At 32.6% G+C, this 115343-nt stretch carries 120 protein-coding genes, 12 tRNA genes, 2 pseudogenes and 2 other annotated features (1 of these 136 only partly in view); of the genes and pseudogenes, 35 read left to right on the top strand and 99 right to left on the bottom strand.

Annotation, left to right across the window (positions count from 1 at the left end; genetic code table 11):
- The 7 genes in view from GXM21_RS02570 to holA are tightly spaced (at most 51 nt apart) and all read left to right on the top strand, a layout consistent with a single transcriptional unit that may run on beyond the window.
- A protein-coding gene (locus GXM21_RS02570) for an ABC-F family ATP-binding cassette domain-containing protein (protein WP_008538740.1) crosses the window boundary here: on the top strand, positions 1 to 129 show its 3' portion. The gene continues 1818 nt to the left of window position 1, outside the view; 129 of the gene's 1947 nt are visible here — the last part of the coding sequence; its start codon lies beyond the left edge, outside the window; the stop codon is at positions 127 to 129.
- Positions 130 to 168: 39 nt separating this feature from the next.
- The gene (gene recD2, locus GXM21_RS02565) at positions 169 to 2334 is read left to right on the top strand and encodes an SF1B family DNA helicase RecD2 (RefSeq protein WP_008538741.1); all 2166 of its coding nucleotides are present in this window, start codon (positions 169 to 171) and stop codon (positions 2332 to 2334) included.
- A 31-nt stretch (positions 2335 to 2365) separates the two neighbouring features.
- Positions 2366 to 3064, top strand: a complete 699-nt coding sequence (locus tag GXM21_RS02560) for a ComF family protein (protein ID WP_008538742.1) — start codon at positions 2366 to 2368, stop codon at positions 3062 to 3064.
- Positions 3061 to 4164 carry a tetratricopeptide repeat protein gene (locus tag GXM21_RS02555; RefSeq protein WP_008538743.1) on the top strand — a complete coding sequence of 368 codons (1104 nt, stop codon included), beginning with the start codon at positions 3061 to 3063 and terminating at the stop codon, positions 4162 to 4164. The genes GXM21_RS02560 and GXM21_RS02555 overlap by 4 nt, the downstream gene beginning before the upstream one ends.
- A gap of 40 nt (positions 4165 to 4204) precedes the next feature.
- Positions 4205 to 4801: a ComEA family DNA-binding protein gene (locus tag GXM21_RS02550; RefSeq protein ID WP_008538744.1), complete on the top strand. Its 597-nt coding sequence runs from the start codon at positions 4205 to 4207 to the stop codon at positions 4799 to 4801.
- Between the two features lie 51 nt (positions 4802 to 4852).
- Positions 4853 to 7246: a DNA internalization-related competence protein ComEC/Rec2 gene (locus GXM21_RS02545; protein ID WP_008538745.1), complete on the top strand. Its 2394-nt coding sequence runs from the start codon at positions 4853 to 4855 to the stop codon at positions 7244 to 7246.
- Between the two features lie 24 nt (positions 7247 to 7270).
- The gene (gene holA / locus GXM21_RS02540; protein ID WP_008538748.1) at positions 7271 to 8287 is read left to right on the top strand and encodes a DNA polymerase III subunit delta; all 1017 of its coding nucleotides are present in this window, start codon (positions 7271 to 7273) and stop codon (positions 8285 to 8287) included.
- A 189-nt stretch (positions 8288 to 8476) separates the two neighbouring features.
- Here the strand turns inward: holA and rpsT are convergent, their stop codons facing one another.
- Complete coding sequence (gene rpsT, locus GXM21_RS02535) at positions 8477 to 8743, bottom strand: 30S ribosomal protein S20 (protein ID WP_008538750.1); 267 nt, start codon at positions 8741 to 8743, stop codon at positions 8477 to 8479.
- A gap of 254 nt (positions 8744 to 8997) precedes the next feature.
- On the opposite strand from rpsT, the gene GXM21_RS02530 reads away from it, so the two are divergent.
- From GXM21_RS02530 to GXM21_RS02520, 3 genes are all read left to right on the top strand, one after another.
- Positions 8998 to 10362: a GDSL-type esterase/lipase family protein gene (locus GXM21_RS02530; RefSeq protein WP_008538751.1), complete on the top strand. Its 1365-nt coding sequence runs from the start codon at positions 8998 to 9000 to the stop codon at positions 10360 to 10362.
- Between the two features lie 108 nt (positions 10363 to 10470).
- Complete coding sequence (locus tag GXM21_RS02525; RefSeq protein ID WP_008538752.1) at positions 10471 to 11643, top strand: FprA family A-type flavoprotein; 1173 nt, start codon at positions 10471 to 10473, stop codon at positions 11641 to 11643.
- 131 nt (positions 11644 to 11774) lie between these two features.
- Positions 11775 to 12935, top strand: a complete 1161-nt coding sequence (locus GXM21_RS02520) for an MFS transporter (protein ID WP_008538753.1) — start codon at positions 11775 to 11777, stop codon at positions 12933 to 12935.
- Positions 12936 to 12991: 56 nt separating this feature from the next.
- On the opposite strand, the gene GXM21_RS02515 is transcribed toward GXM21_RS02520, so the two are convergent.
- The 6 genes from GXM21_RS02515 to GXM21_RS02490 form a co-directional block, all read right to left on the bottom strand.
- The gene (locus GXM21_RS02515) at positions 12992 to 14008 is read right to left on the bottom strand and encodes a Na/Pi cotransporter family protein (RefSeq protein ID WP_008538754.1); all 1017 of its coding nucleotides are present in this window, start codon (positions 14006 to 14008) and stop codon (positions 12992 to 12994) included.
- 224 nt (positions 14009 to 14232) lie between these two features.
- Positions 14233 to 14880 carry a hypothetical protein gene (locus GXM21_RS02510; RefSeq protein WP_008538755.1) on the bottom strand — a complete coding sequence of 216 codons (648 nt, stop codon included), beginning with the start codon at positions 14878 to 14880 and terminating at the stop codon, positions 14233 to 14235.
- A 150-nt stretch (positions 14881 to 15030) separates the two neighbouring features.
- Complete coding sequence (locus tag GXM21_RS02505) at positions 15031 to 16254, bottom strand: ABC transporter permease (RefSeq protein WP_008538756.1); 1224 nt, start codon at positions 16252 to 16254, stop codon at positions 15031 to 15033.
- Positions 16244 to 16960 (bottom strand): ABC transporter ATP-binding protein, encoded by a 717-nt coding sequence (locus GXM21_RS02500; protein WP_008538757.1) that lies wholly within the window; start codon positions 16958 to 16960, stop codon positions 16244 to 16246. The genes GXM21_RS02505 and GXM21_RS02500 overlap by 11 nt, the downstream gene beginning before the upstream one ends.
- Positions 16961 to 16977: 17 nt before the next feature.
- Positions 16978 to 18102, bottom strand: a complete 1125-nt coding sequence (locus GXM21_RS02495; RefSeq protein WP_008538758.1) for an efflux RND transporter periplasmic adaptor subunit — start codon at positions 18100 to 18102, stop codon at positions 16978 to 16980.
- Positions 18095 to 19378, bottom strand: coding sequence for a TolC family protein (locus tag GXM21_RS02490; protein WP_008538759.1), 1284 nt, complete (start codon positions 19376 to 19378; stop codon positions 18095 to 18097). The genes GXM21_RS02495 and GXM21_RS02490 overlap by 8 nt, the downstream gene beginning before the upstream one ends.
- A 220-nt stretch (positions 19379 to 19598) precedes the next feature.
- Between GXM21_RS02490 and serA the strand changes: the two genes are divergently transcribed.
- The 5 genes from serA (at position 19599) to GXM21_RS02465 (ending at position 25119) form a co-directional block, all read left to right on the top strand.
- Complete coding sequence (gene serA, locus GXM21_RS02485) at positions 19599 to 21185, top strand: phosphoglycerate dehydrogenase (protein ID WP_008538761.1); 1587 nt, start codon at positions 19599 to 19601, stop codon at positions 21183 to 21185.
- A gap of 232 nt (positions 21186 to 21417) precedes the next feature.
- The gene (locus GXM21_RS02480) at positions 21418 to 22380 is read left to right on the top strand and encodes a malate dehydrogenase (protein WP_008538762.1); all 963 of its coding nucleotides are present in this window, start codon (positions 21418 to 21420) and stop codon (positions 22378 to 22380) included.
- A gap of 138 nt (positions 22381 to 22518) precedes the next feature.
- Positions 22519 to 23139 (top strand): GTP pyrophosphokinase, encoded by a 621-nt coding sequence (locus tag GXM21_RS02475; RefSeq protein WP_008538764.1) that lies wholly within the window; start codon positions 22519 to 22521, stop codon positions 23137 to 23139.
- A gap of 29 nt (positions 23140 to 23168) precedes the next feature.
- On the top strand, positions 23169 to 23837 hold the full coding sequence (locus GXM21_RS02470) for a response regulator transcription factor (protein WP_008538765.1): 669 nt from the start codon (positions 23169 to 23171) through the stop codon (positions 23835 to 23837).
- Positions 23838 to 23859: 22 nt separating this feature from the next.
- On the top strand, positions 23860 to 25119 hold the full coding sequence (locus GXM21_RS02465; protein ID WP_008538766.1) for a sensor histidine kinase: 1260 nt from the start codon (positions 23860 to 23862) through the stop codon (positions 25117 to 25119).
- Positions 25120 to 25208: 89 nt separating this feature from the next.
- Here the strand turns inward: GXM21_RS02465 and GXM21_RS13115 are convergent, their stop codons facing one another.
- From GXM21_RS13115 to GXM21_RS02445, 5 genes are all read right to left on the bottom strand, one after another.
- The gene (locus GXM21_RS13115) at positions 25209 to 25715 is read right to left on the bottom strand and encodes a glycoside hydrolase family 3 N-terminal domain-containing protein (RefSeq protein WP_276324477.1); all 507 of its coding nucleotides are present in this window, start codon (positions 25713 to 25715) and stop codon (positions 25209 to 25211) included.
- A gap of 47 nt (positions 25716 to 25762) precedes the next feature.
- On the bottom strand, positions 25763 to 26365 hold the full coding sequence (locus tag GXM21_RS13110) for a glycoside hydrolase family 3 N-terminal domain-containing protein (protein ID WP_008538768.1): 603 nt from the start codon (positions 26363 to 26365) through the stop codon (positions 25763 to 25765).
- 78 nt (positions 26366 to 26443) lie between these two features.
- Complete coding sequence (locus GXM21_RS02455) at positions 26444 to 27709, bottom strand: NAD(P)/FAD-dependent oxidoreductase (RefSeq protein ID WP_008538769.1); 1266 nt, start codon at positions 27707 to 27709, stop codon at positions 26444 to 26446.
- Positions 27710 to 28050: 341 nt separating this feature from the next.
- Positions 28051 to 29151: an N-acetylmuramoyl-L-alanine amidase gene (locus GXM21_RS02450; protein WP_008538770.1), complete on the bottom strand. Its 1101-nt coding sequence runs from the start codon at positions 29149 to 29151 to the stop codon at positions 28051 to 28053.
- An 8-nt stretch (positions 29152 to 29159) separates the two neighbouring features.
- The gene (locus GXM21_RS02445; protein ID WP_008538772.1) at positions 29160 to 29804 is read right to left on the bottom strand and encodes an amino acid ABC transporter permease; all 645 of its coding nucleotides are present in this window, start codon (positions 29802 to 29804) and stop codon (positions 29160 to 29162) included.
- A gap of 206 nt (positions 29805 to 30010) precedes the next feature.
- Here GXM21_RS02445 and nhaA point away from each other — a divergent pair, with 206 nt between their 5' ends.
- From nhaA to GXM21_RS02430, 3 genes are all read left to right on the top strand, one after another.
- A complete protein-coding gene (gene nhaA, locus GXM21_RS02440; protein WP_008538775.1) occupies positions 30011 to 31213 on the top strand; it encodes a Na+/H+ antiporter NhaA in 1203 nt (400 codons plus the stop codon).
- Between the two features lie 51 nt (positions 31214 to 31264).
- A complete protein-coding gene (ftsZ, locus tag GXM21_RS02435) occupies positions 31265 to 32422 on the top strand; it encodes a cell division protein FtsZ (protein WP_008538777.1) in 1158 nt (385 codons plus the stop codon).
- Between the two features lie 93 nt (positions 32423 to 32515).
- Positions 32516 to 33259, top strand: a complete 744-nt coding sequence (locus GXM21_RS02430; RefSeq protein ID WP_008538778.1) for a tRNA threonylcarbamoyladenosine dehydratase — start codon at positions 32516 to 32518, stop codon at positions 33257 to 33259.
- Between the two features lie 55 nt (positions 33260 to 33314).
- On the opposite strand, the gene GXM21_RS02425 is transcribed toward GXM21_RS02430, so the two are convergent.
- The 8 genes from GXM21_RS02425 to GXM21_RS02385 form a co-directional block, all read right to left on the bottom strand.
- A protein-coding gene (locus tag GXM21_RS02425; protein ID WP_370762767.1) for an IS3 family transposase occupies positions 33315 to 34675 on the bottom strand; the annotation gives its coding sequence in 2 pieces (ribosomal slippage) (positions 33315 to 34172 and positions 34175 to 34675; 1359 coding nt in all).
- Positions 34676 to 34773: 98 nt separating this feature from the next.
- Complete coding sequence (gene pfkA, locus GXM21_RS02415) at positions 34774 to 35736, bottom strand: 6-phosphofructokinase (RefSeq protein WP_008538781.1); 963 nt, start codon at positions 35734 to 35736, stop codon at positions 34774 to 34776.
- Between the two features lie 97 nt (positions 35737 to 35833).
- On the bottom strand, positions 35834 to 37156 hold the full coding sequence (locus GXM21_RS02410) for a hemolysin family protein (protein WP_008538782.1): 1323 nt from the start codon (positions 37154 to 37156) through the stop codon (positions 35834 to 35836).
- A gap of 237 nt (positions 37157 to 37393) precedes the next feature.
- Positions 37394 to 39766: a DNA topoisomerase 3 gene (locus tag GXM21_RS02405; RefSeq protein WP_008538783.1), complete on the bottom strand. Its 2373-nt coding sequence runs from the start codon at positions 39764 to 39766 to the stop codon at positions 37394 to 37396.
- A 25-nt stretch (positions 39767 to 39791) separates the two neighbouring features.
- A complete protein-coding gene (locus tag GXM21_RS02400; RefSeq protein WP_008538784.1) occupies positions 39792 to 40166 on the bottom strand; it encodes a YkvA family protein in 375 nt (124 codons plus the stop codon).
- Between the two features lie 121 nt (positions 40167 to 40287).
- A complete protein-coding gene (locus tag GXM21_RS02395; RefSeq protein ID WP_008538785.1) occupies positions 40288 to 41925 on the bottom strand; it encodes a DUF4127 family protein in 1638 nt (545 codons plus the stop codon).
- Between the two features lie 101 nt (positions 41926 to 42026).
- Entirely contained in the window at positions 42027 to 43667 is a 1641-nt protein-coding gene (locus GXM21_RS02390; RefSeq protein WP_008538786.1) for a DUF4127 family protein, read from the bottom strand.
- Between the two features lie 31 nt (positions 43668 to 43698).
- Positions 43699 to 44319, bottom strand: a complete 621-nt coding sequence (locus GXM21_RS02385; RefSeq protein ID WP_008538788.1) for a hypothetical protein — start codon at positions 44317 to 44319, stop codon at positions 43699 to 43701.
- A gap of 171 nt (positions 44320 to 44490) precedes the next feature.
- Here GXM21_RS02385 and GXM21_RS02380 point away from each other — a divergent pair, with 171 nt between their 5' ends.
- The 5 genes from GXM21_RS02380 to GXM21_RS02360 all read left to right on the top strand — a co-directional run bounded on the left by GXM21_RS02380 (position 44491) and on the right by GXM21_RS02360 (position 50248).
- On the top strand, positions 44491 to 45792 hold the full coding sequence (locus tag GXM21_RS02380; protein ID WP_050900410.1) for an NCS2 family permease: 1302 nt from the start codon (positions 44491 to 44493) through the stop codon (positions 45790 to 45792).
- A 33-nt stretch (positions 45793 to 45825) separates the two neighbouring features.
- A complete protein-coding gene (locus tag GXM21_RS02375; protein ID WP_008538791.1) occupies positions 45826 to 46623 on the top strand; it encodes a glucosaminidase domain-containing protein in 798 nt (265 codons plus the stop codon).
- A 201-nt stretch (positions 46624 to 46824) separates the two neighbouring features.
- Positions 46825 to 48420, top strand: a complete 1596-nt coding sequence (locus GXM21_RS02370) for an ABC1 kinase family protein (RefSeq protein ID WP_008538792.1) — start codon at positions 46825 to 46827, stop codon at positions 48418 to 48420.
- Between the two features lie 497 nt (positions 48421 to 48917).
- Positions 48918 to 49280: a chorismate mutase gene (gene aroH, locus GXM21_RS02365; RefSeq protein ID WP_008538793.1), complete on the top strand. Its 363-nt coding sequence runs from the start codon at positions 48918 to 48920 to the stop codon at positions 49278 to 49280.
- A gap of 11 nt (positions 49281 to 49291) precedes the next feature.
- On the top strand, positions 49292 to 50248 hold the full coding sequence (locus GXM21_RS02360; protein ID WP_008538794.1) for a hypothetical protein: 957 nt from the start codon (positions 49292 to 49294) through the stop codon (positions 50246 to 50248).
- A gap of 69 nt (positions 50249 to 50317) precedes the next feature.
- Here GXM21_RS02360 and aroF read toward each other — a convergent pair whose 3' ends face one another.
- The 4 genes from aroF to GXM21_RS02340 all read right to left on the bottom strand — a co-directional run bounded on the left by aroF (position 50318) and on the right by GXM21_RS02340 (position 54329).
- Positions 50318 to 51355 carry a 3-deoxy-7-phosphoheptulonate synthase gene (aroF, locus tag GXM21_RS02355; RefSeq protein WP_008538795.1) on the bottom strand — a complete coding sequence of 346 codons (1038 nt, stop codon included), beginning with the start codon at positions 51353 to 51355 and terminating at the stop codon, positions 50318 to 50320.
- 37 nt (positions 51356 to 51392) lie between these two features.
- Positions 51393 to 52253, bottom strand: coding sequence for a prephenate dehydratase (pheA, locus tag GXM21_RS02350; RefSeq protein ID WP_008538796.1), 861 nt, complete (start codon positions 52251 to 52253; stop codon positions 51393 to 51395).
- Positions 52254 to 52312: 59 nt separating this feature from the next.
- Positions 52313 to 52559 (bottom strand) — a binding site (T-box leader).
- 80 nt (positions 52560 to 52639) lie between these two features.
- Positions 52640 to 53467: a 3-methyl-2-oxobutanoate hydroxymethyltransferase gene (gene panB / locus GXM21_RS02345; RefSeq protein WP_008538799.1), complete on the bottom strand. Its 828-nt coding sequence runs from the start codon at positions 53465 to 53467 to the stop codon at positions 52640 to 52642.
- The gene (locus GXM21_RS02340) at positions 53442 to 54329 is read right to left on the bottom strand and encodes a Rossmann-like and DUF2520 domain-containing protein (protein ID WP_008538800.1); all 888 of its coding nucleotides are present in this window, start codon (positions 54327 to 54329) and stop codon (positions 53442 to 53444) included. The genes panB and GXM21_RS02340 overlap by 26 nt, the downstream gene beginning before the upstream one ends.
- Before the next feature lie 271 nt (positions 54330 to 54600).
- Here GXM21_RS02340 and GXM21_RS02335 point away from each other — a divergent pair.
- Positions 54601 to 54678, top strand: a tRNA-Arg gene (locus tag GXM21_RS02335).
- Between the two features lie 8 nt (positions 54679 to 54686).
- A tRNA-Tyr gene (locus tag GXM21_RS02330) sits at positions 54687 to 54771 on the top strand.
- A 178-nt stretch (positions 54772 to 54949) separates the two neighbouring features.
- Here the strand turns inward: GXM21_RS02330 and ebgA are convergent.
- Together ebgA and GXM21_RS02320 are read right to left on the bottom strand one after the other, a co-directional pair.
- Positions 54950 to 58024: a beta-galactosidase subunit alpha gene (gene ebgA, locus GXM21_RS02325; protein ID WP_008538801.1), complete on the bottom strand. Its 3075-nt coding sequence runs from the start codon at positions 58022 to 58024 to the stop codon at positions 54950 to 54952.
- A gap of 38 nt (positions 58025 to 58062) precedes the next feature.
- The gene (locus GXM21_RS02320) at positions 58063 to 59517 is read right to left on the bottom strand and encodes an amino acid permease (protein WP_008538803.1); all 1455 of its coding nucleotides are present in this window, start codon (positions 59515 to 59517) and stop codon (positions 58063 to 58065) included.
- A gap of 303 nt (positions 59518 to 59820) precedes the next feature.
- Between GXM21_RS02320 and GXM21_RS02315 the strand changes: the two genes are divergently transcribed.
- The 3 genes from GXM21_RS02315 (at position 59821) to GXM21_RS02305 (ending at position 60930) form a co-directional block, all read left to right on the top strand.
- Positions 59821 to 60678, top strand: a complete 858-nt coding sequence (locus GXM21_RS02315) for a helix-turn-helix domain-containing protein (protein WP_008538804.1) — start codon at positions 59821 to 59823, stop codon at positions 60676 to 60678.
- 81 nt (positions 60679 to 60759) lie between these two features.
- Positions 60760 to 60837 (top strand) — tRNA-Arg (locus tag GXM21_RS02310).
- Positions 60838 to 60845: 8 nt separating this feature from the next.
- A tRNA-Tyr gene (locus GXM21_RS02305) sits at positions 60846 to 60930 on the top strand.
- 103 nt (positions 60931 to 61033) lie between these two features.
- On the opposite strand, the gene GXM21_RS02300 is transcribed toward GXM21_RS02305, so the two are convergent.
- The 9 genes and pseudogenes from GXM21_RS02300 to GXM21_RS02260 form a co-directional block, all read right to left on the bottom strand.
- Complete coding sequence (locus GXM21_RS02300; protein WP_008538805.1) at positions 61034 to 62806, bottom strand: glycoside hydrolase family 9 protein; 1773 nt, start codon at positions 62804 to 62806, stop codon at positions 61034 to 61036.
- Positions 62807 to 62820: 14 nt separating this feature from the next.
- Positions 62821 to 63606, bottom strand: coding sequence for a beta-glucanase (bglS, locus tag GXM21_RS02295; RefSeq protein WP_008538812.1), 786 nt, complete (start codon positions 63604 to 63606; stop codon positions 62821 to 62823).
- A gap of 17 nt (positions 63607 to 63623) precedes the next feature.
- Complete coding sequence (locus tag GXM21_RS02290; protein WP_008538813.1) at positions 63624 to 65048, bottom strand: 6-phospho-beta-glucosidase; 1425 nt, start codon at positions 65046 to 65048, stop codon at positions 63624 to 63626.
- Between the two features lie 11 nt (positions 65049 to 65059).
- Positions 65060 to 65371 carry a PTS sugar transporter subunit IIA gene (locus GXM21_RS02285; RefSeq protein ID WP_008538814.1) on the bottom strand — a complete coding sequence of 104 codons (312 nt, stop codon included), beginning with the start codon at positions 65369 to 65371 and terminating at the stop codon, positions 65060 to 65062.
- 13 nt (positions 65372 to 65384) lie between these two features.
- Positions 65385 to 65687 (bottom strand): PTS sugar transporter subunit IIB, encoded by a 303-nt coding sequence (locus GXM21_RS02280; RefSeq protein ID WP_008538815.1) that lies wholly within the window; start codon positions 65685 to 65687, stop codon positions 65385 to 65387.
- A gap of 48 nt (positions 65688 to 65735) precedes the next feature.
- Positions 65736 to 67202 (bottom strand): S-layer homology domain-containing protein, encoded by a 1467-nt coding sequence (locus GXM21_RS02275; protein ID WP_008538818.1) that lies wholly within the window; start codon positions 67200 to 67202, stop codon positions 65736 to 65738.
- A 64-nt stretch (positions 67203 to 67266) separates the two neighbouring features.
- On the bottom strand, positions 67267 to 68577 hold the full coding sequence (locus GXM21_RS02270) for a PTS sugar transporter subunit IIC (RefSeq protein WP_008538820.1): 1311 nt from the start codon (positions 68575 to 68577) through the stop codon (positions 67267 to 67269).
- Positions 68578 to 68823: 246 nt separating this feature from the next.
- A complete protein-coding gene (locus GXM21_RS02265) occupies positions 68824 to 69666 on the bottom strand; it encodes a MurR/RpiR family transcriptional regulator (RefSeq protein WP_008538822.1) in 843 nt (280 codons plus the stop codon).
- Positions 69667 to 69834: 168 nt separating this feature from the next.
- Positions 69835 to 70123: pseudogene (locus tag GXM21_RS02260) on the bottom strand (anaerobic C4-dicarboxylate transporter); the annotation flags it as partial.
- Between the two features lie 103 nt (positions 70124 to 70226).
- Here GXM21_RS02260 and tnpA (GXM21_RS02255) point away from each other — a divergent pair.
- The gene (gene tnpA, locus GXM21_RS02255; RefSeq protein ID WP_163604665.1) at positions 70227 to 70622 is read left to right on the top strand and encodes an IS200/IS605 family transposase; all 396 of its coding nucleotides are present in this window, start codon (positions 70227 to 70229) and stop codon (positions 70620 to 70622) included.
- 28 nt (positions 70623 to 70650) lie between these two features.
- Positions 70651 to 71757, top strand: coding sequence for an RNA-guided endonuclease InsQ/TnpB family protein (locus tag GXM21_RS02250; RefSeq protein WP_039881338.1), 1107 nt, complete (start codon positions 70651 to 70653; stop codon positions 71755 to 71757).
- Positions 71758 to 71771: 14 nt separating this feature from the next.
- Here the strand turns inward: GXM21_RS02250 and GXM21_RS02245 are convergent, their stop codons facing one another.
- Both GXM21_RS02245 and bioB read right to left on the bottom strand, forming a co-directional pair.
- Positions 71772 to 71984: an anaerobic C4-dicarboxylate transporter family protein gene (locus GXM21_RS02245; protein WP_008538825.1), complete on the bottom strand. Its 213-nt coding sequence runs from the start codon at positions 71982 to 71984 to the stop codon at positions 71772 to 71774.
- Positions 71985 to 72044: 60 nt separating this feature from the next.
- Positions 72045 to 73004, bottom strand: a complete 960-nt coding sequence (gene bioB, locus GXM21_RS02240; RefSeq protein WP_008538826.1) for a biotin synthase BioB — start codon at positions 73002 to 73004, stop codon at positions 72045 to 72047.
- A gap of 115 nt (positions 73005 to 73119) precedes the next feature.
- Here bioB and GXM21_RS02235 point away from each other — a divergent pair, with 115 nt between their 5' ends.
- A complete protein-coding gene (locus GXM21_RS02235; RefSeq protein WP_008538827.1) occupies positions 73120 to 74187 on the top strand; it encodes a DUF362 domain-containing protein in 1068 nt (355 codons plus the stop codon).
- 73 nt (positions 74188 to 74260) lie between these two features.
- On the opposite strand, the gene GXM21_RS02230 is transcribed toward GXM21_RS02235, so the two are convergent.
- The 9 genes from GXM21_RS02230 to GXM21_RS02190 all read right to left on the bottom strand — a co-directional run bounded on the left by GXM21_RS02230 (position 74261) and on the right by GXM21_RS02190 (position 76609).
- Entirely contained in the window at positions 74261 to 75433 is a 1173-nt protein-coding gene (locus GXM21_RS02230) for an SAM-dependent methyltransferase (protein WP_008538829.1), read from the bottom strand.
- 307 nt (positions 75434 to 75740) lie between these two features.
- Positions 75741 to 75815 (bottom strand) — tRNA-Glu (locus GXM21_RS02225).
- 69 nt (positions 75816 to 75884) lie between these two features.
- Positions 75885 to 75970: transfer RNA gene (locus GXM21_RS02220), tRNA-Leu, on the bottom strand.
- Between the two features lie 13 nt (positions 75971 to 75983).
- Positions 75984 to 76069 (bottom strand) — tRNA-Leu (locus GXM21_RS02215).
- A gap of 29 nt (positions 76070 to 76098) precedes the next feature.
- Positions 76099 to 76187, bottom strand: a tRNA-Leu gene (locus GXM21_RS02210).
- Positions 76188 to 76286: 99 nt separating this feature from the next.
- A tRNA-Gly gene (locus tag GXM21_RS02205) sits at positions 76287 to 76360 on the bottom strand.
- Between the two features lie 6 nt (positions 76361 to 76366).
- Positions 76367 to 76442: transfer RNA gene (locus GXM21_RS02200), tRNA-Thr, on the bottom strand.
- Between the two features lie 11 nt (positions 76443 to 76453).
- Positions 76454 to 76529 (bottom strand) — tRNA-Phe (locus tag GXM21_RS02195).
- 3 nt (positions 76530 to 76532) lie between these two features.
- Positions 76533 to 76609 (bottom strand) — tRNA-Asp (locus tag GXM21_RS02190).
- Positions 76610 to 77065: 456 nt separating this feature from the next.
- Here GXM21_RS02190 and GXM21_RS02185 point away from each other — a divergent pair.
- Positions 77066 to 81289, top strand: coding sequence for a 2-hydroxyacyl-CoA dehydratase (locus tag GXM21_RS02185; RefSeq protein ID WP_008538830.1), 4224 nt, complete (start codon positions 77066 to 77068; stop codon positions 81287 to 81289).
- Positions 81290 to 81443: 154 nt separating this feature from the next.
- On the opposite strand, the gene GXM21_RS13000 is transcribed toward GXM21_RS02185, so the two are convergent.
- From GXM21_RS13000 to tnpA (GXM21_RS02175), 3 genes are read right to left on the bottom strand one after another with little or no spacing between them, the layout of a single operon-like run.
- Positions 81444 to 81635 (bottom strand): zinc ribbon domain-containing protein, encoded by a 192-nt coding sequence (locus tag GXM21_RS13000; RefSeq protein WP_033405766.1) that lies wholly within the window; start codon positions 81633 to 81635, stop codon positions 81444 to 81446.
- Positions 81636 to 81673: 38 nt separating this feature from the next.
- Positions 81674 to 82549 carry an RNA-guided endonuclease InsQ/TnpB family protein gene (locus GXM21_RS02180; RefSeq protein WP_249068219.1) on the bottom strand — a complete coding sequence of 292 codons (876 nt, stop codon included), beginning with the start codon at positions 82547 to 82549 and terminating at the stop codon, positions 81674 to 81676.
- Positions 82550 to 82577: 28 nt separating this feature from the next.
- On the bottom strand, positions 82578 to 82973 hold the full coding sequence (gene tnpA / locus GXM21_RS02175; RefSeq protein WP_075555428.1) for an IS200/IS605 family transposase: 396 nt from the start codon (positions 82971 to 82973) through the stop codon (positions 82578 to 82580).
- A gap of 115 nt (positions 82974 to 83088) precedes the next feature.
- Here tnpA (GXM21_RS02175) and GXM21_RS12995 point away from each other — a divergent pair, with 115 nt between their 5' ends.
- A complete protein-coding gene (locus tag GXM21_RS12995; RefSeq protein ID WP_008538832.1) occupies positions 83089 to 83691 on the top strand; it encodes an alpha/beta hydrolase in 603 nt (200 codons plus the stop codon).
- Positions 83692 to 83830: 139 nt separating this feature from the next.
- On the opposite strand, the gene GXM21_RS02165 is transcribed toward GXM21_RS12995, so the two are convergent.
- The gene (locus tag GXM21_RS02165) at positions 83831 to 84655 is read right to left on the bottom strand and encodes an SDR family oxidoreductase (protein ID WP_008538834.1); all 825 of its coding nucleotides are present in this window, start codon (positions 84653 to 84655) and stop codon (positions 83831 to 83833) included.
- Between the two features lie 17 nt (positions 84656 to 84672).
- Positions 84673 to 85416, bottom strand: a complete 744-nt coding sequence (locus tag GXM21_RS02160; protein ID WP_008538836.1) for a carboxymuconolactone decarboxylase family protein — start codon at positions 85414 to 85416, stop codon at positions 84673 to 84675.
- A gap of 167 nt (positions 85417 to 85583) precedes the next feature.
- Between GXM21_RS02160 and GXM21_RS02155 the strand changes: the two genes are divergently transcribed.
- On the top strand, positions 85584 to 86357 hold the full coding sequence (locus tag GXM21_RS02155; protein WP_008538838.1) for a DUF134 domain-containing protein: 774 nt from the start codon (positions 85584 to 85586) through the stop codon (positions 86355 to 86357).
- Between the two features lie 50 nt (positions 86358 to 86407).
- Here GXM21_RS02155 and GXM21_RS02150 read toward each other — a convergent pair whose 3' ends face one another.
- From GXM21_RS02150 to GXM21_RS01950, 41 genes are all read right to left on the bottom strand, one after another.
- Positions 86408 to 86917, bottom strand: coding sequence for a P-loop nucleotide/nucleoside kinase family protein (locus tag GXM21_RS02150; protein WP_008538839.1), 510 nt, complete (start codon positions 86915 to 86917; stop codon positions 86408 to 86410).
- 45 nt (positions 86918 to 86962) lie between these two features.
- Positions 86963 to 87733 (bottom strand): tRNA pseudouridine(38-40) synthase TruA, encoded by a 771-nt coding sequence (gene truA, locus GXM21_RS02145; protein WP_008538841.1) that lies wholly within the window; start codon positions 87731 to 87733, stop codon positions 86963 to 86965.
- Positions 87734 to 87836: 103 nt separating this feature from the next.
- Positions 87837 to 88661: an energy-coupling factor transporter transmembrane component T family protein gene (locus GXM21_RS02140; protein WP_008538842.1), complete on the bottom strand. Its 825-nt coding sequence runs from the start codon at positions 88659 to 88661 to the stop codon at positions 87837 to 87839.
- Complete coding sequence (locus GXM21_RS02135) at positions 88655 to 89524, bottom strand: energy-coupling factor transporter ATPase (RefSeq protein WP_008538843.1); 870 nt, start codon at positions 89522 to 89524, stop codon at positions 88655 to 88657. The genes GXM21_RS02140 and GXM21_RS02135 overlap by 7 nt, the downstream gene beginning before the upstream one ends.
- Positions 89525 to 89553: 29 nt before the next feature.
- Positions 89554 to 90405, bottom strand: coding sequence for an energy-coupling factor transporter ATPase (locus GXM21_RS02130; RefSeq protein ID WP_039881339.1), 852 nt, complete (start codon positions 90403 to 90405; stop codon positions 89554 to 89556).
- A 200-nt stretch (positions 90406 to 90605) separates the two neighbouring features.
- Complete coding sequence (gene rplQ / locus GXM21_RS02125) at positions 90606 to 90947, bottom strand: 50S ribosomal protein L17 (RefSeq protein WP_008538845.1); 342 nt, start codon at positions 90945 to 90947, stop codon at positions 90606 to 90608.
- Positions 90948 to 90967: 20 nt separating this feature from the next.
- Positions 90968 to 91924 carry a DNA-directed RNA polymerase subunit alpha gene (locus GXM21_RS02120; protein ID WP_008538846.1) on the bottom strand — a complete coding sequence of 319 codons (957 nt, stop codon included), beginning with the start codon at positions 91922 to 91924 and terminating at the stop codon, positions 90968 to 90970.
- A gap of 43 nt (positions 91925 to 91967) precedes the next feature.
- Entirely contained in the window at positions 91968 to 92561 is a 594-nt protein-coding gene (rpsD, locus tag GXM21_RS02115; RefSeq protein ID WP_008538847.1) for a 30S ribosomal protein S4, read from the bottom strand.
- A 21-nt stretch (positions 92562 to 92582) separates the two neighbouring features.
- On the bottom strand, positions 92583 to 92975 hold the full coding sequence (rpsK, locus tag GXM21_RS02110) for a 30S ribosomal protein S11 (RefSeq protein WP_008538848.1): 393 nt from the start codon (positions 92973 to 92975) through the stop codon (positions 92583 to 92585).
- 19 nt (positions 92976 to 92994) lie between these two features.
- Positions 92995 to 93363: a 30S ribosomal protein S13 gene (gene rpsM / locus GXM21_RS02105; protein WP_008538849.1), complete on the bottom strand. Its 369-nt coding sequence runs from the start codon at positions 93361 to 93363 to the stop codon at positions 92995 to 92997.
- 15 nt (positions 93364 to 93378) lie between these two features.
- Entirely contained in the window at positions 93379 to 93492 is a 114-nt protein-coding gene (rpmJ, locus tag GXM21_RS02100; RefSeq protein ID WP_004092858.1) for a 50S ribosomal protein L36, read from the bottom strand.
- A 49-nt stretch (positions 93493 to 93541) separates the two neighbouring features.
- On the bottom strand, positions 93542 to 93760 hold the full coding sequence (infA, locus tag GXM21_RS02095; protein WP_008538853.1) for a translation initiation factor IF-1: 219 nt from the start codon (positions 93758 to 93760) through the stop codon (positions 93542 to 93544).
- Positions 93761 to 94024: 264 nt separating this feature from the next.
- Positions 94025 to 94669: an adenylate kinase gene (locus GXM21_RS02090; RefSeq protein WP_008538854.1), complete on the bottom strand. Its 645-nt coding sequence runs from the start codon at positions 94667 to 94669 to the stop codon at positions 94025 to 94027.
- Between the two features lie 11 nt (positions 94670 to 94680).
- Positions 94681 to 95937 (bottom strand): preprotein translocase subunit SecY, encoded by a 1257-nt coding sequence (gene secY / locus GXM21_RS02085; RefSeq protein WP_008538855.1) that lies wholly within the window; start codon positions 95935 to 95937, stop codon positions 94681 to 94683.
- Positions 95938 to 96378 carry a 50S ribosomal protein L15 gene (rplO, locus tag GXM21_RS02080; RefSeq protein ID WP_008538856.1) on the bottom strand — a complete coding sequence of 147 codons (441 nt, stop codon included), beginning with the start codon at positions 96376 to 96378 and terminating at the stop codon, positions 95938 to 95940.
- 21 nt (positions 96379 to 96399) lie between these two features.
- Entirely contained in the window at positions 96400 to 96585 is a 186-nt protein-coding gene (gene rpmD, locus GXM21_RS02075) for a 50S ribosomal protein L30 (protein WP_008538857.1), read from the bottom strand.
- 15 nt (positions 96586 to 96600) lie between these two features.
- Positions 96601 to 97101, bottom strand: a complete 501-nt coding sequence (gene rpsE, locus GXM21_RS02070; protein WP_008538858.1) for a 30S ribosomal protein S5 — start codon at positions 97099 to 97101, stop codon at positions 96601 to 96603.
- A gap of 22 nt (positions 97102 to 97123) precedes the next feature.
- Positions 97124 to 97483, bottom strand: coding sequence for a 50S ribosomal protein L18 (gene rplR / locus GXM21_RS02065; protein WP_008538859.1), 360 nt, complete (start codon positions 97481 to 97483; stop codon positions 97124 to 97126).
- Positions 97484 to 97519: 36 nt separating this feature from the next.
- Complete coding sequence (gene rplF, locus GXM21_RS02060) at positions 97520 to 98065, bottom strand: 50S ribosomal protein L6 (RefSeq protein WP_008538860.1); 546 nt, start codon at positions 98063 to 98065, stop codon at positions 97520 to 97522.
- Positions 98066 to 98093: 28 nt separating this feature from the next.
- Positions 98094 to 98492 carry a 30S ribosomal protein S8 gene (gene rpsH, locus GXM21_RS02055; RefSeq protein WP_008538862.1) on the bottom strand — a complete coding sequence of 133 codons (399 nt, stop codon included), beginning with the start codon at positions 98490 to 98492 and terminating at the stop codon, positions 98094 to 98096.
- Between the two features lie 27 nt (positions 98493 to 98519).
- Positions 98520 to 98705 (bottom strand): type Z 30S ribosomal protein S14, encoded by a 186-nt coding sequence (locus GXM21_RS02050; protein WP_008538864.1) that lies wholly within the window; start codon positions 98703 to 98705, stop codon positions 98520 to 98522.
- A 25-nt stretch (positions 98706 to 98730) separates the two neighbouring features.
- Entirely contained in the window at positions 98731 to 99270 is a 540-nt protein-coding gene (gene rplE, locus GXM21_RS02045) for a 50S ribosomal protein L5 (protein WP_008538865.1), read from the bottom strand.
- Between the two features lie 21 nt (positions 99271 to 99291).
- Entirely contained in the window at positions 99292 to 99624 is a 333-nt protein-coding gene (gene rplX, locus GXM21_RS02040) for a 50S ribosomal protein L24 (RefSeq protein ID WP_008538867.1), read from the bottom strand.
- A 24-nt stretch (positions 99625 to 99648) separates the two neighbouring features.
- On the bottom strand, positions 99649 to 100017 hold the full coding sequence (gene rplN, locus GXM21_RS02035) for a 50S ribosomal protein L14 (RefSeq protein WP_008538869.1): 369 nt from the start codon (positions 100015 to 100017) through the stop codon (positions 99649 to 99651).
- Positions 100018 to 100056: 39 nt separating this feature from the next.
- Positions 100057 to 100317 carry a 30S ribosomal protein S17 gene (rpsQ, locus tag GXM21_RS02030; RefSeq protein ID WP_008538871.1) on the bottom strand — a complete coding sequence of 87 codons (261 nt, stop codon included), beginning with the start codon at positions 100315 to 100317 and terminating at the stop codon, positions 100057 to 100059.
- A 58-nt stretch (positions 100318 to 100375) separates the two neighbouring features.
- The gene (rpmC, locus tag GXM21_RS02025; RefSeq protein WP_008538872.1) at positions 100376 to 100570 is read right to left on the bottom strand and encodes a 50S ribosomal protein L29; all 195 of its coding nucleotides are present in this window, start codon (positions 100568 to 100570) and stop codon (positions 100376 to 100378) included.
- Complete coding sequence (gene rplP / locus GXM21_RS02020; protein ID WP_008538873.1) at positions 100560 to 100997, bottom strand: 50S ribosomal protein L16; 438 nt, start codon at positions 100995 to 100997, stop codon at positions 100560 to 100562. Before rplP ends, rpmC begins: the two co-directional genes overlap by 11 nt.
- The gene (rpsC, locus tag GXM21_RS02015; protein ID WP_008538874.1) at positions 100997 to 101671 is read right to left on the bottom strand and encodes a 30S ribosomal protein S3; all 675 of its coding nucleotides are present in this window, start codon (positions 101669 to 101671) and stop codon (positions 100997 to 100999) included. Before rpsC ends, rplP begins: the two co-directional genes overlap by 1 nt.
- A gap of 19 nt (positions 101672 to 101690) precedes the next feature.
- Positions 101691 to 102023 (bottom strand): 50S ribosomal protein L22, encoded by a 333-nt coding sequence (gene rplV, locus GXM21_RS02010; protein ID WP_008538875.1) that lies wholly within the window; start codon positions 102021 to 102023, stop codon positions 101691 to 101693.
- Between the two features lie 21 nt (positions 102024 to 102044).
- Positions 102045 to 102326: a 30S ribosomal protein S19 gene (gene rpsS, locus GXM21_RS02005; protein ID WP_008538876.1), complete on the bottom strand. Its 282-nt coding sequence runs from the start codon at positions 102324 to 102326 to the stop codon at positions 102045 to 102047.
- A gap of 62 nt (positions 102327 to 102388) precedes the next feature.
- A complete protein-coding gene (rplB, locus tag GXM21_RS02000; protein ID WP_008538877.1) occupies positions 102389 to 103225 on the bottom strand; it encodes a 50S ribosomal protein L2 in 837 nt (278 codons plus the stop codon).
- A gap of 27 nt (positions 103226 to 103252) precedes the next feature.
- A complete protein-coding gene (gene rplW, locus GXM21_RS01995; RefSeq protein WP_008538878.1) occupies positions 103253 to 103534 on the bottom strand; it encodes a 50S ribosomal protein L23 in 282 nt (93 codons plus the stop codon).
- Positions 103534 to 104157, bottom strand: a complete 624-nt coding sequence (gene rplD / locus GXM21_RS01990; RefSeq protein ID WP_008538879.1) for a 50S ribosomal protein L4 — start codon at positions 104155 to 104157, stop codon at positions 103534 to 103536. Before rplD ends, rplW begins: the two co-directional genes overlap by 1 nt.
- Positions 104158 to 104183: 26 nt before the next feature.
- On the bottom strand, positions 104184 to 104825 hold the full coding sequence (gene rplC, locus GXM21_RS01985) for a 50S ribosomal protein L3 (protein ID WP_008538881.1): 642 nt from the start codon (positions 104823 to 104825) through the stop codon (positions 104184 to 104186).
- 16 nt (positions 104826 to 104841) lie between these two features.
- On the bottom strand, positions 104842 to 105153 hold the full coding sequence (gene rpsJ / locus GXM21_RS01980; protein ID WP_008538883.1) for a 30S ribosomal protein S10: 312 nt from the start codon (positions 105151 to 105153) through the stop codon (positions 104842 to 104844).
- A 177-nt stretch (positions 105154 to 105330) separates the two neighbouring features.
- Positions 105331 to 106518, bottom strand: a complete 1188-nt coding sequence (tuf, locus tag GXM21_RS01975; RefSeq protein WP_008538884.1) for an elongation factor Tu — start codon at positions 106516 to 106518, stop codon at positions 105331 to 105333.
- A gap of 20 nt (positions 106519 to 106538) precedes the next feature.
- The gene (fusA, locus tag GXM21_RS01970; protein ID WP_008538886.1) at positions 106539 to 108617 is read right to left on the bottom strand and encodes an elongation factor G; all 2079 of its coding nucleotides are present in this window, start codon (positions 108615 to 108617) and stop codon (positions 106539 to 106541) included.
- 41 nt (positions 108618 to 108658) lie between these two features.
- Positions 108659 to 109129: a 30S ribosomal protein S7 gene (gene rpsG, locus GXM21_RS01965; RefSeq protein ID WP_008538887.1), complete on the bottom strand. Its 471-nt coding sequence runs from the start codon at positions 109127 to 109129 to the stop codon at positions 108659 to 108661.
- A 39-nt stretch (positions 109130 to 109168) separates the two neighbouring features.
- Entirely contained in the window at positions 109169 to 109546 is a 378-nt protein-coding gene (rpsL, locus tag GXM21_RS01960; protein WP_008538888.1) for a 30S ribosomal protein S12, read from the bottom strand.
- Positions 109547 to 109662: 116 nt separating this feature from the next.
- On the bottom strand, positions 109663 to 109902 hold the full coding sequence (locus tag GXM21_RS01955; protein ID WP_008538889.1) for a ribosomal L7Ae/L30e/S12e/Gadd45 family protein: 240 nt from the start codon (positions 109900 to 109902) through the stop codon (positions 109663 to 109665).
- 221 nt (positions 109903 to 110123) lie between these two features.
- The gene (locus GXM21_RS01950; protein ID WP_008538890.1) at positions 110124 to 110351 is read right to left on the bottom strand and encodes a DUF4318 domain-containing protein; all 228 of its coding nucleotides are present in this window, start codon (positions 110349 to 110351) and stop codon (positions 110124 to 110126) included.
- A 164-nt stretch (positions 110352 to 110515) separates the two neighbouring features.
- Here GXM21_RS01950 and GXM21_RS01945 point away from each other — a divergent pair.
- A pseudogene (locus tag GXM21_RS01945) lies at positions 110516 to 111645 on the top strand (ISL3 family transposase).
- Positions 111646 to 111805: 160 nt separating this feature from the next.
- On the opposite strand, the gene rplL reads toward GXM21_RS01945, so the two are convergent.
- From rplL to rpmG, 7 genes are all read right to left on the bottom strand, one after another.
- Positions 111806 to 112174, bottom strand: coding sequence for a 50S ribosomal protein L7/L12 (rplL, locus tag GXM21_RS01935; protein WP_008538893.1), 369 nt, complete (start codon positions 112172 to 112174; stop codon positions 111806 to 111808).
- A gap of 71 nt (positions 112175 to 112245) precedes the next feature.
- Complete coding sequence (gene rplJ, locus GXM21_RS01930; RefSeq protein WP_008538895.1) at positions 112246 to 112788, bottom strand: 50S ribosomal protein L10; 543 nt, start codon at positions 112786 to 112788, stop codon at positions 112246 to 112248.
- A 36-nt stretch (positions 112789 to 112824) separates the two neighbouring features.
- Positions 112825 to 112964: a sequence feature (ribosomal protein L10 leader region), on the bottom strand.
- Positions 112965 to 112970: 6 nt separating this feature from the next.
- Complete coding sequence (gene rplA, locus GXM21_RS01925) at positions 112971 to 113675, bottom strand: 50S ribosomal protein L1 (protein ID WP_008538897.1); 705 nt, start codon at positions 113673 to 113675, stop codon at positions 112971 to 112973.
- 75 nt (positions 113676 to 113750) lie between these two features.
- Positions 113751 to 114176: a 50S ribosomal protein L11 gene (gene rplK / locus GXM21_RS01920; protein WP_008538898.1), complete on the bottom strand. Its 426-nt coding sequence runs from the start codon at positions 114174 to 114176 to the stop codon at positions 113751 to 113753.
- 62 nt (positions 114177 to 114238) lie between these two features.
- Positions 114239 to 114766 carry a transcription termination/antitermination protein NusG gene (nusG, locus tag GXM21_RS01915; RefSeq protein WP_015562944.1) on the bottom strand — a complete coding sequence of 176 codons (528 nt, stop codon included), beginning with the start codon at positions 114764 to 114766 and terminating at the stop codon, positions 114239 to 114241.
- 32 nt (positions 114767 to 114798) lie between these two features.
- Positions 114799 to 115017 (bottom strand): preprotein translocase subunit SecE, encoded by a 219-nt coding sequence (gene secE, locus GXM21_RS01910; protein ID WP_008538900.1) that lies wholly within the window; start codon positions 115015 to 115017, stop codon positions 114799 to 114801.
- A gap of 35 nt (positions 115018 to 115052) precedes the next feature.
- The gene (gene rpmG / locus GXM21_RS01905) at positions 115053 to 115202 is read right to left on the bottom strand and encodes a 50S ribosomal protein L33 (protein ID WP_008538901.1); all 150 of its coding nucleotides are present in this window, start codon (positions 115200 to 115202) and stop codon (positions 115053 to 115055) included.
- Between the last annotated feature and the right edge of the window lie 141 nt (positions 115203 to 115343).

The raw sequence follows: 115343 nt of genomic DNA, 5'->3' as shown, positions 1-115343 counted from the left end.
CCAGCACTGCAAGCAGACCCTAATAAAAGTCATGAAATAGCTACAGCTTATGCTCAAAAAGAACAAGAACTAGAAGAAAAATATATTGAATGGGATAAATTAACCGAAGAATTAGCAAATAAAGCATAGAATAATAAATTTATCATAAATAATAGAAAGGCTTTACTTATGGAAAAAATATGTGGAACAGTAGACACGATTATTTTTGCCAGTCAAGATAATCGCTTCACTGTTTTAAAATTATCACCAGAAAAACTTTCTACACAGATAACAGTTACCCTAAACGGCATAGCTCCACTCATTGGACAACTATTAGAAATTGAAGGGGAATGGGTAAAGCACCCTAAATTTGGGCAACAGTTTAAAGCTACGACTTACAAAACTGTTGCTCCTACAGAAATATCCGGCATTGAAAAATTCTTAGCTTCTGGGGCAATCAACGGCATTGGCCCTGCCATGGCAAAGAAAATAGTCGCTGAATTTGGCGAAAAGACTTTAGAAATAATTGCTAAATCACCAAATGAATTATTAAAAGTTCCCGGTATTGGCAAAAAAACAGCAGAAAAAATATCCGCTTCTTATCTTGAACAAAGTGAACTCACTGAAATCATGGTTTGGCTAGAAAATCATGGTATATCCAATACTTATGCAGGTAAAATCTTTGCTAAATATGGTTCTTTTGCGATAGATATCATGGAAAAAGATATTTATCGCTTATTTCAAGATATCGAAGGTATAGGCTTTTTAACAGCTGATAAACTCGCTTTTAATCTTGGCATACAAAGAGAGGATAAACGACGCATAATCTCAGGTATAGATTATGCTTTAATGCAACTTTGCAACAATGGTCATTGCTGTATTCCTGAAATGGCTCTTGTCGATAAAACAGCAAAGATATTGCAAGTAAATAATCAAATCATCTTCACTATTTTAAAAGAACGCATTGATAATGGCTCTTTAAATACTGAAGTAGTTGGTGGCGAAACTTTAATTTATCCGCCATATCTTTATTATGCCGAAAAAAAAGTTGCTACGCGTCTACTTCAATTACAACAAGCAACTGAGCCTTTATCAGAAGATAATCTTTCTTTATTTATCAAAGTATGGGAAAAAGACAATCAAATCCAACTTGCACAAAAACAAAAAGAAGCCATCAAAGCTTGTCTTCATCACGGAGTTTTAGTCCTTACTGGTGGTCCTGGTACTGGTAAAACGACTGTAATCAAAGGCATCTTATCTATTTTAAAAGCCCAAGGATTAAAAATTCGCCTAGCAGCACCAACTGGACGAGCTGCAAAACGCTTAAGCGAAACAACAGGACAAAAAGCTTTAACTATCCATCGCTTGCTAGAAGCAAATAATTTAGCTCAAGATGATAATTTACAATTAGGCTTTAGCAAAGATATCGATGACCAATTAGATGCTGATGTCATCATCTTAGACGAAGTTTCTATGGTGGATATAGTCCTCATGCACCATTTTCTAAATGCTGTACCAGATGGTTGTCGCATCATCTTAGTCGGTGATACAGACCAACTTCCTGCTGTAGGCCCTGGATCTGTACTTAAAGATATCATTCGTTCGCAAAAAATCCCTGCCATTCGCTTAGATGAGATTTTCCGCCAAGCTCAAACAAGCATGATTATCCAAAATGCACATATCATAAACGCTGGTAGATTACCTGATCTTCGCAAACAATACAGCGATTTTGTCTTTTATGAATTAAATGACGATACTTCCATTACACAAAAAATCCTTGATTTATGTACTAAAGATTTACCTCATGAAGGTTTTGATGTTCTCAAAGACGTACAAGTTTTATCTCCTATGCATCGCTTTTTATGTGGCGTAGAAAATTTAAATCTAATGCTTCAAGAACAATTAAATCCTAAGAAAAATCAAGATGAATTAAAATATTCTTCACAAACATTCCGTGTTGGCGATAAAGTCATGCATATTCGCAATAACTACCAAAAAAATGTATTTAATGGCGATATTGGTTTTATCCAAGATATCAACAACGAAAAATTAACTGTAGATTATTTTGACCATATTGTTACCTATGAAAAAAATGAACTAAACGAATTAACTCTAGCTTATGCCTCAAGTGTGCATAAAAGTCAAGGCAGTGAATATAAAGTAGTCATCATTCCTTTATCAACAAGTCACTACATCATGCTCCAACGAAATTTACTCTATACAGCTATCACCAGAGCCAAACAAAAGGTCATCATCATTGGCTCGAAAAAAGCATTGATGACTGCTGTTCAAAGCAATCGAACACAAAAAAGATATACACTACTTGCTGAACGTTTAGCCCATAAATTAATTTAAACTATTTTATTTTAGAAAAGAGTTCTTTATCATGTTAAATAATATCTATCAAGTTATTATGCAATTTCTATTTCCTAGCCATTGTCCTTCTTGTAATGCTTATGTAGAACAAAAAGGTATGTGGTGTTCTTCTTGTTTAGAAGAAATTATCCGCAATGAAAATCTAGCTTATGATGAAGATATTCGACAATATATTTCACCTATTATAGCTATAGGTAAATACGATAAAGGACTTAAGAATTTAATTCACGAATTAAAATATCAAAATAAATTTGCTACTTTAGCTTATTTAAAACCATTATTTTCATATTTAGATGAAGATTGGGATTTTTCCACTTATGATATGATCATCCCAGTACCCCTACACAAAAATAAATTAAAAAAACGTGGTTTTAATCAAGTTGAAAAAATTTTTAAACCATGGATTGATAAACATCATTTTAATTATTGCGATATTCTTGAGCGTACAAAACAAACTAAATCACAATATCAATTACTACGCCATGAACGTCAAGAAAATTTAGCCAATGCTTTTACCTTAAAAGATTATGTTGATGTAAAAAATCGCAAATGTTTATTGATTGATGATATATTCACCACAGGCAGTACACTAAAAAATTGTGCTATGGTTTTAAAAAATCATGGCGCTAAAACTGTAAGCGGTCTAGTATTAGCTAGTCAAGCCAATATCAATTTACCTACAAAACCTTCAAAGGAGGTATTTTTTTGAAAAAACGTCCAAAATGGTTTCAACAAACCTCTTTTAATCAACCAAACACTTCTGATACTTCTTACTGTGTATTTAAAAATCTCTATCCATCTTCCTCAGAAGATACAACTACAGAAGAAATATCCGCTCAAAATATCACTACCGATAATAAGCCATCTTCAAATGAAATGACTAAAGATGATTTTCTTTTGGAAATCCATCAATTCAAACAACAAAAACTCTATGAAGAAGCTCTATCTTGCATTCAATTATTATTTGAAAAAAATATCGTAGATAGTGATATCATCTACGAATTAGCTGATACCTATTTATGTTTACATGATTATGAACGCGCTTTCAATTGGACACAAAAGTTAAAAGCTCAATCTCCGCAAGATTGCCGTAGTCTACTTTTAGAAATCCAACTTTTATTAGTTCATGGAAAAAAAGAAGAAGCTTTAACTACATTAAATCATCTATTATCCAATAAAATCACTTTAAAAAATGAAAAAGATTATCAACTTTTAGATATGATTATTGAAAAACTCAAAAAAATATTTAAAGCTGATAAATTAATGCGCCGTTGTCCTAATCTAAATACTTATCAAAAACAACGTAGACAGTCTTTAAAGACACAAAAGCAAAAAAATCCTGTTAATCACGATTTAACTGTTCATCAATCCACTGTTATCAATAGTGCAAAAGGAGTCATCATGCCTGATACCAATACCAATATAAATCCAGCTCTACAAAATACAATCAATCAAATTTGGGATATGCAAATAGCCAATAAGGAAAATATTTCTACTATTTTAGCCACACCTTGCGAGCAAGTGAGTCAATGTATCATGTCTCAAGTTTTATCTTATAAGAAAAAAATTTGGCTATTTAATTATCTAGCTGATATTTTCCGCACACATAATAATCTTCAATCAGCTATTTTTTTATTGCGCCAAGCTCTACTTTTAGATGATGAAAATGACTTCATCTTAAAAAATCTTGGCTATCTACTCTGTCAAAATGGCGAATATCCAAATGCTTTAGTAGTGTTAAAAGATATTAAACATAAAGATTTCGCTGTACTTGATTTAATCGCTAAATGCCAAGATTTAAAAAATTAATATTTCCTTTTTGTTTTTATAATTAGAAAGAATGATTTATATGCCTATGTATAAAAAATCGCTACTTGTTTTATTTTGTATAGCTCTATTTGCTAGTGTTTCAACTTTTTATTATCTTTACACACAAGAAGATACTACTCCTATTATCACCGATAATATGCAAACACAGACTCAAGATAAACAAGAAGATACTACCATCACTGTTTATGTCTCTGGCGAAGTCAATTCTCCTGGTTTAGTTGAATTACCTAGTGATAGTCGCATTGCTGATGCAATTAAAGCCTGTGGCGATTTTACACCACTTGCAGATAAAACCAAAATCAATTTAGCTCAAAAATTAACTGATGGTATGCAAATTCAAGTGAGCAGTAAAACACCTGTCAACAATTCTAATGAACAGGTAAATGATACTAATTCCAACATTCCTAATAATAATTCATCTTCTAATTTAATCAATATAAATACTGCAACAAAAGAAGATTTAGATACTTTACCTGGAATTGGCCCTGCAACTGCTCAAAAAATCATTGATTATCGCCAAGAACATGGTAATTTTTCTTCTATCGAAGATATCAAAAATGTCAAAGGTATTGGTGAAGCTAAATTTAGCAAAATGCAAGATAAAATTTGTACTTAAAATCTTTTAAATCTAACAAATGATTTATTTTATTATTTAAGAAGGCATATTATGATTAAGATACATTATGGGCAATCGCCCTTACTTTTCATTAATTTTATAATTCTTTTCTACAGCTTAGGTGTGTATATGACGATGAAAACTCCTGAAATTTCTAAGTCATATACACACCTTTTTTATTTAATTATAGTAAATCTAATATTAGCCTTCTTTTTTACTTTACGTAAACATAAACTTACATTTTTATTATATCTTATTTTATTTTTCTTTTTAGGTGTGATGCGTTATCTCTCTTTTACCTTCATTGCCGATGACAATATAAAAAACTATGACAATCAAGAAATCACTTTAACTGGTATTATCTGTCAAATGCCTAAAATCCGCCAAGACAGTGCTGGTATATATCATTTAACATATGTTGTTGATACTAAATCCATCAAGCAAAAGGAAGAAAAAACTACAACAGGAAAAGTTTATCTTTATCAAAAACAAAAAAATTTAGATAATCTTGCTAAAATCAATGATACGATTTCTGCCACAGGTACTATCCGCTTAATCCAAAATTATCACAATCCCAATTTAGTCGATCGTGAGCTTTCTGCCCAAGAAGAAGGTATCTATGCTACTTTTTCCATTGGTAAACAAAATTTAAAAATATTAAATACATCTGATAAATTCTCGCTTCAAGAATTTTGCTATCAAATCGAGCAATCTTTTTTACAATCTATGTATCAAGTAATGCCTGAAAATGATGCTAATATGATTTTTGCTATGTTATTTGGTGGCTATAATAATATCGAAAAAGATATCTTAGAAGCTTATTCCATCACTGGAATTATTCATATTCTTTCTGTATCAGGTTCTCATATCAGCTTGATTTCCCTATTTTTATTATCTTTAGGCAAGTTTTTACATCTGCCTCGCTTCTTTAATTTAATCTTATTATTAATCCTCATTATTTTTTATACTATTCTATGTGGTGCTAGTATACCTGTCATACGTGCTAGCATAATGGGGCTACTTAGCATTATCGCTCTATATCTTGAAGAAAAATCTACAGCTCAACATTTATTAAGTATCATTGCTTTGATTTTATTGCTCTTTGATCCTCTATTATTATTCAATATAAGTTTTCAGCTTTCATTTGCCTCTACAGCTGGTCTTGTCTATTTAATGCCCATATTACGCTCTAATTTAAATAAATTAAAATTGCCTCCACTATTAACAGATAATCTAGCTTTAACCATGAGTGCTCAAATCTTTGCTTTTCCTATTATTATTTGGTATTTCACCAGTTTATCTCTTAGTTCTCTATTAGCCAATTTAATCATTATTCCCCTATTGGAAATTCTCATCATATTGGGTTTAATAGCTTTCATCTTAGGATTTATCTTTCCTTTTATCACTAAAATTTTATTTATTTTTGCCAGCTTAATTTTAAGCATAAGTAATGAAGCAACTTTTTTACTCACCAAAATTCCCTTTGCTAGTATTTATGTACCGCCATTAAATTTTCCAGCTATTTTAATTTATTATTCCCTTATTTTTATAATTTTAAACATCAAAATTCGCCGATACTTATATTCACTTTTACAAAAATACAAATTTATCACTTATATCTGTAGTATTAGCCTGATTATTTGTTCTTGTTATTTAATGATAAAGCCTTCTCCTCTACAAATACATTTTATTGATGTAGGTCAAGGTGATGCTTGCCTTATCATCACGCCTCATCAACATAGTATACTAATTGATACAGGTGGCTCTATTAATTCTGATTTTGATATTGGCTCTTATGTAGATTTACCCTATTTACGCCATTATGGTATCAATAAATTAGATTATTTAATTTTGAGCCACGCTGACGCTGACCATAGTGGTGGAGCTAGTTCCATTTTACAAAAAATACCTGTAAATCATTTAATTATCGCTGATGAAGATAAAGATTTATATGCCAAAATTTTAAAATTACCACTGAATAATCCCCTATTAACCAAAGCTATTGTAGCCAAGGAAAACACTGCTTTTAATTTAGAAGATATTCATTTCCAATTTCTTCAAAATGATGAAAAAGAAAATTTAAAATCTAGCAATGATAGTTCAAATGTACTAAAATTAACATATCATAATTTTTCTGTGTTGTTCACAGGTGATTTACCGCAAACACAGGAAAAATATTTATTAAATAAAAATATAGCCTCTACAATTTTAAAAGTTGCTCATCATGGCTCTAAAACATCTTCTTCACAAGAATTTTTAGAACATGTACGACCTCAATTAGCTATCATCTCTGTGGGCAAATATAATAGCTTTGGTCACCCTAGCAAAGAAGTTCTCGATAGGTTAAATAACCTGCCTACAAAAATTCTCCGCACAGATGAAAAAGGAGCTATAGTAATTTATACTGATGGCTATAATTATTCCCTCAAAACATTTTTAAATTAATATATTTTAAGCAAAGGATTTCCCATGAAATATAATGATGCAATAAAACAATTACAAGCTAAACAATTAAAATCAGTCTATTTAATCACTGGTGAAGAATTATATTTAGCTGAAAATTATCTCAAAAAATTACTAACTTTATTAAATCCACAAAACGACGAAGAAGCTGTTCAATATTTTGATAGTACAGCTGATACAAAAGCTATTTTACAAGCATTAGATAGTTCTCCTTTTTTCAGTGAACATAATATCATCATCGCCAAAGATTTGAAGATATTTCAAGACAAGTTATCCGCTAAAGATAAAGAAGATGAACAATTATTTTTAGATTATATCGCCAATATGCCCGATTATAGTATATTGATTTTACAATATAACTTAGGCAAAATTGATAAGCGCAGAAAACTCATTAAAACTATTGAAAAATTTGGCACTATAGTAGAATGTGAAGCTATAGCTTATTGGAATATCAATGACTGGCTCAATTCTCACCTTCGTGAGTTAAATCTCCGCTTTGATCGAGAAGCTTATGCTTATTTTTTAGAAGCTATAAAATCCATGGAAAAAATCTCCCTTGGCTTTTTAGACCAAGAATTACAAAAACTCACACTCTATCCACAAAAAACACTTATCAATCGCCAATTTCTTGAAAATAATTTTTCTAGCATCCCTGAGATTTCCACATTTCGCCTTTGGGAAGCTTTAGGCAATAAAGATATTGCCACAGCCTTAGAATTATTTACCATTCAACAACAAGCAGGTATACATCCACTGCGTTTATTAAAATTCTTAGCTCGTCAAATAGACCAGCTTTGGCATGTAAAAATTTATCTCAGTGAAGGTCAATCTACAAAACAAATAGCTTCTATTTTAAAATTACATCCATTTATCACTGAAAAAATCATCAAACAAGCTCAAAATTTCAGTTTAGATAAAATTCAACAAATGATCATAGATATAGCTGATGCTGATTATAAATTAAAAACAGGCTCTAATGAGTCTGCTTTAATCGAAAATCTTCTTATAAAATTTTGTCTTTAAAATCTAATAAAAATAATTTATTTTACTCTTAATATACAAGATTATGCCATTATTTTAATGGCATTTTTTTATTAAAAATATTCTATATTCATCTTTAATAAAACTTTCTCCTTAAAATAAATTAATTTATCTATAAAAACGAAAAAGGACTGCTTTCTTTTGGAAATCAGTCCTTACTTTGATTAGCAATTATTTGCTTAAGCTGTTTACTCGGCGAGCTAAACGAGATTTACGGCGAGCTGCGCAATTTTTATGGAATAATCTGTTAGCAGCACCCTGGTCTATTTTTTTGCATGCGATTACAAGTAATGCTTTTGCTTCTTCAGCATTGCCAGCAGCAACAGCATCAAGAACTTTACGAGAAGCAGTTTTTATAGCAGATTTAGCAGAAACATTTTTTGCACGACGCATAGCATCTGTTTTTACGCTGAGAATAGAAGATTTAATGTTTGGCAAGAAATTCACCCTTTCATCATTATAATTGTACCAAAATAGTTTATCATGTTATAAAACAATTTGCAAGATGGCTAGATTAAATACTATGTATTCAATAGCTAAACGCGATATATATTGTACCACATAAAGCTCTAAAAAATCTAGTCTTTCTTCAAAAACATTTAAAATTTTATTTTTTTCTTGACTTAGAGTCAAATCCTAAGTATATAATCTTTTTAACTATTTATTATTTATATTATGAAGGATTTTTATTTATGAACAAAAAATTTTTATTTATCATTTTAATTTTAATAACTTTAAGTTGGCATTTATCCCTACAAAATAATGATACTATTGATGCAGAAACAAAAAACACAGCCCCAATATCAACTTCAGAAAAAACTCCATTAGCACCAGCCTTAGTAGCTTTATCTCACTTTCCTCTACAAGACCCTAGCAATAATATACCTCTTTTAGAATGGAGAGAAGATTTAAATGCTGTTTATTATGAATTAGAATTATTTGATACCATTCCTGATGATTTAAGTGATGAAGAATTATCTTCTGAACATTTATATTATACAGCCTCTGTTTATACAAACGCTAAACAACTTGATTTGACTCAAATTGCCCCAAATGCGCTGAACGGAAAGATTCCTCTTTATTGGCGTATTCGTTCTATGGATATAGACCACAATCCTATCACTAAATTTTCAGCTCTAGAGGAACTATATGCCACTAATCAAGCACCTCAAATGAATGCACCTATACCACATGTTATTTATAATGAAAAAAACGGTACTACACTTCTCTATCCTGTTTATTCATTTATTCCTAATGCAAATGCCACTCAATTTGAAATAGAAGTTACAGATAACATTCCAGAAAATCCTAATGGCACAACACCTTCTAAATATCGTATTTATGCCAAAATAATCACAGGTGGTGAGCTTTATGATGAAAAACCTCGTATTGGCACTTTTTATTGGCGTGTACGCGGTTTAGATGATGAAGGAAATCCTGTTGGCGTATATTCTGATGCTCAAATTTTCAAAAACAAACCTCAAGACAATTGGAAAATCGCAATTTTTGGCGATAGTATCAGTCATGGAGGTGGGCATTTATCTTTTGGCCCAGCAGATTGGGCATATAGCTACGCTTATTATTTAGATTTCCCTACTATTAATTTATCTTGTAGCGGAGATACAAGCGAAACTATGGTACAGCGTTTTGATGATGATGTACTGCCTTTTCACCCACAATATTTATTAATCATGGGAGGAACTAATAGTCTTCGTGCTGGTATGCCTGCCGAAAATGTAATCAATGATTTAAAAACAATCCAAGAAAAATGTTATGAAAATAATATCACACCTATACTGCTCACTTTAGCACCTATAAATCCTTATAATATAAAAAAGGTATTCAATGAAGAAACCTCTGAAGTATGGCAATATAATTTAAATTTAGTTAACGATTTCATTCGCACACAGCCACATATTGATACAGCAAAAGCTTTAAATAGTCCACCAATATTGCCGACAGAATATGCTATGGACGGATTACATGGTGATGTTATCGCTAAAAAAATCTATGCTCAAGAAATCAATGATAACATTTCTCAATTTATTGCTAAATAACCCTACCTATATGTTGTAATTATAGTTTTGAAATTGTATAATAATTACTGTAAATAAAACAGCTAATTTTTAATTTCTATAAAACTATTTTTACAGGAGGAAGATATCTTGAAAGCTACTAAAATACGTGATGATATTTATTGGGTAGGTGCCATTGATTGGTCCGTTCGCAATTTTCATGGTTATGAAACTGGACGCGGTAGCACTTATAACGCCTATTTAATACTTGATGAAAAAATCACTTTAATTGACGCTACTAAAAAAACTTTTAGTGATGAAATCTTAAGTCGTATTTCTTCTATCATTGATCCAGCAAAAATTGATTACATTGTTTGCAATCATTTAGAAGCTGACCATTCTGGTTCTTTAGATATAATTGCTCAAAAATGCCCTAATGCTACTATTTTTGTCAGCCAACCAAATGGTTTAAAAAATATTGCTAAATTCTGCGGTGAACATACTTACCAAGGCGTAAAAGCTGGTGACAGCATAAATATTGGTAAACGCACTTTAAAATTCGTTCCTGTACCTATGCTTCATTGGCCAGATAGCATGGTTACTTATTGCCCAGAAGAAAAAATCCTTTTCTCTAATGATGGTTTTGGTCAACATCTCGCTACTAATGAACGTTTTGATGATGAAGTTGATTATGCTGTTTTAATGCATGAAGCGAAAAAATACTATGCTAATATTTTAATGCTCTATGGTCGTCAAGCTCAAACTGCTCTTAAAACAGTTTCCACACTTGATATTGACATGATTTTAACAGGTCATGGCATAAGCTGGCGTAAACATATTAAAGATATTTTAGATTTATACGCAAAATGGAGCAATTTTGAAGCTGATGAACATAAAGCTGTTGTAGTATTTGACAGCATGTGGAATTCTACAGAAATTATGGCTAAAACAATCACAGAAGCATTCCAAGCAAAAGGAATTTGTGCAAAATTCTTCGATTTAAAAACTAATCATTATTCTGATATTATGACTGAAGTTCTTGATAGTAAATATATCGCTGTTGGCTCTCCTACTTTAAATAATGGTATGATGCAAAATGTAGCTGCCTTCTTATGTTATCTCAAAGGTCTAGTACCTAAGAAAAACGACCGTCAAGCTTTAGCTTTTGGTTCTTATGGCTGGGGTGGACAAAGCATTGCTCTTGTACAAAAAGAACTTGAAGAAGCAGGACTCAATATCTTCCATGATATGATTCGTATTGCTAATCAACCAACACAAGAAGAATTAGATAATATTTATACTAGCATTATTGAAAAACTCTAAAAGAAAAACCTCTAATAGGTCAATATCTATTAGAGGTTTTTTCTTTATTACTAAAAATTTTAATACTATAAACAATACATATTGATAATGATATAATTAATATTATAAATAAATATAGAGGTGATATTTATATGATAAATTCCCATTCAAGACATAGAGATATTATCTTAATTTTAATTGCTAGCTTTTTTTATATGACTAGTCCTATGCTCATAACTCCAATTATTGCTGGGTTTTCAGAAACACTTGGTGCCAATGGTACTACTATGGGGCTGATTGGTGGCATTATGAATATTTGTTCTTTAGTCAGTCGACCTATCATCGGCATATATGCTGATAAAATTAGTAAGTATAAATTATCTTTTTGGGGCATAATTTTTATCATAATTTCATGTCTAGGTTATATACTGGCTACTAATTCATTTATCATTGCCATTGCCCGCATTATTAATGGTCTTGGCTTTGCCTTATGTTCTACTTGTATGTCCACCTGGATGTCAGATTTATTGCCCCAAGAAAAAATCGGCTCAGGCATGGGTATATACGGCACTATGAACGCTTTAAGTATGGCAATTGCTCCAGCTATTGGTGTATATATCTATCAAAACTTTAACTATACAATAGCATTTTCACTTGCTCTATTTACAGCCATAATTTCTATCATAATTATTCAATTTGTAAAAGATAAGGATGAACCCATCATCACTACTAACACTAATTTTAAATTGGAAATTATTGATAAAAATGTAGTTCCCATTGCTTTCATCATGATGATGTTTGCTATTCCTTATTGTGCTACTCAATCTTTTCTTGTAACTTATGTCGAAGCTAAACAACTTAATATCCATATAAGTTTATTTTTTCCAGCATATGCTATTGCTCTACTTATACTCCGTCTAAGTCTAAAAAGTCTCTTTGACAAACTTCCTTTCGGTATATTTTTTACCTCTAGTATAATTTGTGCTTCACTATCTATCTATTTTCTTCATACAATGCAAAATAATTTTGATATGCTTATCGCTGCTATATTCATGGCAGGTGGAACAGGTATTATCAATTCCGTTTGTCAATCTACAGCTTTATTATTAGCACCTAAAAATAAACGCGGTCTAGCTAATAGTACATTTTATATTGGTATAGACTTAGGTATGGCACTTGGGCCAATCATAGCTGGTATCTTTTATGAACATTTCTCGTTATATTTATTCTATCCACTATTTTTCTTTACTATACCACTAGCTATAATAGGATTTTTCTTTTACCATCAAAAAGTTAAAAATATCATAAACTAAAATTCCAAAGAAAAAAGCGAAGAAAAAATTCTTCGCTTTTTATATTATTTATTATATTAAACAGCTTCTGATTTAACTTGTTCTGTAGATAAGTCTGGTTTTCTATCTGGAACAATAAAACAAACTATTTTTACCATTATTGGAATAAGTGGTAACCATAATAAAGTATTTATTAAATTAAATGAAGTATGTGCATTTGCAATTTGACGAGAAATAACTGCTGTTTCTGGTCCAACAGGAGAAATATACATTACAAACTGAGCAAATAATGGTAATACACATAAGAACACGATACTACCTGTGATATTGAATACACTATGAGCTACAGCTGTACGTTTTGCATTTTTAGATTGACCAATAGAAGCTAATAAAGCAGTAATTGTTGTACCGATATTATCACCTAATAAAATAGGTAATGCACCTTGAAGACCGATGATACTGTTACCATCTACACCAGCTTGAGCTGCAAAGTTCTGTAATACTGCAATTGTAGCACTAGAACTCTGTACAATTACTGTCATAACTGTACCTAACAATAAACCTAAAATTGGATTATCATGTACACTAGCGATAAGTTCTGTAAAGATTGGTGCATTTACAAGAGGCTTCATAGTAGAGCCCATGATTTCGATACCTGCGAATAATAAACCAAAGAAAAATACTGTCTGACCAATATTTTTTAATTTATCACTTTTAGCAAAAAAATAAACCATAAAACCGATAAATACGATTGGCCAAATATAATCGCTAAGTTTAAAAGCAATTAATTGCGCAGTCATTGTTGTTCCGATATTTGCACCAAAAATAATGGAAATTGCTTGTGGTAATCTCATTAATCCAGCACTAACAAAACCGATAGCCATTACTGTTGTAGCACTAGAACTTTGTAATACACATGTAACTAATGCACCAGCTAATACACCTACAACTGGATTTTTAGTTAATACGCTAAGTACATAACGCATTTTTTCTCCAGCCATATTCTGTAAACCTTGGCTCATCATGTTCATACTGTAGATAAATAATGCCAAACCGCCTAATAATTCAAAAGCAATTTTCAAACCCTCACTCATTAAATATTCCTCCAAAATAATTTTCTAACACATATTTTCAAAATAAAATTCGCTCGATTGCTATTTAATTATATAAATAAGTGAGTAATGCTTTCTAGTAGAAAAAAGTAAAATAAATGTAAAATATATGTAAAATCTTTTTCATAATATCCAGATAGAGATTATATCTTTATATAAAAAAACTGGTGTAAATTAAGTAATTACACCAGTTTCCTATCTTTTTATCAAACGAAATATTTTGTTTTGAATTCTTCGATTTGAGCTTCATCTAATGGTCTAATTTCACTTAAATAAGCGATTTCTACTTTACTACCATCAGAATGTACACCTTCTAAATAAACAACGCCATAACCTTTAGCTAAATATTGTATCATGCCTTCGCCAGTTTCTTCATTATAAATTTTTATACCTATACAATCATCAAAAGTTCCCATTGAAGTAACTACCTTATATCTTCCTAATAATACAATATTTGTAGCATCTCCACCTGTATAAACTTTTGGCTTTTTAGAATTTGTTTGCACTGTTCTAAAATCCTGCAAATATGGCATTTCTTGTCGCTTATTTAGCACAACTTCTGACACTTTATCTTCGCTACCAATAATTCTTTTTACTAATAAAGGCTGTAATACTTTTTGATTTTCCTTATCTACAATACAAGTTCCTTGATAAAAATTAACTTTATCACCTTTATTTTGTTCATCAAAATTAAATGTAGCTAGATAAAAATTGTCATTTTCAAAAGGTGCTGCTAATACATTGATTGTACCAGTAGCTTGCTGATATTCTCGCAAATCTATATTTTTAGGAGAAGCTAAAGCTACCGCTTGAAATGTTAATAAAACTACAAAAACTACTAATAATCTTTTCATTTAGATAGCCTCCCTTTATTTATCACTATAATATATATCATATATTATATAATTCGCTACAATACTAAAAAATACCTTTCATAAAAAAATTTTTTACAAAAATAAAGACGAATCTATTGCTATTCGCCTTTATTTAAATTATCTATGAACTTATTCATAACGAAGTGCTTCAATAGGGTCTAATTTGGCAGCTTTTCTCGCTGGATAAATACCAAAGAATAAGCTTATGCCTACAGAGAACATAAAAGATATAATAATTGGCTCTATAGTGATAACTGTTGTAAATCCGCCAAATTGAGCTATCGCTGTAGCTAAACCAACGCCAACACCTACACCAATTAAACCACCTATAATCCCTACAAATACAGCTTCAATCAAAAATTGGAACATAATATTATTATACGTTGCACCTAATGCTTTACGAATGCCAATTTCTCTCGTTCTTTCAGTTACTGATACCATCATTATATTCATAATGCCAATGCCACCAACTAATAATGATATGCCAGCTACACTACCTAATAAAAGTGTAAGCATCGTACTTGTACTAGTCATCGTTTCCATTATACTAGTCAGATTTCTTACAGTGAAATCATCTTCTTTATCTCCTGTAATTTTATGGCGTTGTCGCATTAAATTTTCAATTTCAGCTTGTACAGAATCCATTTTATCTGCTGATACTACTTGTACACTTATTTGCTGTACATAATCTATAGCCATTATACGCGTCATCGCTGTTGTCAATGGTACAATTACTGTATCATCTTGGTCTTGACCTACACTTGATTGACCTTTGCTTTCCAAAATACCTATTACTTTAAATGGGTCATTATTTATACGAATATTTTTTCCTACAGGATTTACATCTTCACCAAATAAATTGCTCGCTACTGTAGTACCAATAACTGCTACACGAGCACGACTTTCAACATCTTTTTCTGTAATGAACGTACCATTTGCTATACTCAAGGAACGAATATACATATAATCTGGTATTACACCCACCACTTGTGTATTCCAGTTTTGATTACCATTTACGATTTGATAATTTCTTTGTACCTGTGGTGAAACATATTCTACATCTTTTATTTTCTTTTTTATAGCTTCTGCATCATCTAATTTCAAACGCACATTTGAACCAGCCGCTTGACGAACACCATCTGCATTTTTTGTCGCACTAGCATTGATAATCAACATATTGCTACCCAAGCTAGCAATAGAATCTTCTACCTGTTTTCGTACCCCCATACCAATAGAAACCATTGCTATAACGGCACCTACACCAATTATAATTCCAAGCATAGTCAGTAATGAACGCATTTTATTTGCCCATAAAGCCGATATAGCCATTTGCACAGTTTCTTTAAATAACATCCATTACTACCCCCTTGCCTGCATCTTTTGTTATTTTTCCATCAACTACTAATAATTGACGTGAAGCACATGCCGCAATATCTGGTTCATGTGTTACTAAAATCATGGTTTTCCCTTCTTCATGTAATTTGATAAAAATCTCCATGATTTCCTTTGTTGATTTTGTATCTAAGTTACCAGTAGGTTCGTCTGCCATGATAATACTTGGGTCATTGACTAAAGCTCTAGCAATTGCTACACGCTGTCTTTGCCCACCTGATAATTCATTTGGTTTATGGTCTGCCCTATCATCTAAGCCAACAGCTTTTAAATAATGATGTGCTCTCTCTAGTCTCTCCTTCATGCCTACTCCAGCATAAACTAAAGGCAATGCTACATTATCTAACGCAGTTATCTTTGATAATAAGTTAAAGTTCTGGAAGACGAAACCTATTTTTTTATTGCGAGTCTTAGCAAGCTCATCATCACTTAAATGAGCAATTTCTCTACCATCTAATTTATAAGAGCCACACGTCGGTCTATCTAAACAACCTAATATATTCATTAAAGTAGATTTTCCTGAACCTGATGGCCCCATAAGTGCTGCAAATTCACCTTTATAGATTTTTAAATCTATACCATTTAAAGCTGCTACTTCTTGTGTTCCCACTTGATAAAGCTTTTTTATGCCTGAAAGTTCAATAGTAATTTCTCTTGCTTCATTCATATCACTATTTTCCTTTCTTAGTGAATTGGTGGTCCTGGTCTAGCAGAAGTTGTAGTAGTTGCTTTTTTAACCATGGTAACATCTACTTTTTCATTTTCAGATAAACCATTTATAATTTCTACAAATTCATCACCATATATACCTGTTTCTACATAGCGATTTTCTGTTGTGCCATCATCTTTGATAACAATTACATATGTTCCATTTTTATCAGTTTTTAAAGCTGAAAGTGGTACAGCTAAAGCACTATCTTTATTTGCAGTTTCAATTTCTACACGAGCAGTCATTGAAGGCATCAATAAACCTTCTGGATCATCTACATCTAAAGTTACACTATAATAAATTACTGCTGCTGATGAAGATGAACTACTGCTTGATGAATTGCTTATATTCCAGCTATTATCCATATCTGTCTGTGAAATTTTAGATACAGTAGCTGTAAAAGTCTTACCATTATAAGCATCTACGGTAAAAGTAGCTTTTTGCCCTACTCTTACACTGCCGATATCTGTTTCATCTACTTTAGCAAAAATTTGCTTTCTTGATAAATCAGCAATACGCATAATTACAGTAGGATTGCTATTTCCCTGTACCGCCATAGTACCATCTGTAACAGGTTCACCAATTACTACCCCATCCATAGGTGATACTATTACTGTTTCGGATAGATTTGACTCTGCTTCTTCCAATTTACTTTGTGCTGTATCGTAATTGTATTGAGCATTATCTAAATCCTCTTTAGATTTTGCTCCTATATTATATAAATAATTAGTTCTGTCATAAATTGTCTTTGCATTTTGTAAAGTAAATTCTGCTTGTTCTTTTTGAGTTTCATAATCTTTTCCGTCTAACAAAGCTACAGTTTGACCTTGAGTTACAGTATCATTTTCTTTTACTAATACTTGTTTTACACGAGCTGTAATTTTAGAGCTTACTTCTACTGACTCTACTGGCTTTATTGTTCCTGTAGCTGAAACAATTGATTTCATGCTCATATATTGAACTTGAGCTGTATTTACTACTGGTTTTTTCGCTTCTTCTTGTTTTTGTGCATAATATTTATAACCAGTAACAATAGCTATTATTACAACTACCAATACCAATATTATTTTTGCCCATTTTTTTAACTTCACTTTATCCATCTATTGTTTCTCCCTTTGGTGTTCCAATAACATATTCTAGATTAGCTTTATATCTAGCATAATCATATTGAGCACTTGCATAGTTTAATCTAGCTTGTGAGAGCGCTAATTCTGCATCAATTACATCTAAGATTATACCTGCACCAACTTTATATTTTTCAGTAGCGATGAAGTAATCTTCTTCTGCTTGTTTTACTGCCATTGCTGTAGAATTAAAACGTCTTTCAGCTTCTCTCATATTTAAATAAGCTTGTCTTACTTCTAAATCAATAGTATCTTCTGTATCTAATAATTCATATTCTGCTTTATTATAACTAGCTTCTGCTGATTTTACATTTGATTTTGTTACATTATTATCGAAAATATTCCAATTGGCAGATACACCAGCTTGATAATCATGGTCATTGCCACTAGGTAATGCCTGTTTATCCCAACTTGTGCTTACAGATAAATTCACTGTTGGCAAATATCCAGCTTTAGCCACATCAATATTATTTTTAGCAATTTCTACATCTATCTGACTTGCTATTCTATCTTTACGATAAGCCATAGCATAATCTAAACATTCAGGTAAAGACATTCTAACTATTTGATATACAAAATCATCAGTTAAATTAATAGGTTCATTTCGATCAATTTTTATGATATTACGGAATGTACTTAAATTTATTTCATAATCATTTTGTGCTATAATCAAGGATTGTTGCGCATTTGATAAGGCAACTTCTGAACGAAGTACATCTGATTTTGGTATACTGCCTGCTGCATAGAGATTTCTTACATCTGTCAAATGACTTTCATAATTATTTACAGACTCTTGTTCAATATTTACATTTTGCTTTGCTTCTAATATATCAAAATAAGCTTTTATTGTATTATATTTAATAGTTTCTTCTGTGCGTTCTAAATTCAATTCAGACTTTAATAATTCCAATTTTTTACTATCAATATTTAGCTCATTTTTATTTCCTGTGTAAAGAGGCAATGTTGCTGAGATACTATTACTATTGCCTCGCTCAAAAGTTGTATCTGCACTATCTCTAGCTGATAGACTACTTCCTAAAGAAATACTTACACCATTTGCTCCTTTTGTAGCTTCATAATTTGCTTGTGCTGCCATTTTTTCTTCATTAGCAATCTTTACATCATTATTTTTAGCTAATGCCATATCTACAGCTTCATCAATAGATAAATCAGCTGCCAAACAAGCTGGCATACCAATGTTCATACATATAGATAAGACCATACATATATCTTTCATTTTTTTTAGGGACATACGTTCTATTATCCTTTCTTTAAAAAATTAATATATATTTATTATCATTATATATATTTACATATTTATTGTATAACAAAATATAATTATATAGTATTAAATTTATATTAAAAAAATTATACTTGACGATTTCAATTGAACACAATAGAATATTTAGATATACAATATTATTACACAATTGTATTTTTTAGTTCTACTTTTATCAAGGAGAGAGAAATATATGAAAATATTAGTAGCAGATGGTGTTTCCCCTAAGGGCATCGAAATTTTGCAAAAAGCTGGCTTTGAAACAGTAATCAAAGACAAATTACCAGCTGAAGAACTTTTAGAAATTATTCCTGATTTTGATGGTCTAATCGTACGCAGTGCTTCTAAAGTAACAAAAGAAGTTATCGAACGTGCTAAAAAATTAAAAATCGTTGGTCGTGCAGGTGTTGGTACTGATAATATTGACATTAACGCCGCTACTTCACATGGTATTATGGTAATAAATTCTCCTGGTGGGAACACAATTGCTGCCACAGAACACACAATGGGCATGATGATGGCTATGGCAAGAAATATTGCTGTCGCTAATGAAACAATGCAACACGGCGAATGGAACCGTAAAAAATATACAGGTGTAGAACTTCGCGGTAAAACACTTGGTGTAATCGGTCTTGGTCGTATTGGTAGTGGTGTAGCTACTCGCGCATTGGCTTTCGATATGAATGTTATTGGCTATGATCCATATGTCAATGAAGAACGTGCTCACTCTTTAGGCATTAAAGTTGTTTCTCTTGATGAATTAATTAAACAATCCGATTTTATCACAGTACATATGCCACTCACTCCAAAAACAAAAGGCATGCTCAACAAAGATAATATCGCTAAAATGAAAAATGGCGTTCGCTTAATAAACTGCGCTCGTGGTGGTATCATCAACGAACAAGATTTAGCTGATGCTGTTAAATCTGGTCATGTTGCTGGCGCTGCAATCGACGTATTTGAAAGTGAACCTATCGATCCAAATCATCCATTAATTGGTCTTCCTGGCGTAACTTTAACACCTCATTTAGGTGCTTCCACAGTAGAAGCTCAAGTAGGTGTTTCCGTAGATGTAGCACAAGGAATTGTAGCTGCATTAAATGGTGAACCTGTATCTACAGCTGTTAATATGGCTCCAGTTTCTCCTCAAACTATGAAATTCATCAAACCTTATCTAGATTTAGCAGAACGTCTTGGTTGCACAGCTTGCTCTTTAGCTGATGGTCCTATCAGCGAAGTAACTATTAAATATAATGGTGAAATTGCTGATGTTGATACAAAAATGATTACTATTGCTGCTATCAAAGGTATGTTAAATCCTATCTTAGAAAGCAATGTAAACTACGTAAATGCTCCAAGCCTTGCTAAAGAACGCAATATCAAAATCACAGAAATAAAAGATAAAGCTGTAGAAAACTTCGCTAACTTAATCACAATTTCTATCACATCTTCTGGTAAAACAGAAACTATCCAGGGTACATTATTTGGTGAAGAAGGTCGTATTGTCAGCATTAATTCTTATCGTGTTGACGTTGACCCTCATGCTCGCATCCTCATTTGTCCACATATTAACCGTCCTGGTGTTATCGGTACTATCGGTTCACTTTTAGGATATGCTAACATTAATATTTCTGGTATGCAAGTTGGTAAAACAAAAATTGCTGGTACTAGTATGATGGTTTTAACTATTGATAACGAAATTCCTGATACAGTTATGCAACAAATTATAAATTTAGATGGTATTTTTGATGCTAAACTTGTAAATTACTATACAGTTTAATAAATTCTAAGGTAAAGGCTCTAGTTTTTTTTACTTAGAGCCTTTAGTTTAGAAGTTCAAATAAATTATAACTTCTAAATAAACTATATATTACTATAAATAATAAGTAGTATAAATAGTAATAATTTATTATAGAATTACAAATATTTATCCTATTTTTATTGACATTTTAACTTTATCTAGTTAAACTAAAGATGAATAGATTTTCACATTATAGGGAGATGTTCATATTATGAAAATTTCAGTTATCGGAGCAGGTAACGTAGGTGCTACTTGCGCTAACGTACTCGCACTCAAAAATTTTGCAACAGAAGTTGTACTTCTCGATGTTAAACCTGGCGTATCCGAAGGTAAAGCTATGGATATGATGCAGACTGCACAGATGATGCACATCGACACTAAAATCATCGGTGTAACTGCACCTATGGATGATGCTTCTAAAGCTGACGAAGCTTACAAAGCAACAGAAAACTCCGATGTTGTAGTTATTACTTCCGGTATTCCTCGTAAACCTGGTATGAGCCGTACAGACCTTATCGGTGTTAACTCCAAAATCGTTAAAGGTGTTATGGACCAGGCTTTAAAACATTCTCCAGAAGCAGTATTCATCATCGTTTCCAACCCTGTAGACACTCTTACTTACCTTGCACTTAAAGACAGTGGTCTTCCACGTAACCGTGTAATCGGTATGAGCGGTCTCTTAGATGGTAGCCGTTTTGAATACTATTTAGCTCAAGCTATTGGTTGCCCAGTTCGTGATATCAACGCTATGGTAATCGGTGCTCATGGTGACCTTATGGTTCCTCTTACTCGTTTTGCATCTTATAAAGGCAGACCTGTTACTGAACTCCTTTCTGAAGAAAAACTTGCTGAAATCGAACATGCTACTCAAGTAGGTGGCGGTACTTTAACAAGCTTACTCGGTACTTCCGCTTGGTACGCTCCTGGTACAACTGCTGCTACTATGGCAGAAGCAATCGCTAAAGACAGCGGTCTTACAATCTCCAGCATTTGCTACCTCGATGGCGAATATGGCGAACATGACGTTTGCGCTGGTGTTCCTGCTGTTCTTGGTAAAGGCGGTATCAAAGAAATTACTGTTCTTGACCTCAACGAAAAAGAACAAGCTATGTTCGACGCAAGTGTTGGCTCCGCACGTGAAACAAATGCTAAATTAGCTGAAGCTTTAAAATAAGTTTCAATAGTTAATTTACAACGGAACAAAATATTTATTTAGAAATGCTCCCTTATAGCAAAGCAAATATTTTGCTTTCTATTTAGGGGGCATTTTCTCTAAATAATCAAATTGATAAATTCAAAGCAGGTGATAGTCATGACCCACTTTAATATTTACGGAAAATATGAACCAACTCTCAATATAATTTTAGATAATATAATTTCACAGATAAAAACTTATAATGATATGGAAGTGCAAAAAAGTGGCGAAAAGGCCTATGAACACTTGATTTATCGTGTAAAAAATAAAGATAGCATGCTTGAAAAATGCACTCGCAAAAATCTACCGCAGACAACTTATTCTGCTCTACATGATATTCAAGATGCCATCGGTATTCGTATCATCTGTCGCTTTATTGATGATATCTACAAAAACATTGATTATTTAAAATCTCTTCCTAATTTAAAAATAATCAAAGAAAAAGATTATATAAAAAATGTAAAACCAAATGGTTATAGAAGTTATCATTTAATAGTTGAAATCACTGCTCCCTATGAAGATATTCTAGGCAATAACCCTGGTAAATTTTTTGCTGAAATTCAAGTTCGCACCATTGCTATGGATAGCTGGGCTAGTCTAGAACATCAAATGAAATATAAACATGACATCAAAAATCCAGAATTAATCGTAAAAGAATTAAAACGTTGCGCTGATGAATTAGCAGCTTGTGATGTTTCTATGCAAACTATTAGAAATTTAATCAACGCTGAAAATTAACTACATTATAAAAAATAAGGAGTATCTTTATGAAAATACTATTAGCTGAAGACGAAAAAGATATGTCTAGTGCTTTGACTGCAATTTTACAACATTCAGGCTATGATGTAGATAGCGTTTATGATGGTCAAGCCGCTATGAAAAAAGCCTTAGAAAATGTATATGATTGCCTAATCTTCGATATTATGATGCCTAAAATGAGCGGAATTGACGCATTAAAAATAATCCGCCAAAAAGGAAATCTTTCACCCGTGATTATGCTGACAGCTAAATCAGAAATAGATGACCGCATTACAGGACTTGATGCTGGCGCTGATGATTATCTAATGAAGCCTTTTTCTGTTGGCGAATTATTAGCTCGTATACGCTCTTTAACTCGCAGAAATACGCAATTTTCACCACTGACTCTATCTGCTGGCTCTGTTCATTTAAATATCGAAGAACAAAATTTGTCTTGCAAAAACTCCATAAGTTTAAATCACAAAGAAACTAAATTAATGAAGCTTTTCATGACTAATATGGATAAATCATTATCCACTAATCATATATTTTCTGCAATATGGGCTGATGAAATAGATGCTGATGAAAATATAGTATGGATATATATCTCTTATTTACGCGAAAAATTAGAAGCCATCAATGCCGATATTCAAATTTTCGGGCAAAAAGGACAAGATTTTTTACTTACAAAAAAATAAATAATTAAAGAGTGTATCTATCATGAATGTAATAAAAAAACTTCGCCGAAAATTCATCTTAATCTCTACCGCTACAGTAACAATTATTGTTATTGGTGCCTTAAGTCTTGTCACAAGTGTAGCTTATATCAGAATAAATGCTCAGATTGATTCATTTCTTATCTATATTTCCCAAAATAATGGAAGAATTTCTGAACATAAATTACCACCAAATACTACATGGTTTAGTGAAACGGATTGGACAGGAGATACACCTGATTTTCCCTACCAGCTCCGCTATTTTAGTGTTCTTGTAGATGACCAAAATTATATAAAAGAAATAAATATAAAAAATATCGCTGCTTTTACAGAAACAGAAGCCATTCAATATGCACAAATGGCTGTACAAAAAGATAAAAGTAATGGTATTTTCAAAAAAGACCGTGCTAGCTATGCTTATCAAATTACAAAATTGCCAAATAATGATACCTTAATTGTCATTATGGACTGTACTCGTGATATGGCTATAATCCAAGACTTTATCCAAGATTCTATTGAATTAGGTCTAGTGTGTATTATTCTCTATATCATCATCTTAGCAATTTTAAGTAAACTAGCGATAAAACCATTCATTCGCAATATGGAAAATCAAAAAAGATTTATCACTAATGCTGGTCATGAATTGAAAACGCCTATAGCGATAATTTCAGCCAACACAGAAGCTATTGAGCTAATCAACGGCAAAAATCAATGGACAGAAAATATTTTAAAACAGATACAACGCTTATCTAAATTGATTAATGAATTAATCACCTTATCCAAAATGAGCGAATACTCTACAGAAAATCTTTGTTTTACTTCTACTAATTTTTCTGAAATAACCATTGAAGTGGCTAAATCTTTCCAACAAATGGCTACAGACCAAGAAAAATCTTTAAAATATCAAGTTAAACCTGATGTCTCTATTTTATCTGAATATAAATATCTATATGAATTAGTAAATATTCTTATCGATAATGCAGTAAAATATTGTGATGATAAAGGTCTTGTCGAAGTAAAATTATCTCAATCTAAAAAAACAGTAACTTTATCTGTAACCAATGATTATATCGATGGCAAAAATATTGATTACTCGCGTTTTTTTGAAAGATTTTACCGTGAAGATACTTCTCATAGCAGTGAAAAAGCAGGTTATGGTATCGGACTTTCCATTGCAGAAGAACTTGTAAAATTATTAAAAGGCACCATAAAAGTCAGTTATAATAAAGGTAAAATTACTTTTATTGTAAAATTTACTAACTAAAAATAACTCTATATAAATAAAAGGATAAATAGAAAAATCTTCTATCTATCCTTTTTTATTATCCATTTTATATTTTATGCTAAATTATATCATTGATATAAATGTAATAATTTCACTTTGATAATTCTTTTTACAGATTCATCTATACGCTCTTGACTAATTTCACCACTATTAACAGCGTCCAATAGACCAAGATATACTTCTTGTTGATGTTTATACTCATGGCAAACAAGCACGATATCTGCACCAGCTTTTACAGCTTTTACACCAATTGACCTAAAATCATTATGATTTGCTACTGCACCCATTTCCATATCGTCAGTAATGATTATACCTTTATATCCAAGTTCATTGCGCAATAAATCAGTCATGATTTTTGAAGATAAACTAGCTGGATATTCTTCATCAAGTGCAGGATATTTTAAATGTGATACCAAGATAAAATAATCATTCGGTTCATTTCCATCAATAATAGTTTTAAATGGAAGAATATCTTCTGCCATTAAAACTTCTTTTGCAACATCAATGCTAGAACTATCTACATGAGAGTCCACTCTTCCCTTTCCTATGCCTGGAAAATGTTTCAAACTATATATAATATTTTCTTGTTGATAGCCCTCAGTCGCTGCTCTTACAAAATCTATTACTGTATTTGTATTATACTATATGAACGTTTATCATTAGAACCTACATCAGCAACTGGCGCAAAATTCACATTGATGCCCATATCTTTTAGTGATTTAGCTGTTTTTATAGCCCATGTTTTAGCTTGCTCAATATCACCTGTTGCCCCAATTTCTTTTTGTGATGGAGGTGGCGTCAATTTTTCTGCCATACGCACTACATCTCCACCTTCTTCATCTATACCGATAAATAAAGGAACTTTTTCATTTGATTGAGCTTGTAAATCTGATGTTAATTGTTTTACTTGCTCAGGACTTTCCATATTCCTATCAAATAAAATCACGCCACCCATATGGTACTGATTTAACATATATAAACTATCATCATCAACTTTTGTCCCTTGAATACCAATCATCACCATTTGTCCAAGTTTTTCTGTTTGGGACATAGACTCAACTGTTTTGTCTACTTTTTCATCAATAGTTAAATTCTCTTGCTTAATTTGTTGCTTATCTTGTATGACTTGCTCATCATCATTAAAAATACTTCGATTATTAATCCCTAATATTGCTAAAACAATAACTATAATTATTACAATGCCAATAATTTTTTGTTTACGCATTTAGCATAAATTCCTTTCTCTTTGTTAAAATAAAAAATACTTCTGATTAAAAACAATCAGAAGTATTTTTAATATATATTAGTCTCTTACAATACGAGCCATACGAACACCGAAGAAGTAGTTCATAACCCATTTAAAGATAACTGTGCAGTTTGTTAATGGACCAGCAAGTCTCAATACATGTACTGCCATCCAAGCAATCCATGCAAATAAACCTTTAGATTTCATAACGCCTTTGAACATTACAGCGTCACCTGCACCGATTGTTGCCATGCTACCTAAATCTTTGTAAACGAAAGTTTCTTGTTCTTCACCTTTAATAGCATGCATAATATTTTTTACTGTAGTTTCTGCAGCTTCATATGCAGCTGGTGCAATTGTTGGAAGTGGACGACCATCTTGTTCAAAATGAGCGCTATCACCAATAGCATAAATATCTGGGAATCCTTTTACCTGTGTTGTTTTTTCTACAATTACACGGCCTGCACGGTCAACTTCAGCACCAAGAGTTGCTACAACTGGCTGAGCTTTAACGCCTGCTGCCCAAATTACAGTACGAGTTCTAATTTTTTCTTCTTTTTCACCACATTTTAATGTGATATATTCGCCATCATAATCTCTAACTTGAGTATTTAAACGAACATCTACTTTTTTACCTCTTAATACATCTACTGTATTATTGCGAAGAGCTTCTGGCATCATTGGTAAAAGTTTATCAGTAGCTTCGATTAATTTAATATCAACATCATTCATATTAAGATTATGATAATCTTTTTTCATGCATTTATATACAAGTTCAGAAATAGCACCTGCTTCTTCAACGCCAGTAGGGCCGCCACCAACAATCATAATTGTCATAAGTGCTTTTTTCAAATCTTTATCATTTTCTACACGAGAAGCACGTTCAAATGTACGAATAAGATGATTGCGAAGTAATGTGCTTTCGCGTAAAGTTTTCATTGGATAAGAATGTTCTTCTACAGATTTCATACCAAAATAATTTGTAGTAGCACCTGTAGCAATAATTAAATAATCATAGCTGATATCCCCATGACTAGTTTTTACAATTTTATTTGCAGGATCAAATCCTGTAGCTTCTGCCATAAAGAAATCGATGTTTTCATTTTTCTGGAAAAATGCACGAATTGGATAAGAAATTTCATCTTCAGATAAAATAGATGTCGATACTTGATATAATAGCGGTTGGAATAAATGATAGTTATGTTTATCAACAATAGTAACATCTACATCTTTGTCTGCTAATAATTTTGCAGCTTTAATTCCACCAAAACCTGCTCCAAGAATAACAACATGTGGTCTTGTTCCCTGATTTTTTCTAGGCATTATTAAATCTCCCCCAAAATTCTAATCATTATTTGTGAAATTCTTCACAATACCCCTAAAATATACCCCAAATAAAACGAAATAAAAAATAATATTTGTGAATAAATTCACTTTTTGTATACAACAAAATAATATATTTATCTCTATGACTTATACAATAACCTTTTATTGTAAATTTGTCAAGTTAAATTCAAAATATTTTATAATATTTTTACAATAAGAATGTTTTATTTCATTTTTGTTATAGGATATGATTTTTCTGCTCTATTCTTGAAATTTATTTTATATTTTCTAAAATAAAACAAGCCTTTTCTCAATATATCTAAGAAAAGGCTTGCTTCTTATAATTCGCTAAAATATCTTACAATACCATTAAAAATACCTTTAGCTGATTTTTTTACACCATCATCTGATTTTAAAATGGCTTCTTCTTTTGGGTTAGAAACAAAGGCAACTTCTAATAATGTAGCTGGCATCTGGGTATGTTTAACCACATAGAAATTACTTGTTTTTGTACCTCTATCATATGTTCCTATTTGCTCAATAACGCCCTCTTTTATATATCTAGCAAGTCGTTCACTATTGCTACTACCATTTACATAATAATAACCTGTAGTACCTTGAGCTGATGGCGATGTAAAGGAATCTAAATGTATACTTACAAATATATCTGAATTTGTTTTATTTCCTACATCTACACGCGCTTGCAATTCTTCCACATCGGTTGCAGGCTGTGGAGCAACATCTGTATCTGTTTTTCTTGTTATATATACTTTTGCTCCAGATTGTTTTAACATTTCTGCTAGATTTAAGCCAATACGTAAAGTTGGGTCTTTTTCACGTACTCCAGTTGGTCCAATTGCTCCAGAATCACTGCCACCATGACCTGGGTCAATAGTAATTCTCTTACCTTTTAACACGGATTTTGCATTTTTATCAATATCAAAATCTTCATTAACTCTATAGCTAGTATCATTGCTACTGCTACTTGTAGAACTTCCTGTAGTAGAGCCTATTGCAGCATAACTAATGTTACCAAAATCCATTGCTACTCTATAAGGTGTTTCTCCACCTACAATACCAAAAATATCATAACCAGATTTTTTTACATCAGTTTCTACAACAACTCTTACTACATTATCTTTAAATTGTGCAACTCTTACTTTGCTAGCATATTTACTATTGATATCTACTTCTTTTTCTATATTCTTAGCCAAAGCAGCATCATTTAAATCTATAACTACTCTATCAGGTGAAGATAATGCAAATGATTGATAATCTACTTCTTTATCAGCATCAACTACAATACGAACTTTATCGCTATTATTACTAATTCTTAAATTCTTTATTGTAGCCGTTTCGCTAGCTGCAAAAACCATACTTTGCATACAAAGCAAAGTAAAAAGACATACTAAGGAAAAAATATATAAACTTTTTCTCATTACGTATTTTACCTCGTACTAATATTATATTTCGCTTCTAATTTTTTGAAGCCCCATGTTAATATAAATGTCATAAATAAATAAAAAATAGCTGCTACTAAAAACGGTGTCATATCAAATTCTCTTTGTACTATAGAACGAGCTACTCTTAGTAAATCATTCATAGCCAAGATGTAAATAAGTGAAGTATCTTTCACTAAATTTATAGTTTCATTACTTACAGGTGGCAATACTATGCGTATTACCTGTGGCAAAATAACATGTCTCATCATTTGTGGATAATTCATACCTAAAGCTTTAGCAGCTTCATATTGACCCTTATCGACAGATTGAATCCCCGCTCTAAAAATTTCAGCAAAATACGCTGCATAGTTCAAAGAAAATGCTAATAATGCAGCTGCTATATCAGGCAAACGAATTCCAATCATTGGCAATGCAAAGTAGACAAATAATAATTGTAACATAAGTGGTGTACCACGCATTAACCAAATATATACCTCTGTCAAATATCTTATTGGTTTTATTGATGATAATCTAGCTAAAGAAAATAGCATACCTAACGGCACCGATAATACCAAAGTAATAAAGAAAATCTGTAGTGTTACCTGTGACCCTTCTAACATCGGTAATACTATTCTTAAAAGGTTATCCATAAAATTTATCAACTCCAAAACTTACTTGCTCATTAAAATCCCAGTATAGTTATTTTACAACAAAGATACATAAAATACAAAGATTAATTATTATTATCTCAAAATATATTTGCCTTACTTATATAAAAAAATGTATAATCTATATAGGCAAATTTTTAGTAAATAAATTAATAATATTAATATTAAAAAGAAAAGAGGTTATTTTATTGAGAAAAAAAATTAATAATGTAGTAAAAAGCAATGTTGAATTACTTACTTCCCCTTTTATGACATTCTTTCGTCATGAAGCTTCTAGTGGTATAATACTTTTACTTTTTGCTATATTAGCATTAGTGCTAGCTAATACGAGTTTATCCACTTTCTACAATGAAGTTTTAAATACACAAATGCCATTAGGTCCAGCCAAATGGCATTTAGATTTAACTATACTTTATTGGATTAATGATGGACTCATGGCAATTTTCTTCTTTGTTATCGGTCTTGAAATCAAACGTGAATTTCTCTTTGGTGAATTAAAATCTTTATCTGCCACCATCTTACCTATAAGTGCGGCTATTGGTGGTATGATTGTTCCAGCGATTTTATATTATCTTGTAAATATGGGACAAGATACTGTTTCTGGTTGGGGAATTCCTATGGCTACAGATATCGCCTTTTCCTTAGGTATCTTAGCAATCGCTGCTAGTGGTGCACCTCGCAGTATTGCCATTTTCCTCACAGCTTTAGCTATTGTTGACGACTTAGGTGCTATTATTGTTATTGCTATTTTCTATAATTCTAATATATCTTTTGCTGCTTTAGGTATTGGTTTAGTTGCACTTTTAGGTGCTTTTATTCTCAATCGCTTAAATTGTAGAAATTTCCTTCCTTATTTATTAGTAGGTTTAATCGCTTGGGTTGCCTTCTTAAATGCAGGTATTCACCCTACAATCGCTGGCGTATGTTTAGGTATGTTAATTCCTGCTGATAATAAAAACCATGAAAATTCTTTACTCCACAAACTAGAACATAAACTTGAACCATGGTCAGCTTATGCTATCATGCCTATTTTTGCTCTAGCAAATGCTGGTGTTACTGTTGAAGGCGGTATTTCTGATATTCTTTCTCCTATTGGTATCGGTATCATCTTAGGTCTTTGTATTGGTAAGCCTCTAGGTATTTGCGGTGCAGCTTTCATTTTATTTAAATTAGGTTTTGCTAAAATGCCAGAAGGCGCTAAAACTACTCAATTAATTGGTGCTGGTTCTTTAGGCGGTATAGGTTTCACTATGTCCTTATTTATCGCATCTTTGGCATTTGACAATGCCTCTTACCTTGCTAGTGCCAAAATCAGTATTTTATGTGCTTCCGTATTATCTGGTATTTTAGGGGTAATTATATTTAAAACTTCTAAACTATTCAAAGCCTAAATATTATGGTAAGCTATTAATAATATAAATTCTATTAAGAAGGTGCCCTTATTGTGTGAAATAACCAATGGAATAAAAAATGCAATTGTTAATATAAAAATAATTGGTGTTGGTGGTGGTGGTAATAACGTAGTAAAACGTATTGCCGAAAACACTGATTTAGATTTAGACTTAATTGCAGTTAATACCGACCACAAACAGTTAAAATCTTTAACAAGCGATAATATTACAAAAATTCAAATAGGTACAACTTTAACTAAAGGTCTTGGTTGTGGTGGTAATGCTAACTTAGGTCATGAAGCAGCCGAAAATGATGCTGAAGTGATTAAACAAGCATTAAAAGGTGCTGATATGGTCTTTTTAACAGCAGGACTTGGTGCTGGTACTGGTACTGGTGCATTACCTGTAATCGCTAAAATTGCCCACGATATGAATATCTTATCAGTCGGCGTAGTAACTGTACCTTTTACTTTTGAAGGAGCACGTAAACAAAAATTAGCTGAAGCTTCTATCAAAGAATTAATGCCTTATATGGACGCATTAATCACTGTTCACAATGATAATTTATTAAAAATCAAAACAAGCACTAAATTAACACTTTTAAATGCTTTCCGCATGGCTGATATGGTACTTCGCCAAGGTATACGCTGTGTAACTGAATTGATTTTAACAGTAGGCGTTATCAATGTTGACTTTGCCGATGTAAAATCCATCTTCCAGCAAAGTGATCATCCTGATGCACTCTTGGGTATTGGTGAAAGCAGTGAAAGTGCTGTAGATGCTGTAAAAGAAGCTATTAGTAGTCCTTTAGTAGAAAGAAGTTTATCTAGTGCTCGTGGTATTATTTTAAATATCAGTGGTAATTCTTCTTTATCCTTGTATGAAGTAAATGAAGCTAGTAAATTCATCAATGAACATACTCATCCAGATGTAAATATTATTTTAGGAACAGTAATCAATGATAATTTAGGCGACAAAGTTCGTGTTACTATCATTGCTACTGATTTTTCTGATAATGCTTCACCAAATGAAGAAAAAGCTTCTACAGAAAATAAAGATACTGCAACTAAAGCTACAACTGATAATACTGTTAAGCCAAAAACAGATGATAGTTTAAAATTACCAGATTTCATGAATAAAGAAAAAGACAATAAAAAAAGTAGCTTTTCAGCATTTCCATTTTTCAACTTTAAAAACGATATAAAATAAAATTTACTTTATCAAAACTAAATGCACTAAATAGACTAATCAAATTGAAATTAATCTGTTTAGTGCATTTTATCTATTAATGAGGAGAAATCTATGTTAAACCGTTTTAGCCGTACAGAATTATTATTAGGCGAAGAAAATATGTCTAAATTAGCCCAAAGTAAAATTGCCATCTTTGGCATTGGTGGCGTAGGCTCTTATGTGGCAGAAGGATTAGCTCGCTGTGGTATTGGTGAATTCATTTTAATTGATAGCGATGATATATCACTAACTAATATCAATCGTCAAATACATGCTCTTGAAACAACTATTGGTCAGAAAAAAACATTAATGATGAAAGAGCGCATACTATCTATCAATCCGCAAGCAAAAGTTACAACTATAGAAAAATTATATACACCTGAAAGCAATTTTTTCAATTGGGATGACGATTATACCTACATTGTTGATGCTGTAGATGATGTAAAAGCTAAAATTAATTTAATTGTAAATGCCAATAAACACAATCTGCCAATTATGAGTTCTATGGGCACTGCCAATAAATTAGACCCACAAAAATTCGTAATTACAGATATCTATAAAACACATACTTGTCCTCTTGCTCGCATTATGCGCAAAACATTAAAACAACAAGGTATAAAAAAATTAAAAGTCCTTTATTCTACAGAGGAACCCTTTACTAATTATACTGTAAATTTTAAAGAAAATACCTCTAAAGATAATAGTCCTGCTTCTACTCGTAAACAGCCTTTAGGAAGTATTTCTTTTGTGCCACCAATCGCAGGCTTAATGATTGCAGGAGAAATCGTCAAAGATATTTGTCAAATAAATAGATAAAATAAAAAAGCATTAAAGCTGGAATGATATGCACCCAAAATATTGGACATATTAATTAGGCTACTAATTGAAACTTAATTCTGTATTCTACAGGACTAAGTCCTTTTAGTTTTATCTTTATCCGTTTTGTATTATAATATTTTATATAAGATTTTAACTCTTTTATAAAATCTTCAACGGATTTGAATTTTTTTAAATAGAATACTTCGCTTTTTAGCAAACCAAAGAAATTTTCTATTACGGCATTATCTAAGCAATTGCCTTTTCGGCTCATGCTTTGGATAATGCCTTTTTCTTTTAATAACTTCTGATACCTCTTATTTTGATACTGCCATCCTTGGTCTGAGTGTAGAATTATCCCTTTTGTTTCTTTTATCTTTCTTGTTGCATCTTCTACCATATCTAATACTTGCTTTAGTATTGGTCTTTTCGATATTTTATAACTTATTATTTCTCCGTTATATAAATCTATTATTGGTGATAAGTATATTTTTTCATTACATAATGCAAATTCTGTTACATCTGTTGCCCATTTTTCGTTTGGTTTTTCTGCTTTGAAATTTCTATTTAATATATTTTTAGCTATTTTTCCTTCTTGCCCTCTATACGATTTGTATTTCTTTGCTCTTACTTTGCATGTTAAATTTTCTTCTTTCATCAATCTCATAACTACTTTATGATTGATTTTTATTCCTTGTTTATGCAGCTGCATAGTTACTCTTCTATATCCATATCTTCCATGATTTTTATTACAAATATTATGAATTAATGTTTTTAATCCTTTATATTTATCTTCTCTAGATAATTTTTTTAATGCATCATAATATGTGCTTTTAGCTAATTTTGTATAGTTTAATAGGGCTTTTAGAGTATATTTTTTCCTTAATTTAGCAATTACTAAAACTAGTGTCTTCCTTCCTTTTCCCATTGCTTCATTAAGGCATGCCACTTTTTTAATAGGTCATTTTCCATCCTTAATTGATAAACTTCTTGTTCCAATTTTTCAACATAAGAAAGTTCTTTTTTAGGTTTGTTAACTTTGTATTTAGATTTAGATTTTTTCATAGATGGTCTACCTCGTTTCTTAGCAAGTAAGCCAGAAAAGCCATAAGAATGATACAACTTTTCCCATGTAGAAATTGTACCAGTATTAGGAATGGAAAATTTGGCTGCTGTTTGATTTAATGATAAATGATGTAGCCATTTATATTCAATAACTTTTTGCTTAAAGATAGGAGTATATTTACGATTTTTATGAAGAAGTTGTGGAATACCACCATGTTCATAATGAGATATCCATCTGCAAAGAGGAGCTATATCTGGCATGTTTAGAATTTTAGCTACATGAGAAATAGAATTTCCTTTTAAAACCATTTTAATTGCTTTAACTTTAAATTCATTTGAGTATTTAGTCATAAAAAAACTGCACCTCCAAAAGTTGTTTTTTGTCCAACTTTTGGGGTGCAGTTCAGAATTAATCCAAACTTTAATGCTTTTATTTTTAACCTAAATTATTATTTAGATAATACACGTGCTAAGCGTACTAATTCTGGGTCTAATGTTTTGTTGTTATTTACAGAATCATGAAGGTCAATAGCTACAACTTTACCTTCGTTGATACCAAATACAATATTAGACTGACCATTGAGAAGTGCTAAAGCAGCTTTTTCACCTAACATACTAGCTTTTACACGGTCTTCAGCTGTTGGAGAACCACCACGTTGAACGTGACCTAATACAGTTACACGAGTATCGATACCAGTTTTTTCACCGATTTCTTTACCGATATCTACAGCACTGCCTACACCTTCAGCAACAACAACGATGCTATAACGGCGACCATTGTCATAAGATGTTTTGAGTTCATCACAAATTTTGTTAAGGTCATATTTAACTTCTGGAACAAGAACATATTCTGCACCACCAGCGATACCTGCCATCATAGCAAGCCAGCCACATTTACGACCCATAACTTCAAGAACGATGATACGACGATGAGCAGATGCTGTATCACGAAGTTTATTGATTGCATCTAAGATAGTGTTTAATGCAGTATCAGCACCGATAGTATAATCAGAACCCCAAACATCATTATCGATAGTACCAGGAAGACCAACGATTGGCATACCTAAATCGCTTAATAAAGAACCACCAGTTAAGCTACCATCACCACCGATAATAACTAAACCTTCAATGCCATGCCTTTGAAGAATTTTAAGAGCTTCTTTACGAGTTTCTTCTTGTTTGAATTCTGGGCAACGAGCTGTACCTAAGAAAGTACCACCACGTTGGATAATATCACTAACGCTTTGAGAATTTAATTCTACTATACGATCTTCAAGCATACCTTTGTATCCATCATAGATACCAAATACTTTTACTCCTTCATAAAGAGCTGTACGAACTACCGCACGAGCTGCAGCATTCATTCCTGGGCTATCTCCACCACTAGTCATGATTGCAATAGATTTTAACATATCAAATTACCCCTTTTCTTCTTTGATATACAATATAATGCATATTATTAACTATATAGAAATGCTTATACTAAAATATAAACATATTCACAACTTTTTAAATATCTGTATTTCCATCTACAGTATGATTTAATTTTACTAATACGCGCGTAATACGAACTCTATCTACTTCTTCGACAAAGAATTCATCATCGCCAAAGTTAGCTTTTTGACCTACACGTGGAGGAGTATCTACCTGCGTAGAAAGCCAACCACCGATAGTATCTATATTTTCTTCTTCAATATTAGTGCCAAACATTTCATTTACATCATCAAGTAACATTTTCGCATCAAGGGAATATAATTTCTCTGTACGTTTTTCTACTGTTGGTCTTTCTTCATCAAATTCATCTTGAATTTCACCAACAATTTCCTCAACAATGTCTTCTAAAGTAACCATACCAGCTGTACCGCCATATTCATCTACAACAATAGCTAATTGTAAACGTTTTCCTTGCATAAGTTTTAACAAATTACGCACTGGCATAGATTCTGGTACGACAGTAACTTCTCTTAATAATGACCTAATATCAATATTTTTGCGCGCATATAATGGATTTAATAAATCTTTTATATGCAAAAATCCTACTATATTATCTTTATCTTCAATACAAACAGGATATCTTGTCATCTGTTCAGTCAACGCTTTTTTTACATTTTCATCAAAAGAGTCTTCTAAATACAGACAAATCATATCTGTTCGAGGGATCATAATCTCTCTAACTGTAAGATTAGATAAATCAAATACATTATCTACAAAAGTCAATTCTGTTTTATCAATATATCCATGTTTATGACTTTCTTCCATCAACAAGCGAATTTCTTCTTCACTATGAGCTTCTTCACCTTCACTTGCCACTTCAAAACCAAGGCGAATTATTACCCAGTTAGCTACATGGTTTAAAATCCATACAGCCGGCCACATAATCTTGTGGAAAATAAGCATTGGTATAGAAATATTAAGCGTTACAGTTTCTGCTTTTTGAATAGCCATAGATTTTGGTGCTAATTCACCTAAAATGATATGCATTGCTGTAATGAGAGAGAAACCTACCACAAGTGCTATAGAATGAGCAAAATCTTCGCCAAAGCCAAAGAACTGCACAACAGGTACTAATAAAGCTGCAACAGCTGGCTCACCAACCCAACCTAAACCAAGGGATGCAAGTGTTATCCCTAACTGTGTTACTGATAAAGATGCATCTAAATGGTCTGTGAGCTTTTTGGCATATTTAGCTCGTGTATTACCTTCTTGTAAAAGCGTTTCCAAACGAGAAGAACGAATTTTTACAAGGGCAAATTCCGCTGCTACGAAAAAACCATTCATAAACACTAAAAATACTACTAAAATTAATTTCAACAGAACTTCAATTAGCTCCAATAATTAATTACCTGTATCAACTATTTATACTAACATTGAAACAGGTAATTCACCTCCTATATTGTATAAATTTAAATCTAGTATAATTATATAAAATCATAAGTTATTTTTCAACTTTTTCTTTATCTGAATATTTTTACGTTGTACTTACTTTTAATTTACATTTTAGTATAGTTAATAAAAATTCTTTAAATAGATTTAAAAATTCATATACTAGTTCAACGTATTTTGAGCTTTCTATATCACAGGAATTCCATTATTATCATCATAAGTAGCTGTACAATGAGGATAATTTGAGCATGCCCAAAACCAACCATTTTTACCGCGAATTCTACGTAAATTGCCTTCTTTACAACGTGTACATAAATATTTTGATGTAGCTTTAGTATTTTTATTTTTCTCTATAGGCATTGCTGAAAATTTTTCTTTAGGAGCAAAATTCATCTTTTTCGTATTTTCTCTAGCGATTAAATCCCAAGCTGAAATCAATTGATTATCTTGCTGAAATATCTCATTTTGCCCAGATTTTATATAATTTTTATCACTATTATTATAACTCATTTGTCGATAATTATTGAATTTAAATTTTGTTTTTTCTATATCTGGCTTGCCATCTACATCATTACAAGTCATACGACAATTAGGAAAGTTAGAACAGCCCCAAAACTCACCATTTTTACCTTTGCGTTTTACTAAAATACCTTGATTACATCTAGGGCATTTATATTCATGCTCTTGTACCAAAACTGTCTTTGTTGCTTTAATACATAAATTCTGCGTAAATTCTGCCTGTTTAGCTAAAAATTCTTCAATTGTTCCCTGACCTTCAGATAAAGAATGAAGATAATCTTCCCAAACAGCTGTAGAGTCTGGATATGTCATTTCATCTGGCAGTGCATCAATTAAAATATATGCCGACTGTGTTGGCACTAAATATTTCTTTTTACCTTCAAGTTGTAAAAAATTTCTCTTTACTAAATCTTCGATAATAGTTGCTCTTGTCGCTTCTGTGCCAATACCATAAATATCTTTTAATTTTTTCTTAACTTCTACATCTTTTACATATTTATGAATATCTTTCATACCTGCAAGCAGTGTCGAACTTGTAAAGCGAGTTGGTGGTTTTGTAGATTTTTTATCATATTCGCCTTTTACATATTCTACTTCATCACCTTTTTTCATAAGTGGCAATGAATTTTGTTCTTCTTTTTCTTCATTATCTTCTTTTTTATCGTCTTCATTTAAAGATTTTTCTTTATTATTTTGCACATATAATTCTTTCCACCCCATCTGTTTTACGACTCTACCACTTGTTACAAACAATTCTTGCATATATTCTATGCTGATTTTAGTCTGGTCATAAATATGAACTGGATAAAATTGTGCTATATATGCTTGAGCTATTAAAAAGTAAATATTTCTTTCTTCTATGGTCAAACTCATTAAATTGACCTTTACCTTTGTTGGAATAATCGCATGATGCGCTGTAATTTTTTTATCATTCCATGCTCTACTTTTCGTTTTTAAATCACATTTTTTTGCCCAATTAGCCAATTGCTTTTCATTGATATTATATAAATTCTGCAAAATAATTTTAGCATCACTAAACTGGCTTTGTGGTAAATATTCACAATCAGAACGTGGATATGTCGTCAATTTTTTCTCATATAATTTTTGTGCAGTATCTAATACTAATTGCGGGTCATATCCATATTTTTTACCTGCCAAAACTTGCAAACTAGATAAAGAAAATGGCAATCTTTGTACTTCTTTTTTCTGTGCTTTTTGATAAGCTGTTATTTTTCCTGCTTCTGTTTTTTGAGCAAATTTACCGATTAAAGCTTTAGCTATATTTTCATCAATTAAACGATTTTCAAAATCTAGTCCCGCCTGTGTATCTTTAGGCTTCCATGTGGCACTAAATTCACCATTTTCATTAGCAAATATTGCCTTTATCGTGAAATAATCAACTGGTTTAAAATCTTTTAATTCGCGTTCTCTGCGGACAACTAAAGCAAGTGTCGGTGTTTTTACTCTACCTACAGCAAATACACCTTTTTTCCCAGCTCTCCTTGCTGCTAAAGTATATGCCCTAGACAAATTCATACCGATAAGCCAATCTGCTCTTGCTCTAGCTAAAGCAGATTTTTTTAAATTCAAAAAATCTCGATTATCTCGCAAATCTTTATTAGCTTTTTTTATACTTTCTTCATCTAAAGCATTTAATAAAATTCGCTTTACAGGTTTTTGACAATTTAAATAATCTAAAACTTCATCAATCAATAATTGCCCTTCTCTATCAGGGTCGCCTGCATGAACTATTTCATCAGCTTTATCAATAAGATTTTTAATAATACCAAATTGCTTTTTGCAAGACTCATCTATAATCATTTTCCACTGTTTTGGTATAATCGGTAAATCTTCAGCTTTCCAATTTTTATATTTAGCATTGTATTCTTCTGGCTCAGCTTGACGCAAAATATGACCAAAAGCCCATGTTACAATTCCATCTTTAGTTATTAAATATCCATCTTTTCTTTGCACAGGACCTGTCAAACATTTTGCAATCTCTGCTCCCATACTTGGTTTCTCAGCTATATATAAACGCATAATTTCATCTCCTAAATTACTTGAATTAATTAAAAATAAAATTATAAATCGCTACAAAAACAAATATAGTCCATGCTATGAGAAAAATTCCACAAATAGCTAAAAGCCAAGGCATTTTCGGCCCTAAATAATCTGCCTGTGCTTCTGATTTTGCTCTAACAGAAGCAGGTAACATCTGAAGCATTGCATATAAAATTCCCGGCACAACTACTGCATCATCTAATAATCCCAGTCCCGGTATCATATCTGGTAAAAAATCAATAGGACTTATAAGATATAAAAACGCTATAATTGTCATTGTCTTTATCATCTTTGGTGTATTTCTATTAAATAAAGCTGTAAATAAAATTAAAATATCTCTTCTACTTGAACTGATAAACGATATAATTCGTGTAAACATTTAAAATTCTCCTTAATAAAAATAAACTTATAAATTAAATCAAAATATCATCTATAAAATAAAAACTCTATATTAAATATTAATTATTATACTTAATATAGAGCTTTATGTGAACTATAATTTATTTTTCTATTTTTTCTTCTACAGATACTTTTTCTTCAGGAAAAACTATATCTGCTTCAAACATACGTTGCCATGGAAATCTTATTTGCGCATCAGCCACATAAGATTGACCTTCAAATTTTTCTAAGCCATAATCAGCTATCATTTTCTGTAAAGCTTCTGTAGCTAATTTTTCTGCTGGTAAAGTTCTAGTTTTTGTATTACCATAATCGCCTTCACCAGGCATGGAATTTAATCTATTCGCTACAGCTTGTCTGATATTTGCTTGATAGAGCCAATCATCTAAATAACGGACTTCAAGCATTTTTAAAATGCCCACTCTATCTGTATAATTTGCTCCCATGCCCATAGCCAAAGCATAACCAGTACTATTTGTAGGTGTATTCCAACCTGAATAAGCATTTAATTTATCTAATAAATTCTTACCATATAAACTAAACATTAAAGCATTATCAGAACCATTGCCAAATGTGATATCGCCAATACCTACTTTTTTATTAGCCTGTACAGCTTCATCGACCATATTGACAAAATCTATGATATTTTCATTTGGTATATATACATTATTTAAATCATTAGCAGCACCTGTTGTGCCGTCAAAATTAGTATTAACCATGAATACTAAATCTGCTCTTTTATCGCTATTGACTTTCATACCGCCAGCCATTTTGATATGAGTCGCTATAGAATTTTTAATTGGTTCATTAGAATATGCTGGTATCGTATTTTCTCCTGTACCTTTAGCATAATGAACACTTACAAATGGAATATCACCTTGTAAATTATTCACTGCTCTAGTCAATAAAACATAACCAATTTCATCAATTCCAGCTACTGATTGATATTTCAATTCACCTAAATCACTGCCATAATTATCAAGGGCGCGACGTTCTTTATTGGTCTGTGAATATTTAGCATTATCATCACAACCTAATGCTAAATAAGTAATCACATCATTTCTAGCTAAATCAATTAAATTCTTACTTACTAAAAAATTACCTTGTCTACGAGAAAGCCAATCATCTAGAGCTGCTTTTGGTATTTTTTGTTCATATTGTTTTAACTGTTTTCTTTCTTTATGTGTTAGTCCATCTTGTTCTAATTTATCAGTCAATGCAGTATAACGCGCAATATCTGTACCATATTGAGCATAATAATTTGCATCTTCACTACCTGACGCTTCACTTGTTTGAGGTGTTCTCATAATTGAGCCAAATACATATAATTTCATATTTGGATTTGCTTGATGTATCTTTTCAAAATTATGCACTCTAGCTAAAACAACATCTTCACTTAAATTATGTTTTCTTGAAGCAACAAGACTACCATAAATCATAGAGTCTGAAGATATTACTGCTGCATCAGCTTTTTTTGCATTTTCTATCACCCATTTAGATAACTCTTCTGGTTTTGCATAAGGATTTTCTCTATTACCTAAGAGTTCTTCTGGTGGTGTCAATACTTCATATCCTAAATCACGAATATTATCCGCTGTCTGCTTAAAAGAAATCGGTCTATTATCATGGGGTACAAAAATAATAGTTTTATTTAAACTAGCAAAAACAACATTCGGTACATAAACTACTATCATCATCAAAAAAAGACATAATAGTTGTTTTAAATATTTAAACTGCACTTTATCACCTCATTAATTATAAATATCTTAATCATAATAAATTATATCATAATTTCAATCATACTAGAAAAGCCTGCAAAATAATATGCAGGCTTTTTCATTTAATATTTTAAATGCTTTTTCAATACTGTTTCATTTAATTTATTACCAGAAACATCGAAATTAGCTTCAAAAATTCTATTCCATGGCATTGTTATCGAAACATTTACTGCTTCATTAAATAAATTTAAATTATCACTTACAAAAGAACGCATTAATTTTGTACCATATTCTTCAATATATGGTCTTTTTGTATCTCCTATAGTTAAATAATCACCACTACCTGGCAATAAGTTTAAATAAGAGTTTACACTTTGACGAACATTTGCTTGATATACCCAATCATCTAAATATCTAGTCAATAATAATTCATTGCGCTTATCTTGGCTTATCTGATTGCCTACAATTCCCATGCCTAATGCAAAACCAGTGCTATTAGTCGCTGTATTCCAACCAGCATATCCATATAATTTATCTAATAAATCTCTATCTTGTAATTGTTTCATCAAAGCATTGTCTGCTCCATTAGCAAAAGCAATATCACCTACAGCCACATGATAGCCTGCATTGACAAAGCTTTCTATATCTTCAACAAAATCCATTGTATTATATCTTGGTTGAAGCGTATTTACTGGAGTATTAGCATCATATGTCCAGCCACTGCGATTAGTATTTATAAACATTACTAAATTAGCTTTTTTCAAATCATATGTTCTAATACCACCGATAGCCGTTATTTGACTTGTAAGTGTATTATCTATAGACTCATCTGAATATGTTGGCACAGTTGCTCCGCCATAACCAGAAGCATATTTTATATAAACATATGGCTTATAATTTTCTAATTCATTAACAGCTCTAGTTAAAACTAAAAGCCCAACTTCATCTAAACCAGTTAAAACTTGAAAGCGATTATTTTTTAATCCTAAACTATTTGCATATTCTCTCAACTCATTACTTTCTCTATGAGTCTGCGATAATTTAGAATTATCATCTTTTCCTGTTGCCATATACACTACATCATTATTTTTAACTAAATTTATCAATTTTTTATTGACTTCCACATTTGTTCTGCGACGGGAAAGCCAGTCTTTTAAAGCAGCCTCTGGTACGCCTTCTCTTAGAGTTACTTGATAACTTTCATTTAATCCTGAAATATCGGCATTATCAATTTTTGTATAATTAGCTATAGCTTGTCCATATTTTACATAGTATTCTGGCTCTTCTGTTCCTGAAGAAGCTCCATCTTTTGGCGTTCTCATAATAGAAGAAAATACATATATAGGCATTTTAGGGTGCGTATCATGCAACTTTTCTATATTTTTTACACGTCTTAACAATAAATCTTTTGGTATATGATGTTTTCTTGAAGCTACTAAGCTTCCATAAATCATAGCATCAGAAGATATTACTGCTACTTTATCTTTACCACCATTTTCCACTAACCAACGATTAATTTCTTCTGGTCTGCCAGCTTTATCTCTATCACCTAATAAATCTTTTGGTGGCATCTCTACAGTATAACCCATAGAACGGATTACTTGTGCTGTTTGATCGGAAGATATCGGTCTATCATCTTGAGGCACATACAAAATTACTTTTTTCTCATCTTTAGCAAATACTTTTTCTACATTAAAAATATTTACTAAACAAACAACTAAACAAATTCCTAAAACTAGTTTTTTCCAACTCCTAGAATACAAAGTTTACACCTCTCCACTGCCAAATAGCGTATTATCTTCTCTGCTTTTTATTTTCTTTCATATTCTTTTTTTGCTCTTTAGTTAAAGTTATTCCTGCAGCTTTTAAATCTTCAGGTTTCACCTGATCAATAATTTTTGTTAAAAGCTCTTTTCTATGTTCTTTTTCATAATCTAATATAGCTTGATAAAAATTATAATCTACATCTTTTACACTCATTGTATTCATATTTTGAGTTGGTCTTTCATAATTAACATACAAAGAGTTATATCCTTGGTCTAAATATACACATTCTGTATATTCTACTGTTTTATCTTTTATATTTATTCGCAAATATTCTGCTACACCAGATAATTCATCAAATCTATACGTGCTTAAATTTCTCCATTGTCTTTTCATTATCACATCTTGAATTTGCATATTATCAAAAAGTCTTACTGTTGGTACAATTAAAATATTCGTGTCGGCATCGCCATCTGCTCCAATTTCATAGGTCATAGCATCTTTATTAAAATAATAACTTGAACGAGGTGTTGCCTGTACCCACTGAAAAACTTCTTCAGATAACGGTTCTGTCGCCGCAAAAGAATTATTTATTGGAAAACTAATAACAGTCATTAAGCTTAATACTAAAATAAAAAGATATCTTTTCACTATATTTCTCCTTTCTTTAATATACAAATAACTATCTAACTATATAATGATATCATATTTAATATTCAATTTAAAGATAATAACTATTATTATTAAATTTATACTAAAAATTTTTTCACAATTATGGTATTATATGATAGTATACAAAATAAATCTCAGAAAGGTTTTGTCATGTCAATAAAAGAATATTTTAAATTTGAAGAACGAAAAACTTCTTATTTTACTGAAACCCTTGCTGGTTTTACTACCTTTTTAACTATGGCATATATCATCATCTTAAATCCTAGTGTTCTAAGCCAGACAGGTATGGATTTTAATGGTGTATTTTTTGCCACAATAATTGCAACTATTGTCGGTTGCTTATTCATGGGAATTTTTGCTAACTACCCTATAGCGATTGCTCCTGGACTTGCAATGAATGCTTACTTTAGTTTTGTTGTAGTAATTTCCATGGGAATTCCTTGGCAAGAAGCTTTAGGTGCTGTATTTATTTCCGCTTTAATCTTTTTAATCCTTTCATTGACATCATTTCGTCAAGCTGTTATCAACGCTATACCAGCTTCAATGAAAGAAGGTATCAGTGCTGGTATCGGTTTATTTATCAGTTTTGTCGGTCTTCAAAGTGCTCATATTATTGTATCTTCTCCAGCTACCCTAGTTACTCTTGGTAATTTTACTGACCCTGTAACTTATATGTCACTTATCGGTTTATTTATAAGCATTATTTTAGTGGTAAATAATGTACGTGGTGCTTTGTTTTTAGGCATGATTATTACCTCTATATTATCTTTCCTTTTTGGTTATATCAGCTTACCTGATACTATTTTCAGTATACCTGAACTCGGTAATACATTTATGCAAATGGATATCATGGGAGCTATTTCTCATAATCTTTATACTATAATTTTTACATTTTTCATTGTTACTTTATTTGATACTACTGGTACTATGCTTGGTATTGCCAAACAAGCAGGATTGATGAAAAATGATACTTTTCCTAATGTAAAAAGCGCTCTTTTAGCAGATTCTATCGCTAGCCTTGTTGGTTCTATTTTTGGTACAAGCCCAACATCTGCTTATGTTGAATCTGGTTCTGGTGTAGCTAGTGGTGGTCGTACTGGTTTTGTAAACGTCATCATTGCTTTATTATTCCTCTTGATGCTTTTTACAGCTCCAATCGCTAAAGTTTTATCCACTGTTCCAGCAGTTACTGCACCAGCATTAATTATTGTTGGTTTTTATATGATGAGCAGTTTATCTCGTATAAATTGGGACGATATGCAAGAAGCTTTTCCTGCTTTCTTGATTTTTCTAATGATGCCATTATCTTACAGTATCACTGATGCTGTTGGTATCGGTATTATCTCTTATTGCTTAATAAAAATATTCTCTGGAAAAATTAAACAAGTTCACCCTCTACTTTATGTATTTATGCTTTTGTTTATTATCCAATTTGTAGTCTTAAGCAATTAAAAATTTAATACTTAAGGAGGTCCTTTATCTTCTATGTTTTTTCGCAAATATAAAATTCTTGGTAGTTCTTTAATTGTCGCAGCTTGTATCAGTATTAGTTTTCCTAGTCAAGCTAGTATGACTCCTATGCAAAATAATTATACTTTAAAGGGCTTAAGTCAACATCAACAACGCGAAACAAGTGCTGTTATTGCTTTAAAAACTGATAATGATGATAATACTTTTGATAAAAAAGAAACATCTAATCACTCTGTATCAGAAAAAATCGCTGCTATTTTAAAAGGCGACTCTGATAAAAAAGAACAAAATAAAGTAGTAAATTATGGCAGTTCTTCTATCATGGGTTCAGCTATTGCAACTCGTGAACAATGCGTAAATTACCTGCTCAAAAATAACCCAAATCCTAAAATTACAGTTTCTGCTGAAGAATTAGTTGATTATTATTATGAAGAAGCTGGCAAAGAAGGAATTCGTCCTGATGCAGCTTTTGCTCAAGCTTTAAAAGAAACAGGATTTTTTAGATATGGTGGTACAGTAATACCTGACCAAAATAATTATTGCGGTCTAGGTACAACAAGTGCTACTGTAAAAGGTGCTTATTTTGAAACAGCTCGTATTGGTGTTAGAGCTCATATTCAACATTTATTGGCTTATGCTTCCGTTAGACCTCCTCGCGAAGATGTAGTAGACCCACGTTATTCCTTAGTTCGTGCCGTTTATTCTACATCAACAATTGATACATGGCCTGGTTTAAATGGTCGTTGGGCAGTTCCTGGAAATAATTACGGACAAGAAATTCTACAAATTTTAGATAATATTACAGAAGAATAAATAAAAAGAGTTGAAATATATACTTGAAGATTTTCAAATTAATATTTCAACTCTTTTTTATTAAAAATTTTAAGCTCATCAAAAATCCATATTCTAAGTGATAAATAAACTGTTATACTATTTTTCACTTATTTGCTATAATAAACATAATTATTTTATTTAAATACATTATATTAAAAATTTATAATAGAAGGTGTTAATTTGATAAAATTTCCTAAACAAACAAAATACAGTTCCTCTCATCGTTTACGGGAAATGGTGCTTGTTTTACGTAAGCATAATGTACTTACAAGCGATATGACACCTGAAAAATTGCGTTTAATCCTAGAAGATTTAGGCCCTACATTTGTAAAATTAGGTCAAATACTCTCTTTAAAACCAGGATTTTTACCTGCCGATTATGCCATTGAATTGACTAAATTGCAAACACAAGCTAAGCCTTTAGATTTTAGCATCATCAAAGACTGCCTTGAAAAAGAATATAATAAAAAAATAGAAGATGTTTTTCTCGATATAGATGACCATGCACTTGGCTCTGCTTCTATAGCTCAAGTACATAAAGCTACATTAAAAACTGGTGAAAAAATAGTCATCAAAGTACAACGTCCTGGAATTTATGAAGTAATGGCTAAAGATATAGTTTTATTAAAACGAGCTGTATCTATCTTACAAGTCTTTAAAACTTCATCTAGCATTTTAGATTTTAACGCCATTCTTGATGAAATGTGGAATATCACTAAGCAAGAAATGGATTTCATGATGGAAGCTGAACATATTGATGAATTTAAACGACTTAATAGTGAAGATATTTTCGTTGATTGTCCTACTGTAAAACATGAACTGACTACAGCTCGCGTACTTGTAATGGAATATATTGACGGTCATCGCATTGATGAAATCAGCAAATTAAAAGCCCAAGGTTATAATGTTGAAGAATTAGGTATTCATCTCGGCAAAAATTATGTAAAACAAATCATTGAAGATGGCTATTTTCATGCTGATCCTCACCCAGGTAATATTTGGATAAAAAACGGTAAAATTATTTGGCTTGATTTAGGTATGATGGGACGCTTATCTTCTAAAGAACGTGATGCTTTAAAAAAAGCTGTTTACGCCCTTGTTCAACATGATACTTATGAAATGAAAAACGCTATTTTAACTTTAGGCACTGTTCAAGGAAAATTAAATCATATCCAACTTTATGAAGACATTGATAATCTAATGAACCGTTATAGTAATGCCAATTTCCAAACATTAAAATTAAGCGAATTAGCACATGATATCATAACTGTTGCTCGCCGTCATAAACTTTCTATTAATCCTGGTCTAAGTATGTTTGCCCGTGGTGTCGTTACGATTGAATCTGTTCTCAAAATTTGTTGTCCTAATGTCAATTTTATTGATATTTTTGCCTCTTACATGCGAGCTGATTTTAAACGAAATTTCAGTTGGAAAGAAGAATTTACTAAATTCAAACGAGATAGCTATTTAATGCTTCAAAAATCCATGCATATACCAGAACAATTATCTGATATCTTAAAAATGACAATGAGCGGACAAACTAAAGTTAATTTAGACTTAACAGGCTCAGAAGAACCACTTCGTCGTTTAGATAAAATGATTAATAAATTAATCATCGGTATCATTTGCTCTGCACTACTTTTAGGTTCTAGCATTATCTGCACTACTAATATGACACCTCAAATAATGGAAATTCCTATTTTAGGTGTATTAGGATATCTAGTAGCCGTCTTCTTATCAATTCGTTTAATGATTAACATTTTTAAAGAAAAATAGTTTTTTATGTTCATTTCTTTGGTGACAAAGAAACGAAGCAAAGAAATCACCGCAGATAAAATTTTAGTTTTGAAAATAATTATCTTTTCATACAACGCTTAGAAACTCGCTTCGCTCAAACATTCAGACTAAAAACGTATTCAAAGATAATTATTTTCAATAACCTTACGGTTACCACAAAATTTTATAATGCGGAAAATAAAAATCACTACATTATCTATAACTATTTAATAATCAACAATAAAATAATACCAAATATTTCCCGCATTTTAGCATCTTTTTGCGGTAGCCATAGGCTATTGGTAAAGATAAAAATATGACAATGGTTTTAGTTCTACTGTTTGAACGTAGTGAGTTTAGAACGTTGTTGGCATATTTTTATCTTTGCCAAAGTAAAAAGTGCGTGAGCGGGCAATTTTCTTTTTGTTTCGTTTTTCTTTTATATAAAAGAAAAATGAATATAACAAATATATTTACAATGAAAGGAATGTTTTTTTATGCAAGGAATTAGAGGAGCTATCACTGTGGAGAATGATAATCGTGAAGAGATTATTGAGGCTGTCAAAAAATTATTAATAAACATTCTTGAAGCTAATGATATTACTGCTGAAGATATTGGTGCTGCTTTATTTAGTGCTACTAAGGATTTATCTAGTGTATTTCCTGCTTTTGCTGCACGCCAATTACCTAATTGGGATTTAGTACCACTTTTTGATGCTCAACAATTGTATGTAGAAAACAGTATGAAAAAATGTATCCGCGTTTTACTTTTGGTGAATACTGATAAAACACAAAAGGAAATAAAACATATTTATTTAGGTAGAGCAAGTCAACTTCGCCCTGATATTGCCAAAGCTTAAATGGTGTTATTATGTCAGAATCATTTTATCGCCTTTTATTCATATTTATTGATGTTATTTTACCTCTAACTATAGGATACTATTTCCATAAATATAAGATAATATCTTTAAATACTTGTAATTTCCTCTTAAAATTAAATATCCGTTTCATCATGATAATCACTGGACTTGGTAGTTTTTGGTTAATAAAAATAGACCAAAATTTATTTTTATTGGCATTCGTAGGAATTATCCTCATTTCAGCACTTCCAGGATTATTAGCTTATCCATATGTAAACTGGCGACTTGGTAAAAATATACGCAATAGCGGTGCTTATCTTTTAAGTAGTATGCTCTCTAATACAGGTATTTTAGGTGGTTTATGTGCCTATATAGCTATGGGGCAATTAGCTTATGCTTATGTCCAAGTTATCGCTATGGTACAAAATATTTTTACACTTTCTTTTTGTTTTCCTCTAGCTGAATATTTTCATCAAAAATTCACAGCTGGTTCGAAAGCAAAATTTCAACCGCATTGGCGTTCTATTCTAATCAGTTGGAACCAAATTGGTTTACTTAGTATGTTTATCGGTGCTATCTTAAATATTTACGAAGTACCTCGTCCTGATATTTTTGACCCCATTTTTAATGCTTCTGTTCATCTAGGTGCTTGGTTTGGTATTTTACCTGTAGGTTATTTATTAAATTTTAAAGCAGCTCGCTTATATAAATACCTAGCTTTGACTATTGTACCTGTTCGTTTTCTTATCATACCTGTATTATCATTTATCACCGCTAGCTTATTTACAGATAATGCTTTACTCATTTCAGTTATCACTTTGATTGGCATGTGTCCTATTGGTATCAATTCTGTTGTAGTTACTCAACTATATAAATTAAACACCAGTATTGCTGAGGCAATCTTTTTAATCACTACTATTATCTTTATTTTTATAGCTTATCCTATATTTTTATTTTTAATGACATAAAAAAGCAGTCAAATACTTTAATTATAAATAAGTATTTGACTGCTTTTTCTCATCTTATAATATAAATTTTTAGTCTTTCATGTAATCAGTAAATAAATTTTCTGCTTTCATAAAATCAGAAATTTTATAGACACCACGCATTACTTCTCTATAATTTTCTGGTGTCAAAGATTGTGGTCCATCAGATAAAGCTTTTGCAGGATTTGGGTGAACTTCAATGATAAGTCCATCTGCTCCAGCTACTATTGCTGCAAAGCTCATAGGTTTTACCATTCTCCATTTACCTGTACCATGACTTGGGTCTACGATAATTGGTAAATGACTTAAATGTTTTACTGCTGCTACAGCACTCATATCTAATGTATTTCTTGTATATGTTTCATAAGTACGAATACCACGTTCACATAAAATTACATTATGATTGCCTTCATTCATAATATATTCAGCAGCATTTAACCATTCATCAATAGTAGCGCAAAGACCACGTTTGAGCATAACTGGTTTATTACATCTTCCAACTTCTTTTAATAAACGGAAATTTTGCATATTACGTGCACCAATCTGTAAAATATCCGCATAATGAGCTACAGCATCAACAGCTTCTACTTCTGTTACTTCTGTTACTACTTTTAATCCTGTAACTTCACGAGCTTCAGCCAAATATTCAAGACCTTTATTTTCAAGACCCTGGAAAGAATATGGAGAAGTACGAGGTTTATAAGCGCCACCACGTAAAAATTGTGCTCCACCGGCTTTTACGATTTTTGCTGCTTCTAATAATTGTTCACGAGATTCTACTGCACATGGGCCTGCCATTACTACTACATTGCCATCACCGATTTTTACACCATCTACATCAACAACAGTATTTGCTGGGTGGAATTCACGGCTGGCTAATTTATAAGATTTAGAAATAGCCACTGTCTGTTCTACACCTTCCATTGCCTCTACTGCTAGTGAACCCATACGAGTTTTGTCACCTATTACACCAACAATTTTCTGCTGTGCACCTTCCATTATCTTAGCTGTGAGCCCTACACTTTCGATAGCTTTTACTACAGCCATGATATTTTCTTCTCTTGCATCAGGATTCATTATTACAACCATTATTTATTCCACCTTTTCGTTTTATCTATATTTAAGATTAATTTATTTCATTTACTAATTTATTACTAGCTTTATATACTGGGAATTTTCCCAAGTTTTTAAGCCAAAAACATTTTTTACTAGCCTGCACAAGTGCTTCTTGTAAAATATCTTTATCCACATTAGCATCTATTTCTATGAAAAAAATATACTCGCCTAAACTTGTACGCGCAGGTCTTGATTCAATTCTTGTCATATTTACTTTTCGACAAGCAAAATCACCCAAAAGTTCGTATAAACTGCCAGCTCTACCATCTATCTGACAAATTATCATCATATTGGCTACATCTTGATATTTTTTTACTTTATCTTTATTAGTCAATAAAATAAATCTAGTAAAATTATCTTCAACATCTTGAATATCTGTATCTATTATCTGCAAATTATATAAATCAGCTGCTGTTTTTGTCGCTATTGCCGCATAACCATCTCCATAACAGCTTGCTTTTTCTGCTGCTCTAGCTGTACTAGAAACAGATTCTGTCTTTGCCGTTGGATAATGACTCTTTAAATATTCTCTACATTGAGCTAATGGTTGAATATGAGAAATTATTGTGTGTATCTTAGCATTAGGATTTTTTGTTAATAATTGATTATGTACACTCCATATTAATTCAGACTCTATCATTAAGTCAACATCATGAGCCAAAGTATCCAAGGTAATACGAACTGAACCTTCTATTGAATTTTCCACTGGTACTAAACAATAATCTACATTTTTTTGAGCAACAGCTTGTATAGCATCTTGTATTGTATTATATGCCACTAAATTCATTTTTTCTTTACGCAAATTAGCCATATAAATTGCAGCTTCTTCACTATTTGTTCCATGAGGTCCTAAAAAAGCTAATTTCTTCATGAAAAGCCTCCTTTCTTTTTTATCTAATTGATTTAAAAATAATAAAAGCCTCACCCTAATATAAGGGCGAGGCTGAATTCACGGTACCACCTTATTTATCTATAAAAATATAGATATCTCTCATCAAGTACGGGACTAATCCGATACTGTCCTTTTTGATAACGGTAAGGCTCCGGCTCCACCTACAATAAGTTCAGCGAGCAATTCCGAGGTGAACTTCAATAAATACTCTCATATCAAGTTTCCAGCATCCTTGACTCTCTGTCATGATTATATTTATCTACTTTTCCTCTTCATCATCTTTAGCGTGTTTACATAATATCATATAAAAAAATAAAATGCAATAGTTTTTATTGTAACTTTGTAATATTTAAATAAAATTATCATCAATATAATTTTTCAATTACACTATCATCTATTTTAAAACAATGCTCTTTTGCTGGAAATGTTTTTGCTTTTGTTTCTTCAATATAACCTTTAAAAGCTTTTGTCATTTCTTCACCAACATTTGCAAAGCGTTTCACAAATTTAGGTTTAAATCCGCCAAACATACCAAGCATATCTTGATATACTAAAATCTGACCATCGCAATCACTACCTGCACCAATGCCAATTGTCGGTATATTTATTTCTTCAGTGACAATTTTTGCCAATTTATCTGGAATACATTCCAATACTACAGCAAACGCACCTGCTTTTTCTACAGCTTTTGCTTCTTGAAGAATTCTTTTAGCAGCATCTTCACTTTTCCCTTGAACTTTAAAACCGCCAAAGGCATTAACAGATTGTGGTGTAAGCCCTATATGTGCCATAACAGGAATAGAAGCTTCGACAATTGCCTTTATCTGTGGACAAACACTTTCTCCACCTTCTAATTTTACTGCCTGACAATGACCTTCTTGCACTAAACGACCTGCATTTTTCACAGCATCATAAACAGATGTCTGATAAGACATAAATGGCATATCACCTACAACTAAAGCATTTTTTGCTCCTCTAGTAACAGCTTTTATATGGTGTATCATATCTTCCATAGTAACAGATAATGTATCTTCATAACCAAGCATGACCATGCCCAAGGAATCACCTACTAAAATTCCATTAACTCCAGCTTCATCAATCAATTTTGCTGTAGAATAATCATATGCTGTAAGCATTGTAATTTTATCTTTGCTTTCCTTTTGCATTTTAAATGTTGATACTGTATTTTTCACTATCAAAAACCTCTTTCATTTCACTATAATCTTTTAATGAATTTTTACTTTGTGCAATTTCAATTAATTTTTGTGATAATAACTTATAAATTTCTTTTTCTTGATTTAAATTTTCTTGATTAAATACATTTAAATGTTTTTTTATCGTAACTACATCATTTCTCTCTACTGGACCAGTCAAAGCATCTTTGATATCAAAAGTAGTTAAATTAGCTACATTACCCTGCAATAATGGCAATAAAATATTTTTTGCCATCTTTTTATCTACACCACAATGATTTAATAAATCTATACTCGTGGCAAATAGAGCTGTAACTAAATTACTAGCCATTACTGCACTAGCATGATATAGTGCTTTCTTTTGCGTATCGATTTTTATGATGTCATTACCACATTTTTGAAAAATCTGCATCAAGCTATCTAAATGCTCACTATTACCTTCAATAGTAAATACAGCATTTGCTAAATTTTTATAAGCTTCATACCTATCATTTATCGCACAAAGTGGGTGGATAGAATATGCATATGCACCTTTATTTTGAGCATCAAAAAAAGCGGTCGAAGATATCGAACCGCTACAATGACAAATATTTTTATTTCTAATATCCAGATTTCTCATATAATCCCAAATTTGACTAATACTACCATCAGGCACTGTCAAAAATAAGGTATCACTGTCTTTTAAGATATTTTCAAGATTTATATATAATTTAGTACTGGTAAAATCTGCTGCTGATTTTGCCGATTTTAAAGATTTACTAAAATAACCTACAATCTCTACATCATTTTGACTGCAATTATTTTGTAAATATTTTCCTAGGGAAAAGCCCACTTTCCCCGCACCAATAAATCCTATTTTCATTTTATCACCTCTTTTTCTTGGAAGTAATACAATGAAATCTCTGGTAAGGTCTTGTTCTTTCGATACAATCCTTTTTAATTAGATAAAAATAAAAGTTTGTGGTACAGTTTCGCTTCGAATACTATCCATCACATAATATATCATTTATTATCTATTTCGTATAGAGCTAAAATTTATTTTAATAAATCTTAAATTTTTTCAAAAAAACATTTGACAAATATAAATCAATCTGATATTATAATATATGCGGTTAAGACAACCGCAAACAAATGGCCTTGTAGCTCAGCTGGATTAGAGTGTTTGACTACGAATCAAAAGGTCGCAGGTTCGAGTCCTGCCAAGGTCACCATTTGTAATGGGTAGGTGCCCGAGTGGTTAAAGGGAACGGACTGTAAATCCGTCGCCGTAGGCTACGATGGTTCGAATCCATCCCTGCCCACCATTTTGTAAATTAAAGCTTCGATTTTATCGGAGCTTTTTTTGTTTTTCATCATCATTTAAAACTAAAGCACTAATAGTAAGTATAATAACTATTAGTGCTTTTATTTTTATAAAAAAAATTGTACCCTAACAAAAACATTAGGGTACATAATATTATAATTTTATTAGAGGCTATTTTATTATTTATCAAGACAAATTCTTTCAGCAGCTAAATGTTTATCCAAAACTTCTTTATTGTTAAATGGAGTCAATCTAAAGGATAATTTAAAGTCTTCAAATTTTGCACGATATTTATCCAATTGCCACTGACCGCAAGAATTTGTACCTAAAGCATTTTGTTTGTAATCTACATTAAATACAATGTAATCACGTTTTACTAAATCACAAGTATGTTTTGCATCATCTAAATCTTTATCTTCATACCAAGAAGCACTGAAATTAAAATCACCTTCAGTTGATGCTAAAAGACCCATACCTCTGTCATTTGTCATAGATACCCATTTACAACCCATATGATTTCCATTTTCTTGAGGAATTACATAGTTTGTAAATAATCCATCTACAGTATTTGCATATAAGCCCATTTGCGCTGCTTCTTTAGAGTCTGCATAGTTTTCGCCAGGTCCCATACCGAAATAGCGTACATGTTCCATAGATTTGTCTAAGTGCATACTTACACCAATTCTAGGTAACATATCTGGTGCTAAATCAACTCTACCAGAAGGAGTACCTTCTACATCAATTAAGATATCGCCAGATGGGCATACTGTATATACATATTTTGTTTTGAAGTGCCATGCACTATTAGTTGTACTATTGATTGTATCTACTTCTACTTTTAAGATATTGCCTTCCATGTGATAATCAATATTCATCACTACTTCATGTTCAAGATGTAAGAAGTATACTTTTTTCAATTTATCAATGATTTCCATATCATTGCTGATAGGTGCTCTCCATAAAGTTAAGCGAGGACCTTTGCTCAATACTTGCATACCATCACGAACAATATTCATTAAATTACCATTTACTAAGTTAAAGTCTAAAGAGAAGTTAGCGCCTTTTACATGTAAAGTAGTATGTTCTTTTTCAACATTTAAAATACCTTCTGGTCTTACCATGATACCTTCTTTATATAAAGGTAATTCAAATTGAGCAGTAGCAAGTTCATGACCGCTAGAAGCATATCTTGTGTCTTCTCTTAATTGATAAGAAATATTTACATAGTAATGAGCTCCTGGTTTTACTTTGATTGCAGATAAATCATATGGTAATGTAATGTCTTTATTTGCTCTAGCTTCAATAGAAGGAACAGCCATAAATCCAGTTTGAAGAATTACATCATCTTCCATAACTTTATAAACGAGATTAAATCTATCTAAATTTGCAAAATCATAACGGCTTAATAAGTTTATGATACCTTTTTGAATATCTACAGCAGTAGTTGTAATTGGTTCAATAACTTTTTTATATTCATATAAACCTGGAGATGGTGTTCTATCTGGCATGATTAAGCCATCGATACAGAAATCTTTATTGCTTGGGTCATCACCAAAATCTCCGCCATAGCGATAATATTTTTCTCCACTTTCTGTGAAGGATTCAATACCATGGTCAAACCATTCCCAAACGAAACCACCTTGTAATTTATCATGAGCATATACTAAATCTTGATAATCTTTTAAGTTTCCTGGGCCATTACCCATTGCATGGCAATATTCGCAGTGAATATGTGGTTTTTTAGATTTTTCAATAATATCTTTCATGAGATATGGTTTCTTTGGATTTTCAATCCATGTGTACATTGTAGAATAAACATCAGCAGATTCTACATCAAAGTCGCCTTCATAATGAACTAATCTTGTAGGATCCATTTCATGTGCTACATCTGTCATTTTGCGGAAATTGCAACCAAAAGCAGATTCATTTCCTAAAGACCAGAAGATAATAGCAGGATGGTTTTTATCGCGTTCAATCATACGAGTCATTCTAGAAACATAAGCAAGTTCCCAAGAAGGATCATCTGTAATCCATTTATAATCGCCAGTCAATTCAAAACCATGACATTCCAAATCTGTTTCAGCGATTAAATACATACCATATTCATCACATAAATCGTATAGATAATAAGAATTAGGATAATGAGATGTACGAATTGCATTGATATTGAATTGTTTCATTAAAATAATATCTTTTTCAATTTCTTCTCTAGATACTACACGACCATTTTGTGGGCTATAATCATGACGGTTTACACCTTTAAATTTAATAGCTACACCATTTACTAAGAAAGTTTCGCCATTTAATTTAATATTGCGGAAACCTACATTTTGAGGAATAACTTCTACAATTTGACCGTCATCTTCTACAGTCATAAATAATTTATATAAATAAGGAGTTTCTGCTGTCCAATGATTTACATTAGTGATTACTTCATCAATGCAAGCTTTGCCTTCTTTAGCTACTACAGTTTTTGTAAATACAGTATTTTCACCAGCATCTACTAATTCAAAAGTAACATTAACTTCTTTTATTGTACGTAAGAAAGCTTCTACTTTGAAAATACCATTTTTATATTCATCATCTAAATCAGCAATTACTTTATAATCATTGATACCATCTTTAGGCACACCTATTAATTCTACATCGCGGAAAATTCCACTTTCCCACCACATATCTTGGTCTTCTAAATATGTGCCATCAGACCATTGATATACACGAACAGTTACATCATTTTCTTCGCCTACACGGATTAAATCTGTAATATCAAATTCAGATTCATTTCTAGCAACTTTGCTATAGCCTACTTCCTTGCCATTAATCCATAAATGATATGCAGAGTCTACACCGCAAAATCTAATGATGATTTTTTTATCGCGATAGCTTTCTTCTACAAAAAATGTACGTTTATAAATACCTGTTGGGTTTTCTGTTGGTACATATGGTGGATTAATAGGGAAATTATACCATAAATCAGAATAGTGCATTTTGCCGTAGCCTTGTAACTGCCAATTTCCTGGAACTGTGATATCGTCCATTTTAGTTACATCAAAATCACTATTAAAGAAACCTTCTGGACTATATTCTGGAGCATCTAAAAACATAAATTTCCAAACGCCATTTAAATTTTTAAATGCATGAGTATATCTATTGTTGTTTAAAAGTGCCTTTTCTTTAGATGGAAATGTCAAGAAATGTGCTCTTGCTGGCATTCTATTAATTCCATCAATTTGATGATTTTCCCAAGTTTTCATAAAAAATTCCTCCTAAATAATATCTAAATTTGTCTATTTTATTTTTGATTTAATTTCTTTTCATAACGGTTCCAACAAACCCAAGCAATACCCATAAATACTACTACACCTAATACATTATAAACAAGTGTTAAAATAGGATTTGCTGCATCTTGAGGTAATGTACCATCTAAATATTGCATAATTAATGTTGGGTCTGGAACTGTAGACATGAAGAATACGAAGATGAATACAAGTAATAAGAATACACCTGCAAAGATACCAAAATTTCTACTACCAAATTTAAAGCTTCTATCCATATCGTCTTTTTTCCAACGTAAAACGATATAACCAATCAATAATAATAATACTGGTAATAAAGATGTTGCTGCTGTCATATTGATGAGCATCTGTAAGAAGCTATCCATATTTCCGATACCTAAGGCTGGAATAATAAGCAATACGCTAACTACGATACCTTGTACAATTAAAGCATTTGTTGGGTTACCTTCATGATTAGTTTTTACAATCCATTTACCAAAAATACCTTCTGGAATTTCAGAGAAGAATACTTTTACTGGAGCTGCTGTCCAAAGAGCTAAAGAACCTAAGCTTCCTAAGAATAAAATTACACCTACTAAGCGAACCATGATATCGCCTGGAATACCAAAATGTGTACCTAAAATTTTAAATACATCAAAAATACCATTAGCAAAGTTATTTTGTAATGCAGCTGTAGGAACTACTAAACCTACGGCAATGGAACCTAATACATACATCAAACCAACAAAGATAGTGGATAATACCATTACCTTTATAAAAGTTTTATTACCGCCCTTTACATCTTTTATGTAAACACCAATACTTTCACCACCACCACAAGCTTGTAAAACCCAAGCCATAGTCATAAAGAAAGTCCAATCAAATCTTGGAGTGATTGTTTCCATAGAAAATTCTTGTGCAGGAGCTTCACCTAAACCAAATACTACGATAAATGCTAAGATAACAAACGCTATACCCATGAATAATCTGGCACTACCTGCTAAGTTTGTAACAATAGAAATCCAACTTACACCTTTGATACAAACATATGTTGCAATCCAGAATAACACTATTGAAACTAATGCAATAATCAATGTAGAATTATCGCCCACAAAAACATTCGTACCAAAAAGTGCATAAGAACCTTGAATTAATGTCTGTGGCAATAAAGAACCGAAGAAGAATAAATTTACAAAGAAATAACACCATGCACCTAAAAATGCCCATTTAGAACCTAAAACGCATTCTAACCAACTATGAATACCAGATTCTTTATCAGAGTTTGCTGATGCAAATTCACTCATCATCAAAATAAATGGTAAGAAATAGAAAACAGAACCAAATATATAAGCTGGAATAGTAGCTAATCCAATTTGTATGCTATTATTAATAATACTTGGAAAAGTATATACTGCCGAAAAAGTCATCATCATTAAAGCTATTTGACCTAATCTCGCTCTTTGATTATCCATAACAATTCTCCTTTTCTGTATATTCTTATTATTCTTTTTAATTCAATAAATAAAAGATAATAAAAATAACAAATTATCAATCTTTTTATCAAGTATATACGTATTTACTTCGATTATTATTATAGCATTTGCCCTTAGCAGACTCTATCAGCTATGTTGAAATATTTTATATTTATGTTGATAAAATATTATATTTAAAATATATATTTGTTGATTTTTTATACTTATGTTGACAAAGATACATTGACTATCTCAAGAATTCTTCTTATAATATACTCAAATAAAAATATTGAAGGTGTTTTTATGGGAAAAATCTTTAAAAATGATGTAAGTGTTTTATTCAACAACAATCCTATAAGCGAAGATTTCCACCTCTATGAATGTGGTTATGAAGAATGTAAGCCAACTAAACCTTATGAATTTGTTCCTATTGATTATTGGGTAATTCATTATTGCATTGCTGGTGAAGGTATTTTTCAAATCGAAGATAAACAAAACCATATCAAAGCTGGCGATATTTTTATGATACCGCCTTATACAAAAAATAAATATTATCCTTTACCTGAAAACCCTTGGAGTTATCATTGGATCGGTTTACGCGGAAAACAAATTCACAAACTTTTAAGCATGTGCGGATTAAGCCCAGAAACGTATATTATTCATAATGAACTAGATACACATCTTAAAAATCTTTTTGAAAAAATTTATCAAGAATTTCAACGAGAACGTTATTTTAAAAGTATTTCTACAACTTTTTTATTATTTGATTATCTTGGTAATCATTTACGCTTAAAACAAAAAGCAGAACTTTCAACTACAGAAGTTTATTTCAATGCTATTTTAAATTACATTCACAAAAATTATGCTGACAATATCAGTATTTCTGATATTGCTACCGCCAATAATATCGACAGAACATATGTCTTTAAATTATTTCAAAAATATTTAAAAATAAGTCCTAGTCAATATTTACAACAATATCGTCTAAGTAAAGCATGTACATTATTGAGAAAAACTTCTTTGAGTATAACAGATATTAGCTATACTGTAGGTTTTCAACATGCTCCTTATTTCACTAAATTATTTACACAATACATTGGAGAGACGCCTTCTGAGTATCGCAAAGAATATATGCGTTTTGGTGAAGATTCTTTTTCTTAAAAAAAATTTATAAAAAACACTTGCCAAAAAAATATATCTATGCTATTATATAGAAGTTGCTTGTGAGAGCAATAAACAAATGGCCTTGTAGCTCAGCTGGATTAGAGTGTTTGACTACGAATCAAAAGGTCGCAGGTTCGAGTCCTGCCAAGGTCACCATTTGTAATGGGTAGGTGCCCGAGTGGTTAAAGGGAACGGACTGTAAATCCGTCGCCGTAGGCTACGATGGTTCGAATCCATCCCTGCCCACCATTTTGTAGATTAAAGCTTCGATTTTATCGGAGCTTTTTTTGTTTTATAAATATATGTATAAAAAAATTGCTTTCTAATAATTAAATTAGAAAGCAATTTTTATTTACTTATTATATTTTAAATCTTCAACTTTAACTGAGTCTGGTTCTGCAAACCAAGATAAAGCATAAACAGCAGATGAAATATAATCTATAGCATATTCATTTGTAGACCAAGAACTTACCACATCAAGATAAGATTTTGCTATAGGAATATTTCCACTGTTCAAGTATTCTGTTTGGTCTGGATCTCCACCTATAACATGATTTGGTCCACCGACAACAAGACCTGAAACATAAGCTCCTGTGCTTTCATGGATACGATTATGTGGATGTAATGGTGGATTATCTCCTACACCAGTCATAAAACTCTTATCAAGTGAATTTCTTCCAAAAAGATAATGAATTTGTGCTAGTGCTCCTTCTAAATATTCTTGTTTTGGCTTAATTTGATATGCCATTAATAAAATATCACCTTTAGTCAAAGCATTTTTAGTTGAAGCCCATGTATATTCATTTTCTTTTAAAGAACAATTAAAACCATCTGTTTTTATACTTGTACAAATATCGTCTGCATAACTAATTAAAGCATTAATAACTTTATTTTGAAGTTGCTTATCTGCATTATTAGATTTAGCATATGCAAATTGTGCTAAAGCTAAAGTATCATCCCATGTAAAAAAGCTTGGTTTATCAGTTAAACGTTTAGACTCTTTCTTCAAATAAGATTCATACTTAGCATCACCTGTTGTTCTAAACATTTCTGCAGCTAACCATAAACGTTCTTCAAGATCTGTATCTTTATTATATGGGCCTGAACCATTTTCTTGTCCTTCATCAACACGATAAATTGGTTTAGGATTTTTTTCTAAATATTGCCAAACAGCTTCAGCATTTTGTTTTAAATTTTTAGCATAATCTTTATCATATTGTTCATATACACGTGAAGCTATTGCTAAACTTGCACCATACATAGCTGAACTAGAAGTAGCTGTACTAAAAATATATCTATCTTGCTTATCTGTATCTGGAGAAATATCAAATCCTGGCCAAGTCAAACCTGATACTTTATGGAATGTACTGCCATCTTCACGTTGCATTTTTTCCATCCAGTCAAGTTCAAATTTTACCTCTGATAAAACATCTGGCATATTTGTATTATTTTCTATGCCTTTTGGAAATAACAATTGACCTTTAGTGAAATGGTCGGGATTTGCTTCATATGCTAACAATAATTCAGCACTACTTAATGCTCCTGTTGTTATATATTTACCATAATCTCCTGCATCATACCATCCACCACTAACATCTATTTTATCACCTTTATTATTTAATTTATCAGAGAAATAAACACGAGCTTCTTTATCTTGCTTATGTCCACCTTCTAATTTTAGTCCAGAAACTTTATCATCATTTATAGCAGTATTAGTTCTTGATAAAGTATATGAACGCCAACTTTGTACCATAGGTACATCATAGACATCATCACCAATTACAAAATCATATGATTCACGATTACCTACTTTTAAAATATATGTTCCTGGTACATTCAAAGAAGAAAAATCGGCTTTACGTAAAGTTTCTTCAGAAATTTTATCATATTTAGGTTCAGATAAATTTCCTTTAAATACAACTTTATTATCTTTTGTATCAATTATTTCAAAAGTAGTATCATTAGAGTCAGTTACCATTGCTACTTTTGAATAATTTGGCAGATATCCTACTTGGTCAACATGTAGCCCCATATCAGCTGCTTCTATAGGTAGTGATATCGATGAAAAACTTACCGCCATTAATCCAGATAAAATAATTTGACTGAGTTTTTTCTTATTATACATAATCAAATAACTCCTTATTCAGTAAATGGAGTATATTTTATCCATTGATATTCTGCTTTTACAGGTAAATTTTTATCATCAAATGCATTCAACCATTCATCTACACCTGTTCCACACCAAGCATTCATCATAAGTTTAGCTTTTGTTACCGGAATTGTTGTTCCTTCCAAACGATATACTTCTTTACCATCAACAAACCAAATAATTTTATCTTTATGCCATTCAAAGCCATAAGTATGGAAACTTTCAGATGCATCAAAACCTAAATCATATAAATATTCATGTCCACCTTTTCCATCACGGAAATAATTAAATTGAACTTTTGTTGTATCTTTTCCTAAAAATTCTATATCAATTTCATCCCATGGATTATTATCAGATGGACCAGTATATGTGAAGAAAGAAGATACTACACCATCATTTTTTATTGGTTTCATTGATACTTCATATTTTCCATAACCGTAAAAATCTTTACTACGAAATTCTCCACCAGAATATGGTATTTTATCAGCTTTTTTTTCTTTATCAATAATTAATTGAAGGTTTCCACCATCAAATGTAACATTTTCTTTATGCCAATTTACATTGAACATATATCCATTTGTCCATCCATCAGAAGCCTCAAATCCTTTTGGCATTCCATTTTGGAAATTCACTTCAAAAGCTTCACTTGCTTTTACATCGCTAGCTGGTGCTGCCATAACAATAGATGGTGTTACTATACTATTTGGAATTACTGTTGGTGTAATGGATAATGCCATAAGCATTGTACTAACAATAGCTTTTTTCTTTAAACTCATAAACTACACTCCTTCACTTATTCAATAGAATAATCTTCGCCATTCGTTTTAATTACTTTTTGATACCAATAAAAAGATTTTTTCGGTACGCGTTTTAATGTACCTTTTCCTTGATTATTTTTATCTACATAAATAAATCCATATCTTTTTTCCATTTCACCTGTACTTGCTGATACGAGGTCAATAGGTCCCCAAGGACAATATCCCATGAGTGTAACACCATCTTCATCTACAGCTTTTTTCATCTCAGCAATATGTTCAGAGAAATATTTTATGCGTGTATCATCTTGCACTACACCTGTTTCATCTGGATATTCATGTAAACCAATTCCGTTTTCAACAATCATCATTGGTAATTCATAACGTTCAGAAATCACGTTTAACATATAACGTAATCCAACTGGGTCAATTTGCCAACCCCAATCAGAAGCTTTTACATATGGATTTTTAACTTCTTTCCCCATATGTTCTTTACCTTCAGGATCATATTCACTGACAAAACTCATGTAATATGACAAAGCAAAATAATCTACTTTTCCACGTTCTAAAATATCAAAATCGCCATTTTCAATTTTAATATTATAACCTTTATTTTCCCATTCTTTTAATATATACATTGGATAATGTCCTCTGCATTGTACATCTGAGAAAACAAATGTACGATCCATCTCTTTCAATGCTGCCATTTGGTCCATTGGTTTACAAGTTGCTGGATATACTGGAGACATTGCTAACATACAACCAATTTGAAAATCTGGATTAATTTTATGACCTTCAATAACAGCTAATGCAGATGCCACAAATTCATGATGAGCTACTTGATATAAAACCTCATATCTATTTTCACCATCTTTATAAAGTACACCTGAATTTGTAAATGCTGTAAATTCAGTATTTACATCTCTTTGATTATTAATTTCATTAAATGTCATCCAATATTTAACTTTATCTTTATAACGTTTAAAAACAGTAACTGCAAAACGTACAAAGAAATCTACTAATTTACGATTACGCCATCCGCCATATTTAGTTACTAAATTATATGGCATTTCAAAATGAGATAAAGTAACAATTGGTTCCATTCCATAACGATGAAGTGTATCAAAAAGATCATCATAAAATTTTAAACCAGCTTCGTTTGCTTCAACTTCATCACCATTAGGAAAGATACGTGTCCATGCAATACTTGTACGAAAACATTTAAATCCCATTTTAGCAAGCAATGCGATATCTTCTTCATAATGATGATAAAAATCTATAGCTTCATGATTTGGATAAATCTTTCCTGGAACAACACCATCTGTAATTTCTCTAGGTTTATTTGGTCCACCCAAAGTCATTACATCAGCTACGCTAATTCCTTTTCCGCCTTCTTGCCAACCGCCTTCAAGTTGGTGGGCAGCTACTGCGCCACCCCATAAAAAACCTTTTGGAAATCCCATTTTTATTCTCCTTATTTTACGTTTATTTTACGATAAACATCTATAAATTCTTGTGCGATAATTTTAAAACCTTCTGCACTCATCAATTGGTCTTCTGCATGTAAAATCAATAAATTGACTACATTATCACCAGATGCTTCTTTTTGCAATAATTCATTGTGTTTATCATGACCTTCAATAAATACTTTTTCACCTTCGACAATTAATTCTTCTGCTTTTTCATAATTGCCTTTTTTAGCTTCACTAATTGCTTCTATATAACAACTACGTGCTGTTCCCACAGAAGAAATAATCTCGAATGCTATTAATTCTAAACCTTCCATTACTTACTCTCCCTTAGTCTTTCATTAAACTTTTAGCAAATGCTAAAGCACCTTTACCATCCATACGACCATACATACGCATTTCAATAGCATCAACAGGTACACCTGGTAATTCTTTTGCAATTTTGTCTTTAGAAAAACGAATTTGTGGACCAAGTAATACTACATCAGCATCTGAAGCTTTTTCCACTGCTTCTGCTGCTGAATAGGCAGCTATTTCACAATCATAATTTTCAGCTTTTGCTGCTTCCTGCATTTTTTTTACTAACATACTTGTAGACATACCAGATGCACATAATAAAACAATCTTTTTCATAATAAATTACTCCTTTTATCTATAAAATTATCTTTAAAATATTATTTATCAAAAATAGAAATCTACTTGTGTACGAATGAAATCACGTTTATATTGCTGATCTTTTTCTCCATAAATACCACTATACATATCAGCAATTTCATACATTGTTTCCCATTCTATATTTTTGGCTGGTATATATTTAAAACCAAATACCCATCCTTTAGAGCCTGGTTTCAATAAGCCCCATTCTTCATCACCCATAATATTTCCATGACGACCATAGTCAAACCAGCGCGTATAAAGTTGGAAAGAGCCTGGATCATTTAAGTTAGTCCAACGATAATTCAAACGAATAGATTTACTTGTATTTTCATCAATATCAAAAATATGTTGCGTTCCATCTGAAGCCCATTCAGCTACACGTTCTTTTTCAGCATTTGTAAGCACATAATCACCAATAAGTGTGATATTTTTCATCGGATTCCACATTGCACTCAATACCAATCCATGTGAACCAAAAGTATTTACTAACGGAGCATTTCCATTATATGGGTCATATCCTGGAGATTCATTTTTATCAATATCTAGTTGGGCATATGCTAAATTAATTTGTAAATTATCAGAAACAGGGCCTTGTACGCCTAATCCATACATAGCAAAATCATAACCTGCATCAGTTGGTTTTTGATAAAATGCTAATGCTTTTAAACCGTTATTATCTAAAGGATAATCAAGCACGATACCGTCTGTTTCATTACCCAATAATACATTTTGAAAACCTAAACCGCGCCATCTGCGCCCTACATCAACATGCAATTTATCAATATTACCTTCTGCCCAAATACGCTGAATTACACCGTCCTCATCACCATGACCTTCATGATATTGTACATCGCCGTTGGAATTAACAAATCTGGTATAACGCTGATTTGTTTCGCTTTCAAAATTAAAATTCCAATTATCATTAACCTTAAATTTACCTTTTAAATCAAGATAAAAACGATTATTATCATTTTGGTCATTATAACCTTTGATATTGTCATTATCCCAAGATACTCTACCAAAACCACTAATTTTAAAACGTTCTGCGTCTTCTTTTAATTTGGAAATATCGGATGTATTTTTATCAATTTGTGATTGCATTTGCTTCAAATCTTCGCTAAATTCTTCTTTTAATTGATTTAATACAGCTTTATCTCCTATATCTCCTTTATCTGATTTCATAGCATTAGCCACTATACTTGCCATTTCATAACGTGTCATTGTTCGATTTCCCTGAAATGTTCCATCTTTATAACCTTCAATGACACCATGTTGAGCTAAATAATCAAGTGCTTCATAAGCCCAATGACCTTTAGGAACATCACTAAAACTATCTACATTTGCATTTATATTTTCATTATCAGTAACACTAACTTTATTTTCTGAAGAAACTTTATCTGCATCAGATGTTGATTGCGCAAAAGATGTACCTGTTAATCCTAAAAATATTCCCATAGAAATAGCTAACGCTTTATTTTTCTTTAATAGCATCAATACATTCGCCCCCAAAATTAATTCTCTCTAATATACAATCTCTCAAAAAATAATTTAATAATTATTCTTCTTTTAATTCATCTTGTTCTTCTTTTAACATTGCTTTATCTTGTGCTCGTACAAACGGAAAATATATTGCTGTAGAAATAGCTAAGTTTATTATCTGTACAACAGCACCTTGCCAACCATTAAGTAAAAATCCTGCAATTATTGGAGGTGTTGTCCATGGTACTTGAACGGCACTAAAAGGAGACATGAAGCCCATGCTGATTGAAAAATATGTTACAAATAATGCTATTAAAGGTACTAACACAAATGGAACGAGTAAATATGGATTAAATACAACTGGCAAACCAAAAATAAGAGGTTCATTTATATTAAATAAACCTGGCACAAATGCCATTTTCAACAAAGATTTCATTTGTTGAGATTTAACAGTAAATATACCTGATAATAAAAGGCCTAATGTCAAACCACAACCACCACTTTTTACAAATACATCATTGACTTGAGCTGTTATAATTTTAGCTTCTGGATTATTTATAAGAGACATACCCATATCTATAAGATGCTGATTGTCTAAAGAATTTGCTATCAATAATGGACTTACTACACCACCAACAACATTTGGTCCATGAACACCAGCCCAAAACAAAATGCCCTGTAAAGCAACAATTATAGAACCACCAGCTAATGTATCAGAAAGACCTTGCAATGGTGTCTGAATAATTTTAAAGATTAATTCCGGTAATGTAATAGCTCCAAGATAATGACAAAGTCCGTATAAAACAGAAGCTACTGTAAAAAATATCATACCAGGTACTAACGCAGTAAAAGCTCTTGCTACACCTTGTGGTACAGAATCTGGCATTTTTATACCAACATTATTTTTTTCACAATAACAGAAAACATATGATACAAAAAAAGCTATAATAATTGCTGTTATAACACCATTACTACCAACCCAAGCTTTTGGTATAATATCTCCTACTAATTGACCATTTTCAGTTACTAATGATGGTGGCATTAATATTAACAATGTTGATAAAGCTAATATAGATGCCATACTAGCATCGCAACCTTCATTGCCTACAAATTTGTATGTAATTGCGACTACAACAATTAAAGCTAATACATTAAATGTACCACCCGCTACAGCATTAAATGGTGCTGTCCAATCATTACCAAATATGGATGCCATAAATTCTCCATATCCAGGAATTGGTAAGTTTGCAATCAACAAAAATACTGAACCACAAATAGTAAATGGTGTAGTCATAATAAAACCATCACGTAATGCTACTACAGCACGTATTTGTGCAAACTTGCTCATAACTTCGATAAAGCTATCAAAAAGTTTTTGTTTATCCATTTAGAATTCTCTCCTTTTCTTATACATAATTTTTTGAACTTTCCTTAAAGCAATTTTAATATATCATTAACAAAATACTGTTTCAATAGATATTGGCTAATACAAAACAATGATACAATATCATATAAAAAAATCTTTTCCACTTGTAGCAATGATACGAATTGTTTGAAAATAATCAAAATAACAATAAAAAACTGCTTATTTTAAATGTTATCTACATCAAAATAAGCAGTTTTTATTTTCATCTTAATAACGAAAATGTTTATTTAACCATTGTTCTTTTTGTTGCGAATCATGATAATCTAAACGCGTCATAAGCATGGTAAACATTATGTCTGTAACATATTTTGCACCTAAAAGAAAAACTCTAGGTCCTAATTCTTCCATTTGCTTCACACTTGCTACAGAAAAAACTACATCTGCTAAACTAGCTATTTCTGACTTAGGTGATGCTGTAATCAAAATAAAGGAAATTCCTCGTAGTTTTAATAAACGAGCAATATCTAATAACATACGATTATTCCCTGTACGACTTATGATAAATCCCAAGTGATCTTTTGAAGCACTCGTTGCCTGTAAATATTGCATAGTCATTGGAGAATGTACACTTGAGCATTTATTAGCCATGATAAAACCAGCTGAAGCAATTCTTGCTATATCTAAATTATTATCCATAGCATAAAAATCAATATGTTTAGATTTTATAAAAAGATTTAGAGCTTTTAAAAAATCTTCTGGATTAAGCATATTCCTTGTTTCTTTTAATGTATCAATTTCAATAGCTGTTACTTTATCAATTAATGAATGTATACTATCTTTAGTTGATACAACAAGTTCTTCACCTTTTGGATGATTGATATATTGCATCATTTCAGCTAAAAATTGAACTCTAAATTCTGTATATCCACTAAAACCTAATTTTTGACTAAAACGCACAATAGCAGCTGAATTTGTATACGTATTTTTACCCAATTGTCTAGTTGACATTCCAGCTAATTTCCTAAAATTTGCTAATAAATATGTTGCAATCATTATTTCTGTTTCAGAAAAATCTTTTTGTTCTTGTAATATTTTTATTAAATTTGTCACATAAAACCCTCCAATCTTTATTTATATTTGTCAAAATATAGCTTATATATTAATATTATTTAAAATTATAGTCAAATTAATATTATTTAAAATTATAGTCAATAAAATTTATAATCAAAAAATCCTAGAGCATATACTCTAGGATTTTTTATTTCATTAATTAAATTATCAATATAAAAGATGTGTTATTACATAACCTACACAGCAACCAACTGTGATACCAATAAAACCTGGAATGATAAAGCTATGATTGATTACAAATCTACCAATTCTTGTTGTTCCAGAACGGTCAAAACCAATGCAAGCCAAATCTGATGGATAAGTTGGTAAGAAGAAATTAACCATAGCAAGCAGAAATAAATGAAATGATAATAAGTGGGTCAACACCTACACTTAATGCCATAGGTACTACAATAGCTAATGCTGCTGCCTGAGAATTTACCAAATGCGAGCGTAAAGCCCCTAAATTTATTTATGGGGATATAAGCTCGCTAAAAAACAATGATTCGATATCATTGTTTTTTATTGTATTATATTTTTAATAGTTATATAATACTTTTATGAAATATAAATCAAATAATAATATAGTATATTCTTGTAAATATCATGTAGTATTTTGTCCTAAATATCGTAGAAAAGTGTTGAACAATGGTGTTGATGAACGATTAAAGGAGTTGATTAATAATATTTGTCAGGAGCTTCACGTCGATTTAATCGAGATGGAAGTAATGCCAGACCATGTTCATTTGCTTTTAGAAGTTGCTCCACAATTTGGTATACATAAAGTTGTTAAACGAATAAAAGGAATATCTTCAAGAATACTTCGAGAAGAATTTTCATGGTTAAAATCAAGGCTACCAACATTGTGGACGAATTCATATTTTGTATCTACAGTTGGTGGAGCACCAATATCAATTATTAAACAGTATATAGAAAGTCAAAAGCGTTCAGAATAAATAAATGATAAAAAGGCAGGTGATTGTAGTGAAGACATATTGTTTTAAATTGTATAAGGCAAAAAGGAATAAAAAACTTCATAAAGTTATTAATATAGCTGGAATTATCTACAATCACTGTATTGCTTTGCATAAAAGATATTATCGTTTATTTAAAAAATCTCTTAATATCTATAAGCTTCAAAAACATTTAACTAAACTTAAGAAAATAGGTAAATTTAGCTATTTTAAAGAAGTAGGTTCGCAAGCTATTCAAGATATAACTCAAAGAATAGACCGTGCTTATAAATTGTTTTTTAGGAATTTAAAACATAAAATTCGTACAGCACCACCATCTTTTAAAAAGATACGAAAATATAAATCATTCACGCTCAAACAAGCAGGTTGGAAACTCTTAAAGGATAATGCGATAGAAATTAATAAACAAAAATACAAATATTTTAAAAGTAGAGATATTGAAGGAATAGTTAAAACAATAACAATTAAACGTGATACTTTAGGTGATATATATCTTTATTTTGTTTGTGAAACTAACGAGAATAAAGTTTTAGCAAGAACAGGTAAAAGCGTCGGCTATGACTTTGGACTTAAACAGTTTTTAACTGCATCGGATAATGAAGATATAAAAGCACCTTTATTTTTTAAACAAAATGCTAATGATATAAAAAAAGCTAATAGAATATTATCTAGAAAAAAGAAGACTTCTAATCATCGTAGATTAGCAAAAATAGCTCTTGCCAGATTGCATAAGAAAATATCTAATCAACGTAAAGATTTTCATTTTAAATTAGCAAATAAAATTTGTAGTGAATATGCTTTAATCTGCATAGAAGATTTGAATATAAAAGGAATGCAAAAACGTTGGGGTAGAAAAATATCTGACTATGGATTTAGTGAATTTATAAAAATTCTTGAATATAAAGCGAGAGAAATTGGCTCAATAGTGCAAAAGATAGATAGATACTATCCAAGTTCGCAAATTTGTCATGTTTGTGGTACAAAAAATCCTGAAACTAAAAATTTGGCAGTTCGTGAGTGGATTTGCGCAAAGTGCAAAACCAGCCACGATAGAGATAGAAATGCTGCTATAAATATATGGAAGGTTGGGGCATCAACCTTCTTTGGAGAGATATAGTAAGACCTGCTATTTTAGTAGGCAAGTATCGTTTTTATCCAAGAATCCCCTGCATTTAGGCATGGGGAGTATGTCAACAATTTAGATATTAAGAATAAAACAATTGCATAAGTCCAAGGATAATCTAAAACAATCTGTCCCAAAGTTTCTTTGAATTCTGGTAAATATGCACCGAAATAAGTTTCTGCCATCCATGCTACGCCATATACAGAAACAATAGCTACCATACCAGATTTAAAAACAGAACCATTTGTTACATCACTAACTTTAACTTTGCAAATAAGTAATTATACTATTTTAAAACCTAATTCTTGTATCATCTTCATATCTGTATCAATAGAAATACCACTTGTTGTGAGCATATCACCAGAAATAACAGCATTAGCTCCTGACTGCAAACAAGCTTTACCTTTATCTGTAAATAATCCTCTACCACCAGCTAGACGAATAAATAAATCCGGTAAAATAAAACGATAAATAGCTACTATTCTTTGCATATCTTCATCAGTAAGTGGCTTATTATGTTCGTATGGTGTTCCTGGTATAGGATTTAGACGATTTATAGGCACAGAATTTACATTTAAATTTCGTATTTCTAAAGCCATATCTATTCTATCTTCCATGGTTTCACCTATTCCCATGATACCACCACTACAAACACTCATACCTGCTCTTTGCGCAGCTTTTATTGCTTCTACTTTATCTTCAAAAGTATGCGTAGTACAAACTTTATCAAAATGATTTCTTGAGGTTTCTAAATTATTATGAATTCTTTCTACGCCCACATCATTTAATTTTTTAAATTGAGCTTCATTCAATAAACCACCAGAAACACATAATTTTATTTTACATTTTTTATGTACTTCATCTAAAGAATTTGCCAATTTATCTATTTCTTCATCACTTAATCTCTTGCCTGAAGTTACTACTGCATAACGTGCTACGCCTTTACTATAATTATACTGTGCTTCTTCTAAAATAGGCTTCGTATTTAACAATGGATAAGTTTCTATTTTTGTAGTATAATGAGCTGACTGTGCACAATATTTACAATCCTCGGAACATCTACCAGATTTTCCATTAATAATAGTGCAAATATCAAAATCATCACCGCAAAAATATTTTCTTATTTCATTTGCGGCTGTAGACAATTCATCTAATGGAGCTTTCACTAAATCTAAAGCTTCCTGTTTATTAATTTTATAACCATTTAGTATTTTTTCTTTTAAATCATTTACACAATTCATTTGTTATCACCTTAAATCTTTTATATAAATATAATTAAACCATTATATTTATATAATGTCAACTTTTGAAAAATCTAGGTTAACAAATTATATAATCATTTAAGAAAGGAATTTTATGAACTCAACAGATATTTTACAAACACATGGTGCAAATCTCTATGAAATCACTTTTAACCTATTATCTAATTCTAAATTAGCAGAATTTATCCCTAATAAAAACAGTACAATTATTATTAAGCCTGATATAAAATATATCAATAATACACTATACTCTACTTCTCCAGTAATCTTAACTACAATAATCAAATACCTACAAGACAATAATTTTACTAATATCAATCTTGCATTAGGTTCTTTAATCGATGATGATTTAGAACAATTATTAATAACTTGTAAATACGATAAAATTGTAGATAAATTAAATATTCCTGTATATGGTCTTAAGGATAAAGATTACACTACAAAAACTATTGGTGGTATCGAATATAAATTAATAGATAAAGTCATCAATGCCGACTTTTTTATTAATTTAGTTACTTCTTCACCAAATGAAACAACTATACTACACAATGCATTACAGGCTATGCAAAATATCTTGCACACCCAAAATCGCTCTTTATTCACTACAGACAATTTTTATAAAGCAATCTGCTTTTTAAATTATTTAATTAAAGCTAACTTCACATTAGTAGAAATAGATAGTTTATCTGATATCCAAGCAGATAAACATATGTATGCTACTATAGATAATTTATTAGCTGATGCTTATTATGCTCAAAATCTAGGCTATAAACCATTTGATATCGAATATATTGAACTAGCATCTAAATTAAATATAGGCTGTGCTGATATCAATAAAGCTAATATCATTAATTTAATAGATAATACTGTTACTTGTGATAATAATTCAAAATTAGCCTCTCATATCAATACTTCTAGCCCTTGCGAGCAATGTTATCAAAATTTACTGCAAGCACTCTCCTTATTAGATAAAGATAATTTACTTGATAAATTACCCACAAAATTATTCATTGGTCAAGGTTGGCGAGAATTTAGTGAAAATGGCATTGGCATAGGTCGTTGCACTAGCAAATTTGAAAATTATGTTAGAGGTTGCCCACCAAGCCCTCAAAAAACTTATGAATTTCTAAAAGAATTTATTTGTAATAATCAAAATGCATAAAGAATAAATAAAAGCTCTATAAGTTAAATACTACAAATAACTTATAGAGCTTCTTTTCTATTATATTAATATATCAATACCATCTTGTTAATGGTAATTCATTATTTACGCCTTTAGTAACTAAAATTTGATGTAAATCTATACCACCTATATGGAAATTTGCTGCACAGGCATTTAAATATAAATCCCACATGCGAATAAATTTTTCATCAAACATTTCACTGATTTTATCTAAATGATTATGAAAATTATCTGCCCAACAAAGTAAAGTTTTTTCATAATGGCGACGCAAATTTTCAATATCAAGAATATGGAAATCATCATTTCCCATACTAGAAACGATTTCCCTGAGACTTGGTATCACTCCACCTGGGAAAATATATTTTTTCATCCAACTATCAGTTTCCATCTCTTTTAATTGACTGATGAAATGCAATAAATACAAACCTTTATCTTTTAATACTGCATTTATACAATCATTGAATAACTGATAATTTTCCCTACCAACATGTTCTAGCATACCTACACTAACAACCCTATCAAAAGTTTTTCCCCATTTTGGTAAATCTCGATAATCCATCAATTCAACTGTTAAATAATCTTCTAAATGTTCTTTTTGTATACGCGATTTAAATTCTTTATATTGTTCACGACTTAAAGTAATGCCTGTACCTTTTACCTTATATTTTTTAGCAGCTTCGATGAGTAAAAAGCCCCAACCACAGCCAATATCTAATAGGCTCATACCTTCTTTTAAATATAATTTCGATAAAATATAATCCACTTTATTCACTTGTGCTTGATATAAAGTATCATCTTCATTTTTAAAATAAGCACAAGAATAACTCATTGTTTCATCTAACCATAATTTATAGAAATCATTACCTATATCATAATGAGATTGAACTTGCTTTTCTTGACTTTCTTTAGAATTAGATGGATGAATTATTTTATCTAGCAAAGTTTCATTTAAAGAAAATTTATCCATTTGACCTAAAAAATGAATTAAAGCATCATATAAATTTCCTTCAATGGTTAAATCTCCATTCATATAAGCTTCACCTAAAGCGATAGACGTACTATTAAGTAAATCCATTATAGGTATTGTCTTTTTAAAGTCCACTACAAAAGTTGGTTCACCTTTACCTACTAAATATTGATTATCTTTAAATTTTAAAAGAAATGGATTTTTATCAAATTTATTAAAAAAATGAACCATAGCCTTTTCTTCTAATTTATCAAACATAATAGCACCTCTCAATATCCTTCATAAAAAACTATAAACTACTAATATAAATTAGTAGTTTAAAATTTCACAAATAGTATTATTTTTAAGTTACTAATATATAAATATTTGATTAGTTAACTTTATACTTATACTATACCTGTCTATAACTATTGTCAATTAGATAAAATCTAATAAGTTTGATAAAAAAATTTTAGGTTTGTTTTCGACAATAAAAAATGCTTTTTAAAATCTAGATTTTTAATCTGGACTTTAAAAAGCATTCTTAAATCTATATAAAAACTCTTTATTAAGAGTTGAATAACCATGGTGACGCGTATGGGATTCGAACCCATGAAGCCGCCGTGAAAGGGCGGTGTCTTAACCACTTGACCAACGCGCCATATTTAATTTTCCTACAGACATAAAAAAAGCTGATATCACATTGGTATCAGTTCATTCTTTAAATTAATGGTGCGGTTGATGGGACTTGAACCCATACGACCATTGATCACTACCCCCTCAAAGTAGCGCGTCTGCCAATTCCGCCACAACCGCATATACTCTTTAATGGTGCGGCCGAGTGGATTTGAACCACCATGAGGTATCCCCCACTAGCGCCTGAAGCTAGCGCGTCTGCCATTTCGCCACGACCGCAAAGGGCAAAAATAACAAATGATGGTGATTGGTGCCGAGGACCGGAATCGAACCGGTACGGTTATCACTAACCGCGGGATTTTAAGTCCCGTGCGTCTGCCAGTTCCGCCACCCCGGCATTATTCACTTCTTTATTCTCGTCGAGAACATTTAATATGTTACCATATCGTTTTGTTCTTGTCAAGAACTTTTTTAAAGTTTTTTCAAACTTTTTTGATGGAGCGGGTGATGGGAATCGAACCCACGTAACTAGCTTGGAAGGCTAGGGCTCTACCATTGAGCTACACCCGCATTTCATGGAGCTGGCGAGAGGAATCGAACCCCCAACCTGCTGATTACAAGTCAGCTGCTCTGCCAATTGAGCTACACCAGCATGTTATAAAATGGTGCCTCAGAGCGGAATCGAACCACTGACACGGGGATTTTCAGTCCCCTGCTCTACCGACTGAGCTACCGAGGCAAATGGCGACCCGAAGGGGACTTGAACCCCTGACCTCCGCCGTGACAGGGCGGCATTCTAACCAACTAAACTACCGGGCCATCTTAACCTTTATTGCTGTTTTTTCTCTGTGAGTTGTTGTCTCACGAGCCAGCTTCTACAGTATATTATTTTAAAACCATTTTGTCAACACTTTTTTTGAAAAAAATTAAAAAAAGTTATCGTTTTTATTTTTCCAGATTAAACGCCATTATTTTTCAACAAAAAACTTCCTTATTATAAATATAGTAAAATTTATATTATCATCTCTTTTTGAAAATAAAATCTTCATTTTCATCACTTATTTCTATTTAATTTTACTTTTCTATTCAATTTCAGCTAAAAAATTCATTCTTTTTTTCTAAAATCAATAAAAAAATCCTCAAAAGTGAATACTATTCATTTTGGTAAATTTTTTATTCTATGATATAATACATATGCACAATAATAACTATTTAAAGCTTATATTTCTAATTTCTAAAGTATTAATAAATATATATTTTATAGGTGGTGTTATCTTGAATTTTTCGTATAAACTTGGTATTGATATCGGTTCTACTACTATAAAATTAGTTGTCTTAGACAACGATAATCAAGTAGTTTATAAGAAATACATGCGTCATTTATCAGAAATTTATAAATCCATGCACGATAATATGATTTTATTATCAGATACATTAAAAAATCATAAATTTACCTGTGCAATAACTGGCTCTGCCGGTATGGGTATGGCTAACAATTTAAACATGCCTTTTGTTCAAGAAGTAATTGCTTGTTCTAAAGCTGTTAAAAATTGGATACCTCAAACTGATGTAGCTGTAGAGTTAGGCGGTGAAGATGCTAAAATCACTTATTTTGGCTCTGCACCAGAACAACGTATGAATGGTGTTTGTGCAGGTGGCACAGGTTCATTTATTGACCATATGGCTTCACTTTTAAATACTGATGCTATGGGTTTAAATGAATTAGCTCAAAAAGGCACTCAAATTTATACTATTGCTTCTCGTTGTGGTGTTTTTGCTAAAACAGATGTTCAAGCATTATTAAATGATGGTGTTTCTAAAGCCGATATTGCTCTTTCTATCTTACAAGCTGTAGTTAATCAAACTATCGGTAACTTAGCACAAGGACGTCCACTTGAAGGTAATATAGCCTTTTTAGGTGGCCCTTTATATTTCTTAACTCAATTAAAAGAACGCTTTATTAAAACTTTAAAACTAACCGATGAACATATTGTCAATGTTGATGATGGTTGTTATTTTGTTGCTATAGGTTGCGCTTTAAGCGATAATGCGATTGAAATGACATATGATGAATTAATGCAACGTTTAAATAATTGCAGTAAATCATCTACAGAAACTGAATCTGTAGCCTTTACATTATTTAAAAATGAACAAGAATATAATGAGTTTAAGCAACGTCATAATAAAGATGTTGTAAAAAAAGCTTCATTATCAGATTATCAAGGACCTCTATACATAGGTATTGATGCTGGTTCTACTACTACAAAATTAGTCGCAATTAGTAAAGATCGTGAAATATTATATTCTTCCTATGGCAGTAATAATGGCTCACCATTAAAAACTGTATTAGATGAAATAAAAGCTCTATATGAAATTATTCCTCCTAATGCTTATATTGCTACTGTTGGTACGACTGGCTATGGAGAACATATCGTCAAAGCTGCTCTTCATGCAGATTTTGGCGAGGTAGAAACTTTTGCTCACTTGCGTGCAGCTCGTGAATTTTGTCCTGATGTATCTTGCGTTCTAGATATCGGTGGACAAGATATGAAATGCTTCTATGTAAATAAAGGCAATATCGGACAAATCATTTTAAACGAAGCTTGCTCTGCTGGCTGTGGTTCTTTCATTCAAAACTTCGCTCAAGGCTTAAATATGGAAGTCAGCGATTTTGCTAATAAAGGCTTAACTGCTAAAAATCCAGTAGATTTAGGTACTCGTTGTACTGTTTTCATGAATTCTCGTGTAAAACAAGCACAAAAAGAAGGAGCTTCTGTAAATGATATTTCTGCTGGTATAGCTCTTTCCGTTATCAAAAATGCTTTATTTAAAGTAATCCAAGTCAAAGATGTATCTGAACTTGGCGATAATATCGTAGTTCAAGGTGGTACATTCTATAATGATGCTGTACTTCGTTCTATGGAATTATTGTTAAATAAAAATGTAATCCGTCCAGATATCTCTGGCTTAATGGGTGCTTATGGTATTGCACTTTTAGCTATAGAACGTCAACAAGAAAAATCTTCTATTTTAACCAAAGAAGAATTAAAAGATTTCCATATGGAAACAAAAACTTACCGCTGTCATGGCTGTGGTAATAACTGTCTAATCACAACACAAATTTTCCCTGATGGCAATCGCTATTCTACAGGAAATCGCTGTGAAAAAGGCATTGGAAAACAAGTGGCTAAAGAAGATAAAGCACCTAATATTTATAAATATAAATATCATCGTTTATTTGAATACTATAAACCACTTCTTAATGCGCCAAAAGGACGCATAGGTATTCCACGTGTACTCAATATGTATGAAGATTTTCCATTCTGGTTTACTTTCTTCACTTTATTAGGTTATGAAGTAGTATTATCTGGTAAATCTTCAGCTCAGTTATATTGTAAAGGTATGTCTACTATTCCTTCTGACTCTTTATGTTATCCAGGAAAATTAGTACATGGTCATATCATGGATTTAATTGAAAAAGGTATCACTACTATCTTTTATCCATGTATCCCTTATAATATGAAAGACCCTCTTCATGCCTCCGATAACAATTATAACTGTCCTATTGTCGCTTCTTATGCTGAAAATATCCGCGCTAATATGGATATTCTCCGCCAGAAAAATATAAATTTCCTTCAACCATTCTTACCAATAAATAATAAAAAAGCTTTGATTAAACGTTTACAAGAAGAGTTATCTTCTTTAAATATCCCTAAAAAAGACTTAATCGAAGCAGTAGAAAAAAGTTATCAGGAATTAGATAAATATAAAGAAGACATTCGCAATTATGGTGAAAACATCATCAAAGAAGCAACTGATAAAAAAATGCCAATTGTCGTTTTAGCTGGTAGACCATACCATGTTGACCCTGAAATCAATCATGGAATTCCTGAAATGATTCAATCTTACGGTATTGCAATTTTATCTGAAGATGCTCTTTATCATTTAGATTGCCCAGAAGATAGCTTAGATATCGTAAATCAATGGAGCTATCATGCTAGATTGTATCATGCTGCTAGTTATGTAGCTCGCCACAAAGAAATGACTTTAATTCAATTCAGTTCCTTTGGTTGTGGTCTTGATGCTATCACTACTGGTCAAGTACGTGAAATCTTAGAACAACATGGCGATATCTACACCATGATAAAATTAGATGAAGTAAGTAACCTTGGTGCAGCTCGTATACGTATTCGTTCTCTCATGGCTGCATGGAAATATGGCTTTGCCCAAATTGACGAAATTGAACCACCAAAACAACGTGCTTATTTCAGCAAAGAATGTCAAGAAGAACATACTATCTTGGCACCGCAAATGTCCCCTAAACATTTTGATTTCATTCAACATGCTTGTAAAAAATCTGGTATGAAAATCGTCATTCCGCCAATGCCTACACAAGAAGATATTGATTTAGGTCTACGCTATGTCAATAATGATATGTGCTATCCTGCAATCGTAGTCATTGGTCAATTATTAAAAGCATTAAAATCAGGCGAATATGATGTAAATAATACTTCAATCATGCTTTTCCAAACATGTGGTGCTTGCCGTGCTACAAACTATTTAAATTTAATGCGTAAAGCTTTAGAAAATGCCGGCTTAAGCCAAGTTCCTGTATTTGCTTGTGTTGGTCGTGAAACAGATGATTTCAAATTAAAAACAGAAATCTGGCTTGATGTTGTCAAAGCTACTATTTACGCTGACTTATTAATTCGCTTATCCAATAGAACAAGACCTTATGAAAAAGTAGCTGGCTCTGTTGATGTCTTATATAATAAATGGCGTAAAATCTTCATGGACGAAATCACTAATGGCAATTATATTAAATTCAGCAATAATATCAAAAAAGCTGTAAAAGAATTTGATGAAATCGCTCTCAATGAAGATGCGATAAAACCAAAAGTAGGTATCGTTGGCGAAATTCTTGTTAAATATCACCCAACTGCCAATAATCATGTAGAAAAAATTCTCTTTGATGAAGGTGCTGAAGTTGTAACACCTGATTTAATGGATTTCTTCATGTACATGGCATATGATGATATCGTAAAATATAAAATGCTCGATGGTAAATGGATAGATAAAGCTAAATCAGAAATTTTCATCAAAGTACTTGAATTTTTCCGCAAGCCTATGTGCAAAGCACTTCGTGCTAGCAAACGCTTCACTGCTCCATATACTATTAAAGAAATAGCTAAATTAACTACTCCTCATGTTTCTTTAGGTAATATGGCTGGTGAAGGTTGGTTCTTAACTGGTGAAATGGCAAAACTAATCCAAGAAGGTGTAGATAATATCATTTGTTTACAACCATTTGGTTGCTTGCCAAATCACATCACAGGAAAAGGTATGATACGTGAACTCATGCGTACACATGATGGTGTAAATATCGTAGCTATTGACTGTGATGCTGGTATCAGTGAGGTAAACCAGTTAAATCGTATAAAATTAATGCTTTCTGTAGCTAAAGAAAAAATCGCTGAGCAAGACCATAAAGCTCTATAAAAAAAATTGATAAAGTAATTAACAATAAGAACTGTATTTTCAAAGATACGGTTCTTATTTTTTTGCATTGACTTGAATTGACATACTCCCCATGCCTAAATGCAGGGGATTCTTGGATACAAACGATACTTGCCTACTAAAATAGCAGGTCTTACTATATCTCTCCAAAGAAGGTTGATGCCCCAACCTTCCATATATTTATAGCAGCATTTCTATCTCTATCGTGGCTGGTTTTGCACTTTGCGCAAATCCACTCACGAACTGCCAAATTTTTAGTTTCAGGATTTTTTGTACCACAAACATGGCAAATTTGCGAACTTGGATAGTATCTATCTATCTTTTGCACTATTGAGCCAATTTCTCTCGCTTTATATTCAAGAATTTTTATAAATTCACTAAATCCATAGTCAGATATTTTTCTACCCCAACGTTTTGCATTCCTTTTATATTCAAATCTTCTATGCAGATTAAAGCATATTCACTACAAATTTTATTTGCTAATTTAAAATGAAAATCTTTACGTTGATTAGATATTTTCTTATGCAATCTGGCAAGAGCTATTTTTGCTAATCTACGATGATTAGAAGTCTTCTTTTTTCTAGATAATATTCTATTAGCCTTTTTTATATCATTAGCATTTTGTTTAAAAAATAAAGGTGCTTTTATATCTTCATTATCCGATGCAGTTAAAAACTGTTTAAGTCCAAAGTCATAGCCGACGCTTTTACCTGTTCTTGCTAAAACTTTATTCTCCTTAGTTTCACAAACAAAATAAAGATATATATCACCTAAAGTATCACGTTTAATTGTTATTGTTTTAACTATTCCTTCAATATCTCTACTTTTAAAATATTTGTATTTTTGTTTATTAATTTCTATAATATTACCCTTTAAAAGCTTCCAACCAGCTTGTTTGAGCGTGAATGATTTATATTTTCGTATCTTTTTAAAAGATGGTGGTGCTGTACGAATTTTATGTTTTAAATTTCTAAAAAACAATTTATAATCACGGTCTATTCTTTGAGTTATATCTTGAATAGCTTGCGAACCTACTTCTTTAAAATAGCTAAATTTACCTATTTTCTTAAGTTTAGTTAAATATTTTTGAAGCTTATAGATATTAAGAGATTTTTTAAATAAACGATAATATCTTTTATGCAAAGCAATACAGTGATTGTAGATAATTCCAGCTATATTAATAACTTTATGAAGTTTTTTATTCCTTTTTGCCTTATACAATTTAAAACAATATGTCTTCACTACAATCACCTGCCTTTTTATCATTTATTTATTCTGAACGCTTTTGACTTTCTATATACTGTTTAATAATTGATATTGGTGCTCCACCAACTGTAGATACAAAATATGAATTCGTCCACAATGTTGGTAGCCTTGATTTTAACCATGAAAATTCTTCTCGAAGTATTCTTGAAGATATTCCTTTTATTCGTTTAACAACTTTATGTATACCAAATTGTGGATCAACTTCTAAAAGCAAATGAACATGGTCTGGCATTACTTCCATCTCGATTAAATCGACGTGAAGCTCCTGACAAATATTATTAATCAACTCCTTTAATCGTTCATCAACACCATTGTTCAACACTTTTCTACGATATTTAGGACAAAATACTACATGATATTTACAAGAATATACTATATTATTATTTGATTTATATTTCATAAAAGTATTATATAACTATTAAAAATATAATACAATAAAAAACAATGATATCGAATCATTGTTTTTTAGCGAGCTTATATCCCCATAAATAAATTTAGGGGCTTTACGCTCGCATTTGGTAAACCGTGAGCAAATTGGAGCTATCGGCATTTGTGGTTCTGGTGGTTTCGCTTTATCTGCAACACAGATGGATACACGTATAAAAGCTGTAGCTACAGCTTCAATGTATGATATGACTGTAGCTTCTCGCTTAGGCATGGATAAAGAAACTGTTCAAGCTACTAAAGAAAAATTATCTAAACAAAGATGGATTGATGCTCAAAATGGCTATCCTGAATACATTCCATATTTTCCAGATAAACCACTTGAAAAAGTTCCTGAAGATTTAACAGAACCAACAGCTGAATGGTTCCGTTTTTACGCTTTAAAAAGAGGACATCATATCAATGCTTTAGGTGGCTTTACTACAACTAGTAATCTTGCTTTTATGAATTATCATTTACTTGATTATCTTGATGAAATTTCTCCTCGTCCAATATTATTTATTGTTGGCGATAGAGCTCATTCTAAATTTTTCAGTGAAGAAGCATTTAATAAAGCCTCTGAACCTAAAGAATTATATGTTGTAGATGATGCTGAACACATTGATTTATATGACAAAATTGATAAAATACCATTTGATAAATTAGAATTATTCTTCAAAAATAACCTTAAATAAAATCTAAAAATTTTATAAATCCTTTTTATTCACTAACAAAAAGCTCTTTGATTAGTTTTTAATCAAAGAGCTTTTACTTTACATATTATATAATGTTTTATTTCAGCTTCTAAATTCACCTTAAACTAAAAATACCTATCTATTTATTTAAATCGCCATAAAAATATGCTGCTGTAGCTCCGCCATCAACTAAGAAATCTGCGCCTGTAATAAAGCTACCTTTTTCACTCATCAATAATTCTGCTACATTTGCCACTTCATCTGCTGTACCTGGTCGTCCTGCTGGTGCTTTGGCAAACATATTTTTATAAAAAGCACCTCTTTTGCCATTAAATTCATCTATAGCAAGTGGAGTAACTATAATCCCTGGAGAAATTGAATTTATACGAGCTTTTTTCTTACCCCATTTTACAGCTTCTGCCATAACTCTTTTTACATTACAACGTTTTGCTAATTGATAAGCATGTAAATTGTCTTTTATATTTTCTACTTGTAAAACAGGTAAAGATAATAAATCTTCACAATCAGTAGTTGCTAATTGTTCATCAATTTCACTACCTAAAGCTTCCATGCGATGACCTGATTGACTAGAAATCGTTACGCCTGTGCCATATGGTTTGATTACTTTTCCGACTTCTTCTAATAACACAGCTGTTCCATATAAATCTACTTTTAAAATAGTTTCTATAGAAGCTTGACTAGGTGATACACCAGCTGCATTTATAAGCATTCCTATCTGACCATATTTTTGAGCTTCCTGTATATAATTCTTAATAGATATTCTATCTGCTAAATCTACTTCTAAATAATTTACATCAAAACCAGCATTATACATAATATCTGCTATTTTTTTAGCATTATCTAAATTTTTATCACCAATTATTATTTTTTTATTAAAGCCAATACGTCTAGCGATAGCCATACCTATTTGACCTGCGCCTACTAATAATAAAACATCTTTCATCAAAAAATCTTCTTTCCTTATTTATCACAAACTTTTTTTATACAAGCTAGGGCATTTAAACTTCTAGGATAACCAATATACGGCAAACATTGAGTTAAAACTTTTAATAAAAATTCTTTATCATTGCCAACATTTAAATTACCTTGAATATGTGCTGTCAATTGATTTTCACAACCGCCTTGTGCCAAGATAAAACAAAAAGTTATCATCTCTCTTTGTTTTAAATCTAAACCTTTGCGAGTGTAATAATCACCGAAACAATTTTCTGCAAGCCAACGATTTATATGTCTAGTTTCACTATCTCCGGATTTCCAAAAATCTTTCATATTTTCGCCAAAGATATCAACTTGAGCTTGTATACCTTTTTCTAATCTAGTCTGTCTTGTAGTTGTTGATTGTACTTCAAGTGGTAAATTGATATTTAAAGATTTAAAACAATCATTTGCAATCCCTAAAAAGTCAGCTACTCTGCCTATTCCTAGATAAGCTACAGCTTGATAAATTATTTCTTTTATTTCTATAGGTGTAACATTCATCTTCAAGCTATCTGGCAATATACTTTCAAAAGCTTTTCTGCCCTGACAACCAATCAATGTAGCAAGTATAGCCATCATGCGAGTTTTATCATCTAAATCATTTTGATTAACGACATCATCAAAAGCAAAATCAGCAAAAAACTTTGCAAAATCTGGGTCTGTTTCGCCAAATAATATAGCTTTATCATTTAATAATTTATCCTGATATTTTTCTCCGTTATCCATAAAAATCACTCTTTTCTTATGTATTTTTTTATTATTATAGAACTTTAAGTAAACTCCAAGTCAAATGATTATCTGAAAAATTTTCTAATTAAACTTGTTTTTTCTTGATTAATATCTTATAATAATAATCGACATATGTCGGAAATAAATTTTAGTGAGATGATTTTATGGCAAGACCTAGTCGCTGTCGCAAAATTTGTTTTGAACCAACTTATGATAGTTTTATTCCTGAAGGCATCTCTAATGGTGAAAAAATTATTTTGACCTTAGATGAATATGAAGTAATTCGCCTAATAGATTTAAATAAACTCACCCATGAACAAGCTTCTAAACAAATGAATATTTCTCGCACTACAGTCAGTGAAATATATGAAATGGCTCGCTATAAAATAGCCAATAGCCTTGTACATGGTCGTCCACTATTGATTTCTGGTGGCAATTATCAACTTTGCCAAGGAGAACAAAACTGTTTACAAAATTGCCCTAAACGAAAAATTCACAAACAACAAATTATAACTAAAAAAGGAGTAAATACAATGAGAATAGCTGTTACATACGATAATGGAAATATCTTCCAACATTTTGGTCATACATCACAATTTAAAGTTTATGATATTGAAAATAATCAAATCATAAATGAACAAATCATTGATACACAAGGTCAAGGACATGGTGCTTTAGCTACATTCTTAAATAACGCTCAAGCAGATATCTTAATCTGTGGTGGTATCGGCGGTGGAGCTCAAAACGCTTTAGCTCAAGCTGGTATTAAATTATTCGGTGGCGTCATGGGAAATGCTGATGAAGCTGTAAAAGCATATCTTAATGGCACATTAAACTATAATGCTAATGTACAATGCAATCATCATGGTCACGGTCATTCTTGCGGTGGTCATGGACATGCTTGCCATGAAGATAAACGTGGTTGTTCTGGTAACTAATCAAATTATTCGCTAACAAAAAAGCAGTAGATATAAATCTACTGCTTTTTTTATATATCACTTATATTATATTTTTCATCAATTAATATATATTTATAATTATATTGCTTACATATCTCTAAATTACGTTTATTTTCTTTTATCAACAATTCTTTTGTACAATAACTATCATCTAAACGCTTTTCAATGATATTCGCTTTCTGTTTTATTGTACTAAAATTATTTTTTATATATTCTTCACTCATAATTAAACAACAATATTTTATTTCTTCTAAATATCTTTGTTTAAAATACCCATTCCAATCTGCTGGAATATAACAGCCTTCAACAATTAAATTTTGTTTATTTTCAATAGCAGTTTTTATCATTTCTACAACAATTGACCATAAATATTTCGTTAATTGCTCATCATCTTCCACTGTTAAATTAGTTTGCCCACTTCTAATTAAACCCATCTTTAAATGATCTATACTTAAATAAGGATATTTATATTTTTCTAATAATTTCTGTGCAAATAAAGTCTTCCCTGTATGACTAGCACCTGCAATTAAAATGACCATTTATACCTCTACATTTTTATTATTCGTAGCTTAAACAAAATATTATCAATAATATACCTTTTGCAAATACAATCCATTTGCTGGCGCCATCTTCCCTGCTAAAGCTCTATTTCTAGCCTCTATTATTTTTGGCACTTCATGTTTATCCACTCTACCAAGCCCAATATTTATCATCAAACCCATGATATTTCTGACCATATGATATAAAAATCCACTGCCCCAAAATTTAAAAGTATATACATTATTTTCTTTTGTACAACTAGCTTCATAGATTTCACGAATAGGGCTTGTATCATTTCCGCCAGCAGAACGAAATGAAGAAAAATCATGCTCTCCTTCAATATATTTTAAAGCCTCTTGCATATCTTCTAAATTTAATTTTTTATTTACATGCCAATAAAATCTACTCATAAATGGGTCTGCTAATTCATTTTCAAAAACCTTATAAATATAAATCTTAGATTTTACACTATGTAGTGCACTAAAATCACGGTCAGCTTCTTCTGCTTTTAATAAAACTATATCATCTGGCAACAAGCGATTTCCTGCACGCACTACATTTTGAATAGGAATAGTTCCATCAGTAAAAAAATTCACCACTTGACCTATAGCATGAACACCAGCATCAGTTCTACCTGCTGCCGCTAACTCAATACTATCGCCAAATAATTTAAATAATGCACCCTCTAATACATTTTGCACAGCTACAACTTTAGTCTGTCTTTGAAAACCATGATAATTTGTCCCATCATAACTAAGCGTAAGTTTTATATTACGTCTTCTAGCTTTCATCATTTCCTTATGTTCAGATTTCATTTTCTATCCTCGTTTAATTTTTTATTTTATCGCTTCAAAAAAGAACTAGTCTATTATATACATTTAAAATAAACTAGTTCTTTTAGATTATACATATTTAATTTTATAAAGTAAATAATACCATATGGGGAAAAACTATTTTTATAACTGTCAAAATTAATAAAATCCCTATAAAAGCAGTCATTGCTATATAATCTCTAGAAGCAAAACTCAATTGTTTCAAGCGTGTTCTACCCACTCCGCCATGATAACATCTTGCTTCCATAGCCATAGCTAAATCATCTGCTCTGCGAAAAGCACTGATAAATAACGGTATCAATATTGGCATAAAAGCTTTGACTCTTTTTAAGATATTTCCTGTCATAAAATCAGCACCACGAGATTTTTGAGCTTTTATAATTTTATCTGTTTCTTCCAATAAAGTAGGAATAAAACGAAGTGCTATTGTCATCATCATAGCTAATTCATGAGCTGGCACGCCAAATCTTTTTAATGGCTTCATCAAATCTTCCAAAGCATCAGATAATACAAGTGGTGGCGTTGTAAATGTTAATAAAGATGCTCCAAACATCAATAATAACAACCTAAGGCAGACAAAACTACCATTTGCCAAACCTTCCCATGTAATACTGAGCTTCCAAATTTCAAAAATAACTTTTCCTTGCGTTGTAAATAAATGCAAAATAAAAGTAAATAAAATAATCCAGATAATTGGCTTTATGGATATAAAAAACATTTTTAAGGGAATTTTTGACATATACATCAAAGTTCCAATTAACATGCACCATATAATATAATCTAATTGGCTATCAAAAACAAAAATCCCCACGATTAAAATAAATAAACTTACGATTTTCAATCTAGCATCTAATTTATGCAATAAAGAATTTGCTGGGAAAAATTGACCAATTTTTATATCAGTTAGCATTTTATCCCTCTCTTTCTCAAAGCTACTAAAATATTATTTAAGGCTTCTTGTTTATTTAAAGCATTTATATCCACATCTAAACCATATTCTTTTATTTTTCGCAATAATTGCATCACTTCTGGCTCTAATAAGCCTGCTTGTTCAATTACATCTTTATGTGTAAAAACTTCGCGTGGCTCGCCATATATCATTAATTTTCCCTGTCTCATAATAGCTACCTTATCTGCCAAAAGTGCTATATCGTCCATATTATGCGATACCATAATAATTGTCATCTTTTCTTTTTGATGTAATTTTTTTACCTTTTGCAATAAATTCTGTTTAAGTCTAGGGTCAAGACCTGCTGTCGGCTCATCTAAAACTAGATATTTAGGCTTTAATGCTATTATTCCAGCTATTGCCACACGTCTCATTTGACCGCCACTCAATAAAAAAGGAGATTTATCTTTATATTCCTCATAATCTAATTCTACAAAATCCATTGCTTCTTTGACTCTTTGCTTTACTTCATCTTCACTACAACCAAAATTTCTAGGGCCAAAAGCAATATCTGCAAAAATACTTTCCTCAAATAATTGTTGTTCTGGATATTGAAACACCATACCCACACTACGCCTAGCATTTAAAGTCTTTTTATCCTTCTTTTTATTAATGTCAATACCATCAATAAAAACTTCACCTTTAGTAGGATTTAATAAACCATTAAAATGTTGCATAAGTGTGGATTTTCCTGAACCTGTATGACCTGCAATAGCTACAAATTCACCTTCATTTATTGTTAAACTAACATTATTTAATGCTTTTTTTTCATATGGCGTATTTTCCATATAAATATAACTTATATTTTTTACCTCTATTGGCATCTTCTCACCACTTTAAAATCTATTTAATATTATTTGCATATTAATTGTTGTAATTCTTTAGCTAAATTTTCATTATCAAAAAGATTAGCTAGTTTCAAACCTTTTTTCTGCAAAGCATCTACAATATCTACAGCTAAAGGTACACTAAGACCGATTTTCTTTAAATTTTCCTTTTGTTTAAAAATATCTTTTGGCATACCATCTTGTATTATCTTGCCATCATTCATGACAATAATTCTATCTGCCTGCACAGCTTCTTCCATGAAATGTGTAATTATAATAATAGTTATATTATATTTTTCATGTAATTCCTTCAAAGCTTTCATTACAGCATTTCTACCCTGTGGGTCAAGCATTGCTGTCGGTTCGTCTAAAACTATACATTGAGTACGCATCGCTATAGCCCCAGCAATAGCAGTCAATTGTTTTTGCCCACCTGATAACAAATGCGGTGGCATCTTGCGCAAATGCTCAATATGCAAAGATTTTAAAGCAAATTCTATTCTATCTTTTATTTCTTCACGCTCAAGACCCATATTTTCAGGGCCAAAAGCAATATCATCTTCTACTACAGTAGCGATTATTTGATTGTCAGGATTTTGAAATACCATACTTACTTTTTGACGTACTTTCCAAATATCCTCACTATCATCAACTTTCATGCCATCAACAATACATTCGCCTTCACTTGGCAATAATAAGCCATTGAAATGCTTTGCTAGTGTTGACTTGCCTGAACCATTAACGCCAATAATAGCTATAAATTCACCTTTATCTATCTTTAAATTAATATTATCTAACGCTATTTTTTCTGTTTTTTTCTCATCATTTTCCCTAAAAATATGTGTGAGATTTTTCACTTCTATAAAACTCAATATCATCACCTATAAATCTATATAAAAAAATAAGAACTGCAATCAAAATTACAGTTCTTATTATACCCATTTTAAATTGTTAACACAATCACCTTATCAAGTAAACCAAAAATCTATTAATTAAATTTTTAACTTAATTGATAAGGCGAAGGCGGCCCATTTGACCGCCTCACATATCAATAATTCAATGAATTACTAATTCTAAATTATTTTACTAACTCTAAAAGAGCCATTGGAGCAGCGTCACCACGACGTACGCCTAATTTAAGAATACGAGTATAACCACCATTGCGGTCATTATATTTAGGTGCAATTTCATCGAATAATTTTTTTGCAACTTCTTTATCAACAAGTTCAGCAATAACCTGACGGCGAGCACTTAAGTCATCGCGTTTTGCAAGGGTAATGAGTTTTTCAGCAAGACCGCTGATTTCTTTAGCCTTAGCTTCAGTAGTTTCAATGCGTTCATGTTTAAAAAGGGAAACTAGCACACTACGGAATAAAGCTTTACGTGCACTGGAGTTGCGTCCTAATTTACTGTAGCCCATTAGCAGCCTGTCCTTTCCTGTTATTCTTTTTCAGCGAGTGTTAATCCCAATTCCTGTAATTTTTTCTTAACTTCTTCAAGAGATTTACGACCAAGGTTTCTAACTTTAATCATATCATCTTCACTCTTTTGCATTAAATCTGCAACAGTGTTGATTTCAGCTCTCTTCAAGCAGTTGTAAGAACGTACAGATAAATCAAGATCCTCGATTGTCATTTCCATAACTTTAGAAGTATTATCTTCTTCTGGTGTATTGAAAATTCCTTCATCAGCAGGAATATCTTCTACAGAACCACCCATATTCTGGAATAGACGCAAGTGAGTAATCAAAATGCTAGCTGATTTACTTACTGCTTCTTCTGGTTTTATAGAACCATCAGTCCATACTTCTAATGTAAGTTTATCATAGTCGGTAACATTACCAACACGAGTATCTGTTACTGTGTAGTTAACTCTTTGAATAGGAGAGAAGATGGAATCGATAGGGATAATACCAATAACCTGATCTGGTTTTTTATTTTTATCAGCAGGTGTATATCCTCTTCCACGTTCAACTACCATTTCCATTTTCAAAGAACCAGTTTCATCAACAGTAGCAATATGCAAATCTTTATTGAGAATCTCAATATCAGAATCAACAATAATGTCTGCTGCTGTTACTTCTTTTTCACCAGTAACATCTATACGAATGGTATGAGGTTCTTCATCATGCATTTTTAAGCATAATTCTTTTAAGTTTAAAATAATGTTTGTTACATCATCACGAACCCCAGGAATAGTAGAAAATTCATGAAGAACACCATCAATTTTGATAGATGTTATAGCTGCACCCTCTAAAGAAGACAACAAAATACGACGTAAGCTGTTGCCAAGAGTAGTACCATATCCGCGTTCCAATGGTTCACAGACAAATTTACCATAACGGTTGTCTTCACTTATTTCCACAATCTCAATCTTTGGTTTTTCGATTTCGATCATCTGAAACAACCTCCTATTCTATGCGCTATAAAACACAGACATATTATCTGGAGTACAATTCGACAATCGCCTGTTCATCAACTGGAATATCAATTTCGTCGCGGTTAGGGAATCTTGTAACAGAACCGCTAAGATTCTGGATATCAGCAGTAAGCCAAGCTGGTACGTTTAAAGCATTTTTGCTTTCTGCAATTTCTTTGAATAATGCAGTACCACGGCTTTTTTCTTTAACACCGATTACATCGCCAACTTTAATTAAAGCGGAAGGAATGTCAAGACGTTTACCATTAACAGTGATGTGACCATGGGAAACGAGCTGACGAGCCTGACGACGAGTGGATGCAAGACCTAAACGGAAAACAACGTTGTCAATTCTACGTTCGAGAAGACCAAGTAAGTTTTCACCTGTTACGCCTGGCATAGTTTTAGCTTTATCATAATAAGCTCTAAACTGTTTTTCTAATACACCATATATAAATTTAGCTTTTTGTTTTTCTTTTAACTGCATTCCGTATTCGCTTACTTTACGACCAGAACGTTTAGGCTGTCTTTTGGAGCTTTTTGCAAGACCAACTACAGCTGTTTCTAAGCCGAGAGCGCGACATCTTTTCAGAGAAGGAACTCTGTCAATAGCCATATTTCTACTTCAACCTCCTAATTATACTCTTCTACGTTTAGGTGGGCGACAACCATTATGAGGAATTGGAGTAACATCTTTAATCATGTTAACTTCAAGACCAGTTGCCTGTAAAGATCTGATTGCAGCTTCACGACCTGCACCAGGACCTTTTACATATACTTCAACCTGTTTTAAACCATGTTCCATTGCTGCTTTTGCTGCAACTTCTGCTGCCATTTGAGCTGCAAATGGAGTGCTTTTTCTAGAGCCTCTGAAGCCAAGTCCGCCAGCACTAGCCCAGGATAAAGCATTACCATTTTTATCAGTGATAGTAACAATTGTATTATTGAAAGTCGAACGAATGTGAGCCACACCGTATTCGACATTTTTACGATCTTTTCTCTTTGGACGAGATGATTTATTTGCTGCCACTTATTAAACCTCCTTCTTCTTAGCCTTTTTTACCCATTACAGTCTTTTTAGGACCTTTACGAGTACGTGCGTTGTTTTTAGTGTTCTGACCGCGTACAGGTAAGCCTAAACGATGGCGTCTACCGCGATAGCAGCCAATTTCAACTAAACGTTTAATATTTAAAGAAATTTCACGACGAAGGTCACCTTCTACAAGATGATTTTTGTCGATATATTCACGTAACTTAGCAACTTCATCTTCAGTGAGATCACGAGCTCTAGTATCTGGATTAATACCAGTAGCAGCTAAGATATCCTGAGAAGTTTTAATACCAATACCAAAAATATATGTTAAAGCAATTTCAACTCGTTTATCGCGTGGTAAATCTACACCGGCAATACGTGCCATACAATGAGCACCTCCTTATCCTTGTTTTTGTTTATGTTTAGGATTTTCGCAAATAACCATTACATGACCTTTGCGTTTAATAACTTTACATTTTTCACAAATAGGTTTTACTGATGGTCTAACTTTCACTGCATGTACCTCCTTCTACATTGCTATAATGCCTATTTCCCAATAGGTCTTATTTAAAACGGTAAGTGATTCGGCCTCTGGTCAAATCATAAGGCGTAAGTTCAATAGTAACTTTATCACCTGGCAGGATGCGGATAAAATTCATGCGAATTTTCCCAGAAACATGAGCTAGAACAACATGTCCGTTTTCTAACTCCACTTTAAACATTGCATTAGGCAAAGCCTCTAATACTTTACCTTCAACTTCAATTACATCTTGCTTAGACATGAAATTCTCCTTCAATTAAAGCTTAAGTTGGGCCGAAAACTCTTTGAGGTTTGAATTATCATGCCCATGATATGCCCAAACCTGTCAGTAATCCGTTTTTACAGCAATGCCATGCCCAACATTATTGTTATCTGCCACAGAAAAACATTTCTGTTTACTGCCCGAATATTAATTATAACATATTACAGCGTTTAAATATATCATTATCAGCGATTTTTTTCACACTTTTTTTACAACAGATATATTACCGTATTATATTATCAATTAACTGCGCAAAATTGCAACAATGTCTTGGAATACTTTATCCATTGACTGACTTCCGTCAACTTCTTTGTAAAGTTCTTCTTTTTCATAATAAGAAATAAGAGGCTTTGTCTGTTCTTCATAAACAGAAAGACGATTTTTCATTGTTGCTTCGCTGTCGTCAGCTCTTTGATAAAGGTCACCGCCGCACACGTCACAAATTCCGTCTTTCTTAGATGGCTTAAATTCTACATGATAAGTAGCACCGCATTTTTTACAAATACGACGACCAACTGCTCTTCTGATTAATTCACTTGCTGGAACAGCAACGTTCAAAGCACAGTTAAGTTTTAAACCTAATTCACTTAAAATTTTATCCAAAGCCACAGCTTGTTCTACTGTACGAGGAAAACCATCCAAAATAAATCCTTTTTCGCAGTCAGCTTTAGCTAAACGTTCTTTTACAATACCAATTGTAACTTCATCTGGAACTAATTTTCCAGCATCCATGCAAGTTTTTGCTTGTTTTCCAAGTTCAGTACCTTCTTTTACTGCTGCACGAAACATATCCCCAGTGGAGATATGAGGAATTTTAAATTCTTCTACTAGCCTAGCTGCCTGTGTACCTTTACCAGCACCAGGAGGGCCCATTAAAAGGATGTGCATAAAAATCCTCCTTACTTCATAAAACCTTCATAATGGCGCATTACGACCATTGATTCAATTTGTTTCATCGTATCAAGAGCAACCCCAACTACGATTAATAATGCTGTACCACCAAAATGAATTCCTTCAATATGAGTAGCACCAGCTATCATTGTTGGTAAAATTGCAATGAATGCAAGGAAAAATGCACCCGCTAATGTAATACGTGTCATAATACGGTCTAAATAATCTGCAGTTGCCTGACCTGGACGAATTCCAGGAATAAAACCACCGTATTTTTTCAAATTATCAGCGAGATCCGGAATTTTAAATGTAACCGCAGTGTAAAAATACGTAAAAAATAAAATCAATAATGCATATACAGCACTTTGAAAAGGTGTTCCCCATTGGAAATAATCAGCAATTGTTTTAATCCAAGGAGTTTGTACAAACTGAGCTAAAGTAGCTGGGAACATCAATACTGATGATGCAAAGATGATTGGTATAACGCCGGCCTGATTTACTTTAAGCGGTATATGCGTAGATTGGCCACCGTAAGTTTTACGACCTACAACGCGTTTTGCGTAAGACACCGGAACTCTACGTTGTCCTTGCTGAATGGCAATAACAAAAACAATCATAGCAAGGGCGATTATTGCAAAGAATAACACATTAAAATAGCTTATTGTGCCTGCTTGCAAGTAATTATATATAGTACCCAAATTTTGTGGAAGTGCTGCAACGATACCTGCGAAAATGATAAGCGATATACCATTTCCCACACCATGTGCAGTTATCTGCTCACCAATCCACATGAGGAACACTGTTCCTGCTGTTAGGGTAATTGCAATAATAAGAATTGATGTAATACTAGGATTAATTATGGCCTGTTTAAGACCAATAGACATACCTATAGCTTGTAAAAATGCCAAGACAACAGTCAAATAACGGGTCGTCTTGGTTATCTTTTTATGTCCCTCTTCACCTTCTTTAGACCACTGTTCCAAAGTAGGTACTACTACGGTCAATAATTGAATAATAATTGACGCGTTGATATATGGGGTAATACTCATAGCAAAGAGAGAAAATTTACTTAAAGCACCACCGGAAAATAAATCCAACAAGCCAAACAAGTTACCGCTGTTAAATAACTGTTCAATTACTGAAGGATTTACTCCAGGCACCGGGATATGAGTCCCGAGCCTGAAGACTGCAAACATAATTAGTGTAAATACTATTTTCTGTCGCAATTCGGTGATTTTGAGGATATTGCTAAGAGCTGAAAGCACTTAGATCACCTCTACTTTTCCACCTGCTGCTGTAATTTTTTCTTCAGCAGATTTTGTGAAGCCGTTTGCTACAACAGTTAATTTCTTAGTAATTTCGCCGTTACCAAGAACACGTACACCGTCACAAACGTTTTTAAGGATACCTGCTTCTACTAATGCTGCTGGATCTACTGTTGCGCCATCTTCAAAACGATTTAAAGAAGAAACGTTTACTTCAGCATATTCTTTTGCAAAAATATTTTTGAAGCCGCGTTTTGGCAATCTACGGTATAAAGGCATCTGGCCACCTTCAAAACCTGTACGTACGCCGCCACCAGAACGAGCGTTCTGACCTTTATGACCACGTCCGGAAGTTTTACCTAAACCAGAACCTAAACCACGACCAACACGAATACGAACTTTTCTAGAGCCCGGTGCTGGTGATAATTCATGTAATTTCATAACCTGGACACCTCCTCTAAATTATTCGCCGATTTTTTCTACTGTAATAAGATGTTCTACTTTATGAATCATACCTCTAATTGTAGCTGTATCTTCATGTTCTACTGTAGAATTTAATTTACGTAATCCCAAAGCCTGAATTGTTCTTCTCTGAGTTTCAGGTCTGCCGATCAGACTTCTTGTAAGGGTAATTTTCACTTTTGCCATTGAAATATTTCCTCCTTAACCTAAAAGTTCCTGAACGGATTTTCCACGAAGTTCAGCTACGAGCTCAGCTTTTTTAAGCTGTTCTAAACCTTTAATAGTTGCACGAACCATGTTATTAGGGTTAGAAGAACCAAGAGATTTTGTTAAGATATTACCAACACCTGCAAGTTCTAAGACTGCACGAGCTGGACCACCTGCGATAACACCAGTACCTTTTGCAGCTGGTTTTAAGAGCACACGACCTGCACCGAATACACCGAGGCTTTCGTGTGGAATAGTTTTATCTACTAAAGAAACTTCTACAAGATTCTTTTTAGCATCTTCAATGCCTTTTCTGATTGCTTCAGGTACTTCGCTAGCTTTACCGAGACCTGCACCAACATGACCGTTTTTATCGCCTACTACAACAAGAGCGCTGAAAGAAAAGCGACGGCCACCTTTTACAACCTTAGCAACGCGATTAATATACACAACTTTTTCTTCTAATTCAAGTGCGTTAGCGTCAATCTTGGCCATTAATTTACCTCCTGTTCCAATATTAGAATTTTAGACCAGCTTCACGAGCTGCATCTGCTAAAGCTGCTACACGACCATGATATACATAGCCACCGCGGTCAAATACAACTTCAGTAATGCCTTTTTCAAGAGCACGTTTTGCTACAGCTGCACCTACAGCTTTAGCTGCTTCGATGTTACCGCCGTAAGCGTTGAAATCTTTATCTTTAGAGCTTGCGGATACTAATGTAACACCATTAACATCATCAATAACTTGAGCATAAATGTTGCTTAAGCTACGGAATACGTTTAAACGAGGTCTTTCAGCTGTGCCAGAAATATGATTACGAACTCTTAAATGACGTTTCTGACGAGCTTTATTTTTATCCTGTTTATTAAACAAAACCAGCCTCTCCTTTCTATTTCTAACTAAAGATTATTATTTCTTAGAACCAGTTTTACCAGCTTTACGACGGATATGTTCGCCTTCGTACTTAATACCTTTTCCTTTGTAAGGTTCAGGTTCTCTGTAAGAACGAATTTTAGCTGCCATAGCGCCAACTGCTTCTTTATCGATACCAGATACAACAATCTTGTTAGGAGCAGGAGCTTCTAATTTGATTCCAACAGGAGGTTCAACAACTACTGGATGGGAAAAACCTAAAGATAAGTTAAGGTTTTTACCAGCCTGTGCAGCTCTATAACCTACACCATTAATTTCAAGATTTCTTACAAAGCCTTGTGTTACACCTACAACCATATTGTTGATAAGAGTACGAGTAAGACCATGTAAAGATCTATGCATTTTATCTTCGGATGGACGTTCTACTGTTACAACGCCTTCACCTACTGTAATTTTCATATCTTTATGACAGTCACGGCTAATTTCTCCTTTAGGACCTTTAACCGCTACGTGATTATGTTCATCAACTGTTACAGTAACCCCAGCAGGGATTGTAATCGGTTCTCTACCAATTCTTGACATCTGTACACCTCCTAGTCTAAAACTAATTTTACCATACGTAAGCTAAAACTTCGCCGCCAACACCTTCACGACGTGCTTGTTTATCACTCATAATACCTTTAGAAGTAGAGATGATAGCAATACCAAGACCACCAAGTACGCGAGGTAATTGATCTTTCTTAGCATAAGCACGAAGACCAGGTTTAGAAATACGTTTAATACCAGTGATTACTTGTTCACGGTTTGGACCATATTTCAAGTTAATTGTGATAACACCTTGTTTGTTATCTTCTGCGAAGGAGAAGTCTTTAATGAAACCTTCTTCTTTAAGAACTTCTGCAATAGCCTGTTTAATTTTAGAACCAGGAATTTCAACTTTATCATGAAGTACGGAGTTTGCATTACGCAAACGAGTTAACATATCTGCAATAGGATCAGTCATTCCCATAAATCGATATCCTCCTTTCTTTCAACCTTACCAACTAGCTTTTGTTACGCCAGGGATTGCGCCTTTGTAGCTTTGTTCTCTAAAACAAATACGACACATTTCAAATTTACGCATATAACCATGTGGACGACCACAGATTTTGCATCTGTTATATTTACGAACCTTAAATTTAGGTTCTTGACTCCATTTCTGGACCATTGCCTTTCTGGCCATAGATCAGTATACCTCCTCTTAAGAATTAAGCACTAAACGGCATACCCATTAATTTAAGAAGAGCTCTAGCTTCTTCATCAGTCTTTGCCGTAGTAACAATAATAATATTCATACCATGAATTTTTTCGATTTTATCATATTCGATTTCAGGGAAAATCAATTGTTCTTTAAGACCAACTGAATAGTTTCCGCGACCATCAAAAGCTTTAGGGCTTACGCCACGGAAGTCACGAACTCGAGGCAAAGCGATATTCATAAATTTATCAAGGAACTGATACATACGAGTTCCACGAAGAGTAACTTTAGCGCCAATAGGCATTCCTGCACGTAATTTCCATGCAGCAAGAGATTTTTTCGCACGAGTCAAAACAGGTTTCTGACCAGCGATAATAGTGAGGTCAGCTACAGCAGAATCTAATGCTTTAGAGTTGTGAGCAGCTTCACCAACACCCATACTAATGATAACTTTTTCAATCTTAGGAAGTTGCATTACATTTTTATAACCGAATTTTTCAGTCATAGCAGGAACAACTTCATTGATATATTTTTCTTGTAATCTATCCACCAAGATATCCTCCTTCCTCAATTATTTTGCTTGGTCTAATGCTTCACCGCATTTTTTGCATACACGAACCATTTTACCATCAATTTCTTTTTTCGCAACACGAGTTGCTTTAGAACAAGCTGGGCAAACTACCATAACTTTAGAAGCAAACATAGGAGCTTCTTTTTCAATGATACCGCCGTTTGGAGCTTTCTGATTAGGTTTAGTATGACGTTTAATTTTGTTAACGCCTTCAACTACAACTTTATCTTTAGCAGGCATAGCCTGAAGGATTTTACCTTGTTTACCTTTATCTTTACCGGATAATACTAAAACTGTATCACCTTTTTTTACATGCAATTTAGCCTGTGACAAATCTTGGCACCTCCTGTCTATTTATTAAATTACTTCTGGTGCCAGTGAAACGATTTTCATGAAATCTTTGTCACGTAATTCTCTGGCTACCGGGCCAAAAATACGAGTTCCGCGTGGAGTTTTATCATCTTTAATAATAACAGCAGCGTTTTCATCAAAGCGGATATAAGAACCGTCAACACGACGTAAACCCTTTTTAGAACGTACTACTACAGCTTTAACAACGTCACCTTTTTTAACCATTCCACCAGGTGAAGCAGATTTAACTGCAGCTACGATTATATCACCAATGTTGGCATATTTACGATAAGAACCGCCCATTACACGGATACACATAATTTCTTTTGCACCAGTGTTATCACCAACATTCAACATTGTTTGTTGCTGAATCATTGCTTTACCTCCTTCTAAAATTCTATATCAAGTAACAAATTATTTTGCTCTTTCAAGAATTTCAACGAGTCTCCAACGTTTATCTTTAGATAAAGGACGAGTTTCCATAATAGAAACTGTATCTCCTACGTGAGCTTCGTTGTTTTCATCATGTGCTTTAAATTTAACAGTTTTCTTAACTGATTTTTTATAGAGTGGATGACTTTCAGTATCAACTACAGCAACAACAATAGTTTTTTCCATTTTGTCGCTTACAACTTTACCAACTTTAGTCTTGCGTTCATTTCTAATTTCGCTCATTAAAAGAACCTCCTTCCTTCTGCATATCATTTATTATCTATTAGTCTAATCTTAACTATTAAGCTTTTAATTCTTGTTCGCGTTGAATAGTTTTAATACGAGCAATAGTTTTCTTTACTTCTTTGATACGCATAGGGTTTTCAAGCTGACCTGTAGCAAGCTGGAATCTGAGGTTGAATAATTCTTCTTTAAGCGAAGCAAGTTTCTGGTTAAGTTCGCCAGCACTCATTTCACGTATTTCATTAACCTTCATTTACTTCACCCTCCCCTTGCACTTCACGCTTAACAAATTTTGTTTTGATTGGGAGTTTATGGCTTGCAAGACGCATAGCTTCTTTAGCAACTTCTTCACTAACGCCGCCCATTTCAAACATAATACGACCTGGTTTAACTACTGCTACCCAGTATTCAGGTGAACCTTTACCGCTACCCATACGAGTTTCAGCAGGTTTTGCAGTTACTGGTTTATCAGGGAAGATTTTAATCCAAACCTGACCACCACGTTTAATATAACGAGTCATCGCAATACGAGCTGCTTCGATCTGACGGTTTGTAATCCATGCAGGTTCGAGAGCTTGTAAACCGAATTCACCATGTACTACAGTATTACCTTTATGAGCTTTACCTTTCATAGTACCACGGAACTGTTTACGGTATTTTACTCTTTTAGGTATTAACATTAATCTTCGCTCCCTTCAACAGCTTCTGCTTGTGCAGCAAGTTTCTTTTCAGGAAGAACTTCACCTTTGAAGATCCATACTTTTACGCCAAGACGGCCATAAGTTGTATGTGCTTCAGCTGTACCATAATCAATATCAGCACGTAAAGTATGAAGTGGAATACTACCTTCACGGTAAGATTCACTACGAGCAATTTCAGCACCGCCGAGACGGCCACCTACTGTTACTTTAATACCTTTTGCACCCATACGAATTGTACGGCTAACAGCCTGTTTCATTGCACGACGGAAAGCAACACGACGTTCGAGCTGAGAAGCGATGTTTTCAGCTACGAGTGTAGCATCCATATCTGGCTGTTTAATTTCTGCGATATTAATATCTACGTGTTTATCAGTGTATTTTTTAAGGCCTTTTTTAAGCTGTTCAATACCAGAACCACCACGGCCGATAACCATACCAGGTTTAGCAGTATGAATAGTTAATCTGAGACGATTTTTAGAACGTTCTGTTTCAATTTTAGATACGCCAGCAACTTTTAAAGTCTCTTTTAAGAAGCTACGAATTTTAATATCTTCGTGTAAGTTAGCAGCGAAATCTTTACCAGCATACCACTTCGCATCCCAAGTTTTTACGATACCAAGGCGCATACCATGTGGATTAACTTTTTGTCCCAAATCTATTCCCTCCTTCTAATTATTTTTCTTTAACTACGATCGTAACATGAGATGTACGTTTTAAGATTTTGAATGCCTGTCCACGGGAACGTGGGTGAATACGTTTAAGGGTAGGTCCCTGATCAACGAATGCTGTAGCCACATAGAGGTTATCAGGATTCATATCAAAATTATTTTCAGCATTTGCTACTGCTGATTTTAAAACTTTATTAATTACATCAGCACCTGCTTTAGGTGTGAATTTCAATATTGCAAACGCGTCAGCTACGTTTTTGCCACGAATAAGATTCATAACAATACGTACTTTACGCGGAGAAATACGGATATATTTTGCTACTGCTTTAGCTTCCACAGTTGTTCCTCCTTTCAACAATTATCTTAAAGATGTACGTCTTTCTTCGCCAGCATGGCCTTTGTAAGTTCTTGTTGGTGCAAATTCACCAAGTTTATGACCAACCATGTCTTCTGTAACATATACAGGTACATGTTTGCGACCATCATGAACTGCAATTGTATGGCCTACAAATGTAGGAAGGATTGTCGAACTGCGGGACCAAGTTTTAACAACTTTTTTGTCATTAGCTGCATTTAAAGCATCAATTTTCTTTTCAAGGCTTTCTGCAACGTAAGGTCCTTTTTTTACTGATCTTGACAAAATATGTCCTCCTTTCATTTTAGAATAAGGTAATCAATTAAGCTACCTTATTCATAAATTTATTATTTACGACGTTTTGCACGACGTTTAACGATGAGTTTATCAGATGCTTTTTTACGGCGAGTTTTAGCACCCATAGCACATTTACCCCATTTAGTAACAGGATGTTTACGTCCAACTGGGCTACGGCCTTCCCCACCACCATGTGGATGGTCATTAGGGTTCATCGCAACACCACGGTTTTCAGGACGAACGCCTAACCAACGGTTACGACCTGCTTTACCAATTGTGAGGTTTTCATGTTCTAAGTTACCAATCTGACCGATTGTTGCACGGCAATTGATATGGATTTTACGGATTTCACCAGATGGCATACGTAAGAGAGCATAGTTGCCTTCTTTAGCCATAAGCTGAGCAGCTGCACCAGCGGAACGAACCATCTGACCGCCTTTACCGATTTTCATTTCAATGTTGTGTACTAATGTACCAAGTGGAATATTAGCAAGTGGTAATGCATTACCTACTTTAATATCTGCTTCTGGACCGGATACAATCTGGTCACCAACTTTTAATCCATCTGGAGCTAAGATGTAACGTTTCTCACCATCGAAATAGTTAAGAAGTGCGATACGAGCGCTACGGTTTGGATCATATTCTATAGTAGCAACGCGTGCTGGAACACCATCTTTATTACGTTTGAAATCGATTACACGATATAAACGTTTGTGTCCGCCGCCTTGATGTCTTACTGTTAAACGGCCCTGGAAGTTACGACCACCATTCTTTTTAAGACTTTCAACCAAGGATTTCTCAGGTTTTTTTGCTGTAATTTCTTCGAAAGAAGAAACAGTCATAAATCTTCTACCTGCAGAATAAGGTTTAAAACTCTTTACTGCCACTTAATTAACCTCCTTTTTATTTTTTACTTAAGCTTGGAAGAACTCGATAGTTTCTCCAGCTGCAAGTTTTACGATTGCTTTTTTATAGTCAGAACGTTTGCCAAGATTACGGCCCATACGTTTTACTTTACCAAGAACGTTAACTGTATTTACGGATTCAACTTTTACGTTGAAGATAGTAGATACTGCTTTGGCAATTTCAATTTTGTTAGCTTCTTTAGCAACTACAAATACGTATTTGCCTTCTTCCATCAATTCAGTTGTCATTTCTGTAACAAGCGGTCTGATAATGATATCTCTAGCTTCCATTATGCTAATACCTCCTCAATACGTGTAATAGCATCTTTAGTAATGAAGAGTTTGTTATGATTTAAGATATCATATACATTTAATCCGCAAGAACTGATAGCTTTTACACCAGGGATATTGCGAGAAGATTTCTCTACGTTTTCTACTACATCAGCAGTAACGATAAGAGCTTTCTCTGCAACGTTGAAATCGCTCATCATTTTTACAACTTCTTTTGTTTTAGGAGCTGCGAAATCTAAGCTTTCTAATACAATGAAATCACCATTGTTTACTTTATCTGTTAAAGCGCATTTAATTGCTAAACGACGCTGTTTACGAGGCATTCTGAATGCATAGGAACGAGGAGATGGACCAAAAACTGTACCACCGCCTACCCAAAGTGGGGAACGGGTGCTTCCGCTACGAGCACGACCTGTACCTTTTTGTTTCCAAGGTTTACGACCGCCACCGCGTACTAAACCTCTAGTTTTTGTTGCATGCGTTCCTAAACGCTGAGCTGCCAACTGCATTACAACTGCTTGATGAACAAGACCTTCGTTAACTTCAACGCCAAATACGCTTTCATTTAATTCGATATCACCGATCTGCTGGCCGGCAACTGTATAAACTGCTACTTTAGGCATAATATAGCATATCCTCCTTCCAATTATTATTTCTTAGGTTTAACTGTATCTTTAATTACAACAAAGCTATTTTTAGCACCAGGAATAGCACCTTTGATTAAAATAAGGTTACGGTCTGCATCAACACGTACAACGCTTAAACGCTGAACTGTAACTTTAGCGCCACCCATACGGCCTGGTAATTTTTTACCTTTTAGTACACGTCCACCATGACCAGAAATCATAGCACCTGTAGAACCTGGTTCACGATGAGATTTAGAACCGTGACCCATAGGACCTCTAGCAAAGTTATGACGTTTAATACCGCCGGCAAAACCTTTACCTTTGGAAGTACCAGTAACATCAACTAAATCACCGGCACCAAATATGTCAACGCTGATGGAGTCACCAGCTTTATATTCAGGAACATCTGCAAGGCGTAATTCACGAATAAATTTTACTGGTTCAACGCCAGCTTTTGCGAAATGGCCTTTCATTGGTTTAGTTACATTTTTTTCTTTAACTGTTCCAAAGCCAATCTGAACGGCATTGTAGCCATCAGTTTCAACAGTTTTGCTCTGAAGAACAACATTTTTACCGGATTCTACAACTGTAACAGGAACTACTTTACCTTCTTCAGTAAAGATTTGAGTCATGCCAAGTTTTTTACCTAAAATTACTTTTGCCATCTATTGCCACCTCCTCTTACAATTTAATTTCGATATCCACACCTGCTGGCAAATCTAAACGCATTAAAGCGTCAACAGTTTTAGATGTTGGTTCTAAAATATCAATAAGACGTTTGTGAGTTCTCATTTCGAACTGTTCACGAGAGTCTTTATTAACATGTGGAGATCTTAAAATTGTAAAAATATTTTTTTCGGTAGGCAATGGAATAGGACCTGATACCATTGCACCTGTTCTTTTAGCTGTTTCAACAATTTTAACGGAGCTCTGATCAAGTGCTTTATGATCATATGCTTTTAAACGAATTCTGATTTTCTGCTGTTTAGCCAAATTATTTTCCTCCTTGTCGCCCAGATTCATGACCCGGACAATTTCTCCACGCCAGTTCCCTTGCCTTATGCAAGCAATCTGCCGCGTCATCGCATTTTAAAAGAACTTTATATAAGGGCAGCAAAATGCCGCCCTTATATAAATTAATTATTAAAAGTAATAAGCTTAAGCTTGAAATTATTCGTCGATTTCGATTACACGACCAGCGCCTACTGTATGGCCACCTTCACGAATAGCGAAGCGAAGACCTTTTTCAATAGCGATTGGAGTGATAAGTTCGATAGACATTTCAATGTTATCGCCAGGCATAACCATTTCAGTACCTTCTGGAAGAGTTACAACACCAGTAACGTCAGTAGTACGGAAATAGAACTGTGGTCGATAGTTGGAGAAGAATGGAGTATGACGTCCACCTTCTTCTTTAGTAAGAACGTAAACCTGAGCTTTGAATTTTTTGTGTGGATGAATAGTACCAGGTTTAGCAAGTACTTGACCACGTTCAATTTCTTTACGGTCTACACCACGAAGTAATGCACCGATGTTGTCACCAGCAACAGCGCTATCAAGCATTTTGCGGAACATTTCGATACCAGTTACAGTAGTGGATTTCTTTTCTTCAGAAAGACCAACGATTTCAACAGTGTCACCAAGTTTGAGTTCACCACGTTCTACACGACCAGTAGCAACTGTACCACGACCAGTGATTGTGAATACGTCTTCAACTGGCATTAAGAATGGTTTATCAGTGTCACGAGTTGGAGTTGGGATATAATCATCAACAGCTTGCATTAATTCAAGAATTTTTTCTTTAGCAGCTGCATCGCCTTCAAGAGCTTGAAGAGCGGAACCAGTTATTACAGGGATATCATCACCTGGGAAGTCATAGCTGGAAAGAAGCTCACGAACTTCCATTTCAACGAGTTCGAGAAGTTCAGGATCGTCAACCTGGTCAGCTTTGTTAAGGAATACAACGATTGCAGGAACACCAACCTGACGAGCAAGAAGAATGTGTTCACGAGTCTGTGGCATAGGGCCATCAGCAGCGCTAACAACGAGGATAGCACCGTCCATCTGAGCAGCACCAGTGATCATGTTTTTAACATAGTCAGCATGGCCTGGGCAGTCAACGTGTGCATAGTGTCTGCTGTCAGTTTCATATTCAACGTGTGCAGTGTTGATTGTAATACCACGTTCACGTTCTTCTGGAGCTTTATCAATCATGCTGTAATCTTCGAACTGAGCCATACCTTTTTCAGATAAAACTTTAGTGATAGCAGCAGTTAAAGTAGTTTTACCATGGTCAACGTGACCGATTGTACCAATGTTTACATGTGGTTTAGTTCTTTCAAACTTCTGTTTAGCCATTTAATTAATTTCCTCCTTTATTATTCGCCTTTTGTTTTAGCGACAATAGCATCAGATATATTTTTAGGAACTTCATCATAGTAAGAAACTTCCATGGAGTAGTTCCCACGACCCTGTGTTTTAGAGCGTAAGTCGGTTGCATAACCGAACATTTCAGAAAGTGGAACAAATGCGTTGATTACTTGTACACCATTGCGTGGTTCCATACCTTCGATACGACCACGACGGGAGTTTAAGTCACCAATTACATCGCCCATGTATTCTTCAGGAACAGTAACTTCAACTTTTACATATGGTTCTAATAATACTGGATTTGCTTTTAAAGCACCAGCTTTGAATGCCATAGAACCTGCAACTTTGAAGGCCATTTCTGAGGAGTCAACTTCATGATAAGAACCATCATAAACGATAGCTTTGATATCAACCATTGGATAACCAGCAACAACACCGTTTTCCATAGCTTCTTTGATACCATTTTCGATTGGTCCGATGTATTCTTTAGGAATAGCACCACCAACGATTTTGCTTTCGAAGGAGAAACCTTCACCTGGATCTTGTGGAATGAGTTCAATCCAGCAATGACCATACTGACCTTTACCACCGGACTGACGAACGAATTTACCTTCAGATTTAACTGTTTTGCGGATTGTTTCACGGTAAGCAACCTGTGGTTTACCTACTTTACAATCTACTTTAAATTCGCGGCTCATACGGTCTACGATAATATCGAGATGTAATTCACCCATACCAGAGATAATTGTCTGTCCAGTTTCAGCATCAGTTCTTACACGGAATGTAGGATCTTCTTCTGCTAATTTCTGGAGAGCAATACCCATTTTTTCCTGGTCAGCTTTAGTTTTTGGTTCTACAGCTACGGAAATAACTGGATCTGGGAATTCCATAGATTCAAGAATGATTGGATGATTTTCATCGCAAAGTGTATCACCTGTTGTAGTATCTTTAAGACCTACAGCAGCAGCGATATCACCGCTGTAAACAACTTCAATTTCTTTACGGTTGTTTGCATGCATCTGTAAAATACGTCCGATACGTTCTTTTTTGCCTTTTGTAGAGTTAAATACATAAGAACCAGCATTTAATGTACCGGAGTAAACACGGAAGAATGCGAGTTTACCAACAAATGGGTCAGCCATAATTTTGAATGCTAACGCTGCGAATGGTTCTTCGTCGCTAGATTCACGTTTGTCTTCTTCATTTGTATCAGGATTTATACCTTTGATTGCTGGAATATCAACTGGAGCTGGCATATAGTCAACAACAGCATCAAGCATAGGCTGAATACCTTTATCTTTGTAAGAAGAACCGCAAACTACTGGAGTAATTTCGCAAGCGATTGTAGCTTTACGAATTGCAGCTTTGATTTCTTCTTCAGTAAGTTCTTCACCTTCAAGATATTTCATCATTAATTCATCATCTGTTTCTGCAACAGAATCAAGCATTTTCTGACGATATTCTTCAGCTTTTTCTTTATATTCAGCTGGAATTTCTACGGCTTCAGGCTCTTTTGTATAATCTTCTTCGTAGATTACAGCTTTCATTTTAATTAAGTCAATAAGACCTTGGAAAGTATCTTCAGATCCGATTGGAATCTGAATAGCAACTGGATGTGCGTTAAGACGTTCAACCATCATTTTGAGAACATTATAGAAGTCAGCACCGATGATATCCATTTTGTTAACGTATACCATACGAGGTACATGATATCTTTCAGCTTGACGCCAAACTGTTTCAGATTGAGGTTCAACACCGCTTTTTGCGGATAATACAGTAACAGCACCATCAAGTACTTTAAGAGAGCGTTCTACTTCAACTGTGAAATCCACGTGACCTGGTGTATCAATGATGTTAATACGATGGTTTTTCCAATGGCAAGTTGTAGCAGCAGAAGTAATTGTAATACCTCTTTCTTTTTCCTGTGCCATCCAGTCCATTGTTGCTCCACCTTCATGAACTTCACCCATTTTATGAAGTATACCTGTGTAGAACAGAATACGCTCTGTAGTAGTGGTTTTACCAGCATCAATATGTGCTATAATACCAATGTTACGAGTTTTTTCGAGTGAAAATGCTCTTGCCACTTACTCATCGCTCCTTATATTATACAAAAGATACTTTAAAATTACCAACGATAATGAGCAAATGCTTTATTAGCTTCAGCCATTTTATGAGTATCTTCTTTTTTCTTAATTGCTGCACCTGTGTTATTAGCAGCATCCATTAATTCGCCGGAAAGACGTTCGTTCATAGTTTTTTCACCACGAAGTCTAGCATAGTTAACAATCCAACGAATACCAAGTGTCATACGACGATCCTGACGAACTTCTACAGGAACTTGGTAGTTAGCACCACCAACACGGCGAGCACGAACTTCTAATACTGGCATAACATTTTTCAATGCAGTTTCAAAAACTTCCATCGGGTCTTTACCAGTTTTTTCTTTTATAATGTCAAATGCATCATATACAACTTTCTCAGCAACACCTTTTTTACCGGAAAGCATAACTTTATTTATGAATTTAGTTACAACCTTGGATTTGTACACCGGATCTGGTAATACATCTCTTTTAGGTACGGAACCTTTTCTTGGCATTACTACCCCTCCTTGTCATAGTCTTCAATGTTTTAGTAATTATTTTTTCTTAGGACGTTTTGCACCGTATTTAGATCTTCCTTGTTCACGGTTTTGAACACCTGCAGTATCCAAAGAACCACGAATGATGTGATAACGCACACCTGGTAAGTCTTTTACACGACCGCCTCTAATTAAAACAACACTATGTTCCTGAAGATTGTGACCAATACCAGGGATATAAGCTGTTACTTCAATACTATTCGTTAAACGAACACGGGCAACTTTACGCAATGCGGAGTTTGGTTTTTTAGGAGTAGTAGTATATACTCTTGTGCAAACACCACGTTTCTGCGGGCAATTTTTTAATGCCGGTGCTGTAGATTTTTCCTGCATGCTCTGTCTGCTTTTACGAATCAACTGATTTATTGTAGGCATACATGCACCTCCTTCCTCAAATTTCCAAAGGCTTCAAAGCCCTATCCTTGTTTCGGATATTTTAGATTAAGAAATCTCACTTGCTGTGAGATTTTCAGCTTAGTTAACGGTATCCCTTAAAGTAATGCTACCGCAGCAGCTCCTACTTCAATGTTACAGGATTTACCTAGTTCAGCCATTGTATTTCCAAAAATCATTTCTACATTTTTAGTCATACAAAGCTCTTTTAAAGGGCTTAAAACTCTATCATCTGCGTCATCTGCTACGTAAACACATTTCGCTAAATCGTTTTTCACCGCTTTAGTAACTTGTTTTATGCCAATAACGCGTTTAGCATTTTTCAGTGTAACTGTCATTTTATCACTCCTAAATACTAACTGACAGATTTCAGGCACTCATTAATATTATCATCATTAAAAAGCATTGTCAACACATATTTTATAAGTATTTTTATATACACGCATCCTGGCGTATCATATTTAAAAACAAACATCGTAAAAACCCTTATATTACAAGCATTTATACAATGTTATGAACAAAATAAATAAATTTTCTAAAAATATTTTTATTTTTAAAGTTACTTTTCTATACACTTTATTGCATAATTTCCTCTACTACCCGACTCAAAATCTTTGCTATAAACATATTTTTTCCCATCAATTTCTATTTCTTTATCATCTATAAATCTTAAAGTGTAATTATATTCCTTACAATATTGATTTATCAAATCCTGTATTTCTATAAAATTAGGATTTGGATTATCTTTTAATGGGATATAAATTACTTTTTTTAATAAATTAAACAAAATATTCACCAGCCTTTAGATTTTTTGGTTCTATAATAAATGTTGGGGTAAGAGAAAATTCTCTTGCTTCAACATTTATTTTTTTACAAAAAAAGAAGCACAAATCCATTCTTTTCGGTTAAAATATAGTCACCACAACAAATATCTTAGAAAGGAATGGTTTTATGTTTCATTCTAATTATATACAAATTTTATTAAATTTAAAAGATGTTTCTATTATAAATTTCTCTGATTCTTCTGTTACTATTCAATTACCTCGTAAACCTCATCTTTGTCCTTGCTGTCATCATACTACTAACTCTGTTCATGACTATCGCTTACAAAAAATACATCATTTAACTTATTGTACACAATCTTTTTCTATCTTTATTTCTAAACGTCGCTATCGCTGCCCTTTTTGCAATAAACGCTTCATTGAAAACATCTCTTTTCTTGGTAAATACCAACGTATGACTACTTCTTTTATTAAATTTATTCTCAGCCAAATAAGTTTTTTGAAATCCGCCTCTTCTATTGCCAAAGATAATAAGCTTTCCGTTTCTACCGTTTTAAGACTTATTGATAAAATTTCTACTAAAACAGTTCATCTTCCGGAAATTATTTCTATTGATGAATTTAAAGGCAATGCTGCTAAAGAAAAATTTCAATTTGTAATAAACGATCCTATAGCTAAAAAGACATTGGATGTTCTTCCGACAAGGAGAGTTGAGTATCTGGAACATTATTTTTTGAAGTTCAGTTATAAAGACAGATGCAAAGTAAAGTATGTAGTAATGGATATGAATAAATCCTTTAAACAAGTAATTTGGAATTGTTTTCCAAATGCCAAGATAGTGGTAGATAAATTTCACATATGCCGATATGTACAGTGGGCATTAGAAAACATAAGAAAAGAAGTACAAAAAAGCTTTGGAAATGACAGAAGAAAATATTTCAAAAGAAGTAGATGGATATTATTAAAAAGGAATAAAAAATTAAAGAAAGAAGAAGATAGAAAGCAACTAGAAATGATGTTGACAGTGTCAGAAAAATTAAGAGAAGCATATGAACTAAAAGAAGCTTTTTATGAATTAATGGAAAAAGAGAAAAACAAAAAAGAAGCAATATAAAAGAATACAATAAAGTAGCAGAAACGATGTACAGGTGGTTTAATCCAATAGTAAAAGGATTTGAAACAGGATATACAAATGGATTTACAGAAGGAAAAAACAATAAGATAAAAGTTTTAAAAAGAATAAGTTTTGGTGTAAGAAGATTTGATAGATTTAGGAAAAGAATATTATATTTGGCTTAAAAAAGAGAAAAAGGATAGACAAAAATTTGTCTATCCTTTACCCCAACATTTGACAAAGAACCTTTTATTTTTCACCTAATATTATCGTAAAAAGCACAAAAAGGACACCGGATAATATCCAGTGTCCTTTAATAGCTTATCAACTTTACTTAAAATAAAATTATTTAAGTTCTACAGTTGCGCCAGCTTCTTCTAATTTAGCTTTTAAAGCTTCAGCGTCTTCTTTGGAAGCACCTTCTTTAACAGGAGCAGGAGCACCGTCAACTAAAGCTTTAGCTTCTTTTAAGCCAAGGCCAGTTACTTCACGAACAACTTTGATTACGTTGATTTTTTTGTCGCCAGCGGAAGCAAGAATTACATCGAATTCAGTTTTTTCTTCAGCAGCAGCAGCACCAGCTGCAGGAGCAGCAGCTACAGCTACAGGAGCAGCAGCGCTAACACCAAATTTTTCTTCCATAGCTTTTACAAGTTCGGATAATTCAAGAACAGTCATTTCTTCAATGGCTTGCATAATTTCTTCTTTAGTCATTTTTATATTCCTCCAAATTTAAAACATTAATTTCATTTTATTTTTATATTATTTATATAGAGAGAGTCTGCTTATGCAGATTCTTTCTGAGCGCGGATTGCATCAAGCACATATACTGCATTGCGAATAGTACCCTGAAGTACGTTGACAACGCCAGAGATAGGAGCTTGCATACTGCCAAGAACTTTCGCGATGAGAACTTCGCGGGATGGTAGGGATGCCAAAGCTTTAACTTCTTCAACATTGATAACTTTACCTTCAACAAGACCAGCTTTAATAGTTAAAACTTCTGTGTTTTCAAGTTTGTTTTCTTTGATGAATTCATATATAACTTTAGCTGGAGCTACAGCATCATCAGCGGATACTGCAAGAGCAGTAGTACCGTTAAGAACTGGATCTAAACCTTCTAAGCCAATTTCATTTGCAGCAATACGAACCATTGTATTTTTTACAACATGATAAGTAACACCTGCTTCACGAAGTTTAGCACGAAGTTTCATATCTTGAGCTACAGTTAAACCTCTATAACCTGTTAATACAGCACCTTTTGCAGAGCTAAGTTGTTCTTTAAGACCTGCAACTGCGGCCTGTTTTTCTGGACGAATGTTTGCCATTTACATGACACCCCCTCTCAAATGAGAAATATTTATTACGAAACCAAAAAACGGTCTCTAGTGAGGACCAGAGACCGCAAAGTTTTCATGCCTTGCCAAGTATCTGACCTCGGCAGGCTATATTATGTTACAAATAATGTAACACCTGCTGTCTTAAGTCGCTTTACTAAATGAATATTAAATTATTCAGCTTTAGCAGCTTTGAAGTTTGTGTTTACAGTAACAGCTGGGCCCATAGTTGTGCTAACTGTGATGTTACGCATATACTGACCTTTAGCTGCTGCTGGTTTAACTTTTACTAATGTGTCAAGAAGAACCTGTAAGTTTTCAACAAGTTTTGCATTGTCGAAAGAAACTTTACCGATTGGCACATGTACGTTACCAGCTTTATCTGTTCTATATTCAACTTTACCTGCTTTAATTTCATTAACAGCTTTTGTTAAATCCATTGTAACAGTACCAAGTTTAGGGTTTGGCATTAAGCCACGAGGACCAAGGATTTTACCTAAACGACCTACAACACCCATCATATCAGGAGTTGCTACTGTAACATCGAAGTCACACCAGCCCTCTTTGATTTTTGCAACGAGTTCATCAGAGCCAACGAAGTCAGCTCCAGCAGCTTCTGCTTCAGCAACTTTATCGCCTTTAGCAAAAACTAAAACTCTTTTAGATTTACCAGTACCATGTGGTAATACAACGGCACCGCGAACTTGCTGATCTGCATATTTAGGGTTAACACCTAAACGAACAGCTACATCAACACTTTCATCAAATTTAGCAGTAGCAGTTTTTTTAACTACTTCAATAGCTTCTGCTAAATCATATGCTTTACCAGCTTCAACTAATTTAGCTGCGTCCTGGTATTTTTTACCAAATTTAGCCATTATTAAAATTCTCTCCTTTGTGGTTTTAACGGTATAAGCCTCCCACAGTCAAGTATCTTACATCAACTAATAAAATTAGTCAACGATTTCGATACCCATGCTGCGTGCAGTACCTTCAATCATGCGAGTTGCAGCTTCGATATCTGCAGCATTGAGGTCTTGCATTTTGCTTTCAGCAATTTTCATTGCTTCAGCACGTGGTAATTTAGCCACTTTCTTTTTATTAGGTTCACCAGATGCTTTTTCAATGCCAGCTGCTTTCTTTAATAACACAGCTGCTGGTGGAGTTTTTGTAACAAAAGTAAAGGATCTATCTTCAAAAACTGTAATTTCTACTGGAATAATTAAACCGCCCTGTTTAGCAGTTCTTTCGTTGAATTCTTTAACGAAAGCCATGATATTTACACCAGCCTGACCTAAAGCAGGACCAACTGGAGGAGCAGGAGTAGCTTTACCAGCGAGAACTTGCAATTTTACAAGTTTAACAACTTTTTTTGCCATTGTTATTTACACCTCCTTAGGATTATGGAATATAACTATATGTTATATTTGAATTTGCTGATTTATATTTTTTCTATCTGGTCGAAATCTGCTTCAATTGCAGTTTCACGACCAAACATATCAACAACGCCTTTAATCTTACTCTTACTATAATCAATTTCTGTTATAGTTGCAACAAAATTTTCAAAAGCACCAGAAGTAATGTTTACTTGGTCTCCCACTTCAACATCAAGTTCTGTTGGTTTATCCATACCCATTGCTTTTAAAATTCTATTTGCTTCTTCTTCAGTTAATGGAACAGGTTTTGTATTTGAACCTACAAATCCTGTAACGCCTGGTGTATTTCTTACAATATACCAAGAACGTTCATCAACTATCATTTCAAGTAAGACATAACCTGGAAAAATTTTTCTTTCTACTACTTTTTCTTTGCCATTTCTCTTTTCAGTCTCTTTTTCTACAGGCACGATTACATTGAAGATTTTGTCTTCCATGCCCATGGAGTGGATTTTTCTTTCAAGATTGGCTTTTACTTTGTTTTCATAACCGGAATATGTATGTATAACATACCATTTCTTTTCTAATTCCATGCCAAGGGACAAGACATCTCCACCTCCTGTAATTATCGTAAAATGAGATCAAATATACGGGCAAAAACAGTATCACATATCCAAATTAAAGCACAAACAAATGCCACTGCAACGAAAACTACTCCTGTATAAGAAACCAGTTCTCTGCGAGTAGGCCAAACAACTTTTTTTAACTCACTTTTTACACCAGATAAAAATCCTATTATTCCGGATTTTTCCTGATTTACTGGAGTATTCTCATTCTGTGCCATTTCTTCACTTCCTCACACTACTACAAAGGAAAACCTTATTTTGTTTCTCTGTGTAAAGTATGTTTTTTACAGAATTTGCAATACTTTTTCATTTCAATTCTATCAGGATTATTTTTTTTGTTTTTATTAGTCTGATAGTTGCGCTGTTTGCATTCAGTGCAGGCTAAAGTAACAGCATTGCGCATCTCATGCACCCCTCTTTACATCATTTAGTATAATATTCGTTCGTCTTATAAACGTCGCCTATATAATTTATCACAATTAAAAACATGTGTCAAATAAATAACACGACTTCAGGCGAAATTGAACTACCAAAAACGCCTGAC

The organism is Megamonas funiformis (assembly GCF_010669225.1).
GTDB lineage: Bacteria > Bacillota > Negativicutes > Selenomonadales > Selenomonadaceae > Megamonas > Megamonas funiformis.
Note: the sequence above shows the minus strand (reverse complement) of the source record. Positions and strands in the feature narration are given on the sequence as shown.

What these genes read in the sequence shown, in the direction of transcription:
- GXM21_RS02490 (WP_008538759.1), bottom strand. Translation starts at nt 19,378, where the DNA reads ATGTCCCTAAAAAAAATGAAAGATATATGTATGGTCTTATCTATATGT.
- rplN (WP_008538869.1), bottom strand. Translation starts at nt 100,017, where the DNA reads ATGATTCAGCAACAAACAATGTTGAATGTTGGTGATAACACTGGTGCA.
- rplW (WP_008538878.1), bottom strand. Translation starts at nt 103,534, where the DNA reads ATGGAAGCTAGAGATATCATTATCAGACCGCTTGTTACAGAAATGACA.
- GXM21_RS02270 (WP_008538820.1), bottom strand. Translation starts at nt 68,577, where the DNA reads ATGGATAAACAAAAACTTTTTGATAGCTTTATCGAAGTTATGAGCAAG.
- GXM21_RS02280 (WP_008538815.1), bottom strand. Translation starts at nt 65,687, where the DNA reads ATGAAAAAGATTGTTTTATTATGTGCATCTGGTATGTCTACAAGTATG.
- holA (WP_008538748.1), top strand. Translation starts at nt 7,271, where the DNA reads ATGAAATATAATGATGCAATAAAACAATTACAAGCTAAACAATTAAAA.
- GXM21_RS02235 (WP_008538827.1), top strand. Translation starts at nt 73,120, where the DNA reads ATGAACTCAACAGATATTTTACAAACACATGGTGCAAATCTCTATGAA.
- rplQ (WP_008538845.1), bottom strand. Translation starts at nt 90,947, where the DNA reads ATGGGCTACAGTAAATTAGGACGCAACTCCAGTGCACGTAAAGCTTTA.
- tnpA (WP_163604665.1), top strand. Translation starts at nt 70,227, where the DNA reads ATGAAATATAAATCAAATAATAATATAGTATATTCTTGTAAATATCAT.
- GXM21_RS02160 (WP_008538836.1), bottom strand. Translation starts at nt 85,416, where the DNA reads ATGGATAACGGAGAAAAATATCAGGATAAATTATTAAATGATAAAGCT.
- GXM21_RS02445 (WP_008538772.1), bottom strand. Translation starts at nt 29,804, where the DNA reads ATGGATAACCTTTTAAGAATAGTATTACCGATGTTAGAAGGGTCACAG.
- GXM21_RS02465 (WP_008538766.1), top strand. Translation starts at nt 23,860, where the DNA reads ATGAATGTAATAAAAAAACTTCGCCGAAAATTCATCTTAATCTCTACC.
- rpmG (WP_008538901.1), bottom strand. Translation starts at nt 115,202, where the DNA reads ATGCGCAATGCTGTTACTTTAGCCTGCACTGAATGCAAACAGCGCAAC.
- GXM21_RS02090 (WP_008538854.1), bottom strand. Translation starts at nt 94,669, where the DNA reads ATGCACATCCTTTTAATGGGCCCTCCTGGTGCTGGTAAAGGTACACAG.
- GXM21_RS02245 (WP_008538825.1), bottom strand. Translation starts at nt 71,984, where the DNA reads ATGGTAGCTATTGTTTCTGTATATGGCGTAGCATGGATGGCAGAAACT.
- GXM21_RS02495 (WP_008538758.1), bottom strand. Translation starts at nt 18,102, where the DNA reads ATGGATAAAGTGAAGTTAAAAAAATGGGCAAAAATAATATTGGTATTG.
- rpsD (WP_008538847.1), bottom strand. Translation starts at nt 92,561, where the DNA reads ATGGCTATTGACAGAGTTCCTTCTCTGAAAAGATGTCGCGCTCTCGGC.
- rpsG (WP_008538887.1), bottom strand. Translation starts at nt 109,129, where the DNA reads ATGCCAAGAAAAGGTTCCGTACCTAAAAGAGATGTATTACCAGATCCG.
- rpsQ (WP_008538871.1), bottom strand. Translation starts at nt 100,317, where the DNA reads ATGAGCGAAATTAGAAATGAACGCAAGACTAAAGTTGGTAAAGTTGTA.
- GXM21_RS02515 (WP_008538754.1), bottom strand. Translation starts at nt 14,008, where the DNA reads ATGAGTGAGGGTTTGAAAATTGCTTTTGAATTATTAGGCGGTTTGGCA.
- rplJ (WP_008538895.1), bottom strand. Translation starts at nt 112,788, where the DNA reads ATGGCAAACATTCGTCCAGAAAAACAGGCCGCAGTTGCAGGTCTTAAA.
- GXM21_RS02050 (WP_008538864.1), bottom strand. Translation starts at nt 98,705, where the DNA reads ATGGCCAGAAAGGCAATGGTCCAGAAATGGAGTCAAGAACCTAAATTT.
- GXM21_RS02315 (WP_008538804.1), top strand. Translation starts at nt 59,821, where the DNA reads ATGGGAAAAATCTTTAAAAATGATGTAAGTGTTTTATTCAACAACAAT.
- GXM21_RS02230 (WP_008538829.1), bottom strand. Translation starts at nt 75,433, where the DNA reads ATGTTTGATAAATTAGAAGAAAAGGCTATGGTTCATTTTTTTAATAAA.
- GXM21_RS01955 (WP_008538889.1), bottom strand. Translation starts at nt 109,902, where the DNA reads ATGACAGTTACACTGAAAAATGCTAAACGCGTTATTGGCATAAAACAA.
- nusG (WP_015562944.1), bottom strand. Translation starts at nt 114,766, where the DNA reads ATGGAATTAGAAAAGAAATGGTATGTTATACATACATATTCCGGTTAT.
- GXM21_RS02375 (WP_008538791.1), top strand. Translation starts at nt 45,826, where the DNA reads ATGTTTTTTCGCAAATATAAAATTCTTGGTAGTTCTTTAATTGTCGCA.
- GXM21_RS02470 (WP_008538765.1), top strand. Translation starts at nt 23,169, where the DNA reads ATGAAAATACTATTAGCTGAAGACGAAAAAGATATGTCTAGTGCTTTG.
- GXM21_RS02505 (WP_008538756.1), bottom strand. Translation starts at nt 16,254, where the DNA reads ATGTTATTTAAAGAAACTGTGCAAATGGCTATATCGGCTTTATGGGCA.
- truA (WP_008538841.1), bottom strand. Translation starts at nt 87,733, where the DNA reads ATGAAATCTGAACATAAGGAAATGATGAAAGCTAGAAGACGTAATATA.
- GXM21_RS02480 (WP_008538762.1), top strand. Translation starts at nt 21,418, where the DNA reads ATGAAAATTTCAGTTATCGGAGCAGGTAACGTAGGTGCTACTTGCGCT.
- tnpA (WP_075555428.1), bottom strand. Translation starts at nt 82,973, where the DNA reads ATGAAATATAAATCAAATAATAATATAGTATATTCTTGTAAATATCAT.
- GXM21_RS02155 (WP_008538838.1), top strand. Translation starts at nt 85,584, where the DNA reads ATGGCAAGACCTAGTCGCTGTCGCAAAATTTGTTTTGAACCAACTTAT.
- GXM21_RS02275 (WP_008538818.1), bottom strand. Translation starts at nt 67,202, where the DNA reads ATGCTATTAAAGAAAAATAAAGCGTTAGCTATTTCTATGGGAATATTT.
- GXM21_RS02430 (WP_008538778.1), top strand. Translation starts at nt 32,516, where the DNA reads ATGTTAAACCGTTTTAGCCGTACAGAATTATTATTAGGCGAAGAAAAT.
- GXM21_RS02510 (WP_008538755.1), bottom strand. Translation starts at nt 14,880, where the DNA reads ATGAAAAGATTATTAGTAGTTTTTGTAGTTTTATTAACATTTCAAGCG.
- GXM21_RS02150 (WP_008538839.1), bottom strand. Translation starts at nt 86,917, where the DNA reads ATGGTCATTTTAATTGCAGGTGCTAGTCATACAGGGAAGACTTTATTT.
- rplK (WP_008538898.1), bottom strand. Translation starts at nt 114,176, where the DNA reads ATGGCAAAAAAAGTTGTTAAACTTGTAAAATTGCAAGTTCTCGCTGGT.
- GXM21_RS02405 (WP_008538783.1), bottom strand. Translation starts at nt 39,766, where the DNA reads ATGCGTTTATATATAGCTGAGAAACCAAGTATGGGAGCAGAGATTGCA.
- GXM21_RS02550 (WP_008538744.1), top strand. Translation starts at nt 4,205, where the DNA reads ATGCCTATGTATAAAAAATCGCTACTTGTTTTATTTTGTATAGCTCTA.
- serA (WP_008538761.1), top strand. Translation starts at nt 19,599, where the DNA reads ATGAAAATATTAGTAGCAGATGGTGTTTCCCCTAAGGGCATCGAAATT.
- GXM21_RS02140 (WP_008538842.1), bottom strand. Translation starts at nt 88,661, where the DNA reads ATGCTAACTGATATAAAAATTGGTCAATTTTTCCCAGCAAATTCTTTA.
- rplA (WP_008538897.1), bottom strand. Translation starts at nt 113,675, where the DNA reads ATGGCTAAATTTGGTAAAAAATACCAGGACGCAGCTAAATTAGTTGAA.
- GXM21_RS02380 (WP_050900410.1), top strand. Translation starts at nt 44,491, where the DNA reads ATGTCAATAAAAGAATATTTTAAATTTGAAGAACGAAAAACTTCTTAT.
- rplF (WP_008538860.1), bottom strand. Translation starts at nt 98,065, where the DNA reads ATGTCAAGAATTGGTAGAGAACCGATTACAATCCCTGCTGGGGTTACT.
- GXM21_RS02475 (WP_008538764.1), top strand. Translation starts at nt 22,519, where the DNA reads ATGACCCACTTTAATATTTACGGAAAATATGAACCAACTCTCAATATA.
- rpmC (WP_008538872.1), bottom strand. Translation starts at nt 100,570, where the DNA reads ATGAAGGTTAATGAAATACGTGAAATGAGTGCTGGCGAACTTAACCAG.
- aroF (WP_008538795.1), bottom strand. Translation starts at nt 51,355, where the DNA reads ATGGTTGTAATAATGAATCCTGATGCAAGAGAAGAAAATATCATGGCT.
- rpsM (WP_008538849.1), bottom strand. Translation starts at nt 93,363, where the DNA reads ATGGCACGTATTGCCGGTGTAGATTTACCACGCGATAAACGAGTTGAA.
- rplC (WP_008538881.1), bottom strand. Translation starts at nt 104,825, where the DNA reads ATGGCAAAAGTAATTTTAGGTAAAAAACTTGGCATGACTCAAATCTTT.
- pfkA (WP_008538781.1), bottom strand. Translation starts at nt 35,736, where the DNA reads ATGTTAAAATCTATTGCAATCATGACTAGTGGTGGAGATAGCCCAGGA.
- rpmD (WP_008538857.1), bottom strand. Translation starts at nt 96,585, where the DNA reads ATGGCAAAAGTGAAAATTACCCTTACAAGAAGTCTGATCGGCAGACCT.
- GXM21_RS02500 (WP_008538757.1), bottom strand. Translation starts at nt 16,960, where the DNA reads ATGAATGAAGCAAGAGAAATTACTATTGAACTTTCAGGCATAAAAAAG.
- GXM21_RS02120 (WP_008538846.1), bottom strand. Translation starts at nt 91,924, where the DNA reads ATGATCGAAATCGAAAAACCAAAGATTGAGATTGTGGAAATAAGTGAA.
- GXM21_RS02360 (WP_008538794.1), top strand. Translation starts at nt 49,292, where the DNA reads ATGTCAGAATCATTTTATCGCCTTTTATTCATATTTATTGATGTTATT.
- GXM21_RS02340 (WP_008538800.1), bottom strand. Translation starts at nt 54,329, where the DNA reads ATGAAAATAGGATTTATTGGTGCGGGGAAAGTGGGCTTTTCCCTAGGA.
- GXM21_RS02290 (WP_008538813.1), bottom strand. Translation starts at nt 65,048, where the DNA reads ATGGGATTTCCAAAAGGTTTTTTATGGGGTGGCGCAGTAGCTGCCCAC.
- ebgA (WP_008538801.1), bottom strand. Translation starts at nt 58,024, where the DNA reads ATGAAAACTTGGGAAAATCATCAAATTGATGGAATTAATAGAATGCCA.
- pheA (WP_008538796.1), bottom strand. Translation starts at nt 52,253, where the DNA reads ATGAAGAAATTAGCTTTTTTAGGACCTCATGGAACAAATAGTGAAGAA.
- GXM21_RS02165 (WP_008538834.1), bottom strand. Translation starts at nt 84,655, where the DNA reads ATGAAAGATGTTTTATTATTAGTAGGCGCAGGTCAAATAGGTATGGCT.
- GXM21_RS02545 (WP_008538745.1), top strand. Translation starts at nt 4,853, where the DNA reads ATGATTAAGATACATTATGGGCAATCGCCCTTACTTTTCATTAATTTT.
- GXM21_RS02135 (WP_008538843.1), bottom strand. Translation starts at nt 89,524, where the DNA reads ATGCCAATAGAGGTAAAAAATATAAGTTATATTTATATGGAAAATACG.
- GXM21_RS02285 (WP_008538814.1), bottom strand. Translation starts at nt 65,371, where the DNA reads ATGGAAGGTTTAGAATTAATAGCATTCGAGATTATTTCTTCTGTGGGA.
- GXM21_RS02455 (WP_008538769.1), bottom strand. Translation starts at nt 27,709, where the DNA reads ATGCCTAGAAAAAATCAGGGAACAAGACCACATGTTGTTATTCTTGGA.
- GXM21_RS02320 (WP_008538803.1), bottom strand. Translation starts at nt 59,517, where the DNA reads ATGGATAATCAAAGAGCGAGATTAGGTCAAATAGCTTTAATGATGATG.
- GXM21_RS02560 (WP_008538742.1), top strand. Translation starts at nt 2,366, where the DNA reads ATGTTAAATAATATCTATCAAGTTATTATGCAATTTCTATTTCCTAGC.
- GXM21_RS02450 (WP_008538770.1), bottom strand. Translation starts at nt 29,151, where the DNA reads ATGAGAAAAAGTTTATATATTTTTTCCTTAGTATGTCTTTTTACTTTG.
- GXM21_RS02300 (WP_008538805.1), bottom strand. Translation starts at nt 62,806, where the DNA reads ATGTATAATAAGAAAAAACTCAGTCAAATTATTTTATCTGGATTAATG.
- rpsH (WP_008538862.1), bottom strand. Translation starts at nt 98,492, where the DNA reads ATGGGAATGACTGATCCTATTGCAGATATGTTAACTCGTTTGCGTAAT.
- rplL (WP_008538893.1), bottom strand. Translation starts at nt 112,174, where the DNA reads ATGACTAAAGAAGAAATTATGCAAGCCATTGAAGAAATGACTGTTCTT.
- aroH (WP_008538793.1), top strand. Translation starts at nt 48,918, where the DNA reads ATGCAAGGAATTAGAGGAGCTATCACTGTGGAGAATGATAATCGTGAA.
- recD2 (WP_008538741.1), top strand. Translation starts at nt 169, where the DNA reads ATGGAAAAAATATGTGGAACAGTAGACACGATTATTTTTGCCAGTCAA.
- GXM21_RS02520 (WP_008538753.1), top strand. Translation starts at nt 11,775, where the DNA reads ATGATAAATTCCCATTCAAGACATAGAGATATTATCTTAATTTTAATT.
- rplD (WP_008538879.1), bottom strand. Translation starts at nt 104,157, where the DNA reads ATGCCTAAAGTAGCAGTTTATACAGTTGCCGGCCAGCAGATCGGTGAT.
- GXM21_RS02130 (WP_039881339.1), bottom strand. Translation starts at nt 90,405, where the DNA reads ATGATATTGAGTTTTATAGAAGTGAAAAATCTCACACATATTTTTAGG.
- rpsL (WP_008538888.1), bottom strand. Translation starts at nt 109,546, where the DNA reads ATGCCTACAATAAATCAGTTGATTCGTAAAAGCAGACAGAGCATGCAG.
- infA (WP_008538853.1), bottom strand. Translation starts at nt 93,760, where the DNA reads ATGTCTAAGCAAGATGTAATTGAAGTTGAAGGTAAAGTATTAGAGGCT.
- tuf (WP_008538884.1), bottom strand. Translation starts at nt 106,518, where the DNA reads ATGGCTAAACAGAAGTTTGAAAGAACTAAACCACATGTAAACATTGGT.
- bioB (WP_008538826.1), bottom strand. Translation starts at nt 73,004, where the DNA reads ATGAATTGTGTAAATGATTTAAAAGAAAAAATACTAAATGGTTATAAA.
- secE (WP_008538900.1), bottom strand. Translation starts at nt 115,017, where the DNA reads ATGGCACAGAATGAGAATACTCCAGTAAATCAGGAAAAATCCGGAATA.
- rplP (WP_008538873.1), bottom strand. Translation starts at nt 100,997, where the DNA reads ATGTTAATACCTAAAAGAGTAAAATACCGTAAACAGTTCCGTGGTACT.
- bglS (WP_008538812.1), bottom strand. Translation starts at nt 63,606, where the DNA reads ATGAGTTTAAAGAAAAAAGCTATTGTTAGTACAATGCTTATGGCATTA.
- GXM21_RS13110 (WP_008538768.1), bottom strand. Translation starts at nt 26,365, where the DNA reads ATGCGTAAACAAAAAATTATTGGCATTGTAATAATTATAGTTATTGTT.
- rpsE (WP_008538858.1), bottom strand. Translation starts at nt 97,101, where the DNA reads ATGGCCAAGATTGACGCTAACGCACTTGAATTAGAAGAAAAAGTTGTG.
- GXM21_RS02530 (WP_008538751.1), top strand. Translation starts at nt 8,998, where the DNA reads ATGAACAAAAAATTTTTATTTATCATTTTAATTTTAATAACTTTAAGT.
- GXM21_RS02400 (WP_008538784.1), bottom strand. Translation starts at nt 40,166, where the DNA reads ATGTTTACACGAATTATATCGTTTATCAGTTCAAGTAGAAGAGATATT.
- rplO (WP_008538856.1), bottom strand. Translation starts at nt 96,378, where the DNA reads ATGAAATTACATGAATTATCACCAGCACCGGGCTCTAGAAAAGTTCGT.